We start from the raw sequence: 113,422 nt of genomic DNA, 5'->3' as shown, positions 1-113,422 counted from the left end.
AGCGTGGAGATCTCCGACGACGGCAACACCTACGTCTTCAACATCCGCCCCGAAGCGCGGTTTCACGACGACAGTCCGCTGACGGCCGAGGATGTCGCCTTTTCGCTGACGACGCTGAAGGAAATGGGGCACCCCTCGATCCGCCAGGCGCTGTCGGAGATGGTGAGCGCGGGTGCGCTCGACACCGCGCGCGTGGCTGTGCATTTCTCCGGACGGCAGGCGCGCAAGGCGCCGCTGACGGTCGCAGGCATGCCGATCCTCTCCAAGGCCTATTACACACGCTACGATTTCGCGCAGTCGACGCTGACCCCGCCGCTGTCTTCCGGGCCCTACAAGGTCGGGCGGCATGAGGTTGGCCGCTTCGTCGAATACGAAAGGGTCAAGACGTGGTGGGCAGCGGACCTGCCCGTCTCGCGCGGGATGTTCAATTTCGATGTCATCCGGCTGGAGTTCTTCCGCGACCGGCAGGTGGATTTCGAGGCCTTCAAGAAGGGCGTCACCACCTATCGCGAGGAGTTCACCGCCCGCACCTGGGCGACCGAGTACAATTTCCCTGCCGTCGAGGATGGACGGGTGACGCGCGAGGAAATTCCCGACGGCCGGCCAGCCGGCGCACAGGGCTGGTTCCTCAACACCCGTCGGCCGATGTTCCAGGATCCGCGCATCCGCCAGGCGATCGGGTTCGTCTTCGACTTCGAATGGTCGAATCAGGCGCTCTTCTATGGTGCCTACACACGCACTCAGTCGTTTTTCCAGAACTCGCCGATGCTTGCGCAGGGCGAGCCGACGCCGGAGGAGATGGTGTTGCTGGAGCGGTTCCGCTCGCAGATCCCCGCCGCCGCTTTCGGGCCGGCCGTCATGGCGCCCGTGTCCGACGGATCCGGGCAGGACCGCACGATGCTGCGCGAGGCGGACAGGCTGCTGCGCGAGGCGGGCTGCACGCGGGATGGAAGCACGCTTCTGCTTCCCGGCGGCCAGCCCCTCACCTTTGAGATGCTGTCCAACACGACGGCCTTCGAGCGGGTGGCTCTGCCCTTCGTCAAGAACCTTGCACGCCTCGGCATCACCGCGAATTACCGGGTTGTCGATCCCGCGCAGTATCAGTCGCGCATCAACGACTATGATTACGACATGGTCGGCCGTCGCTTCGCCTTGAGTGCGACGCTCGGCGAGGAGATCCGCGATCTGCTGAGCTCAAGCGCGGCGACGACGCCGGGCAGCGGCAACCTCGCGGGCATCTCGGATCCGGTGGTCGACGCTTTGATCGACATCGCCCTCAATGCGCCGACGCGCAACGAGATGGAGATCGCCGCGCGTGCGCTCGACCGGGTGCTGCGCGCCGGCTACTACTGGGTTCCCCAGTGGTACAAGCCCGTTCATACGGTTGCCACATGGGATGCCTTCGACCGGGTGGCCGAGCCGCCGGCATATGATTTCGCCCCCGAGGCGCAGTGGTGGTACGACAGCGCGCGGGCCAAGGCGGCCGGTGTCGAGTGACCCGACCGCTCCTGACCTTCCGTGCAACCGGCGCCCTGCGCCGGAGCGAAACGCTAGACGAGGACAGCCAATAAGATGGGCGCCTATATCCTGCGGCGGCTCCTGCTGATCGTGCCGACGTTGATCGGAATCATGGCGATCAACTTCCTCATCATCCAGTTCGCGCCGGGCGGACCTGTGGAGCGCGTCATCGCCCAGCTTCAGGGCACGGACGTGTCCGCCACCTCCCGCATCTCGGGCGGCGGCGGCGACTTCTCCGGCGGCGGCGCGCAGGCGGGTGGCGACACTTCGGTCACATCCAAGTACCGCGGCGCGCAGGGGCTCGATCCGGAGTTCGTCAAGGATCTGGAGAAGCAGTTCGGCTTCGACAAGCCGCCGCTCGAGCGGTTTCTCGGCATGCTGTGGAACTACGCCCGCTTCGACTTCGGCGAGAGCTATTTCCGCGACATCGGCGTGCTCGACCTCATCCTCGAGAAGATGCCGGTCTCGATCTCGCTCGGGCTCTGGATGACGCTGATCTCCTATACGATCTCCATTCCGCTCGGCATCCGCAAGGCGGTGAAGGACGGCAGCCGCTTCGATGTCTGGACATCGGCGGTGATCGTCGTCGGCTACGCCATCCCGGGGTTCCTTTTCGCCGTTCTGCTGATCGTGCTCTTCGCTGGCGGCTCGTTTCTGGACTGGTTCCCCTTGCGCGGCCTGACGTCCGACAATTGGGAGCAATTGTCCTGGCCGGCGCGGATCCTCGACTATTTCTGGCACCTTGCGCTGCCGCTCACGGCCATGGTGCTGTCCGCTTTCGCCACAGTGACGCTGCTTACCAAGAACTCGTTCCTTGACGAGATCCGCAAACAATACGTCCAGACGGCGCGGGCGAAGGGCCTGAGCGAGCGCCAGGTGCTCTATGGCCACGTCTTCCGCAATGCCATGCTGATCGTTATCGCCGGTTTCCCCGGCGCCTTCATCTCCTCCTTCTTCGCCGGGTCGTTGCTGATCGAGACGATCTTTTCGCTCGATGGTCTCGGCCTGCTTGGTTTCGAGGCGGTGATCAACCGCGATTATGCGGTGGTCTTCGCCACGCTCTACATCTTCTCGCTCATGGGACTGCTGGTGAACCTTATCTCCGACCTGACCTACACCTGGATCGATCCGCGCATCGATTTCGAGAGCAGGGAGGTCTGAGCCGATGGACCGGAACATGTCCGACACGGCGCCGCAGCCCATTGGCGCCGAGCCCGACGCGGCGGCGGCTTCGGTGCGCTTGCCGAAGCGCGGCTGGCTTTCGCCGATCAACCGCCGGCGGCTGTCGAACTTCAAGGCGAACCGGCGCGGCTTCTGGTCGCTCTGGGTGTTCCTGCTGCTCTTTGTCCTGTCACTCCTTGCGGAGTTTCTGGTCAACGACCGGCCGATCCTCGTCTCCTACAACGGCGAGATTCTGGCCCCGGTCTTCGTCGACTATCCGGAGGAGAAGTTCGGCGGCTTCCTTGCCGTCACCGACTACCGCGATCCCTTTATCCAGGACGAGATCAACGCCAACGGCTGGATGCTGTGGCCGCCGGTGCGCTACTCGTACCGGACGGTCAACAACGAGATCCCGGTGCCCGCGCCCGCTCCTCCGTCGTGGATGCTCGACAAGGCCGAGCGCTGCAGCCGCTATCCCATGGGCGCCGACGATCCCAATTGCGTCATGGGCAACTGGAACTGGCTGGGCACCGATGATCAGGGACGTGATGTGGTCGCCCGGCTGGTTTACGGCTTCCGCATCTCGGTGCTCTTCGGCCTGGCGCTGACCATCGCTTCCTCGTTCATCGGCGTTGCCGCCGGCGCGGTGCAGGGCTTCTATGGAGGCTGGGTGGACCTGCTGTTCCAGCGGTTCATCGAGATCTGGACGGCGATCCCGACGCTCTACCTGATCCTCATCGTGTCCTCGGTGCTGATCCCGGGCTTCTGGACGCTCTTCACCATCCTGCTCGCCTTCTCCTGGGTGGCGCTTGTCGGTGTGGTGCGCGCCGAATTCCTGCGTGCCCGCAACTTCGAATACGTCACGGCGGCGCGCGCGCTCGGTGTTGGCAATGGCACCATCATGTGGCGCCACCTGCTGCCCAATGCGATGGTGGCGACGCTTACCTTCCTGCCCTTCATCCTCAACGGCTCGATCTCGACGCTCACCGCGCTCGATTTCCTCGGCTTCGGCCTGCCGCCCGGATCTGCATCGCTCGGCGAGATGCTGGCGCAGGGCAAGAACAACCTTCAGGCTCCCTGGCTCGGCATCACCGGTTTCATCGTGATCTCGACCATGCTCAGCCTTCTGATCTTCATCGGCGAGGCCGTGCGCGACGCCTTCGACCCGCGCAAGAGCTTCTCGTGAGGCCCGACATGATGACCGAAAACACCACTGCGACCAAGGCGACCGCGGGCGGAAAGCCGCTGCTGTGCGTACGCGACCTCTCCGTGGCTTTCACGCAGAACGGCGCGACCGTGACCGCTGTCGACCATATCTCCTTCGACATCGAGAAGGGCGAGACCCTGGCGATCGTCGGCGAGAGCGGTTCGGGCAAGTCCGTCTCGGCGCTGTCGACCGTGCGTCTTCTGCCCTATCCGGCCGCGTCGCATCCGTCGGGCGAAATCCTCTTCAAGGGCCGCGACGTGCTCAAGGCCGGAGAGACGGACCTCAGGAAGATCCGCGGCAACGAAATCTCGATGATCTTCCAGGAGCCGATGACTTCGCTTAATCCGCTGCACACGGTGGAAAAGCAGATTGCCGAGGTGCTCAAGGTCCACCGCGGCATGGGCGAGACCAAGGCGCGCGCCCGGGTTCTGGACCTGCTCCACCAGGTCGGTATCCGCGATCCGGAAACCCGTCTCGCCAGCTACCCGCACCAGCTTTCCGGCGGTCAGCGCCAGCGTGTCATGATCGCCATGGCGCTCGCGAACGAACCGGACCTGCTGATCGCCGACGAGCCGACGACGGCGCTGGACGTGACCGTGCAGGCGCAGATCCTGGAGCTTTTGAAGGAAATTCAGCGCGACGTCGGCATGGCCATGATGTTCATCACCCACGACCTTGGCATCGTGCGCAAGATCGCCGACAGGGTCTGCGTGATGACAAAGGGCAAGATCGTGGAAAGCGGTCCGGTCGAGCGCATCTTCACCGCGCCCGAGCATCCCTATACGCAGCATCTCCTGGCGGCCGAGCCGAAGGGCCAGCCGCCGGTCACCGACGAGACGCGCCCGGTCGTTGTCGAGGCGAAGGACGTGAAGGTCTGGTTCCCGATCAGGCGCGGGTTGCTCCGGCGCACCGTCGACCACGTCAAGGCGGTCGACGGCATTGATGTGACCGTGCGCGAGGGCCAGACGCTCGGCATCGTCGGGGAATCCGGATCGGGCAAGACGACGCTTGGTCTGGCGCTGTTGCGCATGATTTCCTCCACCGGCCAGATCCGCTTCGGCGCGCAGGACATCAACACCTTGTCATGGAAGGACATGCGTCCACTGCGCCGTGACATGCAGATTGTCTTCCAGGATCCGTTCGGCGCGCTTTCGCCGCGCATGTCGGTTGCCGATATCGTCGGCGAGGGGCTTGCCGTTCACTACGCCGATCTGTCCGCGGAACAGCGCGACGCCCGCGTCGCGGCGGCGCTTGTGGAAGTCGGTCTCGACGCGGACACCCGCTTCCGCTATCCGCACGAGTTCTCCGGCGGCCAGCGCCAGCGCATCTCCATCGCCCGCGCCATGGTGTTGCAGCCAAAGTTCGTCATGCTCGACGAGCCGACCTCGGCGCTCGACATGAGCGTGCAGGCACAGGTGGTCGATCTCCTGCGTGACCTGCAGAAGCGCCACGGCCTGGCTTATCTCTTCATCTCGCACGATCTGAAGGTGGTGCGCGCGCTTGCCAACGAGGTGATCGTCATGCGCGCCGGCAAGGTGGTCGAGGCCGGTCCTTCGGTCGACATCTTCGATGCGCCGAAGACGGACTACACCAAGGCACTGATGGCGGCCGCCTTCCGCCTTGAGGCGGCGGATACGGGCATTGTGAGCGAGTGAGGTCGTAAGGCACGCCCTCACTCGCTGCGGATCTCTCGTGTCGGAGAAAACAGGTCAGGGCATCACTGGATGTCGATGACCTTGCACTTGCCGCCGCCGTGCTTTTTTGCCTCCGAGGTGCAGTATCTCAGGGCTTCCTTCTGGGACACCTGCTTGGAAAGGTGGCCCCAGGCCGCCCCGCACCGCATGCCGTCCGCGCTCAGGGCAAATGCCTTCGGCCTCCGTGCGCCCTTGTACTGGCCGTCGAAGAAGTTCTGGCACTGTTGCCTCTTGATGCTGGCAGGCGCGGCCTGCGCGGCGTCGAAAGAGGCGAGAGCCAGAAGGCCGCAAATCAGGATCCCAATAATTTTCACAATGAATACCCCCTGAATGGACGTGAAGCACCCACATCGTACCCAAACACGATTGCGGCACAAGCACCGACGGTGTGAACCGTTCACTCCAGCCAGCAGGTTGCCGACTTCCCGGCCTTCTCCTGTTCCAGCCCGAGCGTGCGGCGGGTCTTGAAGCCGATGAGCCCGTCCGCGCCACCGACATCATGGCCTTTCCTCTCCAGTTCGAGCTGGAGATCGCGCACCGCGCCGCGTGAGCGCGTCTTCACCGCGCGCCAGCCCTGCACGAAGCCCGCATTGTTGCCATAGCGGTCGGCGAGATGGCCGACGAACAGGGCGTAGACGTCGGATTCGTTGTAGGCCTTGAGCACGTAAAAATTGTCTGTGGCGATGAAGGCCGGGCCGTAGCGTCCGGCCGGCATCAGGAGGAAGCCCGGCTGAGACAGCTCGGGCGCGGGGAAGGGCCTGTCCTTCACGCGGGTGACACCCTCCGCCACCCAGGCAGAGATCGGCTGGCCCCGGTCGGGGCCCTCGCGAGAGCAGGAGACGGTGGGCGGCACGACCGCTTCATAGCCCCAGTCGCGCGCCCTCACCCAGCCGTGCCAGGCGAGATAATTCGCGATGGAGGCGAGCGTATCGGGCACCGAGCGCCAGATGTCTCGCTTGCCGTCGCCGTCAAAGTCGACGGCAAGACGCAGGAAGCTGGAGGGCAGGAATTGCGGCTGGCCGAGCGCGCCGCCCCAGGAACTCTTCATCTCGGAGCGAGAAATATGGCCTTCGGCGAGGATCCGCAGGGCAGCGACGGTCTCTTCGGCGAAAAGGTCGCGCCGCTCGCCCATATAGGCGCGCGTGGCGAGCGTGCGCAGCGCGTCCTTGGGGATCCTGGCCGCGCCGTAGCCCGACTCGCGCGCCCAGATCGCGAGCACGATGCGTCCCGGCACGCCGTATTGCGCCTCGACGCGCCGGAGCGTCGCCGCATGCTGGGAGGCCAGCGCCCGCCCCCGGGCTACCAGCGCGTTGAACTGGCTGTCACGGAAATACCCGCCGGGCGCACGGAATTCGGACTGGTAGTTGACTGCCGCCGGCCGCTCGGGCTTGTCGGGGTCGCCAAGGCCCGGGAGCGAGGTGTCGGGGGAAAGTCCGGCAAGCTCGCGCTGGATGACCCCGGCCGGCACGCCGGCCTTGCGCGCCGCCGGCACGATCTTTCGAGAGAGGAACGCGTTGAAGCCGGCGTCCGGGCCCGACTGTGCCTGCGCCGGGGCAGCGGCAAGGCCGAATGCGAGGATCGCGGCAAGGGCGAGCGGGGCAAGGGGGCGCATGGCGTCTCCGGTTTGCGGCACGCGGGCGCGCGCCTTGGCTCGGCCAGTCTAGCCGCGCCGCCGGCGCCGATGAAGGGGGAGCGGGCAAACCTGCCGTCAGAAGGTCGTACGCGCCTTCAGGGCCTGGGTGAGAGTGCCCTCGTCGAGGTAGTCCAGTTCGCCGCCGACGGGCACGCCATGGGCAAGACGGGTGACCTTGACGTCGAGCCCGCGCAGCCGGTCGGTGATGTAATGCGCGGTGGTCTGACCCTCCACCGTGGCGTTCACCGCGAGAACCACCTCACTGACGCCGCCATGGGCAACGCGTTCGATCAGCTTGTCGATGGTAAGATCGTCGGGGCCGACGCCGTCGAGCGGCGACAGCGTGCCGCCCAGCACATGATAGCGACAGTCGAGCGCGCTGGCGCGCTCGAGCGCCCACAGGTCCGCAACGTCCTCGACGACGACGATGGTCGTGCCGTCGCGGCGCGGGTCCGAGCAGATCGTGCATGGGTCGATGGTGTCGACCGTGCCGCAGGTCGAGCACACGGTGACCCTGTCGGCGGCAACGCCCATCGCCTGGGCCAGCGGCACGAGCAGCTGGTCCTTCTTCTTGATCAGGTGCAGGGCGGCGCGACGCGCCGAACGGGGACCGAGCCCGGGCAACCTGGCAAGCAACTGGATCAGCTTCTCGACTTCCGGACCGGCGACCGCGCGATTGACCATCTCGGCTGGCTCAGAACGGCAGCTTGAAGCCGGCCGGCAGACCGAGGCCACCCATCAGTTCCTGGGTCTTTTCCTGCATCATCTGGTCGGCCTTGGCCTTGGCGTCCTGATGGGCGGCGAGGATCAGGTCCTCGAGGATCTCGACCTCGTCTTCCTTGGCGAGCGAGGGATCGATTCTCACCGCCTTGAGTTCGCCCTTGCCGTTGAGCGTCACGGTGACCATGCCGGCGCCGGCCTGTCCGTCGACAGTGAGGGCGGCGACCTCTTCCTGCAGTGAGCCCATGCGCTCCTGCATCTGCTTCGCCTGCTTCATCATCTTCATAATGTCCATCGGACGTCTCCTTCGCCGGCCTCCTGGGTGCCGGTTCCTGTTTTCCTGCGGCCAGCGCGCTTGGCCGGCCGGTCGATCACATGTCGGGGTCGATGTCGTCCTCGCCGGCGTCCGTGTCAAGGCCGGGACCGAGCGGTTCTTCTTCCATCGCGGTCACGCGCACGTCGACAACCTTGGCGCCGGGAAAGGCGGACAGAAGCGCGGCAACCGCCGGTTCGGCCTTGGCGTCGGAAACCAGCTGGTGACGGTTCGCCTCGCGTTCCTCGTACAGCGTCGGCCGGCCCTGCGTGCGCGACACGCTGACGATCCAGCGCATGCCTGTCCATTCGGAAAGCTTGCGGCCGAGGCGGCCGGCGAGATCGGGATCGGGATCGCCGGCTGGCTGGAACTCGATGCGCCCGGGTTCGAAGCGCACGAGCCGCATGCGTCGCTCGATATCCACCTTGAGCCGGATATCGCGCCGTTCCGCGGCAAGCGCCGCGCAATCCGCCAGCGAGGCGAGCTGCACGGCCGGCGGTGCCTGGGGCACCGCTCGGAGCTCCGGCTGCGGTTGCGGCTGCGCCATCTCCTGAGTGCGCGCGGCCATTGCGCCGCCGGCCTCGCGTCCGCCCACAACCTGGAAGCGGGGCGCGGCGGAAGGCTCGAAGCCCTGCGGCGGCTGGTCGATGGTCGCGCCGGTCGTCGGCGCTTCCTGCAATGAGGCGGACGGTGATGCGGGGAAGGCGGCCGGGGACGGCGCGGAGCGGCCCTGCGCCGTCGCGCCGCCGCCATGGTCGGCGGAGGCTGTGGCCGGGGCCCGAACCCCGGCAGGGGCGTTGCCTTGCGCGCCGTGCGGGGCGGCACCTTCCGGCAGGCTTGCCGCGAGTGCCTGCGTCTGGCCGCCGCGCAGCAGCTTCAGGGCATCTTCCGGGTCGGGAAGGTCCGCCGCATAGGCGATCCTGACAAGCACCATGTCGGCGGCGAGCTGCGGCTTGGGCGCGGCCTGCACCTCGGCGATGCCCTTCAGCAGCATCTGCCATGTGCGCGACAGGAGGCGCAGCGACAGCCGGCTGGCGAGATCCCGCCCGCGCATGCGCTCGCTTTCCGTCACGGACGCCTCGTCGCCGGCAGAAGGCACGATCTTGAGGCGGGTCACGAGATGGGTGAATTCGGCCAGGTCGGAGAGCACCACGACCGGGTCTGCGCCGACGTCGTATTGCGCGCGGAACTCGGCCATGGCCGCGGCCGCGTCGCCCTTCATCAGGTGTTCGAAGAGGTCGATCACCCGCGCCCGGTCGGCAAGGCCGAGCATCGAGCGCACCGCCTCCGCATCGATGGCGCCGCCCGAACTGCCGGCGCCATGCGCGATCGTCTGGTCGAGCAACGACAGCGAATCGCGGGCTGAGCCTTCGCCGGCGCGGGCGACCAGGGCCAGCGCCTCGTCGGCGATGTCGATGCCTTCGGCGTCCGAAATGCGCCGCAGCAGGCCGACAAGCTTGTCCGCGTCGATGCGGCGCAGGTCGAAACGCTGGCAGCGCGACAGCACCGTCACCGGCACCTTGCGGATCTCGGTGGTGGCGAAGATGAACTTCACATGCTCCGGCGGCTCCTCGAGCGTCTTCAGAAGTCCGTTGAACGCGGACTTCGAGAGCATGTGCACCTCATCGATGATGTAGACCTTGTAGCGCGCCGACGCAGGCCGGTAGCGCGCCGCGTCGGTGATCTCGCGGATGTCGTCGATGCCGGTGTGCGAGGCGGCGTCCATCTCGATCACGTCGACATGACGCCCGTCCATGATCGCGGCGCAGTGCAGGCCGGGTTTGTCCAGGCGGACCGTCGGCCGGTCGGCCTCTCCTGGGATCTCGTAATTGAGCCCCCGCGCCAGGATGCGCGCCGTCGTCGTCTTGCCGACACCGCGCACGCCGGTCAGCATCCAGGCCTGGGCGATGCGCCCGGTCTCGAAGGCGTTGCGCAGGGTCTGTACCATCGGCTCCTGGCCGACGAGATCGTCGAAGGTCTGCGGCCGGTACTTGCGCGCAAGCACCTGATAGCCGGGATCCCTTGCGGAGCCGGTGGCGGGGGCGGCCGGAGCCGCGTCGGATGTGGTGAGACCGTCGTCCATGGGCGCAAGACTAGCGGCCCGGGCCGCCGATGTTGAGGGGCATTCGCGCGCTGAGGCGAGATTTCCCCGCAAGCGGGGGACAGCCTGCCCGCAACGACACGTTCCCCCCGGGCGATGCCAAGGGGATTCGCGAAAATGGGAGTTTCGCGAGAGCGCCGATGAGAAGGGAAAGGGTGGGAGGCTGGCACGGTGACCCGTGCCGCGACTCGTTGGGGCTGCTTCCTTCCGGACCTGACCCGGTTGGCGAGTGGCTCGTCCACCACCAACCTCCCGCGCCCTATATCGGGATTCTCGCGCGCCGATGCAAGGAAAAATCCGCGCCTTCGCTCAAACCGTCCCCGCTGTCCCCGCTGCGCGGGCCCGCAACTCCTTGCGGATGATCTTGCCTGTCGTCGTCATCGGCAGGGTTTCGACGAAGGCGATCTCGCGGGGATACTCATGCGCCGCGAGCCGTGTCTTGACGTGCTCCTGCAAGGCCCTGGCAAGATCGTCGGAGGGTTCGACACCCTCGGCGAGAACCACATAGGCCATGACGATCTCGGTGCGCTGCGGGTCGGGCTTGCCGATGACGCCGGCCATGGCGACCGCGGGGTGCCCGATCAGGCAATCCTCGATCTCGCCGGGGCCGATCCGGTATCCGGCTGACGTGATGACGTCGTCATCGCGCCCGATGAAGCGTAGCCAGCCGTCCGCCTCGCGCACGGCCATGTCGCCGGTCAGCAGGTGGTCGCCGGCGAATTTCGCCTGTGTCGCTGGTTCGTTGTTCCAGTAGCGCAGGAACATCACGGGGTCGCCCTTGCGCACGCCGACGATGCCGGGCGTGCCGTCGGGGACGGGTGTTCCGGAGGCGTCGACGATCGCCAGATCGTGGCCGGGTGCCGCCCGCCCCATGATGCCGGGCCTTGCCTGCATCAGCGCGGAGCAGGAGGAGACGATCATGTTGCACTCGGTCTGACCGTAGAACTCGTTGATCGTGACGCCAAAGACCGCCTGCCCCCAGTCGAGCAGTTCCGTTCCCAGCGTCTCGCCACCGCTCGCGATGGTCCGCATGTCGAAGGAGAGCCCATCCGGCGGGGCGCCGTGGGCGCGCATCATCTTCAACGCCGTCGGCGGCAGGAAGGCGTTGCGGATCTTTTCCTCGGCGATCAGCCGGTACGCGCCCTCGGCGGTGAATTTCGCGAACCGGCGCGCCACCACCGTCACCCCGTGGTGAAGGGCCGGCATCAGCACGTCGAGCAAGCCGCCGATCCAGGCCCAGTCGGCCGGCGTCCAGATCCGGTCGCCGGGCTTCGGGAAGAGGTCGTGGCTCATCTCGACGCCGGGCAGATGGCCGAGAAGAACGCGGTGGGCGTGAAGCGCGCCCTTGGGCTGGCCGGTCGTGCCGGACGTGTAGATCAGGATCGCCGGGTCGTCGGCGGCGGTGTCGGCGACGGTGAAATCCGTGCTTTCTCCACCAAGCCTTGCGTGCAGATCGTGGACATCCGCAGCCGGGCCGTCGATCGAGTAGACATGGGCGAGGTCGGGAAGCTCGCCCCTGAGCGCCGCCAGTTTGGCCGCGCCGCCGGCATTGGTCACGACGGCGCGCGCGCCGCTGTCTGCAAGACGAAAGGCAAGCGCCTCCGCGCCGAAGAGCATGAAGAGCGGGATGGCGATGGCCCCGAGCTTCAGCGCCGCGATATGGGCGGCGGCGGTTTCCTTCGCCTGCGGCAGCAGCACGCCGACCCGGTCGCCGGGGCGAACGCCGTCACGTGCGAAGAGGTTGGCGATGCGGTTGGAGAGCGCCTTCAACTCGGCGAAGCTCACCTCCTCGCGGGTGCCGTCCTCCGCGATGCAGACGAGGGCGATGCGTGCCGGGTCGCGTTCCGCCCACTTGTCGCAGATGTCGTGGCCGATGTTGTAGCGCTCGGGCACCTGCCAGCGAAATGCCGCGCACAGCTCGTCATAGCTTTCCGCCGATGGCAGCATCGTGCGTCCTCCCTTGATGTCTCCCGCTTTCCGATTGCAACGGCTCCCCTGCAACGTCAACGCTAAAAGCGCTGAACGCGGTTTGGTGGCGGGGCTGGTGCGACGCGCTGTCGCGGCTATAGTGCGGTCCGTCGGCCGATGCCCGGGCCGCGAAACAGGGAGCGATACAGTGGCGAAAACCGGTTTCGATCTCGATCCCCGGCTTGAGGAGGACAGCCTTTCCGTCTGCGACCTGCCGCTGTGCGCGGTCAGGCTGATGCGCGACGCGCGGTTCCCCTGGCTGCTGATGATGCCGCGCCGCGACGGGCTTACGGAAATTGTCGACCTCGATGCCGCCGAGCGCGCCGTCCTGATGGAGGAGATCGCCCTCGTCAGCGAGGCACTCAAGACGACGACCGGCTGCGACAAGCTGAATGTCGCCAACCTCGGCAACATGGTCTCCCAGCTTCATGTGCATGTCATTGCTCGCAAGGTGGGCGATGCGGCATGGCCCGGCCCGGTCTGGGGCAACGGCCGGGCGGAGCCCTATTCGCGCGGTAAGGCCGAGGCGCTTGCCCGTCTGATTGCGGGCGGTATCGAGACCGTGATCGCCGGCCGGGGCGGCGCGTGACCCGCTCCTGTCCGCCCGCCCTGCTTTCTTGCTTCTTTTGCCCGCGCCCGGCTCCGCGGAGCGTTCCAACGAAAACACGGATCACTGCATGAGCGACCATCCCCTTTTCGAAGCCCATCCCGGCTTCGCCTTCACCGGAAACCCTCTCGAGCGCGAATCGGAACATCGGGGCGACGCGGCCTGGCTCGCGGCGCACCGTGACAGCGCGGCGGCTCGTTTCGTGATCTTCGCTGAAGGGCGTGTGCTGACCGTCAAGGCCGGCGGCGCGGAAACCGAGTTCCTTCTGAAGCGCGCCACCGCCGATGCGCTGGGCGCGGACGCGGCCGAGATGGTGCTTCTTGGTTTTCGCAACCATGATCGGGCACCCATCTTTGCCGCGCCGCTTGCCCGGAACGTCGAGGATCTCGAGGTGGCGCATCCCGAATTCGTGGCGATAGACCTGCGCACGCTGGCGCGCGAGGGGCGTGTCGCGCCGGGACACCTCGGTCTGCTTGCCCAGGCGAGCAGCCTGCTGCACTGGCACGCGACGCACCGCTTCTGCGCCCGCTGCGGGACACGGAGCGAGATGACCCAGGGCGGTTATCGCCGCGACTGTCCCTCCTGCGAGGCCCTGCATTTTCCGCGCACGGACCCGGTGGCGATCATGCTCGTCACTGATGGCGAGGACTGCCTGATGGGGCGCTCGCCCCGGCTGCCGGAAGGCGTCTACTCGACGCTTGCCGGTTTCATCGAGCCGGGGGAGACCGCCGAGGAGGCGGTGCGCCGCGAGGTCTTCGAGGAGGCAGGTATCCATGTTGGCGAAGTCACCTACATGGCCAGCCAACCCTGGCCGTTTCCGGCCTCGTTGATGATCGGTTGTCACGGCCGGGCCAGGAGCCGGGAGATCGTCATGGACGCGACCGAGCTCGACGACTGCCGCTGGTTCACGCGCGAGGAGGTGCGCCTCATGCTCGCCGACCGGCATCCCGACGGGGTGAAGGTGCCGCCGGCGCTGTCCATCGCCCACTGGCTGATCCGGACCTGGGCGGAAGAGGGGGCCTGAGGCGCCCGCCGGGCCGGGCCGGGGCGGAGGGGGGGCGGCATCGGCGCTTGCGCCGCGCCGCGCCGGTGCCTACCTGAGAGGGAAGAAACGCCGAACTGGACCACGGAGCCTATGATCGCATCCGCGCTGCGCGCACTCACCCAGATCTTCGAACCGCCGCTCAGGGCAATTTTCTGGAAGACGCTCGGCTACACGCTGCTGCTGCTCTTTCTTGTCTGGCTCGGCCTCAACGGCGCGGTTTCCGGCTTCGTCGTCTTGCCCTATCCCTGGCTCGAGACCGCGCTCACGCTGCTGACGGGCATCGGCGCGGTCTTCCTGCTCGGGTTTCTCGTGGCGCCTGTCACGGCGATCATCGCCGGCCTTCTTCAGGACGACATCGCCGAGGTGGTCGAGCGGTCGGACTATCCCGCCGATCCGCCCGGCAGGGCGATGCCGCTCGGCCAGTCCATTCCCCAGGCCATCAAGTTCACAGGCATCGTCATCCTCGGAAACCTGCTGGCGCTGCTGCTCCTGCTGGTGCCGGGCATCAATCTCGTCGCCTTCTTCGTGGTCAATGGCTACCTGCTGGGACGTGAGTTCTTCGAGTTCGCGGCGATGCGGTTTCGCCCACCCGAGGAAGCGCGCGCGTTCCGCAAGGCGCATGGAACAACGGTGTTTCTTGCTGGCTTGCTGATCGCCGGTTTCCTCGCCGTGCCCATTCTCAATCTGCTGACGCCGATCTTCGCGACGGTGATGATGGTGCACCTGCACAAGCGGCTTACCATTACGTCAGGTCTGCGCGTCCGCAACTGATCGACACGCGTCTCCGGTACCTTTCATTCAGCATCGGCCTATAGGATACTTTGACGTGCCGGCGCGATGGCGCTAGAAGGCAGCAGGACAAGGTCCTGATATGCCTGACGTTTACGTAAGCGTTATGGCGAGGGAGACAGGAGACGCGCCATGTCGGATGTCGGGATGAAAAACAGCCGGCCGCTTTCGCCGCACCTACAGATTTACAAGCCAATTCTCACCATGATCATGTCGATCCTGCACCGCATCACCGGATGCGCGCTCTATTTCGGCACGATCCTTGTTGCGTGGTGGCTCGTCGCCGCCGCTGCCGGACCGGACTATTTCGCGTTCGTCAACGCCGTCTACGGGTCGATTCTGGGCCGCCTGGTGCTGTTCGGCTTCACCTGGGCACTGGTTCATCACATGCTCGGCGGTCTTCGCCATTTCGTCTGGGACATGGGGCACGGTTTCGGACGGGAGGCGCGCGAGTGGTTCGCGCGGGCAACGATCATCGGTTCGGTGAGCGTGACGATCCTGCTTTGGATCGTCGGCTACGCTGTGCGTTGAGGGAGCACGATCATGACTGACATGCGCACGCCGCTCGGCAGTGTTCGCGGCCTCGGGTCCGCCCGCGACGGCACCACCCATTTCTGGCGTCAGCGGGTCACCGCTGTGGCCAACGTCTTCCTGATGATCTTCTTCATCATCCTCGTCGTATCCCTGCAGGGCAGCGACCAGGCGGACGTTGTCGCCGCGCTGGGCAATCCGTTCGTCGCCATCGTGCTGCTGCTGACGATCGTCAACTGCGTCTATCACATGAAGCTCGGCATGCAGGTGGTCATCGAGGACTACGTGCATGGAGAGGGCCTCAAGTTCCTGACGCTGATGGCAAACACCTTCTTCTCGGCTTTCATCGGCTTCGCGTCGGTCTTCGCCGTCCTCAAGATCAGCTTCGGAGGCTGAACCGATGGCAGGAAAAGCCTATTCGTTTGTCGACCACAAATATGACGTGGTCGTAGTCGGCGCCGGTGGCGCGGGTCTGCGCGCCGCGCTCGGCATGGCCGAGCAGGGGCTGCGCACGGCCTGCGTGACCAAGGTGTTCCCGACGCGCTCGCACACTGTGGCAGCGCAGGGCGGCATTGCCGCCAGCCTGCAGAACATGACGCCGGACAGCTGGCAGTGGCACATGTACGACACGGTGAAGGGCTCCGACTGGCTCGGCGACACCGACGCCATGGAGTATCTCGCCCGCGAGGCGCCGAAGGCGGTCTACGAGCTGGAGCACTATGGCGTGCCCTTCTCGCGCACCGAGGACGGGCGCATCTACCAGCGTCCCTTCGGCGGCCACATGCAGAACTACGGCGAAGGCCCCCCGGTGCAGCGCACCTGTGCGGCCGCCGACCGCACCGGTCACGCCATCCTGCACACGCTTTACGGCCAGTCGCTGCGTCACAATGCGGAATTCTTCATCGAGTATTTCGCGCTGGACCTGATCATGTCCGATGACGGGGTCTGCCAGGGCGTCATCGCCTGGAACCTCGACGATGGCACCATCCACCGCTTCTCCGCCAAGATGGTGGTGCTGGCGACGGGCGGTTACGGACGCGCCTATTTCTCCGCGACCTCGGCTCATACCTGCACCGGCGACGGCGGCGGCATGGTGGCGCGCGCGGGCCTTCCTCTGCAGGACATGGAATTTGTCCAGTTCCACCCGACCGGCATCTACGGCGCCGGCTGCCTCATCACCGAGGGTGCGCGTGGCGAGGGCGGTTATCTGGTCAACTCCGAGGGCGAGCGCTTCATGGAGCGTTATGCGCCGTCGGCCAAGGACCTTGCCTCGCGCGACGTCGTCTCGCGCTGCATGACCATGGAGATCCGCGAGGGTCGGGGCGTCGGCAAGGACAAGGACCACATCTTCCTGCATCTGGATCACCTTGATCCCGACATCCTGGGAGAGCGTCTGCCGGGCATCTCGGAATCGGCGAAGATCTTCGCCGGCGTCGATGTGACCAAGGAGCCGATCCCGGTCCTGCCGACCGTGCACTACAACATGGGCGGCATCCCGACCAACTACTGGGGCGAGGTCGTTGCGCCGACCAAGGACGATCCGCACCGCATCCAGCCGGGCCTGATGGCCGTTGGCGAGGCAGGCTGCGCCTCGGTCCACGGCGCCAACCGCCTGGGGTCCAACTCGCTGATCGATCTCGTCGTGTTCGGACGTGCGGCGGCGATCAGGGCGGGCGAGGTCATCGACCGCAAGGCGGAGATTCCGACGCCGAACGAGGCCTCCTGCGACAAGATCATGGCCCGCTTCGACCGCCTGCGCCATGCCGACGGCGGCACGCCGACGGCGGCTCTTCGCGAGAAGATGCAGCGCGCGATGCAGGAGGACGCGGCCGTTTTCCGTACCCAGGAAAGCCTGGAGCAGGGCTGCAAGCGCCTGACGGAAATCTGGGGCGAGCTTCCCGATCTCAAGGTGACCGACCGGTCGATGGTGTGGAACTCCGACCTGGTCGAGACGCTGGAGCTGGAGAACCTGATGGCCAACGCCATCACCACGGTCTTCGGCGCCGAGGCGCGCAAGGAAAGCCGTGGCGCTCATGCCCGCGAGGACTACAAGGACGGGCCGCTCGGTGGCCGCGACGACGAGAACTGGCGCAAGCACACGCTTGCCTGGGTCGACGATGCCGGCAAGGTGGCGCTCGACTACCGTCCCGTGGTGACCGAACCGCTGACCACCTTCGAGGAAGGCGGCATCGACCCGAAGAAGATCGCGCCCAAGGCGCGCGTCTACTGATCGGACGGCGATGATGCAGGTGCGATCCCGTCCACAAGGCAGGCCTTCCGCCACTGCGGCGAAGATGTCCCGCCTCGTGCCGCCCGCGGAAGTCTCCGCGGCCGTCGGGATCGTGCGTGCCTCAGCGACGGTCGCGCTCATGCCGGGGAGGGGGGAATGACATCCGTGGCGCTCCCCGACCTGACCTCTCCCTTCGGCACCTACCGTGCGAACGCGGTGTCGCGCTTCTTCTGGAGGCTTGCCGACCGGCACGAGCTTGCCGTCGCGCTGCGGCGCAGGCTCCGGGCGCTCGTCGCCCGCCGGTTCGCCGGGCCTTATGACGCGGAAGCCGAAGGGCTGCGGTTTCGCCTCTATCCGGGGTCGAACTACGATGATCGCAAGATCCTGGCGAAGGGGCGCCTTCCGGAGCGGGCCGAGCACCGTCTGGTCGCGCCCTATCTGCTGGATGGTGCCATCTTCGTCGATGTCGGAGCCAATGTCGGCAGCCATGCGCTCGTCGCCGCCAGTCGCGGCGCGCGGGTCATCGCCATCGAGGCCAATCCGGCGACGGCCGACCGGCTCGCCTTCAACGCCGCCGCGAACGGCCTCGACAACGTCGAGATCGTGCGTGTCGCCGTCGGAGCCGAGGCGGGGCGGCTCGAGCTCTGGTCCGAACCGACCAACTGCGGCTTCGCCACCCTCCTGCCGGAGCTGACCACCGGCGAATGGGCGGGAGACTGGCTGCCGCGCGACGTCGAAGTGCGCCCTCTGGCCGACATTCTGTCGGCGCGCGGGATCGGCCGGGTCGACCTACTGAAGGTCGACGTGGAAGGCTTCGAGGACCGCGCGCTCATTCCCTATCTCGCGACGACCGGGCCCGAGCTTCGGCCGTCGGCGATCATGATCGAAACCAATTGCCGGGATCATTGGCAAACGGACTGCTTTGCCGTCCTTGCCGATCTCGGTTACCGCGCCGTCGGCGCGACCAGTGACAACACGGTCTTCGAGCGCAGTGCTTGACGACCCCGAGGGAGCCGGCGGCAAGCGGGCCGGTTCCAGAAAGCGGAGCGACGAGAGATGGTACAGCTGACGCTTCCCAAGAATTCCAAGGTGGGAAAGGGCAAGGTCTGGGACAAGCCGGCCGGAGCGACCAACCTCAGGGAATACCGGATCTACCGCTGGAGCCCTGACGACGGCCGCAACCCGCGGATCGACACCTATTTCGTCGACATGGACGATTGCGGGCCGATGGTTCTCGACGGGCTGATCTACATCAAGAACAAGATCGACCCGACACTGACCTTCCGCCGTTCGTGCCGTGAGGGCATCTGCGGTTCCTGCGCCATGAACATCGACGGCACCAACACGCTCGCCTGCACCAAGGGCGAGGACGAGGTCGCCGGCGATGTGGTCAAGATCTACCCGCTGCCGCACATGCCGGTGGTGAAGGATCTCGTGCCGGACCTGACGCGCTTCTACGCCCAGCATCGCTCGATCGAGCCGTGGCTGCAGACGACGACGCCGGCCCCCGAGAAGGAGTGGCTGCAGAGCCACGAGGACCGCGTCAAGCTCGATGGTCTCTACGAGTGCATTCTGTGCGCCTGTTGTTCGACCTCCTGTCCGAGCTACTGGTGGAACGGCGACCGTTATCTCGGCCCGGCCGTGCTTCTGCAGGCCTATCGCTGGCTGATCGATTCGCGCGACGAGGCCACTGGCGAGCGTCTCGACAACCTCGAGGATCCGTTCCGCCTCTACCGCTGCCACACCATCATGAACTGTTCGCAGGCGTGCCCGAAGGGCCTCAATCCGGCCAAGGCCATCGCCGAGATCAAGAAGATGATGGTCGAGCGCCGCGTCTGAACGACGCCTTGCGTGGACGACGGTTTTCGGAAAAGGCGGGCATTTGCCCGCCTTTCTCCGTTTTCGGGTGGCATTCGCTAGATGCGCGGGCGCACGCTCCTGACCAAGGCAGGCAGGCAGGCAGGCAGGCAGGCAGGCTGGCGGGCGGGGAGACCGCGCGAGGCAGGAAAGGCACGGCGGGGAGAGGTGATGAACGATACGCGGCCGGCGGGAAACGGCGAGGGCGCTGGCGGCTTTGTTGCGCCGGAGGGCTTCCGGCTGCTGCCTGGCCATTTCGACAGGAGCGCCCAGCAGGCGCTTCTCGACGAGATCCGCGCCGTCGTGGTCGAGGCGCCGCTCTTCACGCCGGTGATGCCGGGAACGGCCCGGCCCTTCTCCGTGCGCATGACCAATTGCGGGCCACTTGGCTGGGTTTCGGATGTCTCGGGCTACCGCTATCAGCCGGCGCATCCCGTCACCGGCAGACCATGGCCGGCACTGCCGGACACTCTGCTGGCGCTCTGGCGCGCGCTTGCCCCGGGCGCCAGGGACCCGCAGGCCTGTCTCGTCAACTTCTACGGTCCCGAAGCGCGCATGGGCCTGCATCAGGACAGGGACGAGGCGGACTTCTCCGCTCCCGTCATCTCGATTTCGCTCGGCGCCACGGCAATGTTCCGCCTCGGCGGGACGACGCGCAAGGCGCGCACCCGATCGCTGCGGCTGGCGTCCGGCGATGTCGTGGTTCTGGGCGGTGCGGCGCGGCTCGCCTATCACGGCATCGACCGCATCCTGGCCGGCAGTTCGACGCTCCTGCGCGACGACGGCCGTCTCAACTTGACCCTGCGCCGGGTGACCGACTGAGGCGTCACATCCCAGGTGCGGGCGGTCTCAGGTGAAGATGGCGATGGCGAGAAGGGCGGCGATCACCCACAGCGCCAGCCTTCCGGAGCGGGTATGGCGGGCTTCCGCCCGGCCGATGGCCTCGGCGGTTTCCCGGTCGAAGCGCAGGCCGTGTTCCGCCATGCGCTCGATCTCACCCGAAAGCCGTTGCGCCCGTTCGGCCATCAGCGGCAGGTCGGCGGCAAGCCGGCCGAGCGCGCCAAGGCCGCCTGCCGCATCCTGCAGCCGCGCGGCCGGTCCGAGGTTGCGCTCGATCCATTGGCGAACGACCGGCTCGGCCGTGCGCCACATGTCGAGATGCGGGTTAAGCGTGCGCGCCACGCCCTCGACCACCACCATGGTCTTCTGCAGCATGATGAGCTGTGTCTGGGTGCGCATGTTGAAGAGCTCGGTGACCTCGAGAAGCTGGGTCAGCAGCCGGGCCATCGAGATTTCGGAAGCGTCGTGTCCGTGGATCGGCTCGCCGATGGCGCGGATCGCCTGCGCGAAGACCTCAACATCCTGATCCGCCGGCACGTAGCCGGCCTCGAAGTGCACCTCCGCCACCCGCCGATAGTCGCGGGTGATGAAGCCGAAGAGAATTTCCGCGAGAAAGCGGCGCTCCGCCCGGCCGAGACGGCCGGTGATGCCGAAGTCGACCGCGACGAGCGTGCCGTCCGGCTCAAGAAACAGGTTGCCCTGGTGCATGTCTGCGTGGAAGAAGCCGTCGCGCACCGCATGGCGCAGGAACGACTGGATCACGGTTGCGCCGATCGCCGGCAGGTCGTGCCCGTCGGCCTCGATGCCGGCAACGTCGGAGAGCTTGCGCCCGGAGATCCACTCCATCGTCAGGACGCATTTGGCCGTGCGCGGCCAGTTGACCTCAGGCACGCGGAAGCCGGGATCGTCGGCGGTGTTCTCGCCCATTTCCGACAGAGCGGCCGCTTCCAGGCGGAAGTCCATTTCCAGCTCGACGGAGCGGGCGAGCGTGTCGACCACCGCCACCGGCCGCAGCCGGCGGGAGGGCGGGTGAAAGCGCTCGATCAGCCGTGCGATCAGATAGTAGCTCTTGAGGTCGCGCCGGAACCGCTCCGCGACGCCCGGGCGTAGCACCTTCACCGCGACCTTGCGCAGTGTGCCGTCGGGATCACGCAGCGTTGCCGGATGGACCTGGGCGATGGAGGCGGCGGCGACAGGCTCGCCGAAGCTCTCGAAGATCTCCTCCACCGGCCGTCCGAGCTGGTCTTCCACCACCTTGCGCGCCTGTTCCATCGGGAACGAGGGTATCTGGTCCTGCAGGGCCGTGAGGTCGATGGCCATTTCGCGGCCGACGACATCCGGGCGGGTCGCCATGAACTGACCGAGCTTGACGTAGGAGGGGCCGAGCCGCGACAGCGCGTCGGAAAGCCGCTTGTCGGCGGCCTTGGTCTTGGCGGCGCGCCGCTCGAACAGTCTGACGAGGCGAACGCCAAGCCTCTGCGCAGGCGGAAGGTCGGGCAGGTCGACGATGCCGAACACGCCCTCGCGCGCCATGACGAAGCCGGCGCGCGCGAGACGGAAGAGTGAAACGACGGCCATCAGGTCCTCAAATCGCCCAGCCGGAATGAAGCGCCGCGATGCCGCCGGTGTAATTGCGATAGTCGACACGCGAGAAGCCGGCCTCGCGGATCATTTCCGCGAAGCGTTCCTGATTGGGGAACTTGCGGATCGATTCCACCAGATAGCGGTAGGGCTCGCCGTCTCCGGTGACGAAACGGCCGATGGTCGGAATCGCGTTGAAGGAGAAGGCGTCATAGACCCGGTCGAGCCCGGCGACGTCGACCTGGCTGAACTCGAGGCAGAGGAACCGGCCGCCGCGCTTCAGCACCCGGCGCGCCTCGCTCAGCGCCTTGTCGATCCGCGGCACATTGCGAATTCCGAAGGCGATCGTATAGGCGTCGAAGGATCGGTCGGGAAAGGGCAGGTCCTCGGCATTTCCCTCGGTGAAGGTGAGCCGCTCGCCGAGCCCGGCAGCCTCCGCGCGTTCGCGGCCGACGGCCAGCATCGAGCCGTTGATGTCGCACACGACGGCTTCGGTGCGCGCCCCGCCGCGGTTGACGATGCGCGTGGCGATGTCGCCGGTGCCGCCCGCCACATCCAGCACCTTGTAGGCGCGCGCGTCGCTGCGCGGGGGGGCGAGGACAGAAATCATCGCATCCTTCCACACCCGGTGCATGCCGGCCGACATGAGGTCGTTCATCAGGTCATAGCGACGCGCCACCTGATGGAAGACGTCGTTGACGAGAGGCTGCTTGGCGCCTTCCGAAACGTTGCGGAAGCCGAAGCTCGTCGCCATCTCGGGCCCTTGCGTGCGTGCCCGATCCGATCCTGTGCTGCCGGTCATGTCCGTCTCCGTTTCGCTTGCGCGCGCTGGTCGCGTTCGGTTGTTGCCTTACAGCATTTTCGCAGGCAGGTCACGGTCACAGCGCCCGCCTGCACGGGCATGCGGCAATCGGTCGGGGGAGGGGGTGCCATTGACGAAAGGCGGTGCGGCTGCAAAGACCGTCTGGGCGGCGCTGCCGCGATTTCACTGACCCTGGAGAAACGCGGAATGCCTGAACTTCCCGAGGTGGAAACGGTCCGGCGCGGCCTTGCGCCGGTCTTCGAGAACGCCGAGATTCTCGGGCTGGACCTCGCCCGCCCGGACTTGCGCTTTCCCTTTCCCGAGCGGTTCGCCGAGCGCGTCGCCGGGCGCCGGGTGCTTTCGCTCGGACGGCGCGCCAAGTACCTGCTTGCCGATCTCGACGACGGCGAGGTGATTGTCGCCCATCTCGGCATGTCGGGCGCCTTTCGCATCGAGACGGACGGCGAGGCCGTGGGAGGCGAGGCGGAAACCGTCGCCGCGCATGCCTTTGTCTATCCGCGCTCGCAAGCCCGGGCCCATGACCATGTCGTCTTCCGCCTGAAGGCCGCCGCCGGCGGTGTGCCGATGCGCATCGTCTACAATGATCCGCGCCGTTTCGGCTTCATGACCATGGTTCGCCGCGAGGCGATCGCCAGCCACCCCTATTTCAGGAACCTCGGAGTCGAGCCGACCGGAAACGCGCTCGACGGAGATCTGCTGGCCCGGCTTTTTGCCGGCAAGGCCGCGCCGCTGAAGGCTGCGCTTCTCGATCAGCGCCTGGTCGCCGGGCTCGGCAACATCTACGTCTGCGAGGCGCTGTACCGTGCCGGCCTGTCGCCGGTGGCGCCGGCCGGCACGATCGCCACGAAGGCGGGGCGGGCGAGTGTGCGCGCCGAAAGGCTGGCGGACGCCATCCGCTCGGTCATCGACGAGGCGATTGCCGCCGGCGGCTCGACCCTGCGCGACCATCGCCAGGCCAATGGCGAGCTTGGCTATTTCCAGCATTCCTTCTCCGTCTACGGCCGCGAGGGAGAACCGTGCCGCACGCTTGGCTGCGGCGCCGCCGTCGCGCGCATCGTCCAGAGCGGGCGCTCGACCTTCCACTGCCCGCGCTGCCAGAAATAGCAGTCGGGCGGCATGGCAACCCCTGCGGGCTGCCGGTGGCGGGCGGAATGCCCGGTTGCGGGGGGCTGTCGCTTCGGCTACGCCTTGATCCCGGAAGGCGGCGCGGCCGAAACGCGCATTGCCAGTCTCTCGGGGGAGGTCCCATGGGATACGAGAATATTCAGGTCGAGAAGCGTGGTCGGGTTGCCCTGATCACCCTGCATCGTCCCAAAGCACTGAACGCTCTCAACTCGCAGCTCATCGCCGAACTGAACGAAGCGCTGGCGCAGTACGAGAAGGACGACAAGATCGGTTGCGTGGTTCTGACCGGATCGGAGAAGGCCTTTGCGGCCGGTGCCGACATCAAGGAAATGAGCTCGCTCTCCTATATCGAAGCCTACACCAAGGACTTCATCACCTCCTGGGATCAGGTGTCGCGCTTCCGCAAGCCGATCATCGCCGCCGTCGCCGGCTACGCGCTGGGCGGCGGCTGCGAACTTGCGATGATGTGCGATTTCATCCTCGCCGGGGAGAATGCCAAGTTCGGCCAGCCCGAGATCACCCTCGGCGTGATGCCGGGTGCCGGCGGCACCCAGCGCCTCACCCGCTTCGTCGGCAAGTCGAAGGCGATGGAGATGTGCCTGACCGGGCGCATGATGGACGCCGAGGAGGCCGAGCGCTCCGGGCTTGTGAGTCGGGTCGTACCGGTCGCGGACCTGGTCGACGAGGCGCTGCGGGTGGCGGAAAAGATCGCCGACTTCTCGATGCCGATCACGATGATGACCAAGGAAAGCGTCAACCGCTCCTATGAGACGACGCTCGCCGAGGGCGTGCGTTTCGAGCGCCGCGTGTTCCACTCCATGTTCGCGTCCGAGGATCAAAGCGAGGGCATGACCGCCTTCGTCGAGAAGCGCGCGCCCCAGTTCAAGAACCGCTGAACAGGTCGTCCGTGTCGATCCCCGAAAAACTGCGAGTTTCACGTTGACGGGGCGAGGGGCGGCGATTATAAACCTCATCGACCGGTGGCGGCTCGTTCCGCCGCCGCTTTCGTTTGACTGGGACAGCCGCGGTTGTCGAGATGTCGGCGAGCGGACTGTTCACATAACCGATCAGGAACCACCATGGCCAACACCCCTTCGGCCAAGAAGGCGGCGCGGAAGATCCAGCGTCGCACGGCCATCAACAAGGCCCGCCGCAGCCGGGTGCGCTCGCACCTGCGCAAGGTCGAGGAAGCGATTGCTTCCGGCGATCACTCTGCAGCGGGCGAAGCACTCAAGGTTGCGCAGCCGGAGCTGATGCGCGCTGTTACCAAGGGCGTCTTCCATCGCAACACTGCGTCCCGGAAGATCTCCCGCCTTAACGCGCGGGTGAAGGCGCTGAGTGCCTGACGAGATCCGTTTCAGGATCTGTTGCGAGCTACAGAACCCGGCCTTTTGGTCGGGTTTTTCTTTAGCCGCCGTACTCATGCGCGGCGCCCATCCGACTAATAATTAGGCATGATTCGAGAAATTGCCGCGGTCGGCCTCATGGCACGAAAATCTCATTAGAAACAATAATCTAGCGTCATGTTGGAAGGCTCGAGCGGATTGTCTTCGCCGTTGGCGCTTGTCAAGATTGATGGGTAAAAATTTTTTTTCGTGCACAGCAAATTGGGTATTCACGCCTCTTCCGTCGGCAAAACACGTTGAGTCAAAACGCCTTCCAAACGGCTCCGCCGGGCATTCCCTTGCGGCGGCTTCGGCCTGCGGCGGAGCGGCCTGGCGAAATGGCGAGAGTCCATGTTGCGGGCCGCATGGCCCCTGTGTATGGTCTCTTCATCAGGCGCCCGCCTGACTAAATCGGAAAACAAAAACGACAGGGCCTCTTGTAGAGCGATGGTATATTTGCGCCAAAATATGGTGTTGGACAGATATAGGCGCTTTGTGCCAGGCGGCTTTGTCGCTTCCACTGTTTCTTCCGTCGAGAGACTTTGTACTCTTGAGTAAAGAGTAGCGAAATCCGGCAAATCGCAGGCATGAATAGCTGTCGATGAAGATCGGCGGTGAGGGAATTTCTTGTCTGTTGCCATGTGATGTCGTGTCGGCGCGGCTTGCGGCCTTTGGCCCCAGGTGAGCTCCGACGCCGCCGGTGGGCGGAGTGGTGAGAGCGCTGTCGATGGCACAAATCGGCGGTTCCAGGGTGGTCGCGCCGACACAGTCCGGCTGTGGGGTGAAGAAGACGGGATTGAGGGGCTTGACGATGGGAGCACAATCGACTTTCTGTGCCGCTCCGGCGCGATGGGGTGGCGGGCGCAAGGCGCTCTGACCCCGACCGCGCCAGCCGCTCACGGCATCGCCGGGAGCGGGTTCTCAAAAATCAATCGAGGGTTCCGCATTCTCGCGAGCCTGCGGTTGCGAGGCGGAAGACGCCGGCGCAATACCGACAGGCCAGCAGATGCCGGAAGACGAAACGGGACGCATTCGCTTGCGCCCCGGAGCAGGGCTTTTGCGTCCCGTCCGCCCGGCGGTCGGGAACGCGACAACGGTCAAAAGGCCGAACAACAAAAGACCGGTCTTACGACCGGATAACAGGACAAAAACCACGGGCGCTGCGGCGGCGGACGGTTCCGTGGGTTTTTTGGAGGCGATCACGATGAACTTGCAGGAACTGCCGGCACCCGAGACCGCAGGCATCGACCAATGGACCCGCGTCAAGAAGCGGCTGCGCGCCGAACTTGGCGAGGATGTCTTCAGCAGCTGGTTCGCCCGCGTTGATCTCGAGGATCACATCGATGGCACGGTGCGCCTTTCCGTGCCGACCCGGTTCCTCAAGCAGTGGATCCAGTCGCATTACCGCGATCGCCTCATGGGGCTTTGGCAGCGCGAGTGCGAGGATGTGCACCGCATCGAGCTGACCGTTCGCGGTGCCGTGCGCGCCCGTCCGGCAAGCGTTGCGGCGGCCCGCACCGCCGCCGCGCGTCCGGCGTCCGCGCCGGTGAAGATCGTCGACAACACTTTCGCCGCCAAGGGTGAGCCGCGCCAGAGCGCGGCCGGCCAGGCCATGACGCCCTCCGCCGCCCAGGGCATGCGTGAGAGCGAGGACAGCCTGGAGGGCGCCGCGCTCGATCCGAAGTACACCTTCACCTCCTTCGTCGAGGGCGAGTCCAACGCGCTTGCGCTGGCCGCTGCCCGCCAGGTGGCGACCGCCGCAAGCGTCACCTTCAATCCCTTCTACGTTCATGCGTCGGTCGGCCTCGGCAAGACGCATCTGATGCAGGCGATCGCCAGCGCCGCCAAGGCGGCCGGGCGCAAGGTGCTCTATCTGACCGCCGAGCATTTCATGTATCGCTTCGTGGCCGCGCTCAAGGCGCAGTCGGCGCTCGCCTTCAAGGACACGCTGCGCAAGATCGATCTGCTGCTGATCGATGACATGCAGTTCCTGCACGGCAAGCAGGTTCAGCAGGAGTTCTGCCACACGCTCAATGCGCTGATCGACGGCGCGCGTCAGGTGGTGGTCGCCGCCGATCGTCCGCCGGCGGATCTGGAGACGCTCGACGAACGCATGCGCTCGCGCCTTGCCGGCGGCCTGGTTGTCGCCATCTCCGAGCCGGACTTCGGGCTGCGCCGCGCCATCCTGACCAGCCGCATCGACGTCGCGCGCCGCAATCATCCCGGCTTCGCGGTGCCCGAGACCGTGCTTGACTACGTCGCCCGCAACGTCGGCAATTCCGGCCGCGATCTGGAAGGCGCGCTCAACCGGCTGATGGCGCACAACCAGCTGACCAGCCAGCCCATCACCCAGGAGATGGCAGAGACCACGCTGCGCGATCTGGTGCGCAACACCGAGCCGCGCCGGGTCAAGATCGAGGAGATCCAGCGGGTCGTCTCGAAGCACTACAACGTCTCGAAGGCGGATCTTCTGTCTGCCCGGCGCACCCGCACCATCGTGCGTCCGCGCCAGATCGCGATGTATCTCGCCAAGATGATGACGCCGCGCTCCCTGCCGGAGATCGGTCGCCGCTTCGGCAACCGCGACCACACCACCGTGTTGCACGCGGTGCGCAAGATCGAGGATCTGGCGCGCAACGACGCGGCGCTGGCGCAGGAGCTCGATCTGCTGAAGCGGATGCTCGACAGCTGATCGGCGCATGCCGGCGGGCGAGGCGTGCCTCGCCCCCGCAATCCACCATCCAGGCGGGGCCGGAACGGGTGCGAACCGTGTCCGGCCTCTTGCATTTTGATGTTTCACGGGGCAGTGTCATCGCCCATTTCGCAGTCGCGTAACTTCGCGTGATTTCCGGCTTTCGTGCCCTTTTTCTCGACAATGGACGACGCAATGAAAGTGACTCTTGAGCGGACCGACCTCCTGAAGTCCCTGACCCATGTTCACCGTGTCGTCGAACGCCGCAACACGATCCCGATCCTGTCGAATGTCCTGCTGCGCTGCGAAGGCGGCCAGCTGCTGCTGAAGGCGACGGACCTCGATCTGGAGATTTCCGAGCGCGTCGCCGCGCTCGTCGAGCAGCCCGGCGGCACCACCGTGCCGGCGCACATGATCTACGACATCGTGCGCAAGCTGCCCGAGGGTGCGCAGGTGGCGCTCGAGACATCGTCGGACAACGCCACTCTGGAAATCCGCGCCGGGCGCTCGCGCTTTGCGCTGCAGATGCTGCCCGAGGCGGATTATCCCGACATCACCGCCGGCGAGTTCACCCACGGCTTCACGCTGCCGGCGTCCGACCTGCGTGGCATCATCGACGCCACCCAGTTCGCGATCTCCACCGAGGAAACGCGCTACTATCTCAACGGCATCTATCTGCACGCGGTGGCGGGCGAGGACGGCGACCGGCTGCGCGGCGTCGCCACCGACGGCCACCGTCTGGCCCGTGCCGAGGTGCCGGCTCCCGCGGGTGCCATGGGCATGCCCGGCGTCATCGTGCCGCGCAAGACCGTCGGCGAGATCCAGAAGTTGCTCGAGGCGCCGGACGCCGAGACGCGCGTCGAGATCTCCGACACCAAGATCCGCATCACCACGGGCGATGTCGTCCTGACCTCGAAGCTGATCGACGGCACCTTCCCGGATTACGGTCGGGTCATCCCGCAGAACAACGACAAGGAAATGCTTGTCGACCGGGACGAGTTCAAAGCCGCGGTCGACCGCGTCTCGACGATCTCCTCCGAGCGCGGCCGCGCTGTGAAGCTCGCCATGTCCGAGGGGCGGATGATCCTGACCGTGGTCAACCCGGATTCCGGTTCCGCGACCGAGGAACTGGCGATCGACTATGATGCGGATCCGCTCGAGATCGGCTTCAACTCGCGCTACCTGCTGGAGATCACCGGCCAGCTTCGCGGCGACACGGCCACATTCCGTTTCGCCGATGCCGGCGCGCCGACGCTGATCCAGGACAAGGGGTCGCTGGACACGCTTTACGTTCTGATGCCGATGCGCGTCTGACGTCGCGGCGACAGCGAGATCCCATGCGACGGGCAGGCCCGGCCGGGCGACCGGGCGGGCCGCCACAGGAAGGCGACACCGCGATGAGCGAGCCGGTGCGGGTTGCGCTCCGCAGCCTCAACCTGTCCAATTTCCGCAATTACGAAAGCCTCTCCCTGCGTCTCGGCGCGGGGCTCGTCGCGTTTGTCGGCGCCAATGGCGCTGGCAAGACCAACCTGCTTGAGGCGGTGTCGCTGCTGACCGCCGGTCGCGGCCTGCGACGGGCGCAGCTTGACGACATCATCCGCAAGGGCGGCGAAGGCGGCTTCGCGGTGTCGGCAAGGCTCGAGGGTCCGGCGGGCGAGACGCGCCTTGGCGTCGGCCACGGGCCGCAGGACACCGGCCGGCGCGTGCGCATCGACGGCGAGGACGTGCGCGGCTCCGACCGGCTTCTCGACTATCTGCGGGTGCTCTGGCTGCTGCCGGCGATGGACGGGCTCTTCACCGGGCCGGCGGGCGACCGGCGGCGCTTTCTCGACCGTCTGGTGCTCGCGGTTGATCCGGGTCACGGTCGGCGGGTGGCGGATCTGGAGAAGGTCCTGCGCGCGCGCAACCGCCTGCTCGACGAAGGCGGGGCTGCAGGCTTTCTCGATGCGCTGGAGGCACAGCTCGCGCCGCTGGCGATTTCCGTCAGCTATGCCCGGCGTGAGACGGTGTCGCTTCTCGCCGCCCGCATCATCGCCCAGGCGGAACTCGGACTGCCGTTTCCGCAGGCCGGCGTCGTGCTTTCCGGCGCCTTCGAGGAGGAGGCCGAGGGCCTGGCCGCCGGAGACCTGGAGGACCGTTACCGCGAGGCGCTGGCGGCTTCGCGCCACAGGGACCGCGCCGCCGGGCGCACGCTCATGGGGCCGCATCGCTCCGACCTCGTGGTCACCCACCTGGCCAAGGACATGCCGGCGGCCATGGCCTCGACCGGGGAACAGAAGGCGCTGCTGATCGGCCTCATTCTGGCGCATGCGGACGTGACGGCGCGAACCGCCGGCATGACGCCGCTGCTGCTCCTCGACGAGGTGGCCGCCCATCTCGACCCGGACCGCCGCCGGGCGCTGTTCGCCAGGCTGCACGACCTCTCCCTGCAGGTGCTGATGACCGGCACCGATCCGCAGCTTTTCGCCGATCTTCCGGCGGGAAGCATGCTTCTACATGTCGCCAATGCCGGCGTTTCGGAGTATGGTGCCGGCTGATCGTTTCAAGGTTCCTTCCCGCATGGATCTCGCTCCTCTTCTGTTCTTCGCCGGCGCCCTTTTCGTGGCCGCCGTCATTCCCGGTCCGGGCGTCGCCGCCATCGTCGCGCGCGTGCTTGCGCGCGGTCGCGAGGGTGCTGCCGCCTTCTGCTTCGGCATCGTCATTGGCGATCTGGTCTGGCTCGGCTTTGCCGTGGCCGGACTTGCCGTCGTCGCCAAGGCGTTCGGCACGGTTTTCCTGCTGGTGAAATATCTGGGAGCTGCCTATCTCGTCTGGCTTGCCTGGAAGATGTGGCGCGCCCCGGCGGCCGGCATTCGCGCCGATGTGCCCGCGGGACCGCGCGAGAGCGACCTGCGCCTCACGCTGGCCGGTCTTGCGCTGACGCTCGGCAACCCCAAGACCATGGTCTTCTATCTGGCGCTGCTGCCCAACATCATCGCGCTCGAGACGGTGACAGTGCTTGGCTATCTCGAGCTTAGCCTTGTCACCTTCTCGGTGCTGGCGGTGGTGCTCGGCGGCTATTGCGTGGCGGCCGAGCGGGCACGCAAACTCTTTGCCAGCCCGCGCGCGGTGCGCCTTTTGAACCGCGGTGCCGGAACCATGATGGCGGGCGCGGCGGTGGCGATCGCCGCGCGCTAAAAAATGCCCGAAAGCCGTGCGACAAGCAAAGCACGGGTTCGCCTTTGGCGCCGCGCGCGAGGCGCGGCGGCGATCCCGCAGGGGCGGGCGGAAACCCGCGGCCAGGACGCTTCGTGACGGTTGGTTGAACGTGCCGTTCAACCCCGTATAACAGTCTGACACCCGAGACCCAGCGAGCATCTGATTCGAATGAGTGACACACCGATGACCGGCGAGCCCAATCCGCAATCGTCCGAGGGCGCCGACGAATACGGCGCCGGCTCGATCAAGGTCCTGAAGGGGCTCGACGCGGTGCGCAAGCGCCCGGGCATGTATATCGGCGACACCGATGACGGCTCGGGCCTCCACCATATGGTCTATGAGGTCGTCGACAATGCCATCGACGAGGCGCTGGCCGGTCACGCCGACCGTGTGACCGTGACGCTGAACGCCGATGGCTCGGTGACCGTGACCGACAACGGGCGCGGCATTCCAACCGACCTGCATCCGGAAGAGGGCGTCTCGGCGGCCGAGGTCATCATGACCCAGCTTCATGCCGGCGGTAAGTTCGACCAGAACTCCTACAAGGTGTCGGGCGGCCTGCACGGCGTTGGCGTGTCCGTCGTCAACGCGCTGTCGACCTGGCTCGACCTGCGGATCTGGCGCAACGGGTTCGAGCACAAGATGCGGTTTTACGACGGCGACGCAGCGGCGCCGCTCGCCGTCGTCGGCCCGAGCGAGGGGCGCAAGGGCACCGAAGTGACCTTCCTGCCGTCGCCGGCGACCTTCACCAGGATCGAGTTCGACTTCGGCACGCTCGAGCATCGGCTGCGCGAACTCGCCTTCCTCAATTCCGGCGTGCGGATTCTGCTGACCGACCGTCGTGGCGTCGAGGAGAATGCCGTCGAGCTCTTCTATGAGGGCGGTCTGGAAGCCTTCGTGCGCTATCTCGACCGGGCCAAGCATCCGCTGATCGAGGCGCCGGTGACGATGAGCGTCGAGCGCGACGGGATCACCGTCGAGGCGGCGATGTGGTGGAACGACAGCTATCACGAGCAGGTTCTGTGCTTCACCAACAACATCCCGCAGCGCGATGGCGGCACCCATCTGGCCGGCTTCCGTGGCGCGCTGACGCGACAGGTGACGAGCTACGCCGAACAGTCGGGCCTGCTCAAGAAGGAAAAGGTCTCGCTGACCGGCGATGACTGCCGCGAGGGGCTTACCTGCGTGCTGTCGGTCAAGGTGCCGGATCCGAAGTTCTCGTCACAGACCAAGGACAAGCTCGTGTCCTCCGAGGTTCGCCCGGTGGTCGAGAGCGCGATCAGCCAGGCGCTGTCGGAGTGGCTGGAGGAAAATCCGGCCCCTGCGCGTATCCTCGTTTCCAAGGTGGTGGAAGCCGCGAGCGCCCGCGAGGCCGCCCGCAAGGCGCGCGAGCTGACCCGTCGCAAGGGCGCGCTCGACGTCGCCTCGCTGCCGGGCAAGCTTGCCGACTGCCAGGAGCGCGATCCGTCCAAGGCCGAACTTTTCCTGGTCGAGGGCGATTCGGCTGGCGGATCCGCCAAGCAGGGACGCAGCCGTGAGAATCAGGCGATCCTGCCGCTGCGCGGCAAGATCCTCAACGTCGAGCGGGCCCGCTTCGACAAGATGCTCTCCTCCAACGAGATCGGTACGCTGATCACGGCGCTTGGCACTGGCATCGGCAAGGAGGAGTTCAACCTCGCGAAGCTGCGCTACCACAAGATCATCATCATGACGGACGCCGACGTCGACGGCGCCCACATCCGCACGCTGCTGCTGACCTTCTTCTTCCGCCAGATGCCGGATCTGATCGAGCAGGGCTATATCTATATCGCCCAGCCGCCGCTCTATAAGGTGAAGCGCGGCAACTCCGAGCAGTACCTGAAGGATCAGGAGGCGCTGGAGCGCTACCTGATCGACGGCGGACTTGAAGAAAGCGCGCTGACGCTGGCAAACGGCGAAGTGCGCACCGGAGCCGATCTACATGACGTGGTCGAGCGCGCCCGCCAGGTGGCCTATGTGCTCGACGGCCTGCACGCGCGCTACGACCGTGACGTGGTGGAGCAGGCGGCGATTGCCGGCGCGCTCAACGACGAGGTGCTGCGCGACCGCGAAAAGGCCAATGACGCCGCGGCTTATATCGCCCGGCGTCTCGACATTCTCGCCGATGATTTCGAGCGTGGCTGGGTCGGCAAGGTGCTGGAGAACGGCGACCTCGAATTCGAGCGCACCGTGCGCGGCGTCAAGGAGGTCTCGACCATCGACGCGGCGCTTCTGGGCTCCTCCGATGCCCGCAAGCTCGATGCCCGCACGACCCACCTGCAGGAGGTCTACGGCAAGGCCTCGACCTTGTCGCGCAAGGGCAACGAGATTGCCATCCGCGGCCCCAGGGCCTTGCTCCATGCTGTCTTCGCGCAAGGGCGCAAGGGTATTTCCATGCAGCGCTACAAGGGCTTGGGCGAAATGAACGCCGAGCAGCTGTGGGAGACGACGCTCGATCCGAACGTTCGCTCGCTGCTGCAGGTGAAGATCCGCGAGGCCGATGCGGCCGATGACATCTTCACCAAGCTGATGGGCGACGATGTCGATCCGCGACGGACCTTCATCCAGGAAAATGCGCTCGCGGTGGCGAATCTCGACGTTTGATCGACCGAATGGCGGTCTTGCGCCGGAAATGGGGATTCTCCCTTTGACAACCACGGTCGTTCCCCCTATTAGGAGCGACCACGACATTCCTCGAAAACAAGCTGCAAGTAACGATGCCGACAATCAATCAGTTGGTTCGCCAGAACCGCAAGCCGTCCGTTAACAAGTCCAAGACGCCGTCGCTGGGTGGAAACCCCCAGAAGCGCGCAGTCTGCACGCGCGTCTACACGACGACCCCGCGTAAGCCGAACTCGGCTCTTCGTAAGGTCGCCCGTGTGCGCATGACCAACGGAAACGAAGTTACCGCCTACATCCCGGGCGAGGGTCACAACCTGCAGGAGCACTCTGTCGTGCTCGTGCGCGGCGGCGGCCCGAACGATCTTCCGGGCGTGCGCTACCGCGTGATCCGCGGCGTGCTCGACACCCAGGGCGTCAAGGATCGTAAGAAGCGTCGTTCGCTTTACGGCTCCAAGCGTCCGAAGTAAGCAGCGCCCGGGGCTGGCGCGCGGGGTCACTCCGCGCCGCCGCCCGATGCGCCGCAGCTTCGCATTCGTCGTGTGCGCAAGAACAATGCCCCTGGCCGTCGGCCGGGGGCATTTTTTGTGCGTTTTTGCGCGCCGGCATGGCTGCGAACGGCTTTTCGCGCTTCTTTTCTTGCAGAATTACGCAAAAGAAAACCGCCGGCACCAGGTGCGGCGGTTCTCGGAGCGTCTGAATCGTTCTTCGCCGATTGACGAAGGAGAAAGGTGTCAGGCGGCGATGCGCTTCTGGGCGCGGAAGGCGACCTGGCCACTCTCACGGCTGCGACGACGGTCTTCCGGGGAGATGTAGACGAGCGCGTGGTGCTCGTCGCAATAGGAGACGCCGGGAGCAACGCGGGAGCGGCACGGGAAGGTGTAGTCGCCACCTGTTCCCTCGGCCCACTTGCACTGTCCGGAGCGCGGCAAGCGAAGTTCGGTCATTGTCATACCTCTTGGAATGAGCGGGACGACCTTCCGAACGGCCTGTCGCTCTGAGAGCGCCAATGCATGGAGGGGGGCGAACCGCAAAAAAAGCCGGGCAGTGGATCTCGCCCGGCCGTCAAACACAGGTTTTATATAAGTGTCACATGGCCGCGAACCAAGCGCGAATCAGGCATGGGAGCCATGCTCATTTTGCAGTGCGGCATGTTGGTAAACGCAAGGCTTGCCGCCACCCGCACAACGGGTGAAGCGACGCGCCAGAGAGAGGTGACCGGCCTCAGCGTTCGCGTTCCTCGCGCAGGTTGGTGACGACGCGGCGGTTCTGGGCCTTGCATTCTTCCTCCGGGCAGGCGCGCACCTTGCGATCGGTGCCATAGCCCTTGGCCCAGAGCCTGTTTGCGGAAACCCCCTTGGAGACGAGATAGGCCATTGCCGCATCGGCCCGGCGGGTCGAGAGCGCGGTGTTGGCCGCGGCGCTGCCCGGATCGTCGGCGAAGCCCTGGATCTTGGCGAACCAGGAGCGGTTGGCCATGAGCCAGGCCGCCTGCTTGTCGAGGGTCATGCGCGCGGTCTCTTCGAGCTCGGCCGAGCCGGACTTGAAATAGCTGCGTCGACCGACATTGAGGATGAAGTCCTCCTCGCTGCCGGGCGAAAGATTGGCGAAACCGGCCACCGGCGCATTGGTGACATTGGGCGTCGCCGCCGTCTCCACGGTGTTGCAGCCGGCGAGCAGCAGGGGAAGGGCGAACGTTGCGGCGATGGCGGCAAGCGCCCGGCGCGGCGTGGCTGGGATCACGGTCGAAGCTCCTTTGAGCGCATGTGCGAGGGCCGCTCGCCTGGCTTGTCGTTCAGCCATTCTGCGGCTTTGCGCCGAGGTGCTCGAGCACGGAAACCCGTGTTCCGACCGGGCAGCGCTGATAGAGATCGACGATGTCTTCCGGGAACATGCGGATGCAGCCGGAGGAAACATCGGAGCCGATGCTCCAGGGTTCGAGCGTCCCGTGCAGCCGGTAGCCGGTGTCCCCGCCATCGTCGTTGTAGAGATACATGGCGCGGGGACCGAGCGGGTTGTTGGCGGCTCCCCCTTCGACCAGACGGGGCAGGTCCGGCTGGCGCTTCAGCATGTCGGGTGGCGGCACCCAGCGCGGCCACAGCGCCTTGCGCTTGATCTGGGCGCGGCCGTACCACTTGAAGCCCTCGCGGCCGACGCCGACGCCGTAGCGCAGCGCGGTGTCGTTCTCCCAGATCCAGTAGAGGTAATGGTTGCGGGTATCGATGACGACGGTGCCGGGCGATTCATGCGACAGGTACTTCACCATCTGCCGGCGCCACTGGGGCTTGATCACGTCGAAATTGGTTGCCCGATAGGCAAAGCCGTTGTCGCTCAGCGAGCCGACGAACCATTTCGAGGCGGCGATTGCCGGCATGGGAAAACTGGCAAGCGCCGCAAGCGCCGCGCCGCCGGTCAGAATGCCTCGTCGCGTAAACGGGGTGGTCATGCCGTCTCTCCTCCTCCCGGCAAGGTCACCTCAGGTCGGCTGCCGAACGCCCAAGAGGATCCGTAGCCGCCGCACATGTCGGAAGCATTACGATGCAAATGCGGGAAAAGGTCAATCCTGCGCAGCAGCGGCGTCCACCGGCTCGGCGCCCGCCGCACGCAGCGCCTCGCGGGTGTCAAGGTCGAGGCGCGCGGCCTCGCCGACCTCCACCTCCACGACCATGCCGGCGTTCTCGCCGATGACGTGACGCGCGCCGATATCTCCCTCGAGGCGGGCAAGGGCGCTGAAGAAGGCCCGGTCCCAGAGCACCGGATTGCCGCGTCTGCCGCCAGCGGTGGCGACGACGACGGCGCGTCCCGCCTCCGGCCGATAGGCGGCGATCAGCCGGTCGAGCGTATGCGCGTCGATCCGCGGCATGTCGGCAAGCAGGACCATTGCGGCATCTGCGTCGGCAGGCAGCGCCTGGACCCCGGTGCGGATCGACCCGGCCATTCCCTCCGCATGGTCGGGATTGTGAACGATGTCGACGTCGAGGCCGGCCAGCGCGTCGCGGATGTCCGCGTGCATGTGGCCGGTGACGACGATCAGCCGCGACAGGCTGCTTGCCAGTGCGTGCTCGGCGGCGATGCGCACGAGCGGGCGCCCGTCGATGCGCGCCAGCAGCTTGTTGACGCCCTCGGCCCGCCGCGACCTGCCAGCGGCAAGCAGGATGCCGGCGACCTTGCGCGGCTGCGGCACGGCCCTTGCCGTCTCCTCGCGCGGCTGGGGACGCGAGCCGATCTCCATCAGCAGCCCGCCGACACCCATCGACATGACGTCTTCCGGTGTGACCGGACAATCGGCCATCAAGCGGTCGAGCACCCAGTCGAAACCGTTCTCACTCGGGCTGCGGGCGCAACCCGGAGCGCCAATCACCGGCACCTTGCCGATCTCGCCAAGGAGCAGGAGGTTGCCCGGGTCGACGGGCATGCCGAAGTGGACGAGACGCCCGCCGGCCGCGTGAATCGCAGCCGGGATGACGTCGTCCCTGTCGACGATTGCCGAGGCGCCGAAAACCAGGATGAGGTCCGCCCCGCAGTGCGACAGCGCGCCGAGTGCCTCGGCAACGGCTCCGGTTTCATGCGCGACCCGGCGCTCGCTCGTCAGCGTCGAGCCCGAAACGGCCAGGCGCGCCTCGGTGATGCGCCGCGTCTTGTCCATGACCGAGGGTTTGAGATGGGCAAGCACGGTCGCCACCATCGCGACCTTGCGCGGGCGGAAGGGGGCGACGCGCACGGCCCGCGCGGCCGCTGCCTCCACGGCGCGAACGGAGGTCTCGCCAACGGCGAAGGGAATGACCTTGGCGGTCGCCACCATGCGTCCGCGCGACACGCGGGACCAGGCCGGCAGGGTTGCCAGCGTCAGCGCCGGGTCCACCCGGTTGACCGCGTCGACGGCCGCCTTGTCCACCACCAGGACGCCATCTGCGGCGGCCTGGAAATTGACCCGCCCGGTGAAAGGCGGCTCCAGCGTCAGGCCGCCGCCGTCGGCGGCGCGCGCCAGCCGTTCCGCCGCCCGGTCCTCGTGGCAGTCGTCGATCTCCAGGCGGGCAACGACGATCTCCTCGATGCCGGCCGCCAGCAGCCGCGCGATGTCATCTCCCGACAGCCGGCGCCCCTTCTTCAGGGCGCCATCGGCAAGGCGGATCGTGTGGGCGAGCAGGCAGTCCTCGCTCTCCCGGGTGGCGCGGGGTCCGAACTTCAAGGCCGGCGCTCCCCTCCCTTGCGCAGCGCGGCGATGACATTGGCAAGCACCGCGACTGCAATCTCGGCCGGCGATGCGGCACCGATATCGGCGCCGATGGGCGCGTCGATGCGCGCGAACGCGGCGTCCGTGACACCGGCCTCCAGCAGCCGCGTTCGGCGGGCGCCATGGGTCTTGCGGCTGCCGAGCGCGCCGACATAGAAGCAGTTCGCCTCCAGCGCGGCCTTCAGCGGGACGTCGTCGATCTTCGGGTCGTGGGTGAGGGCGGCAACGGCGGTGTAGGGATCGAGCGCCACATCGGCCAGAACATCCTCGGGCCATTCGGCAAGCAGACGCCCTCCGGCGAAGCGCTCGGGCGTGGCGAAGGCGGTGCGCGGATCGATGACCGTCACGTCGAAGCCGGCGATGCCGGCCATCGGCAGCAGCGCCTGGGCGATATGAACCGCGCCGATGAGCACGAGGCGTGGCGGCGGGACGCTGACCGTGAGGAATGCCCGGCTGCCGTCGGCGCCTTCGACGATGCCGGACTTGCCGGAGAGAAGCCGCGCCGAAATCTCCGTGCCAAAGGGATCGCTGGCCAGGTTGTCGAACAGGTCGTCGGCTTGTGTGACGATGCGCTGGCGACCGGCCGCGCCGGCCTCCAGCGGCGTGACAAGCACGACGGCGCGCCGGCCGCTGCGCGCCGCGTTGAAGCGCGAGAGAAGCTCGAGATCCATGCCTCAGCCCCTTCCGTCGTCGGCGGTGCCGGTGAGCGGCTCGACATAGACGCGGATGCGCCCGCCGCAGGACAGGCCGACGCGCCATGCGGTCTCGTCGGCGACACCGAACTCGAGCATGGCCGGAGTGCCGGTGGCGATGACGTCTTCGGCCTCCGCGACGACCGCGCCCTCGACGCAACCGCCGGAGACGGAGCCCTCGAAATTGCCCTTGGCGTCGATGACGAGATGCGCCCCGACCGGGCGCGGGGCCGAGCCCCAGGTCTCGATCACGGTGGCCAGCGCGACGTTGCGGCCCTCGCGCGCCCAGGCCTCGGCAAGTGTCAGCGGATCGGCTGCGGCAGCATCGTTCTGCATGGTGCGGATCTCCGTTTCCCGCCCGGACTATAGGCCCCAAGTGGGGCGTCTGCACAGGCCCGGCAAGGACGGGAGCGGCGATGGCCAGGCAAGGGCCTGACAAGGGAGCTCAAAAGCAAGGGGCGGGCCCGTTGCCGGACCCGCCCCCCTTGAGGTCTCGCGGTGCCTGATTTACTCGGCAGCGGCAGCCAGCGTCGGGGCGGCGGCCAGCACCGTGCCGTCCACATGGCTCTCGAACTTGGCGAAGTTCGACACGAACATCTCCACCAGCTTGGCGGCCTGTCGGTCGTAGGCGTCCTTGTCCGCCCAGGTAGAGCGCGGATCGAGGATCATCGGATCGACGCCAGGCACGGCGACCGGCACGGCGAAGCCGAAGTTCGCGTCGGTGCGGCACTCTGCGTCACGCAGCGAGCCGTCGAGAGCGGCGCCAAGCAGCGCGCGGGTGGCGCGGATCGGCATGCGGTGGCCGGTGCCATAGGCGCCGCCCGTCCAGCCGGTGTTGACCAGCCAGCAGTCGACCTCATGCTCTGCGATCAGCGCGCGCAGCAGGTTGCCGTATTCGGAGGGGTGGCGCGGCATGAACGGTGCGCCGAAGCAGGTCGAGAATGTCGCCTGCGGCTCGGTCACGCCCTTCTCGGTGCCGGCAACCTTCGCGGTGTAGCCGGACAGGAAGTGATACATGGCCTGCGCCGGGGTGAGCTTGGCGATCGGCGGCAGCACGCCGAAGGCATCCGCCGTCAGCATGATGATGTTCTGCGGGCACGGCGCGCGGCCGGTCTCGCTGGCGTTCGAGATGAAGTCGATCGGGTAGGCGCAGCGCGTGTTCTCCGTCTTGGAGCCATCGTCGAAGTCGACCGCGCGGGTCGCGGGATCCATGACGACGTTCTCCAGCACGGTGCCGAAGCGCTGGGTGGTGGAGAAGATCTCCGGCTCGGCCTCGGCGGACAGCTTGATCGTCTTGGCGTAGCAGCCGCCCTCGAAGTTGAACACGCCCTCCGGTCCCCAGCCGTGCTCGTCGTCGCCGATGAGCGTGCGCGAGGGGTCGGCCGAAAGGGTGGTCTTGCCGGTGCCCGAGAGGCCGAAGAAGACCGCCGTGTCGCCGTCGTCACCGACATTGGCCGAGCAGTGCATCGGCATGACGTTCTTCGCCGGCAGCAGGAAGTTCAGGAACGAGAAGACCGACTTCTTCATCTCGCCCGCATAGGAGGTGCCGCCGATCAGCACGATCTTGTTGGTGAAGTCGCAGGCGATGACGGTCTCGGTGCGGCAGCCGTGACGCGCGGGGTCGGCCTTGAAGCTCGGCAGGTCGATGATCGTCATCTCGGGCGAGAAGCCGGCGAGCTCGCTCGCCTGAGGGCGGATCAGCAGGTTGCGGATGAAGAGCGAGTGCCAGGCGTATTCGGTGAAGACGCGCACGCTCAGACGGTGGGCCGGGTCGGCGCCGCCGTAGAGATCCTGCGCGTAGAGCGACATGCCCTTGGCGTGGGCGATCATGTCCGCATGCAGCGTCGCAAAGGCTTCGGGCGTCATCGCGGCGGAATTGTCCCACCACACGCTGTCGCGGGTGGTGTCGTCGCACACGACGAACTTGTCCTTGGGCGAACGGCCCGTGTGCACGCCGGTTTCGACGACGAGCGCGCCGCCGGCGGCAAGCTCGCCCTCGCCCCGGCTCAGGGCATGCTCATAGAGCGCAGGTGCCGTGAGATTGTGATGAAGCTCGCCGAGCCCCGTCAGCCCGCCCGTGTCAACGGGAGCCGACTGCTGCCCTACGCCCTTGTCCGCCATGTTTCCTGGATCCCTGTTCGCTTCGCCGATGATGCGTTTGCATGTTCTTCCGGACGCGAGGTCGTCCGGTTTCTGCCGGACGCGAGATCGCCCGGAGTGCGTTGCCCCCTCCGCACGGCATGGCCGTTCCGGATGTGGCAAGACAACGCTGTCCATCTTCGTTTTGAGCAAGGCGAACCTAGTGGATGGGATTTCTTTCAACAAGCGAAACGAAGCTGTCGAAGGGTGCCTTAAATCGATTTAGTGCCGGATTATCCTTGCAGGTATTATTTTACTTGGAAAACTAATCGGATCGGGAAGCCGGCTTGCGTGGAATATTCATTTCATCTGCGGCCGGCGGGGAGGCCTCGCAGCGGGCGCGGACGGCGGCTGAAAAGAGGAAGCCGCCGGACGCAAGGGACGGCGATCTCGGCCGTGAGATGTTCCTTCGGCACTTGTCAGCCCTTGTGCTCGCCATAATTTATGCGCAATTGCAACGCCAAGCCTGATACACCGCTTACTGACAGATGAATGGGGGCCCGGCCGGGACCATGCCGACGATCGCGCTAGTTGATGACGACCGCAATATTCTGACTTCCGTTTCGATCGCGCTGGAAAGCGAGGGCTATCGCGTCTTTACCTATACGGACGGATCTTCCGCACTCGACAGGCTGATCACGGATCCGCCCGACCTTGCGATCTTCGACATCAAGATGCCGCGCATGGACGGCATGGAGCTGCTGCGGCGGCTGCGCCAGAAGTCCGACCTGCCGGTGATCTTCCTGACGTCGAAGGACGACGAGATCGACGAGCTGTTCGGCCTCAAGATGGGTGCCGACGACTTCATCCGCAAACCTTTCTCCCAGCGTCTGCTGGTCGAGCGGGTCAAGGCGGTGCTGCGGCGGGTCCAGCCGCGCGACGCGGCCGCGGTGAAGCCGGAAAGCGACAAGCTTCTCGAGCGTGGCGACCTGGTCATGGACCAGGAGCGCCATACCTCCATGTGGAAAGGGCAGCCGGTCACCCTCACGGTCACCGAGTTCCTGATCCTCTATGCGCTCGCGCAGCGCCCGGGCGTCGTCAAGAGCCGCAACGCGCTGATGGACGCCGCCTATGACGACCAGGTCTATGTCGACGACCGCACCATCGACAGCCACATCAAGCGGCTGCGCAAGAAGTTCAAGATCGTTGACGACAGTTTCGACATGATCGAGACCCTCTACGGCGTCGGCTACCGGTTCCGCGAAGGCTGAACCGCGCCGTCCGGCGGGCCTCGCCGGCAGGTCTCGCCCGCGCGCCGCGCGCGGGCATGATGCGAGTGTGCCAGAGAAGAGCGCGAATGACGGCCGATTCTGAGACAGATGCGGGCGGCGACGGTCGGGCGCGGGCGACGACGGCGCCTGCCTCCGGCGAACGCCCGGCCGCGCTCAGGACGCTCGGCAGCCGCCGCGTCCGCCGCCGCCTCCTCGGCCGCATCGGCGGGCTGCTCGGTCCCTATCTGACCTCCTCGCTGACCCGGCGCATCCTCGTGCTCAATCTTGCCGGCCTGTGCGCCATGGTCGGCGGCATTCTCTATCTCAACCAGTTCCGCGCCGGCCTGATCGACGCGCGCGTGCAGAGCCTGCTCACCCAGGGCGAGATCATCGCCGGCGCCATCGCCGCCTCCGCGACCGTCGAGACCGACGGGCTGATGGTCGACCCCGAGCAGTTGCTCCAGCTTCAGGCGGGCGAAAGCATCTCGCCGACGGACTCCGGCCGGCTGACCGACTTCCCGATCAACCCGGAGCGCGTCGCGCCAGTCCTGCGGCGGCTGATCTCGCCGACGCGCACACGCGCGCGGATCTACGATCCCGAGGGCATCCTGATCCTCGATTCGCGCCATCTCTACGCACGCGGCCAGATCCTGCGCTTCGACCTGCCGCCGCCAACGGCGGAGGAGCCGGGCATCTGGGACCGCTTCTGGGCCGACGTGAAGCTGTGGTTCCGGCGTGGCGACCTGCCGCTCTACGAGGAGATCGGCGCCGGCAACGGCCGCGCCTATCCCGAGGTCGAGGCGGCGCTCGCCGGGTCGCCGGCCAGTGTCGTGCGCGTCTCGCCGCGCGGCGAGCTCATCGTTTCGGTCGCCGTGCCGGTTCAGCGCTTCCGCGCCGTGCTCGGCTCGCTGCTGCTGTCTACCCAGGGCGGTGATATCGACGCCATCGTGCGCGCCGAGCGCGTCGCCATCGTCCGCGTCTTCCTGGTGGCGGCGACCGTGACCATGGTGCTCTCGATCCTGCTCGCCGGCACCATTGCCGGCCCGGTGCGCCGTCTCGCCGCCGCGGCCGAACGGGTGCGCCGGGGCATCAAATCGCGCGAGGAGATCCCGCAGTTTTCCGAGCGCCGCGACGAGATCGGCCATCTGGCGCGGGCCCTGCGCGACATGACCAATGCGCTTTACAACCGCATGGACGCGATCGAATCCTTCGCCGCCGACGTGGCGCACGAGCTGAAAAACCCGCTCACCTCGCTGCGCAGCGCGGTGGAAACCCTGCCGCTTGCCCGCAAGCCGGAGGCGCAGGCCCGGCTGATGGAGGTGATCCAGCACGACGTGCGCCGGCTCGACCGGCTGATCACCGACATTTCCGACGCCTCGCGGCTCGACGCCGAGCTGGCGCGGGCCGACGCCGGCCCGGTCGACGTGGCGACGCTGCTGCGCACCGTCAGCGATTTCGCCAATGAGCGCGCCGATGCTTCGGCGGCCCGCGTCGAGGTGGTGATCAAGCCCTCGCGCCGCGATCATCCCTACCGGGTACTTGGCCACGACAGCCGTCTGGCGCAGGTCGTCAACAATCTGGTCGACAACGCCCGCTCCTTCTCGCCGGAGGGCGGCAAGGTGGTGATCTCGGCGGCGCGCACGGCCGATGCGGTGATCATCACGGTCGATGATCAGGGGCCGGGCATCCGCGAGGACCTGCGCGACCGCATCTTCGAGCGCTTCTATACCGACCGGCCGGAGGCGGAGGGCTTCGGCAACAATTCCGGCCTCGGCCTGTCGATCTCACGCCAGATTGTCGAGGCTCACCGCGGCACGATCTCGGTCGAGAACCGGGAGGAGACCGACCCGGACACGGGAGAGGCGAGGGTGCTGGGCGCCCGCTTCACGGTGACGCTGCCGGCGGAGAGGAAGTCGTGAGCAAGCCGGGCGCTCCGCCCGCCAGCGTGCACGGCACCTGCGTCCTCGTCGGCGCCTCGGGCGTGCTGCTGCGCGGCGCCTCGGGGGCGGGCAAGTCCCGGATTGCCGACCTGCTGGTCAGCGCGGCACGCGGGCGCGGGCGCTTCGCCGCCCATGTGGCCGACGACAGGGTGGTGCTCCGCACCGGTGCGGGCCGGCTTCTGGCGGCCGCGCCGGAAGCGCTCGCCGGCCTTTGGGAACGGCGTGGCGAGGGCATCGTGCCCATTGTCGCGGAGCGTGCCGCGGTGCTGCGGCTCGTCGTCGACCTGCTGCCCGCGCAGGACATCGAGCGTCTTCCGCCGCCGGACGACCTTTCGGCGGAAATTCTCGGCATTCGCCTCGCGCGGCTGGTGTTTCCGGCATCGGATCCGGCTGGCGTCGCCCTGACAATTCTGTCAAGGCTTTGATCGGCAAGCGCTTTGCGGTGCACTTTGGCGCCATCTGGCGAAAAACCATGCAGAACGCGCCGATTTTCCTTGCACTGCAATGCAGGCTTGCGGACATTGGGCGCCCGGCCAGCGAATGGTCCGGTCGGTTCGGTTTTGCGTAAACAAATGCAGAGCCGCTCGTCCGGTCGCCGGGGGGCAGCGCGGCCGGCGTGAAAACAAACCCGGCGTGAAAATAAACAATGACGGACAGGGCATGATCGGACTCGTACTCGTCACTCACGGGCGCCTGGCGGAAGAGTTCAAGTCGGCACTGGAGCATGTCGTGGGACCGCAAGAGCAGATCGCGACGATCTGCATCGGCCCGGACGACGACATGGAGCAGCGCCGCCAGGACATTCTCGCCGCTGTCGAGGAGGTCAACGACGGCCAGGGCGTTGTGCTTCTCACCGACATGTTCGGCGGCACCCCGTCCAACCTCGCGATCTCGGTGATGGACGGGACCCAGATCGAGGTCATCGCGGGCGTGAACCTGCCGATGCTGATCAAGCTCGCCAGCGTGCGTGCCGACAGCGCGGTCGCTGCCGCCGTGGAGGAAGCTCGCAAGGCCGGTCAGAAGTACATTTCCGTCGCGAGCCAGGTTCTGTCCGGTCACGGCTGAACGAGACAGGAAGATGCCCCAAGCCGCAACCGAAACACCCGACCGCGAACTCGTCATCGTCAACCGACGGGGCTTGCACGCGCGTGCTTCCGCCAAGCTCGTCAAGCTGGTCGAAACCTTCGATGCCCAGGTGACCGTCACCAGGGACGGACAGTCCGTCGGCGGCACGTCGATCATGGGTCTGATGATGCTTGCCGCCAGTCCGGGCTGCTGCATTCGTGTCAGCGCCTCCGGCCGCGAGGCCGATGCGGCGCTTGCCGCGATCGCCGAACTGGTCGAAGGCGGCTTCGGCGAGACCGACTGACCCCGCGCCCCACGCCTTGGCTCCTTCTTCGATATCCTGGTGATGCCCTGGGGCTTGCGATGCTGGCCCTTGAACAGCGCTTTGAGAGACTGCTAGGGTCGCGCCGGGCACCGTCCCGAATGTCATTGCGCGCCGAGCCGCGCATTATCCGGGCTGCGGCCGAGCCGGATCACTGTATCCCGCCGCCGATGGTCCGGCCCATTATCGGGCCCTTGCATGACTTCAACAGACCTTGCGACCGCACTCACATCCACCCGGTTCGGGCGGATTGCGGCGACCCTTCCCGTGTCCGACATGGCCCGCGCGCTGGCCTTCTACGAGCACGGCCTCGGCTTCGAGCGTGTTTTCCAGAATGGCGACCCGGTCGGCTTCGTCATACTGAAACGCGATGATGCCGAAGTGCACCTGACGCTCCAGCCCGGGCACAAGCCGCCGGCCTTTGCCGTCGCGCACATGATGGTCGGGGATGTCGATGCCCTGCACGCCCTGGTGCGCTCCTTCGGCCTGCGCATCCTGAAGGGATTGAGAACCCACGACTACGGCCTGCGGGCCTTCGTCTTCGCGGATCCCGACGGGAATCGGATCGACGTGGCCGGACCGGTTCGGGACAGTTCGGCAAACGGGACATAAAGAAATCTTTATATCCTTATTGCTTTGTATCGCATCCCGGCTTATAAGCCTGTCGGGGTTCCGGCGCCGGCCGGACCATGTTTCGTTCTGGCCGGTGTCAGGCGCAGCCGTCCGCCCTGGAGCTGGATGATGCGCCGCAAGATTGCCGCCTGCGGGTCGGGGGATCCGTGGCGGGGGCGAATGGCCCAGCGAACCACGACGTTCAACGAAAAGCGAGCGAACGACACCGATGAGCACCGCAACCGATTACTACGTCAAGGATATCTCTCTCGCCGACTACGGTCGTAAGGAGATCGATATCGCCGAGACCGAGATGCCCGGCCTGATGGCCTGCCGCGAAGAGTTTGGCGAGAAGAAGCCGCTCAAGGGCGCGCGCATTGCCGGCTCGCTGCACATGACCATCCAGACGGCCGTGCTGATCGAGACGCTCGTCGCGCTCGGCGCCGAGGTGCGCTGGGCGTCCTGCAACATCTTCTCGACGCAGGACCATGCGGCATCCGCGATCGCGGCCGCCGGCATTCCGGTGTTCGCCGAGAAGGGCGAGACCCTTGAGGAATACTGGGACTATGCCGACCGCATCTTCCAGTTCAAGGAAGGCACGGCGAACCTGATCCTCGACGACGGTGGTGACGCCACCATGTACATCCTGCTTGGCGCGCGCGCCGAGGCGGGCGAGGACGTTCTTTCCAATCCGGGCTCCGAGGAGGAGAAGGTTCTCTTCGCCCAGATCCGCAAGCGCCTTGCCGCGAGCCCTGGCTGGTTCACCCGCCAGCGCGACGACATCAAGGGCGTCTCCGAGGAGACGACGACGGGCGTCAACCGTCTGTACCAGCTCAAGGCCAAGGGCCTGCTGCCGTTCCCGGCGATCAACGTCAACGACAGCGTCACCAAGTCGAAGTTCGACAACAAGTACGGCTGCAAGGAAAGCCTGGTCGACGGCATCCGTCGCGGCACCGACGTGATGATGGCCGGCAAGGTCGCCGTCGTGTGCGGCTACGGCGATGTGGGCAAGGGCTCCGCAGCCAGCCTCAGCGGCGCCGGTGCGCGCGTGCGCGTCACCGAAGTCGACCCGATCTGCGCCCTGCAGGCCGCCATGGACGGCTTCGAGGTCGTGACGCTCGAGACGGCCGCTCCGACCGCCGACATCGTCATCACCACGACCGGCAACAAGGACGTCGTGACGCTCGAGCACATGCGCCTTCTCAAGGACATGGCGATCGTCGGCAACATCGGCCACTTCGACAATGAGATCCAGGTCGAGGCGCTGAAGAACTACAAGTGGACCAACGTCAAGCCGCAGGTCGACATGGTCGAGTTCCCTGACGGCAAGCGCATGATCCTTCTCTCCGAGGGGCGTCTGCTCAACCTCGGCAATGCCACCGGTCACCCGAGCTTCGTCATGTCGGCGAGCTTCACCAACCAGGTGCTTGCCCAGATCGAGCTGTGGACGCGCACGGAGAAGTACGAGAAGGACGTCTACGTGCTGCCGAAGCACCTCGACGAGCGCGTTGCGCGTCTCCATCTCGCCAAGCTCGGCGTCGAGCTCTCCGAGCTCAGCAAGGAGCAGGCCGACTACATCGGTGTCCCGGTCTCCGGGCCGTTCAAGCCGGAACACTACCGCTACTGATCGCGCTGACGCGCCGTTTCCGGCGCGTTTCGCCCGATAGCTGACCTGTTGACGGGGGCTGTGGATGACACGGCCCCCGTTTACTTTTCGGTAACGCACTCTTCTTCGCGATTCGGCTTTGCGCTATGGTCTTTGCGAATCGGTCGGTTCGTGAGGCAGAACTGATCCGGTGGGCCGTTTCGGCCAAAATGCGGCGGTAAAGGATCGAGCGAATGCCGGGGGACGGCTTGCAACACGCGTGTGGTAATCGCGCGTGGCGGAACGGGAGTCTGAAATCGCTTTTGCGGTCCGGTTCCGCATTGGCGGCTCTGGTGTCCGTGTCCGCGAGCGCCTCCGCTCATGAGAGCAGCGCGCTCGGGACGGCCTTTTCCCTTTCGCCCGTCGATGCCGAGAAAGTCGTTTGGATCGCCGCCATCGGCGGTGCCGTCGCCTTTGCCGTCACCGCCACCGTCGCACTGATGCGCCGCAACCGTGCTTCGGCCGCCGCACTTGCACAAGCGCGCGAGACCGGCGCCCGGCTTGCCGCGCGCGTCGACCGGCTGGAGAGCCTCATCGCCTCCGACGATCAGCGCATCGTCGTCTGGCATGACGACGCCGAGCCGATGGTTGCCGGCGTGCTCGACGAGAATTCCGGCGTTCCCCGCTCCGCCTCGCGTCTGCTCGCCTTCGGCACCTGGCTCGACTCCAAGCCCGCCGCCATGCTCGACCATGCGGTGGCGCGGCTGCGCAAGGAAGGCGAGCCCTTCCATCTCGTGGTGACGACGAGCGCCGGCGGACTGGTCGAGGTGCGCGGCCGCGTTGCCGCCAGCGCGCCGATGTTGCGCCTGCGCGACCTGACCGGCGAGCGCAAGACCCACGCCTTGCTTGCCAGCCGGCACGACGCCCAGACGCGCGAACTGGCGATGATGCGGGCCATGCTGGACGGCTTTGCCGGGCCGGCGTGGCTGCGCGACGACGATGGCGCGCTGGTCTGGGTCAACGCCGCCTATGCGCGGGCGGTTGAAGTCGCCGATCCCGAGACCGCGATTGAAACGGGCACCGAGTTCCTCGACGAGAAGGGGCGCGGCATCATCGAGAAGGGACGCGGCGGAGACGGCTTCGCGCGGGCGCGCATGCCCATCGTCGCCGCCGGCGCGCGGCGGATCTTCGATGTCACCCATCTGGTCGCCGACAATGCCGCCGGCGGCATCGCCGTCGATGTCAGCGAGCTGGAGAACGTGCGCCAGGAGCTTGGCCGCACCATCGATTTCCACGCCCGCACCCTCGACCAGCTCGCCACCGCCGTCGCCATTTATGGCGCCGACCGCAGGCTGCAGTTCTACAATGCCGCGTTCCGGGCGCTGTGGGACCTCGATTCAAACTTCCTCGAGCAGATGCCGACCGATGGCGCGCTTCTCGATGCGCTGCGCGCGGCGCGCAAGCTGCCCGAGCAGGCGGACTATCGCGGCTGGCGCAACAAGCTGCTGGAGAGCTACACCTCGCTCGAGCCGCGCGAGTTCTGGTGGCATCTGCCGGACGGGCGCACGCTGCGCGTCATCGCCAACCCGCACCCGCAGGGCGGTGTCACCTACATCTACGAGAATGTCACCGAGCGGCTCGACCTGGAGAGCCGCTACAATTCGCTGATCCGTGTTCAGGGCGAAACGCTCGACAATCTGTCCGAGGCGGTCGCCGTGTTCGGCTCCGACGGACGCCTGCGTCTGTGGAACCCGGCTTTCGAGCGGATCTGGAGCCTCGCCGACGAGCGGCTCGGCGACAGCCCGCATATCACCCGCATCGTCGACCAGCCGATGCTGGAGCCAGACGAGGCGGAGACCTGGAAGCGCCTTGTCACGGCGGTGACGAGCCTTGCCGACAACCGCGAGCCGGTGTTCGGCCGGATGGATCGCGAGAATGGCGAGGCGATTGACTACGCCACGGTGCCGCTGCCCGATGGCGGCACGCTGGTGACCTTCGTCAATGTGACGGACTCGGTGAATATCGAGCGCGCGCTGCTGGACAAGAATGAGGCTCTGGAACAGGCCGACCAGCTCAAGAACGCCTTCATCCAGCATGTTTCGTATGAGTTGCGTTCGCCGCTGACCAACATCATCGGCTTCGCCCAGCTCCTATCCGATCCGAAGTTCGGGCCGCTGACGACGAAGCAGAGCGAATATGTCGACTACATCCTGTCGTCGTCCTCGGCGCTGCTGGCCATCATCAACGACATTCTCGACCTCGCCACGATCGATGCCGGCATCATGGAGCTTGACGTCTCCTCGGTCGACGTTGCCCGCACCGTGCAGGCGGCGGTCGAGGGGCTCAAGGATCGGCTGGCCGACAGCGGCATCTCGCTCAACCTCGACATTGCGCCGAATGTCGGCGTGATCGAGGCCGACGAAAGACGTCTGCGCCAGGTGCTGTTCAATCTGCTCTCCAACGCATTGCGCTTCTCCGATGTCGGCGGGGCCATCGATGTCGCCTGCACGCGCGAGAACGGGACGCTGGAATTCATGGTCCGCGATCATGGCTGCGGCATTCCCGAAGACATGCTTGACCAGGTCTTTGCCAGGTTCGTCGGCCGCGACGCCGGATCGCGGCGGCGTGGAGCCGGGCTCGGACTGTCCATCGTCAAGAGCTTCGTCGAGCTGCATGGCGGCGCGGTCGACATCGAGTCGGAAGAGGGGGTCGGCACGCGTGTCGTCTGCCGATTTCCCGTCTCCCCCGAAGCCATCCAGCACGCCGCCGAATAGCTGAGCGACATGCAGCAGCCGCCGCGTCCCTCCCAGGCGTCCGGGCCGAGCGTGAATGGCGCCGGCGAGATTTCCCTCACCTGTTGCGATGAGGCGGCGACCTGTCGTCTCGCCGAGGACCTGGCGATGGTGCTCGCGCCCGGCGATTGCCTCTGCCTCGTCGGTGATCTGGGCGCTGGCAAGTCGACCCTCGCCCGCGCCCTGCTGCGCGCGCTGGCCGATGACGACGCGCTCGAGGTGCCGAGCCCGACCTTCACGCTGGTGCAGGGCTATGCCCTGCGCCGCTTTCCCGTTGCCCATCTTGATCTCTACCGCCTGGAAGATCCGCAAGAGGCCGACGAGCTTGGGCTCGACGACATGCTGGAGACGGGTGCGGCACTGGTTGAATGGCCGGAGCGTGCGCCCGATCACATTCCCGCCAGCCGGCTGGTGATACGGATCGGTCCGGCCGGGGAGGGCGACGACGCCCGCCAGGTGCAGTTGTCCTGGGAAAGCGGGACCTGGGGCGGGCGCATCGTGCGGACCCTGGCCATCCGCGCGCTTCTCGCCAAGGCCGGGTTCGACATGGCGCGCCGGCGCTACTTCCAGGGCGATGCCTCCCCGCGCCGCTACGAGGTGATCACGCAAGAGGGACGCAGCGCGATCCTGATGAACGCCGATCCGGCGGCCCGACCGTCTTCGCCGCCGTTGCGCGACGGCCTCAGCTACGCCGAGATCGTGCATCTGCCGGACACCATCGACGCGGTGGCGGCGGTCTGCGAGGCGCTGCGCGCGCGCGGCCTTGCCGCCCCGGCGCTGCTTGCCGCAGATCTCGACGCCGGTCTGGTGCTGCAGGAGGATCTCGGGCGCGACGGCGTGCTCGTCGACGGCCGCCCCGACCCGCAGCGCTATGCGGCGGCGATGGATGTGCTGGCAGACCTGCATGCCGCCCCGCCGCAAGAGGTGCTGCCGCTGCCCGCCGGCATCGGTGGTGGCGAGAGCTACCGGCTCCCGCATTTCGACATGGACGCCTTCCTGACGGAGGCGGATCTCTATCCCGACTGGTATCTGCCGGCCGCCGGCGTCGAGGTGACGCAGGCGCTGCGCGCGGAGTTCCATGCCCTGTGGAGGCCGCTGCTTGCGGCCGCGCAGGCCCGTCCGCAGACCTGGGTCCTGCGCGACTATCATTCGCCGAACCTGATCTGGCGCGGCGACAGGCAGGGAACCGACCGGATCGGCATCGTCGACACCCAGGACACGGTGATCGGCCCGGATGCCTATGACGTCGCCTCGCTGGCGATGGACGCGCGCGTCACCGTGCCAAGAGATCTGGAGGCCGCGTTGGTCGCACGCTACGTCACACGGCGGCAGGCATGCGACGCGGGCTTCGACGCGGCTGGCTTCCGGCGCGACTACGCGGTCATGGCCGCGCAGCGGGCGACAAAGATCCTCGGCGTCTTCGTGCGCCTCGACCGGCGGGACGGCAAGCCGCAGTATCTCGCTCACCTGCCGCGCGTGCGCGACTATCTCGCCCGCGCGCTCGACGACCCCGCGCTTGCGCCGCTGCGCCGCTGGTTCGCGGGTGTAGACGAGGAAATGGCCGCCCTGCTCGCGCCGGGCCGGAACTGACCACACAACGAAAGGGAGGCAGACTTGGCCAGCCATCCGACCCGGGCGATCGTGCTTTCCGCCGGGCTTGGCACGCGCATGCGCCCGCTCACCGACACGCGCCCCAAGCCGCTGATCGAGGTCGCCGGGCGCTCGTTGCTCGACAGGGCTCGCGACAAGCTCGCCGTCGCCGATGTCGACGTCTGCGTTGTCAACGTGCACTACCTTGCTGACCAGGTGGAGGCGCATGTGGCCGGCTGGCAGGGTACGCCAAGACCGGAGATCTCCGACGAACGCGCCGAGCTTCTGGAAACCGGTGGCGGAATCTTAAGGGCCTTGCCGCTTCTGGGCGAAGCGCCGTTCTTCCTGCTCAACTCCGACAGCACATGGATCGAGGGCGAGACGCCGGCGCTCGACAGTCTTCGCGCGCTTTGGGACGATGGCGAGATGGATGCGCTCCTGCTGCTCGCCGAACGCAGCCGGGCGGTCGGCTTTGATGGAGCCGGCGACTTCTTCCGCGACGGGGTGGGGCGGCTTGCCCGGCGCGGCGCGCGCGCCGAGGCGCCCTTCGCCTATGCAGGCGCGGCGATCCTGCACCCGCGCCTCTTCACGGATGCGCCGCAGGGGGCCTTTTCGCTCAACCGGCTCTTCGACGTGGCGATTGCCGCCGGCAGGCTCTACGGTGTGCCGATGGCCGGCACCTGGCTTCATGTGGGCACGCCGCAGGCGGTCGTCGACGCGGAACGCGCCATCGCCGATACGGCGCGCTGACGGGCCCGCCGCCTGCCCGCTTCGCCGCCCCGCTGTCGTTCCGCGTGCTTGCCCGCGCCTCCCCGTTTCCTGCCGGATCCCACGCCATGACCGTCTCGCTGAATGTCTTCACGCTGCCGCCCTCGACGCCCTTTCTGCCGGCGCTGGTCGATGCGCTGCTGGAAGGCCGACTGATCGAGGGGTTCGCGCCGCACGAGGACCCGCTGGCGCTTGCCGGCGTCACGCTCTACGTGCCGACCCGCCGCGCCGCGCGCAGCCTGCCCGCGCTGCTGCAGAAGCGCCTTGGTGGCAGGGCGGCATTGCTGCCGGTGATTCGCCCGCTTGGCGACGTGGAGGAAGATGCCCTTCTCCTGGGTTCCGGCCCGGCCGTCGACGGCCTGCCGCCGGCTTTGCCGGAAATGGAGCGGCGCATGGCGATGACCCGCCTGGTCGACGCTTGGGAAGGCGCCTTGCGCCGCGACGTGCTGGGGCTGCCGCCCGGCGCGGTTCTGCGCGCGCCTGCCTCCGCCGCCGATGCCGCCTGGCTTGCCGGCGACCTGATCGCGCTGATGGACGAGGTCGAGACGGAGGAGATCTCCTGGGCCGGGCTGGCGCAGCTGGTACCGGAAGACTTTGCCCGCTATTGGCAGATCACGCTGGATTTCCTCAAGATCGCCATGGAGCACTGGCCGGCTTATCTCGAAGGGCGCGGCGCGATGGACCCGAAGGCGCGCCGCTCGGCGTTGATCCGTCGCGAGGCTGCCCGCCTGCGCGCCGATCCGCCGAAGGGGCCGGTCATCGTCGCCGGCACGACCGGCTCCATCCCGGCGACGGCCGACCTGCTCGCCGCCGTCGCCGCTCTCCCGCAAGGGGCCATCGTGCTGCCGGGCTTCGACCAGGGGCTCGACCAGCGCGCGCGCAACGCCATTCTCGCCGCGGGCGGCGAGACCGGAACGCCAAGCCACCCGCAGCATGGCATGCTGCGGCTGCTGGCCGCCCTTGGGTGCGCGCCTGAGGATGTGCGTGAGCTGGTTGCCGGCGGTGAGCCCGCTCTTGCTTTGCGCGACAGGCTTGTCGGCGAGGCGCTGCGCCCGGCCGAGACGACGGATGAATGGCCGCTGGTCGCCATCCGGTATCCGCAGGCCGACCGCCTGGCGGCTTTTGCCGATGTGGGACTGCTTGCCGCGCGCAACGAGGCGGACGAGGCGCTGTGCGTCGCTGTCGCGCTGCGCCGCGCGGTGGAGCAGGAAAAGACCGCTGCCCTTGTCACCCCCGACCGGACGCTGGCCCGCCGCGTTGCCGTGGAACTGGCGCGATGGGGCATCCAGGCTGACGACAGCGCCGGTCGCCCGCTCGACCAGACCGCGCCAGGCGTGCTGGCCCGTCTCGCCGCCGATCTGGCCCTTGGCGGACTGGAGCCGGTGGCGCTGCTGGCGCTGCTGAAGCACCCGCTCGCCCGCCTCGGTTTGCCGGCAAAGGAAATTCGCGCGGCTGCCCGGGCGCTGGAGCGCGCGGTGCTTCGCGGGCCGCGCGCCCGCGCCGGCAGCGAGGGTCTGCTGCGTGCCGTCGCGGCGGCGCGCGACATCGCGGTTTCCGAGGAGGCGGGGCCGATGCCGCGCTGGAAGGAGATCCATGCCGATGACTGGGAAGCGGTGCTCGACCTCGTCACCCGCCTCGGCGAGGCGCTGAAGCCGCTGGAGGAACTGGGTGAGGCGGAGGGCGCGATCGAGGTCACTGCGCTGGTCGCGGCCCATGAGGCGGTTCTCGTCGCGCTCGCCCGCGACGAGACCGGCGAGGCCCCCGAACTCTATGCCGGCGAGGCGGGGGAGGGGCTTGCCGCCGCCTTCGCCGAAATGTTCGCCGCCGATCCGGCAGGGCTGTGCGTGCCGGCCCGGGACTGGCCGGCGGTGTTCCAGGCACTCGTCTCCGGCATCAACATCCGCCGCCGGTTGCCCGGCGATCCGCGCATCGCCATCCTCGGTCCGATGGAGGCGCGTCTCCAGGCTTACGACGTGATGGTTCTCGGTGGGCTCAACGAGGGCACATGGCCGCAATCGACGCGCAACGACCCCTGGCTCAGCCGGCCGATGAAGGGTGGGCTCGGTCTTGATCCTCCCGAACGCCGCATCGGCGGTGCTGCCCATGATTTCACCCAGGGGCTGGGCGCACGCGAGGTGATCCTGTCGCGCGCCGAGCGCGCCGATGGTGCCCCGACCGTGCCCTCGCGCTGGCTGTTGCGCCTGACCACGCTGCTCGGCAAGGACGTGACACAGGCGATGACGGCGCGCGGCGACGCGCTCAAGGCGCTGACGACCATGCTCGACGTCACCGGTCCGCCGAAGCCCGCGGAACGGCCCGAGCCGAAGCCGCCCGTCGCGGCCCGCCCGCCGCGCATTTCCGTCACCGAAGTGGAGACGCTGATCCGCGACCCCTATGCGGTCTATGCGCGCCGGGTGCTCGGTCTTGATCCGGTCGACCCCATCGGCGGCGATCCGGGAGCGGCGGAAAAGGGCACGATCATCCACGATTGCCTGGCCGAGTTCCTTGTCGGCTGGACGGGCCCCTTCGACGAGGCGGCCCATGATCATCTCGTCGAGATCGGCCGCCGCCGCTTCGCTCCGCTCGAGGCCTTTCCCGCGATCCGCGCCGTATGGTGGTTGCGCTTCGTGCGGATTGCCGACGCCTTCGTGCGGTTCGAGGCGGAACGCGCGAAGCAGGTGGACGAGCGTTATCTCGAGATCGCCGGCGCGCTGGAGATCGATCTGGCGCCGGGACGGCGGATCACCCTGAGCGGCCGTGCCGACCGCATCGACCGGATGCAGGATGGCACGCTGTCCATTGTCGACTACAAGACCGGCCGGATGCCGAGCATCGGCCAGGTTGCCGCGCTGCTTGCCCCGCAGTTGCCGCTGGAGGCGGCGATGGCGAAGGAGGGCGGTTTCGCCGAGGTCGGCTCCGGACTGCCGGTTTCCGAGCTTCTCTACCTGCGTCTTTCCGGCGGTCGCGATCCGATCGAGGAGGGGGCGCGCGGGCCAGCGAAGGGCGTGACGCTGGAGGACTTCGCCGATGAGGCGCTGGCACGCACGCGCGCGCTTCTCGCTGTCTACGAGAACCCCGAGCGCGGCTATCTCTCTCGCGCAAGGGTTATGACGGAGGGAGATATGAACGGGCGCTACGACCATCTGGCGCGGGTACGCGAATGGGCGCTCGGCGGGGAGGACGAGGCATGAGCCATATCGAGGTTCCCCAAGCCACCCGTGAGCGTCAGGCGCTTGCCGCCGACCCCAGGCGGTCCGCCTGGGTGAGCGCCAATGCCGGCTCGGGCAAGACCTTCGTCCTGTCGCGGCGGGTGATCCGCCTGCTGCTGGCCGGCACGGCGCCCTCGCGCATCCTCTGCCTGACCTTCACCAAGGCCGCCGCCGCCGAGATGGCGACCCGCGTCTTTGACACGCTTGGCGCCTGGACCGCGCTCGATGATGCCGCGCTTGCCGACGAGATTGCCGAGATCGAGGGGGAGACGCCGGATGCAGCGCGCCTCGCGCGCGCCCGCCACCTCTTCGCCACCGCGCTGGAGACCCCGGGCGGGCTGAAGATTCAGACCATCCATGCCTTCTGCGAGGCGTTGCTCCACCAGTTTCCCCTCGAGGCGAATGTCGCCGGCCATTTCAGCGTGCTTGACGACCGGCAGGCGGCGGAACTGCTCGCGACGGCGCGGGCGAAGGTGATGGGCGCGGCAGAGCGCGATCCGCAAAGCCCCTTCGGCCGGGCGCTCGGCTTCCTTATTTCAGAGATGGCCGACAAGTCGGTGGAGGAGGTGCTCGCCGAGCTCGTCTCGCGGCGCAACGACCTGCGTGCCTGGCTTGTCGAGGCGGGTTCCCTGCAGGAGGGCCTGCGCGAGCTGCGGCGCGGCTTCGGCCTTGACCCCGACGAGACGCTCGCCGATGTCGAGCAGCGCATGCGCGGCGAGACGGTGTTCGACGCGACCCGCGCCGCGCACTACGCCGATCTGCTTGCCACGGGTGGGGCGAATGACGTCGCCCGGGCGCAGAAGCTGCGCGCCGGCATCGTCGCGGAGGATTTTTCGAGCTGGCGGGCGACCTGGCTTGCCGCCTTCTTCACGGCCAAGCTGACGCCGACCAAGAGCCTTGCCGGCAAGGCGGTGGCCAGCGCCAACCCCGAGCTTGCCGAGGATCTTGCGGCGGAACAGGCCCGCCTCGAGCGGTTGTTGGAACGCTGGCGCGCCGCCTATGCACTGGCTGGAACGGAGGCCGCATTGCGCCTCGCCGACGCCATGCTCGATGCCTATGAGGGCGAGAAGACGCGGCGCGGCCTGATGGACTTCGAGGACCTGATCATCCGCACGGCCAATCTCCTGGCCCGTTCCGACGCGGCGTTGTGGGTGCAGTACAAGCTCGACCAGGGGCTCGATCATATCCTCGTCGACGAGGCGCAGGACACCAGCCCGCAGCAGTGGCAGGTTGTCAGGGCGCTGGCGGAGGAATTCTTCGCCGGCGAAACATCCAACCCGCGCCTGCGCACGCTCTTCGCGGTTGGCGACGAAAAACAGTCGATCTACTCCTTCCAGGGCGCGGTTCCGGCCTATTTCGCCGAGATGCGACGCCATTTCGCGCGCCGCGCCGAGGAGGCGGAGCGAAACTTCTCGCGTCTGGAGCTGACGCTCTCCTTTCGCTCCCGTCCCGACGTGCTCTCCGCCGTCGACCTGGTCTTCGCCGAGCCCGCCGCGCACAAGGGGTTGTCGCAGGACGAGGGGGCCCCCGTGCACGAGGCGATCCGGCGCAACGAGCCCGGCATGGTCGAGATCTGGAGCCCGGAGCAGACAGAGACGGTTGCCGAGCCGGACGACTGGACTGCCCCGCTTGACCGGTTGTCGGCGGCAAGCCCCGTCTCCCGGCTGGCTTCCCGGCTTGCCGAGACCATTGATGCGTGGTGGAAGAGGCGCGAGGCGGATCCCGGCGACGTGCTGGTTCTGGTGCGCAAGCGCGGGCCCTTCGTCGACGCGCTGACCCGGGCGCTGAAGCAGGCGGGCGTGCCTGTCGCCGGCAGCGACAGGTTGCTTCTCAACGAGCATATCGCCGTCGCCGATCTGGTGGCGCTCGGCCGCTTCCTGTTGCTACCCGAGGACGATCTGTCGCTGGCGGCGGTGCTGCGCGGTCCGCTCTTCGGCATCTCGGAAGAGCAGCTCTTCGCCATCGCCCGTCCCGACCCGGCGACCCGGCGGTCCGGCACGCTGTGGCAATCGATATTGCGCCGCTCGCAGGACGATCCCTTCTGGGGCGCGATCCGCGAGCGTATCGAAGACTGGCGCGCGCGCGCCGACTTCATGCCGCCCTTCGAGTTCTATGCCAGGCTGCTCGGCGCCGATGGCGGGCGACGCGCCTTTCGCGCCCGGCTGGGAAACGAGGTCGACGACATCCTCGACGAGTTCCTGGCGCTGACGCTCGGTTTCGAGCAGACGGGAACGCCTGGGCTCGAGGGGTTCCTGGCGTGGTTCGCTGCCGCACCGACCCAGGTGAAGCGCGAGCTCAACGCAGCCCGCGGCGTGGTGCGCATCATGACCGTGCATGGCGCAAAGGGGCTCGAGGCACCACTGGTGGTGCTGGTGGACGGCGGCGGCGCGCCCGCGCCGTCCCAGCACGACAAGCCCTTCGTCAGCTATCCGCGCGGCGAAACGCGCGCTCCGGCACTCGTCTGGCTGCCGGCCGCCAAGGACCGCACCGACTGGCATGCGCAGGCCGTCGACGGATTGCGCGAGGCCGCGGAGGAGGAATATCGCCGGCTTCTGTATGTGGCGATGACACGGGCCAAGGATCGGCTCGTCGTCTGCGGCTGGGCGCCGGCGCGCGGTCAGGCGGAAGGCTGCTGGCACGCGCTGGTTTCCGCCGGGCTCGGTCCGACGGCGCGCGACGGCGAGACCGCGACGGGCGCGCCCTGTCGCATCTGGCAGGCGCAGGGGCGGGTGACGCCGCCGCCGCTGCTTGGCCGGGAGGCCGGTTCTTCGGCCGAAGACGCGGGGAGCGGCCGCGGGATCACGCCCGACTGGCTGTCGCGGCCCGTCGCGGCGGTGCCGCGCCCGCGCCGGCTCAACCCTTCGACCGCTTTTGAGGAAATGGAGACCAAGGACGCGCCCCAGGCAATCGCCGCCGTGTCCCGTCTCGAGGCGGCGCGCGCTTCGGCCGGATGGGGCGTGTCCGCGGGAGGAGGCGTTCCGGCGTCGCTGGCGCTCGAGCGGGGGCGTCACCTGCACCGGCTGCTGCAGATGCTGCCGGATCTTCCAGCCGCCGCGCGCCGCGCCGCCGCCCTGCGCTACCTCGCGGCCTATCTGCCGGAAGACCTCGCGGATGCGGCGGCCACGCTGGCGCAAGAGGCGCTCGGTGTTCTCGAGGCTCCGGAATTCGCCGCCGTCTTCGACCCGACGGCACGGGCGGAGGTGCCGATTGTCGGTCGTATCGCCGCGCCCGACGGCACCGAGGTTGAGGTTTCCGGCCAGATCGACCGGCTCAGCGTCACGTCTGAAGAGGTGCTTCTCGTCGACTTCAAGACCGACAGGCTGGTGCCGGCCTCGCAGGATGCCGTCGGCGAGAGCTATGTCACGCAGCTTGCGGTCTATTCTGCTCTGCTTGGCGGGCTCTATCCCGGGCGCGTCGTGCGCGCCGCGCTTCTCTTTACGGCAGGTCCGAAGCTGGTCGAACTGCCCGCAGCGCGCCTGGAGGCCGCGCTGGCCGCCCTTTCCCCTGCCTGAGAGGGAACGCTTGCTTGACGCCGGCAGGCGGCCTTCCTACTTTCTGCACAACACAAGGGCGCGCGCGCATCACGGGATGCGCGGCGGCCTTCCCACTTGGAAAGGGCAACACATGGCCACCACTATCGTCACGGATGAATCCTTCGAGCTGGACGTTCTCAAGGCCTCCGGCACGGTCGTCGTCGATTTCTGGGCAGAGTGGTGCGGTCCCTGCAAGATGATCGCCCCGGCTCTTGAGGAGATTTCCGAGGAGATGGGCGAAAGCGTCAAGATCGCCAAGCTCAACATCGACGAGAACCAGAACATGGCGGTGAAGTACGGTGTCCGCTCGATCCCGACCCTGATCCTGTTCAAGGACGGCGAGCCGGTGTCGACGCAGATCGGCGCCGCTCCGAAGAACAAGCTGGCCGACTGGATCCGGACCTCGTCCTGATACCATCGCCCGTTTCGCCGGCCGGAGCCGTCCGGCCGGGCAGAGGATAGCGCATGTTTCGTCTCGTCGATTTCGGCGGGGCGAAACACGCGCGCTTCCGGTTCGGGGGGCAGACCCCCGCAGCCAATTCCGTTTCACATGATGTTCGAGAGTTCTGACCACGATGAGTGACACGCGCAACACCGAGACCGGCATGACCGACGAGACCGCCGCCGCGGCGGCGACCGAGGCCGAGGTGACGACCGAAGGTGCGGAGGATCCGACCGAGACGCTGCGCGCGGAAAACGCCGAGCTGAAGGACCGGATGCTGCGCACCATGGCGGAGATGGAGAACCTCCGTCGCCGCACGGAAAAGGAAATCGGTGACAGCCGCACCTATGCGGTTTCCGGTTTCGCCCGCGACATGCTCGGCGTCAGCGACAATCTGCGTCGCGCGCTGGATGCGGTGTCCGATGAGGTGCGCTCCGCCGCCGACGAGGCCATGCGCGCCCTGATCGAGGGCGTCGAGATGACCGAGCGCGACTTTCTCAACCAGCTCGAGAAGCACGGCGTGAAGAAGATCGATCCGGCCGGCGAGAAGTTCGATCCGAACTTCCATCAGGCGATGTTCGAGGTGCCGAACCCGGACGTCCCCAACAACACGGTCGTTCAGGTGATGCAGGCCGGCTACAAGATCGGCGAGCGGGTGCTGCGTCCGGCCATGGTCGGCGTTTCCAAGGGCGGCCCGAAGGACAAGAAGCCGGATGCGGCGCAGGGCACCCCCGGAGCGACGGTCGACAGGACCGCCTGAGGACCCACGCATACGGCGGGAGGCCTCGGCGAGGCCCCGCCGGACAGCTCCCGGGACAGATGATGGCAAGGGCCGGCTAGCGCATGTGCGCGCCGGCCCTTTTTCGGTTGAACCGTCTCAGACCCGGGGAACGGCGATGGCGACAATGCTCCAGTTTCTGGACTTCCTCGGCGTGGCGGTCTTTGCCGTCACCGGCGCCATCGTGGCATCGCGGCTGAAGCTTGACCCGCTGGCCTTCGTCTTCTTCGCCGTCTTTACCGGTGTTGGCGGCGGCACCTTGCGCGATCTGCTGCTCGGGGCACCCGTCTTCTGGGTGGAAAACCAGATCTATGTGATTGTCTGCATCGCGATCGGTGCTGCCATGTGGGGTCTCGCGTCTCTCTTCGAGCGTCTGAGCAAGCCCCTGCGATGGGCCGATGCACTGGGGCTTGCGGCCTATTCGGTCATGGGCGCAGCCAAGGCGCTGAGCCTTGGACATTCCTCCGTCGTGGCGGTTCTGATGGGCGTGGCGACGGCAACCTTCGGCGGCATCGTGCGCGACGTGATCGCCGGGCTCCCTTCCGCCTTTCTCAAGCAGGAAATCTACATCACCGCCGCCTTCGCCGGAGCGATGGCCTATGTCGCGCTGACGCTTGCCGGCGTCCCGGCCTGGCCTGCGGCCTTTGGTGGCGGCGCGGCGGCGCTTCTCCTGCGCGGCGGCGCGATCCACTTCGGCTGGTCGCTTCCGACCTACAATCCGCCGGAAGACCGCTCGCCCTGAAGACAGTGCTCCCTGGCCGCCCCATGTGGGGCGTCAGGGTCGGGCGTCATGGTCGGGCGTCAGGCCGCGTTGCGCGAGCCCGGTGCCGGCAGGGACGCCGAGCTCGAAGCTTCAGGCTGACTGGCGATCTTGAGACGATCAGCCTCTTCGTGCCAGCGGTTGGCCTCGCGGCGCTTGACGCGCGCCTCCTTGCGCCACTTGCCCTGGCGGGCCCAGGACGCCACACCGCCGATGAAAACCCCGAAGGCGACGCCGGCGAACAGGAACCAGAACAGCGGCGCGGTGATGCTGATGGCGGGATCGGCATTGGCGAAGGGATCGAGCGACAACGTGACCACGTGCCGGTTCGCCACGGCAAGTGCGACGAGCACGATCGCAATCGGCACGAGCACGAGATTTTTCAAAAAGCGGGTCACGGTGTTCTCTCCGATTTTGGTCCTGGCTGGCGCCGGAACCGGCAGCGCACAGAGTGTGCGACTGCAGACGTTGGACGGGCGCATGGCGTCGCGGCTCTGGCTTGAGACGCCGCAGTAGGCGACGGCTTCACCGAGCGTCCGCGGCAACCGTACCCTGCCTTCTCCCGCAAGGTCGTGGCGTTTCCGGGGCAAGGCCCGGAAGCGGGGGTCCGCTGGCGCCCTTGGCTGGCGCTCAGCAGGCTCCCCGGCGGCTCAGTCGTCTTCGCCGTGGTCCTCGCCGTCGTTCAGGCGTTCGCGCATCTCCTTGCCGGTCTTGAAAAACGGCACGAATTTTTCCTCGACCTCGACCTTTTGTCCGGTGCGCGGATTGCGTCCGGTTCGGGCCGGGCGGTTCTTGACGGAGAAAGCTCCGAAGCCCCGCAGCTCGACGCGATTGCCGTGACGCAGGGCATTGGTGACCTCGTCAAGAATGGCATTGACGATGTTCTCGACATCGCGCTGATAGAGATGCGGATTTTGCTCGGCAATCCGCTGCACCAATTCTGACTTGATCATTCGCGCCCCCCTGACCCACCGTCTGCGTCCGCCGCGCCCTGAGCGTGCCAAACCGATACGAGACCGTCAAGCGCGACGCCCTCCGCAAAAAGTTCACCAGCCCTGCCCAACGTTCCTGAAATTTCGCTTGCGATGCCGGATCCGAAGGCATGCGCCATGCGCGAGAAGAACGGAAGACCGCTGCCGGTCTCGCCGCCTACCTTCCAGGTCACCACCGGCAGATCCTTCGGCAGGTCGTGGGTTTCGGCAAGCCAGGCTGCTGCTTCCTTCTCGCCGCCGATGGCGTCGACGAGGCCGGAGGACATGGCGCGTTCGCCGGAATAGATGCCGCCCTGGGCGACGGCGCGCACCGCGTCCTCGCTCATCTTGCGGCGCTCGGCGACGCGGGAGACGAACCACGCATAGCTGTCGTCGATGACCGCCTGCAGGTTCTGGCGCACGGCTTCCGGCGTCTTGTCGAAGAAGTTCGGCTCGGCCTTCAGCGGGCCCGACCGCACCACGTTCATTTCCACGCCGACGGTGTCGAGCAGGCCCTTGATGTTGCCGTACTGGATGTAGACGCCGATCGACCCTGCAAGCGAGGTGGAGCGCGCGTAGATGCGGTCGGCGGCGATGGCGGCCATGTAGGCGGCCGATGCGCCAAGCGTGCCGATGGTCGCGACCACGGGCTTTTCTTCCGCGAGCCTGCGCAGGCCGAGGTAGAGCGCCTCGCCACCGACGGTCGATCCTCCGGGCGAGTTGATGTCCAGGATCACGGCCTTGACGCGCGGGCTCTTGGCGATGTCCTCGAGAAGCTTGAGCCGCGCCCGGTCGTCGATGATGACGCCGCTGATCTCGACGCGGGCGATATGGTCCGAGCGCCGGCCGGCGGGGTCGAGAAGGCCGCCCCAGTGGATTGCCCCGGCCAGGGCTACGGCGAGGACGACGAAGGCGGCAACGCGCCAGAATACGACTTTCCGGCGTAGCCGCCGTCGGTCGATGATGGCATCTGCATCAAGGGCCATTCGTCTCAACCTTTCCAATGCTCTGTACGGCTTGCCCTATGGCTACATGGGTGAAGGGGTCTTGAAAAGCCCGATCTTTTTCCGTGCGCCCTGGCGGAGTGCCCCAGCGGGATGTTTCAGGGGTCCAAACGAAAAGACCCCGGCCGTTGGCCGGGGTCCTGTTGGCGACCGTCAGGAGACGGTCGCCGGTCTTTTCGACTTGGCTCAGTCGTCCGTGTCGCGGGCCTTGAGGGCCGCGGCAAGGATGTCGCCGAGCGACGCGCCGGAGTCCGAAGAACCGTACTGCGCCACTGCTTCCTTCTCCTCGGCGATTTCCAGCGCCTTGATGGAGGCCGAAACGCGGCGGGTCTTCTTGTCGAACTGCGTGATGCGGGCGTCGAACTTCTCGCCAACGGCGAAACGCTCGGGACGCTGGTCCGCACGGTCGCGCGCCAGATCGGCGCGACGGACGAAGGTGGTCAGGTCGCTGTCGGCGATCTTCGCCTCCAGACCGCCGTCCTTCACCTCGACGACCTCACAGGTGACGATGGCGCCCTTGCGGATCTCACCGGCCGCAGCAGTGTCGAACGGATCGCCGCCGAGCTGCTTGATGCCGAGCGAAATACGCTCCTTCTCCATGTCGACGTCGAGCACGACAGCGCGAACGACGTCGCCCTTCTTGTACTCTTCGATGACCTGCTCGCCCGGACGGTTCCAGTCGAGGTCGGAGAGGTGGACCATGCCGTCGACGTCGCCCTCGAGACCGATGAACAGACCGAACTCGGTCTTGTTCTTGACCTCGCCCTCGACCTCGGTGCCGGACGGGAACTTCTCGGCGAAGGCCTCCCACGGGTTCTGCAGGGTCTGCTTGAGACCGAGCGAGATGCGGCGCTTGACCGGATCGACTTCCAGGATCATCACGTCGACCTCCTGGGAGGTGGACACGATCTTGCCCGGATGGACGTTCTTCTTGGTCCAGGACATCTCGGAGACGTGGATCAGGCCTTCGATGCCCGGCTCCAGCTCGACGAACGCACCGTAGTCGGTGATGTTCGTGACGCGGCCCGTGAACTTGGCGTTGACCGGGTACTTGGCCTCGATGCCATCCCACGGATCCGCCTCGAGCTGCTTCATGCCGAGCGAGATGCGGTGCGTCTCCTGGTTGACGCGGATGATCTGCACCTTGACGGTCTGGCCGATCGAGAGAACCTCGCTCGGATGGTTGATGCGGCGCCACGCGATGTCGGTGACGTGCAGCAGACCATCGATGCCGCCGAGGTCGACGAACGCACCGTAATCGGTGATGTTCTTGACCACGCCTTCCATGACCTGGCCTTCCTCGAGGCTCTGGACCAGCTCCGAGCGCTGCTCGGCACGGGTTTCCTCGAGGACGACGCGGCGCGACACGACGATGTTGCCGCGGCGCTTGTCCATCTTCAGGATCTGGAACGGCTGCGGCGTGTGCATCAGCGGAGCGACGTCGCGCACCGGACGGATGTCGACCTGCGAGCGCGGCAGGAACGCCACGGCGCCGTCGAGATCGACGGTGAAGCCGCCCTTGACCTGGTTGAAGATCTGGCCGGTGACCTTCTCGTTCGCCTCGAAGGCGACCTCGAGACGGATCCAGCTCTCTTCGCGACGAGCCTTGTCGCGCGACAGGACGGCTTCACCGAGCGCATTCTCGACGCGCTCCAGATAAACCTCGACCGTGTCGCCGACGGACACGCCGGCATCGTCGCCGTCGCGTCCCTTGATGCCAAATTCCTTGAGCGCGATGCGGCCTTCGACCTTGAGGCCGACGTCGATCACCGCGAGATCCTTCTCGATGGCGATCACCTTGCCGGTGACAACGGAGCCTTCATAGAGCTCCTGCTCCTGGAAGCTCTCCTCCAGAAGGGCAGCAAATTCATCGCGAGTGGGGTTCAAACTGTTCATCGAAACTCCTGGCAGCCTTTATCGGCTCGTCGCCGGCTGGTTGGTGTTGCTCTCCACGATCCGTTCGTCCGGCAATCTCCCACCCGAAGGGGACATTGCGACCGTCGTGTCTTTCGTGCCCTGAAGGGAGCGAAGGACCGGACGGGCCGGCGAAGCGGAAGAAACGAACCGCGCGTTGTCGATCAAGTGCGTGGGCCCGCTAGACCTGGCGCCACCCTGCCCGGTCGCCGGCGCATTGCCGCTGCGGGAAGTCGATGCCAGCAAGTAAGCATCCGCGTCCGACGCAAGCGGGGAAACAGGCCCGCGTACGCGCAAGCGCGCGATCAGCTTACGGAAAAAGCGCCGAAATCGTGTCCGCTACCTTGCGCACACGCTATCGACGATATCCACAGCCGCCTTGAACGCCGTTTCTATATCCATTTCCGAGGTGTCGAGCAAGTGCGCATCGTCAGCTTGTTTCAGCGGTGCGACGGTGCGGCCCGCGTCGCGCGCGTCGCGGCGCTCCAGGTCCGCGAGCACTTCGGCGAAATCGGCCTCCTTGCCCTTCGACAGCATTTCCTCGGTGCGGCGGCGCGCGCGCACCTCGGCCGAGGCCGTGGCATAGAGTTTGACGTCGGCATCGGGGCACACGACGGTGCCAATGTCGCGGCCGTCGAGCACCGCGCCCGGCGGCTCGTCGGCGAAGCTGCGCTGTAGCCGCACGAGCTCCTCGCGAAGCGCCGGAAGCACCGCAATCCGCGACGCCGCCTCGCCGATCTCATGCGCGGCGAGCACGTCCCGGTCGAGCTTCGACAGGTCGAGATTGCGCGCCGTCGCGACCGCGATGGCCTCGTCGCCAAGCGGCAGGCCGCGCGCCAGCAACGCCGCGGCGACAGCGCGGAAGGTAAGGCCGGTGTCGAGGTGGTGCAGCCCGTAGTGCTGCGCCAGCCGGCGCGCGAGCGTGCCCTTGCCGGAGGCCGCCGGACCGTCGATTGCAATGATCATGCGGCGCGCTCCCCGGCCTGGGAAATCTCGCCGCCGAGGGTGGCGAACAGGTCGCAGAAGCTCGGGAAGCTGGTCGCGATGACAGCGCCGTCGTCGACGCTCACCGGCCGGTCGGCGGCAAGGCCGAGCACCAGGAAGCTCATGGCGATGCGGTGGTCGAGATGCGTCTCCACGGTGCCGCCGCCGGTCGTGCCAGTGCGGCCCGTGACAGATAGCGAGGACTCGCGCTCCGTGCACTCGATGCCGTTGGCGCGCAGGCCGGCGGCGACGGCGGCAAGCCGATCGGACTCCTTGACGCGCAGTTCCTCCAGCCCCTCCATCACGGTGGTGCCCTCGGCGAAGGCGGCCGCGACGGCGAGAACCGGATATTCGTCGATCATCGAGGGCGCGCGCTCCGGCGGGACGACGACGCCCTTCAGCCGGGAATGGCGGGCGCGAACGTCGCCCAGTCGCTCGCCACCGGTCTCGCGGATATTCTCGATGACGAGATCGGCGCCCATCTCCTGCAGCGTCGTCAACAGGCCGGTGCGGTTCTCGTTGAGCAGCACGTTCTCGACGGTGACATCCGACCCCTCGACGATCAGCGCCGCGACGAGGGGGAAGGCGGCCGACGACGGATCCGCCGGGACGACCACGTCCTGGGGCTTCAGCTCCGGCTGACCGACAAGCGAGATGATGCGTCCGCCCGCCTCGTCGATCTCCACGGAAATGTCGGCGCCGAAACCGGCCAGCATCCGCTCGGTGTGGTCGCGGGTGGCGATGGGTTCGACAACGACAGTGCGGCCCGGCGCGTTCAGCCCGGCAAGCAGCACCGCCGACTTGACCTGCGCCGAAGGCACGGGCACCCGGTAGTGGATCGGGGCGGCCGTCTGGGGACCGCGCACCGACAGTGGCAGGCGGTCACCGGAACGGGCCACCACCTGCGCGCCCATCTGGCGCAGTGGGTCGAGCACACGTCCCATCGGCCGCTTCGACAGCGACGCATCGCCGACGAAGGTCGCGGCGATGGGGTGCGATCCGGCGAGGCCGAGCGCCAGGCGCACTCCGGTTCCCGCATTGCCGTAGTCGATCACCGTCTCCGGCTCGAGCAGGCTGCCGAGGCCGACGCCGTCGACCCACCAGCTTCCGTCGTCCTGGCGCGCGACGCTGGCGCCAAAGGCGCGCATCGCCCCGGCTGTGTTCAGCACGTCCTCGGATTCGAGCAGGCCGGAGACCCGCGTGCGGCCAATGGCGAGCGCGCCGAACATCAGCGCGCGGTGGGAAATCGACTTGTCGCCGGGCACCGTGACCCGGCCCTTGAGCGCAGTGCCCGCGCGGGCCGTGAAAGGTATCGCGGAAGACGAATGGGACATGTTCAGTTCCGAAGCGTGAGAGCCCAGTGTTGCATCGCCCGTCGTATCATGCTGGAAACGATCCGTCACCGTGAAGCCGCAAGGGCGCGCCGGCCGGCGCGTGCGCCGGTTTTCGGCGCTCGCGGGGGGCGAGGAATGCGACATGTGCCGGTGGTGGTGATACGTTTGCAGAGACGGGCCGTATTTGGCTTTGACAGAAGCTCGGTCAGCCTATATGCGAACGCCCGATTATGAGAAACCCGGATAGTCGAAACAAGGGTCGAAACCGTGGCGAAACCCGAACTTGGCACTAAGCGGCTGTGCGGCGGTTGTGGTGCCAAATACTACGATCTGAACCGCGATCCGATCACCTGCCCGAAGTGTGGTGCGGTGTTCGTCGTCGCTCAGGCAACGCGCATCCAGAAGGCCGCCAAGGCGGCCGCTGTCGTGCCGGATGACGATGAGGACGATGAGGTCGAGGACAGCGGCGCTGAAGTCGTGAGCCTCGAGGAAGCGGACGCGGAGAACGGCGCCGATGCGCCCGGGATCGACGACGACGATGTCGACGACGATCTGGCGGACGATGACAGCACCGATGACGTGTTCATCGACGACGAAGACGAGGACGAGGAAAACGTTCCCGGCATCGTCGTGGAGCGCGACGACGAGGACACCGACCGCTGAGGCGGTGTCCTGCTTCCCGGAAAGAGAGTTGTCCACAGAGCGGGCGGCGGCTTTTCGGGGAGTTTGAGTGAGGCGGATTATTCCGCTTGACTTGAGGGGCGGAAGACGTATTTTCCGCCCGCATCGGCCGGGGCAATCCCAATGCCCCGCCGAACGAACCGAAGCTCGAAACCACAAGGTGGAGGCTTCGTTCAAGTCTGGAAGACGGGGCCGTAGCTCAGTTGGGAGAGCGCTTGAATGGCATTCAAGAGGTCAGGGGTTCGATTCCCCTCGGCTCCACCAATTTTCCCCCGCACCTAAAAAATCCTTTCATATCAAACGACTAAGGCGCATGGCTCACAGCCTGCGTACCCATGTTCGTACCCGCTTTGCGTACCCAGGTCGCCTGCACTCCGACGGGACTGACAGCTGTGCATACAGCCTCTGGCGGCAGGCACGAATGCTTTGCATCCTCTGCACCGCTATCCTAGCTTCCACCAGAGCGATTTGCAGGGGGAGCAACAGTGGCAAGCGACGTTTCGGGCGACCTCAATTTCTCGGCAGAGCTTTTCAAGGCGGCGGACAAGCTGCGGGGCAATCTGGAGCCCTCGGAATACAAGCATGTGGCGCTCGGCCTCATCTTCCTGAAGTATATTTCCGATGCCTTCGACGGGCTCCATGCCAGGCTCGCGGCGGATGAATATGCCGATGCGGAGGACCCGGAGGAGTATCTCGCCGAGAACGTCTTCTGGGTGCCGAAGGAGGCCCGCTGGGCTCACCTGCAGGCCAATGCCAAGCGGCCCGAGATCGGCAAGCTGATCGACGAGGCGATGGAGGCCATCGAGCGCTTCCCGTCGAACGAGGGGCTGAAGGGCGTCCTGCCGAAGAACTACGCTCGCCCGACGCTCAACAAGACCATGCTGGGCGAACTGATCGACCTGTTCTCCAACATCGGCCTGCATGACGACACCGACCGTGCCCGCGACCTGCTCGGGCGGGTCTACGAGTACTTCCTGTCGGGTTTCGCAAGCTCGGAAGGCAAGCGCGGCGGCGAGTTCTTCACCCCCCGTTCCGTGGTGCGCACGCTGGTCGAGATGCTGGAGCCCTACAAGGGCCGCGTCTACGACCCCTGCTGCGGCTCGGGCGGCATGTTCGTCCAGTCGGAGAAGTTCATCGAGGAGCATGGCGGCCGGCGCAACGACATCGCCGTCTATGGCCAGGAGATCAACCACACCACCTGGCGCCTTGCGAAGATGAACCTCGCCGTGCAGGGCATCGACGCGGACATCCGCTGGAACAACGAGGGCAGCTTCCATCGGGATGAACTGCCCGACCTGAAGGCAGACTTCATCCTCGCCAATCCGCCCTTCAACATTTCCGACTGGGGCGGCGACCGGCTGGCGGAGGACGCCCGCTGGAAGTTCGGCCTCCCGCCCAAGGGCAACGCCAATTTCGGCTGGCTGCAGCACATCATTCATCACCTTGCCCCACGCGGCACGGCCGGTGTGGTGCTGGCCAACGGTTCCATGTCCTCGCAGCAATCCGGCGAGGGCGAGATCCGCAAGGCGATGATCGAGGCCGATGTGGTGGACTGCATGGTGGCCCTGCCGGGCCAGCTCTTCTATTCGACCCAGATCCCCGCCTGCCTCTGGATCCTCGCCCGCGACAAGAGCGCCAATGGCCACCGCGACCGGCGCGGTGAGATCCTGTTCATCGACGCCCGCAAGCTCGGCTTCATGGTCGACCGGGTGCGCCGCGAGTTCACGGGTGAGGATATCGACAAGATCGCCGGCGCCTATCACCGCTGGCGCTCGAAGCCGGAAACGCGGAAGGCCAATGGCTGGGCGGACCATGCGGACGAACCGGGCTTCTGCAAGGCAGCAAGCCTGGAGGAGGTGCGCGAGCACGGATACGTTCTGACGCCGGGGCGCTATGTCGACGCCGCAGCTGTCGAGGATGATGGTGTGCCGTTCGAGGAGAAGTTCGAGGGATTGAGGGAGACGTTGGAGAAGCAGTTCGAGGAGGGGCGGCGAGTTGAAGAACGAATTTTCTCAGCGTTAAAAATGGTCGCATACCATGACTGACTGGCAAATTGTGACCGTCGACGAGTTAGCAGCAAAGAAAAAAGGATCACTTGCGACCGGCCCCTTTGGCTCGTCAATAGGGAGCAAGACATTTCGTGACAGTGGAATTCCTCTTATTCGCGGAAGCAACCTTAGCGAATGTGTAGAGATACGCCTAGACGAGACTGGGATTGTGTACGTCGAAGAGGATTTGGCTCGTGAATTTGCGCGATCCGTTGCTGTAAAGGGCGATCTCGTTTTCACGTGCTGGGGTACCATCAGTCAGGTCGGCTTGATTGATGATAGCGCATCCTTCGCTCGCTATATTGTCAGCAATAAGCAGATGAAACTGACGCTAGACGAGGCTTTGGCATCTCCCCTATTTGTCTACTACTTCTTCTCAAGTCCTCGGGGGCAGCATCAGATACAAATAAATGCAATTGGCAGCTCGGTTCCGGGCTTTAATCTGACGAAGTTAAAAGGCATTAGCATCCCCTTACCGCCGCTCGGTGAACAGCATCGAATAGTTGAACTCCTTAGTTCCCTTGACGACAAGATCGAGCTGAACCGGCGGATGAACGAGACGCTGGAGGCGATGGCGCAGGCGATCTTCCGCGACTGGTTCGTGGATTTCGGCCCGACCCGCCGCAAGCTCGAGGGCGCGAGCAATCCCGTCGCCATCATGGGTGGCCTCGTGCAGGAAGCGGACCGCGCCCGGGCGCTGGCCGATCTCTTCCCCGCCATGCTCGGCGACAATGGATTGCCCGACGAGTGGAACGCTTGTGCGATTTCCGCACTGGTCGAGTTCAACCCGAAGCAGCCTTTGAAGAAGGGGACGCTTGCTCCTTATAGTGACATGTCGTCCTTGCCGACGAATGGGTCGATTGCGGAGCCGCCTGTCCAGCGCGAGTACGGTTCCGGCATGCGTTTCAAGAATAATGATGCGCTCCTTGCACGGATCACGCCGTGTCTGGAAAACGGCAAGGCCGCATTCGTGGACTTCTTGGCGGATGCAGAGACCGTTGGATGGGGATCAACAGAATTCTATGTTGTTCGTTCGCGTCAGGGCGTCCCGCCCCCATTCGCCTATTTGCTTGTGCGGCATCCAGAGTTTCGAGCTACAGCCATTGCCAGCATGACCGGCACATCCGGGAGGCAGCGGGCGCAGGTAGACCGTTTAGCAGACTTCCCTTTTGTTGCCCCTAAAAGTGAGATCCTGACGGCTTTTGCCGATTTCGTTCTGCCAGCCTTTGGCAAGATAAGCGCCAACGGACGAGAAAACCGCACCCTCGCGGCCACCCGCGACCTTCTCCTCCCCAAGCTGATGTCCGGCGATATCCGGCTTGGCGAAGCGCGAGACCGCGCCCGCGAGGTTGCATGATGACCACGGTCGAACAGATCGATCTCTGGCGGAACGCGCCGACAGAAACGCAGACGCTGGAGTTCAAGGAAGCGAAGGCCAGTTTCGACCGCGAGAAACTGGCAAGGTATTGCATCGCCATCGCAAACGAGGGCGGCGGCCAGCTTTTGCTTGGCATAACGGATACACCGCCGCGCAAGGTGGTCGGCTCAAGTGCCTTTCCCAACCCTATCGCCACCGAAGCCGAACTTTTCACCGCTGTCGGTTTTCGTGTCGACGTGGAGGCGGTCGATCACCCCGACGGTCGCGTTGTGATCTTTCATATTCCCTCGCGACCAAAAGGCGCCGCCTACAATTTCAAGGGCTCCTACCTGATGCGCTCGGGAGAGAGCCTTGTGCCCATGTCGGAAGATCGACTGCGGAAGATCTTCGCCGAGGGCGGACCCGAATGGCTGGACGAGCCAACGAAAAAAGGGCTGGACGAACAGGAGGTCGTCGATCTTCTCGACACACAGGCGTTCTTCGAACTCCTCAAGTTGCCCTATCCCAGCACCCGCGCAGGGGTTCTGGAGCGTTTGTTGAGCGAACAGCTGATCGATGAAGCAGATGGCGGCTATTCAATCCGTCGATGCGGCGGGCTTCTGCTCGCAAAGCGACTGAGGAATTTCCCCGATCTGGCAAGAAAGGCTCCGCGCGTTGTCGTCTATTCCGGCAACAACAAGCTGGAGACCCGCATCGACCAGACCGGGGATCGGGGCTATGCGGCGGGCTTCCAGGGACTGGTGGCATTTGTCATGGGGCAATTGCCGCAGAACGAGGTCATCAAGAACGCGCTACGGCAGAGCATAACGCTGCTGCCCGAGGACGCCATTCGTGAGTTGATCGCGAATGCCCTGATCCATCAGGACTTCACCACAACCGGCGTCGGGCCGATGATCGAGATCTACGCGAACCGGGTGGAGATCTCCAATCCCGGTGAGCCAATCGTGCCGGTGGAACGCTTCATCGACGGTTATAGCTCGCGCAACGAGCGACTGACCGATTTGATGCGGCGCATGGATATCTGCGAGGAGCGCAGCAGCGGCGTTGATCGCGTCGTGCACACTGTCGAGGTCTACCAACTGCCGGCACCTGAGTTTCGGGCAGATCTCGGCAGGACGACAGTCGTGGTCCATGGAGTGCGGGATTTCGAGGAAATGACCCGGGATGACCGTATCCGGGCCTGCTATCAGCATTGCGTCCTGAAGTGGGTGATGCGTGAGCGGATGACCAACGAAACGCTGCGACAAAGGTTCGGGCTCGGACCGTCAAAGGCATCAACCGCCTCGCAAATCATATCGATCACGGGCGAAGCAGGGCTGATCAAGGCTGACCAAAGCGTGGGGGCCTCCAAAAAATATGCAAGGTATCTGCCTCATTGGGCATGACCTCATTTCGTCAAACGGGCGCCTGAGGGGTCGATCATGGCGAAACCTGAGCCGGAGCAATGGGATCCAATTTCATCCCATTTGCAGGCCTCACAGACAGGGTGTCCGCCAGTCAGCTGGCCTTATTAAATTGCACTCAGTCACTCAGCGCCCATGGCGGAGAAAGATCATATAAAACAGAACCTTGTTATTTAAGCCCGTTTAAACGGAAGCAATTTGCGCCGACGGGAGCGCCTGGACGCCAGCCACAATCGCAAACCGGCGCATCCTGTGTTTCCTTCTGCAGCGCGATTTTCCGAGCAAATTGCAACCCGCAAGCGGCAGGAGTTAGCTATTCTCGCGTTTTGAGGCTCGCTGGTGAGCGACAAGCAGCATTGAGGATCACAAAGGGGAGAAAGTGATCCACAAATCGTGCGGCCGTCATTGAGGGAGCCGCAAAGGGGGGCGAGTGCAGGACGACATTTCCTACGGTCAGGGCGACAGTGGCGACAGCTACGCGGTTTCCGGCTTCTCCGAGGGCCTCGTCGAGGAAGTGGTCATCGAGACCTTCCAGCAGCTCGGCTACCAGTATCAACCCTCGCAGGTCATCTCGCCGGATGGCTCCGCCCCGGCCCGCACCGCCTATGGCGACGTGCTGCTCGCCGACAGGCTGGCTGCGGTGGTCGAGCGACTCAACCCGCATATCCCCACCGAGGCCCGCGAGCAGGCGATGCGCCAGTTGTCGGTGACCGAGACGCCGTCCCTCATCGAGGAGAACCGCCGCATCCACCGCCTGATCACCGAGGGCGTCGATGTCGAGTTCGGCATCGGAGACGGCGAGGTGAAGGGCGACAAGCTCTGGCTGATCGACTTCGAAACCCCTGAGAACAACGACTTTCTGGTCACCAACCAGTTCACCGTCGCGGAAGGCAAGCACACCCGCCGCCCGGATGTGCTGGTCTTCGTCAATGGCATGCCGCTCGGCATCATCGAGCTCAAGAACGCGGCGAGCGAGCATGCCACGGTCCACCACGCCTACGACCAACTCCAGACCTACAAGGCGCAGATCCCCTCGCTCTTCCGCACGAATGCGGTGATGGTCGCCTCCGACGGCATGCTGGCGCGGGTCGGTTCTCTCACGGCCGATGAAGAGCGCTTCATGCCCTGGCGTTCCGTCACGGGCGCGAATGACGACTTCACCCCCCATGGCCCCTATGAGATGGACACGCTGCTGCGCGGCGTCTTCGACAAGGAGCGCTTCCTTGCGCTGATCCGCGACTTCACGGTGTTCGGGGATCGCGGCGAGGGGCCGTTCAAGATTGTTGCCGGCTATCACCAGTTCCACGGTGCCCGCAAGGCGATCACCAGCGCCATCGACGCTTCCCGGCCGGACGGCGACCGCAAGATCGGCGTCATCTGGCACACGCAGGGCTCGGGCAAGAGCCTGCTGATGGCCTTCCTGGGCGGGCTGATCGTGCGCTCCCGTGAGCTCGAGAACCCGACGCTGATCGTGCTGACGGACCGCAACGACCTCGACGACCAGCTCTTCGGCACCTTCAACCTCTGCAAGGACCTGATCCGCCAGACGCCGGAACAGGCCGACAGCCGGGAGGACCTGCGCCGGCTCCTGAACCGAGCCTCCGGCGGCGTGATCTTCACCACGGTGCAGAAGTTCACGCCCGAACAGGGCGAGGAGGTTTTTCCCGTCCTGACCGAGCGCCGAAACGTCATCGTCATGGCGGACGAGGCCCATCGCAGCCAGTATGGCTTTGACGCCAAGCTGAACCGGGAGACCGGCAGGCGGCGATACGGCTATGCCCACTATATCCGGCAGGCGCTGCCGAACGCATCGTTCATGGGCTTCACGGGCACGCCGATTGAATCGGCCGACGTGAACACCCCGGCCATCTTCGGCGAATACATCGACATCTACGACATCAGCCGTGCCGTCGCGGATGGCGCGACCGTGCCGATCTACTACGAAAGCCGCCTTGCGCGGATCGAACTGGACGAGGACGAGAAGCCGCGTATCGACGCCGAGATCGAGGCGATGCTCGAGGACGAGGCCTTGAGCGAGCAGGAAAAGCAGAAGGCGCAGTGGGCTACGGTGGAGCGTCTCGTCGGCGCCAGGACGCGACTGGCCCAGGTTGCGGCCGATCTCGTCGAGCATCTCGAGAAGCGCATCGAAGGCCTGCCTGGCAAGGCCATGGCTGTCTGCATGAGCCGGCGGATCTGCGTCGATCTCTACAAGGAAATCGTTGCCCTGCGTCCCGAGTGGCATTCGGAGGACGACGACAAGGGGGCGGTGAAGGTCGTCATGACGGGATCGGCTTCCGACCCGCTGGACTGGCAACCGCATATCGGCGGCAAGAAGCGCCGTGACGACCTCGCCAAGCGGGCGCGGAAGGTCGACGATCCGCTTAAACTGGTGATCGTCCGCGACATGTGGCTGACCGGTTTCGACGCGCCTTGCATGCACACGATGTACATCGACAAGCCGATGCGGGGGCACGGGCTGATGCAGGCCATCGCCCGGGTGAACCGGGTATTCAAGGAGAAGCCGGGCGGTCTCGTGGTCGACTATATCGGAATCGCCACCAACCTGAAGAAGGCCCTGGCCGAGTACTCCCAGTCCGACCGCGACAAGACCGGCATCGACGAGGAAGAGGCCGTTGCCCTGCTCCTCGAGAAGTACGAGATCGTCAGGGGCATGGTCGCCGGGCACGACTACAGCGCTGGTGTCTCAGGAACACCCGCAGAGCGGCTCAGGGCGCTTGCCGACGGCATTGACTGGATCCTGAAGTGGCAGCAGGCGGAAGCCGCGAAGGCCACCAGCGAGCAGGCGCGGAAACAGGCCCATCGCCGCTATCAGGATGCGGTTCTGGAGCTGAGCAAGGCCTATGCGCTGGCGTCCGCGAGCGACGCGGCGAGCGAGATCCGCGACGAGGTGGGTTTCTTCCAGGCGGTTCGCGCCGCTCTGGTCAAGACCACCGCGACCGGCAAGATGTCGGACAAGGCCAAGTCGCTTGCCGTCGAACAGCTCCTGAACCAAGCCGTGGCCAATGCGGAGATCGTCGACATCCTGAAGGCCGCCGGGCTTCAGTCGCCCGACATCTCCGTCCTTTCGGACCAATTCCTCATGGACGTCCAGCAGATGGAGAGGAAGAACCTCGCGCTGGAGGCGCTGAGAAAGCTCCTCAACGGCGAGATTAAGAGCCGCTCGCAAACCAACGTGGTGCAGTCAAAGGCTTTCTCCCGGCGGCTTGAGGAAGCCGTTGCCCGGTATCACGCCAACGCGATTTCCACGGTCGAGATGATCCAGGAACTGATCGCTCTCGCAAAGGACATGCAGGCGGCAGCCGCACGAGGTGACGAACTTGGCCTCTCCCCCGAGGAGATCGCCTTTTATGACGCGCTTGCCGGCAACGATACCGCCGTCGAGGTCATGGGAAGCGAGCAGCTTCGCGTGATCGCGCATGAACTGGTCGAGCAGATGCGCGGGTCCATCACCGTTGACTGGCAGCACAAGGCGAGTGCCCGCGCCAAGATGCGCATCCTCGTCAAGCGCATCCTGAAGCGTTTCGGCTATCCGCCGGATCTCGAGCAGGAAGCCGTTCAGACTGTCCTGGCACAGGCCGAATTGCTCCTCAAGGAGATCGCGCCCTCCTCGGGACGCTGAGCTACCGCGAGCCTTCCGTCGCCTCGTTGCGGCAAGACGAATACGGTGACCGTGATCCCGGAATGTTTGCCGCAAAAATCCGAGCGGCTGATCTGATCACCGGCTCGCGCGACTACCCCCCGGGTGGGGTGGGTATTCCGGCATTTCCGACCTTGGTGCTTGGCAGCCTGGGTCGTCGCCGGCAACTGTTCTGCTCACGTCGGGCGCCGTTCGGCCTGACGACGTCACCTCGTTCTGCCGAGTTTGCGGATGGGGGGTGTCAGCGTAAGCGCCACAAGATATTGCGGTGAGCTTGGCCGCTTGGGCCCGATATGTATGGGTTGCATCACAGACATAAGAGCGGCCTTGCTCATTTGTCGCCCGCCAGCGACCACGCTTCGTAGTCCTGGCCCATCATTCCCAACCACATCCCCTGTCCCGCCGATCCCGTCCGTGGCGCCCGTCGCCGCGCTGGGGAGTCGTGCGGGCGACCGAGAAGGACCTTCATGATCGAACCAACCAACAGCCCACCACCACCCGCCACGCCCGAGGCGCTGGACGATGCCCATGATTTCGCCGAGGCGGTTTGTCTGCTCTCCGCTCTCGCCGCAACACCGGGGCGCGAGGATCGGCCGGACCGGCTGAAGCTCGACGAGATCACCCTGCTGCCCGTGGCGTTCAACGTGCGCGGCGAAGAGAGCCTCGCCGAACACCACCTGACGACCCTGTCGAAGCTGCTGAAGTCCACCGAGGATCTCGACCCGGTGACCGTCATGGTCGTCGGCAGCCGTTTCATCCTGATCGACGGACATCACCGTCACGAGGCCTATCGGCGCTCCCCGGACCGGCGGGACATTCCCGTGCGCTACTTCGAGGGCTCGCCCGAGGAGGCCGTTCTCGAGGCCGCCCGGGCCAACACGCGGGCCGTCCTGCCGATGGACAACGGGCAGCGTCAGGACCTCGCATGGCGCCTCACGCTCTGCGGTCTCTACTCCAAGCGTCGGATCGCCGAGGCCTCGGGCGTCTCCCACGCTCAGGTCGCCATCATGCGCAAGGTGATGAAGACGTTGGGTGAGCAGGCCCATGACTTCGACAGGTGGTGGCAGGCCCGAAGAGCAGCCGATGGCAAGTGCAACGAGGATATGAGCGAGGAGGATCGCGAGATGTGGATCGAGGAGCAGGCCCAGACCTATGCGGACCGGCTGGCCAAGGAGTTCAGCACCAAGTTGGCCCGAAACCCGGAGATCGCCGCACGGGCGCTCGAGCACTACTTCGGGCGCAAGCTCCCGGATCTGCTGAGAGAACTGCTCGACCGAACGGGCGAGGTGCTGGACGACGACGAAGAGGACGAGTTCTGACCAGCCCCGGGCGTCTTTCGGTTCGCCATGGGGCGCCTCGGTGTCCAATCCCTAGGGTATCAAGATTAGACACCCCGCCCCGTTTCTTGCGGCTCGGCTCCCTTCAGGACCGGGCCGTTTTCATTTCGCTTCCCACAATACAGGAGATCAACATGAAGACCACGCTTATCCCGATCCACCCCGTTGAGCTGAATGGCCACGAGATCGACCTCTACCTCGCCATCGAAGAGGAGGCCGTGCAGTCCCTCGTCTTCCCCATCGAACAGCTGAACCGCGTCCTTCTGGCGTCGGGGAACGCCACCGCTGAGGTTCTCGATGCCGTGCGGCGCTACGTTCGTCTTGAAGTGCGAACGCTGGAGACGGTGGCTGGCACCATTGACGTGGTGAACGCGGAAGAAGCCGCGCCCCTGTTCAGTCGGTTGTTCGCGCTGGGGCTGCTCACCGACAGGCAGCTCATCGTCCTTCACCGCGCCATCAACTCGGCATGCGCATGTGCCTTCGAATCCCCGTGGGTGCCCACGCTCGCCGGCATTGCCCGGGCCAGTCACGGCGCAGCGTAAGTCGCGCAAGGCAGCAGCGGGTCGGGGACATCCCGGCCCGCCCTTCATCCGATGACGATGCACGACAACACGAGCGAACCATGTCGCGTCCTGATCCACACGGACGGAGCCTGCTCGGGCAATCCCGGTCCCGGCGGTTATGGCGCGATCCTCACCAACGCCACCAAGACGCTCGAGATCTCGGGTGGCGCCCCCGACACCACCAGCAACCGCATGGAACTGATGGCCGCGATCAAGGCGCTGGAGGCGCTCAAGCGGCCGACCTCCGTCCGGCTTGTGTCCGACAGCACCTATGTCGTTAGCGGCGTAACGCGGTGGCTTGCGGGCTGGAAGGCTCGCAACTGGAAGAACGTGAAGAACGTCGACCTCTGGCAACGCCTTGAGACCGCGATGGTCGGCCACGAGATCACATGGCAATGGGTGCGCGGCCACAGCGGGCACGATCTGAACGAGCGAGCGGACCGGCTGGCCAAGGCCGGCCTGAAGCGCCAGACGGAGGAGCGGAAGACCCGCCGCCACTGATCTGCTCTTCCCACACGATACGGCAGGGGCGTCCTCGTGATGCCCTTGCCCAGCGCCTGAACGCTGGAGCGATCATCGGTCATCATCGTATACATGCGTGACCGGTTCGAAGGTGGCTTGACAGGCCGGTCATTTTCCGTTCACAAACTAACGATCACAAACATCTAGTTATTGGTGAACGATCATGGCGCTTGTCGGATATGCCCGCGTCTCCTCGGTGGGACAGTCGCTTGAGGTGCAGGAGGCCAAGCTCGTGTCGGCCGGCTGCGAGGAGATCTTCAAAGAAAAGCGCTCCGGCCTCGATACCGAGCGGCCGAAGCTTGCCGAGTGCCTGCGCTATCTCCGCAAGGGAGACACGCTGGTGATCTCCCGGATCGACCGCTTGGCCCGCTCAGCCGAGCACCTCCTGTCCCTAGTCGGGGACCTTGAGGCGAAGGGCGTCACGCTCAAGGTGCTCGACCAGAGCATCGACACGAGCGATGCGGCTGGTCGCGCCTTCCTCGGGATGCTCGCCGTGTTCGCCCAGTTCGAGACCGACATTCGCCGGGAACGGCAAATGGACGGCATCGCCAAGGCCAGGGAGAAGGGCGTGAAATTCGGTCGCAAGCCCGCTCTGAGCCCTGATCAGCAGGCAGAGGCCAACCGGCTGCGAGGCGAGGGCTGGTCCCTTCAGCAGATCGCACGGCACCTCAAGGTCTCCAAGGGGCTCGTCCACAAGGTCACCAGCGGCGCCGGCGCGAATGATGGCGCGTCCGTGTCCTGATCAATGCTGTTTGTCGTCGAGGATCGAGGGGGCGGGCGTAGGCCCCATCGCCGATAGGAGCGCTTGGGAACCCCAAGAGGGGCGCCCTGTGTAATCCCTAGGCTATACAATCTAGACAGGGGAGCCGGCCCTCAGACCGGCCTCGACCGCTAGTTGGGTCAGACGGCTTTCTCGTCGTGTGGCGCTTGGTGTTCATGGGGTGAGGCTTCGATCTCCAGCGAGGGCAACTTTACCGCTTCCACGCAGCGACGCGCCTGTTCGACCAGCGGCCCGGCAGAGTAAAGCCCAAGCGTTATGCTGTTTCGCTTGTGACCGACGACCGCAGCGATGAGGTGCTCGGGTTGATCGGCCCGCTCCGCCATGGTCATGAACCACCGGCGGAAGGAATGGAAGTTGACCAATGAACGGCGCTTACCCGGTATCACGTCGTCAACACCGACGGATCGCCGGTATTCGGTGAACTGGTTCGATGCCTTGAAGGATCGCTCCCGCATCGAACCCGCCTTCTTCACGGGAGGCCACTCGGGGAACAGATCGTCGTCAGGGCTCTTGCCCTTGGTGCGGCGCTCGATGATCGGCACAAGGCTGGAGTGAATGGGCGTGATCCGCTCCTTTTCCTCCTTCTTCTGTGGCTTGAAGACGAAGACACCACCCTCGCAATCCTTCACACGCAGGGATACGATGACGTCAATGCGGGCGCCCGTAAGTGCGGCAATGCGCATCAGGTCATGCATGTGCTGGGTGGTCTCACCAGCGAGAAGCAGCCGCATCTCATCATTCGTGAAGGGACGCTCCTTCTCGTCGTAGGGCGTCTTGGGTTGGGGGATCGTCAGCCCATGCCAGACGTTGGCGTCAACCTCCTCCCGCCGCTCCAGCCATTGCCAGTACCGCGACAGCCTTCGCAGGTACTTGTTGAGCGTCACCGGCGACAGCCCCTTGGCCAACTCGGGCAAGGCATCCATGAACCGGACGGCGACCTTGCGGTTGATGGCTTGAAGGGACGGTTCGACCTCCTCCCGCTTGCACCACGCCTTGAGGTACTTCATGGCCCTGACATCATCCGCCCGTGTCCGGGGCTTCACCGTGAGGCTTTCCAGATAGGCCGCATGGTGCAGATCAACGAGCGTGGACATGCCCAGCGCGACCCGGACGAACTCCCCCGCTTCCTTCTCGCGCTCCGGGCGGTGCTCATAGATCGGCTCGCCGGTGTCCGGGTCGTCTCCCCTGTAGTAGAGCGGACCCAACATCCCTTCGCTTGAGAGCATGACCCCGTCGCGGATTGCCTCGCGTTCCTCCGCCGTCTTCGCCTTGCGCAACATCTCCGCCATCTCGATGGCGTCTTGGATATGCTTCGCCTTGAGCGTCCCGCCGCGTGCCCGTTCGATCTCCGCCTTCAACTCGGCGATCACCGGCCACTTAAGGCGGTTGGCCACCGCAAGGCTGTCGGTGTTCAGCGGGCGTTTCAGGCGAGTGGGCATCCGGTCATGCAGGTCTCTCGGGACCGCTACGGTGACCCGCCATTGTCCCCCGTGCTTCTCAAGAAAACGGCGATCCGTGGCTGAAGATCGTGGCATTTGGCTCCTCTGCGTACCCATTTTCGTACCCAGATCGCATACCCGCAAGCCCCTGCAATATCAAGATAATGATGATTTCATTGACGGCTTTTCGATGCGAGGTGACTATCCCCTCGGCTCCACCAGTCTTCCTTCCGGAACTGCATTTCCCTGAAAACAGCTTTGCCGGATAACGGCCTCGCGCGGTGCGCGAGGGCCCCGACCGGGTGATCGGGCACCGAAAGCCCGCGTCTCTCGGCGTGGCCGCCCGAGCGGGCCTTGCGGGTCAGCGTTCTGCCTGGAGCGCGCCTTGCGTCTTCTCCCCCGCGCACTCGTTCCTGCTGCTTCGCGCAAGAGGCCTTGGCCTTCAGCCGGCTGCGTCGGCCGTCCTGGTGAAGAGCGACAGATTCGCATCTCCCCATGACTTCAGCGCCAGCAGCACCGGGCTCAGCCCGTGCCCCCGTTCTGTGAGGCTGTACTCCACCTTCGGCGGCACCTGCGGATAGATCTCCCGGTGCAGCAACCCGTCTTCCTCAAGCTCGCGCAACTGGTTTGTCAGCATGCGCTGGGTGACGCCTGGAATGCGTCGGCGCAGCTCGTTGAAGCGCAGCGTGCCCTCGTTGAGCAGGTGCCACAGAATCACGCATTTCCATTTTCCGTCGATCAGGCTGACGGCCGCTTCCACCGAGCAGCCGGGGCTGCAGTCGAAGCGTGAATGGCGAGCCTTGGCCATTTTACGGTATCCTTTTCGACACTAGAGGCGATGCTTGTGCGTATTATCCTTTTCGATACGTAGTGTACATGAGGTCCGAGGCAAACACTCACGTTGGAGCCAAGGACATGAAAGCTGTCGGCTACAGAACTCCCGGCGCGATCGAGCGGACGGATTCTCTTCTCGATCTCGAACTGCCGCGACCGGAGGTGAGCGGGCATGACCTGCTGGTCGAGGTTCGGGCGGTGTCGGTCAATCCCGTCGACTACAAGATCCGTCGCGGCGCGATACCGCCCGAAGGGGAGGCGCGCATTCTTGGCTGGGATGCGGTCGGCACTGTCGTTGCTGTCGGGGACAAGGCCCAGGGCTTTGCGCCCGGCGAGCGGGTCTACTACGCGGGTGCGTTGAACCGGCCCGGCACAAACAGCGAGTATCATCTGGTCGATGCCCGCCTTGCCGCCGTTGCCCCGCGCAAGCTGAGTGATGGCGAGGCCGCCGCCCTGCCGCTGACCTCGATCACCGCCTGGGAGATGCTGTTCGAGCGGCTCGACGTGGCCAGGCCGGTTCCGGGCGCGGCCAATGCCGTGCTGATCGTCGGTGGCGCCGGCGGGGTCGGCTCCATCGCCATCCAGCTTCTGCGGGCACGCACCGATCTGACGGTGATCGCGACGGCCTCGCGGCCCGAAACCCGCGACTGGTGCCTGTCGCTTGGCGCGCATCACGTCATCGACCACGGCAAGCTGCTGGCCGCGCAGGTCGAGGCGCTCCAACTGGGCGCGCCGGGGATCGTTTTCTCCACCACCGAGACTTGCCGCCATCTCGACGAGATCGTCGCGCTGATCGCGCCGCAGGGTCGTTTCGGGCTGATCGACGATCCAGAGAACCTGACGGTCAACGGGTTCAAGGGAAAGTCCGTCTCAATCCACTGGGAGTTCATGTTCACGCGCTCCCTTCACGCCACGCCCGACATGGATCGTCAGGGCGCGTTGCTGGCGGATGTGGCCGCGCTGGTCGACGCCGGGGCGATTCGCAGCACGCTGAGCGAAACGATGGGCCCGATCAGCGCCACCAACCTGAAGCGGGCACATGCGTTGCTCGAAAGCGGCAAGGCGCGGGGAAAGATCGTGCTCGAGGGGTTCTGAGCCCGGTCGACGCCGGGAAGGCGCAAGGCGCACCGGTCAGCGCACCGGACCTCTTGGGCTGATTTGAATCGATTCGCCCCGCGGCCTACCGCACGACGCGGAACGAGGGTATCGAGGTGCCGGGACCCCGTTTGAATTCAAGGGAGAGGAAACATGAAAGCAGGCTGGTATTCGCGAAACGGCTCGGCCGCTGAGGTGCTGGAAGTCGGGACGCTTCCCGACCCCGCGCCCGGACCCGGCGAGGTCCGCGTCCGGCTCAAGACATCCGGTGTCAATCCGTCGGACGTGAAGTCCCGCTCCGGCCGGCCGCTCACCGCGCCCCGCGTCACGCCCCACAGCGACGGCGCGGGCGTCATCGATGCGGTGGGCGAGGGGGTTGCTCCCGCGCGCGTCGGCGAGCGTGTGTGGATCTGGAACGGCGCCTGGAAGCGGCCGGCCGGCACGGCGGCGCAGTTTATCGTGCTGCCGCAGGCGCAGGCGGTCCTGCTGCCGGAGGCAACCACCTTCGAGGAGGGCGCCTGTCTGGGTATTCCCGCCCTGACCGCGCTTCATGCGGTGACCGGCGGCGGATCCATCCTGGGTGCGACCGTGCTGGTGCAGGGCGGCGCCGGGGCGGTTGGCGCCTATGCCATCCAGTTCGCCCGCCTCTATGGGGCGGGGACGGTGATCGCCACGGCAAGCTCCGAGGAAAAGGCCGGCATCTGCCGCGATCTCGGCGCTGATGTTGTCATCGACTACCGCAAGGAGGATGTCGCCGCACGGGTCGCGGCGATCACCGGCGGTCGCGGCGCGGATCTTGTCGTCGAGGTGGATGCGGCGACGAATGTCGGCACGCTTGCTCAGATCATTGCCCAGGATGGCAGCTATGCCGTCTATGGCTCGGGATCCCCGCAGGTCGCGTTTGACTTCATGCCGATGATCACCAAGGGCGTGACGGTGCGCTTCTTCATTGTCTACGAACTTGCTGGCCCCTTGCGTGAGAGGCTCGTGTCGGCCCTCAACGCCCATCTCGCGGCAGGCCACCTGCGCCATGCCGTTGCCCGGACCTATGCGCTCGACGAGATCGTCGCGGCGCATGAGGCGGTCGAAAGCGGCAAGGTGATCGGCAACGTGGTTCTGTCCATCGCCTGAGGCGCGTGTCGGCCGGAGGGCATCGCCTGGCCGGCGGCCCACTGTTTCAATGAAAAAGCCGGACGCTCGCGCGCCCGGCTTTTGTTTTGGTTGCGATGTTTGCGGTCGACCCGCGCGAGCCTGTCTCAGGCGGCGCGCACGGTCGTCAGGAACTCGCTCATGGCACGCTGCATCGTGCCGGAGCGGTCGAGCAACTGGTGGATCGCTTCCTGCATCTCCGTGCTGAGCTCGCCCGTCTTGGTGGCCTGATCGCTGACATCGGTGATCGAGCTGCTGACGCTGCGCGTTCCCTGAGCGGCTTCGGCGACGTTGCGGGCGATCTCCGTGGTTGCAGCGTTCTGCTGCTCCGTCGCGGCCGCCATGGCGGAGGTGCGCTGGTGGATGGCGTTCACCATCTCCGCGACGGATCCGGTCGCCAGGATCGATTCGTCGGCGGCATCTCGCATCTCGGAAATCTGCAGATCGATTTCCTCGGTCGCCTTCGCGGTCTGCTCGGCAAGCGCCTTCACCTCCGAGGCGACAACCGCGAAGCCCCGGCCGGCATCGCCGGCGCGCGCGGCCTCGATGGTCGCGTTGAGCGCCAGCAGGTTGGTTTGCTCCGCGATGGCGGTGATCAGCTTGGTCACGTCGCCGATCTTGCCGACGACGGCCTGAAGCCTGGCAACCGCCTGGTTGGAGCGCTGCACCTCGCCTGAGGCGTCGGTCACGGCCTGGGCGGAAGCGTGAACCTGCGTGTTGATTTCGGCGATGGAGGCGGAAAGCTCCTCCGTCGCGCTCGCCACGGTGTTGACGTTCTCCGTCGCCTGCTGCGAGGCGGAGGCCACCGACAGGGACCGATGGGTCGTGCCGTTGGCGATGTCGGAGAGGGAACCGGCCGAAAGGTTGAGCTGGTCGAGGCCGGTCGCCATCTCGCGGCTGATCGCGAGAACCGTCTCCTCGAAGCGGGCGGCGACTTCCGCCATTTCGGCGTGCCGGGCCTGCTCGCCGGCGATCCGCTGGCGCTCGCTCTCCGCCTCCAGTTCGCGGGTCCGGTTCAGGTTGTCGCGGAACACGTCGAGGGCCGAGCCGAGCTGGCCGATCTCGTCGGCGCGCTTGCCGAAGTCGACGCTCTCGCTGGTGTCGCCGGCCGCGAGCTGGCGCACCACATGCGACAGGCGGGCCAGCGGGCGTGAGATCATCGCGTAGTTGAGATAGCCAAGCAGCACCGCGAAAAGGGTGATGATGATGCAGCTGCCGAGCGCGATAACCTGTGCCGAGGACAGGGCCCCGCGCTCCACGTCAAGCAATGCGTTTTCCAGCTTCTTGAGCTCTTCGATCAGCTTCTCGTTCTCGTCGAATGTCTGCCGCAGCAGCGTCTCGCCGGTGTTGGTCAGCTCCATGGCGCGCGCCAGGTCGACTGTCTCGGGGGTGCGCATCAGCTGGAACTGACGGTCAACGAAATTCGTTCGCCATGCCTGCCAGGCCTCGGTGAGGCGGGTCTCCGTGCCGGCGAGCTCGGGCGCTTCGCGCAGCAGGCTCTGGCCCAGCTTGTCGATGTCCGAGCCGATGGCGGTGGTGGCGGTCTCCACCTTCTGTACGAAATCGCGGTCGCCGGTCAGCAGGAACGTCTTGACCCAGAGCGCCTGTTCGAGGATCGCGCCGCGCAGTTCCGTCGCCTGCTTGCCAACGGCGACCAGGCGCTCGGCCTGCTCGACGGCGGAGGAAACCGTAAGGGTGCGTTGGAAGGTTGCCGCCCCGGCAAGGGCGCCAATGAGGGCAAGAAGCGCGAAGGCGATGGCGCCCTTGGCGGAAACAGAGAGTCTGGAGAGCATGACTGGGACCTTTTGGGCGTTAGCTGGCCGGCTGCGAACGCCGCATGAGCTCGGTGAGGTTGAATTCGACAGTCGCCGAGCCGATGGCCGTGTCGCCGCTTTCGTCCGCAAGCGTCATGTTGACCTGGGCGGCCCAGATCTTGCGATCTTCGTCCCATTCCGGATCGTCGATGAAGACAGCATTCGCGCCCACGGGGAAGGTCTTCTGGAACTTGGCTTCGTCACCCTGCCAGTAATCGCCGGTGATTGAGCTCTGCCCGACATTGAGGCCGTTGCGATCCATCACGAAAAGCTCGGTGTAAAGGCCGAGGTTCTGTGCCTGGACGCGCAGCAGATAGATCGAGAGCGGTGCCGACAGGGTCGCCGAAATCAGCGGCTTGTCGTCGCTCTTGCGCTCCTCGACCCATTGCGCGTCAAGCGCATCGATGGTTGCCTGATCGATGTTGCCGCGCCGTTCGTTCTGGGCTGTTACCGACAGACGGACGATCGGATTGGCGAGCCATTCGCGCGTCTTTGCGATGACGTCCGGTGTGATCAGGCTGGCGGCGTCCGGAGCCTGGGGCTCGGCACGCGCTGGTGATGCCAGGGCAATGAGTGCAGCGATCATGCAGTGCGTAAGGAGTTTCATCGAAACGTTCCATCCCTTGTTTTACCGAGGATTTTAACGTTGGGGCGTTAATCAGAGATTTATGCTCGATAATTGTAAAATTCCCTTGAGTCTTATGGTCTTAAGAAAGAATTCGAGATTTTTGCGGTAGCTCTTTGCAATGCAGCAAAGAGGTTTTTGCTGTGGGGCAGCGGGACGCGGGCGGATCTTGCGGGCGTGCCGGGAAAGCCGGGGCGATCTTTCCCGGTCGACAAGGCCCTTGCCTCGCATCGAGGTGGGCGCACCGGGCTTTTTGCCGCCGCGGAGGGGACTGCAAAGGCTCTCGCTTTCTTGAATCGTGGCGCCTGTATGGCCATATAAGACAACAACAGGGGCGCTCTGCCCCATCCGGACGCCGCCAGCGGGTCCGGAAACCTGAAGTGTCCCGGACGCAGGTCGCGGCCGTGGCGCTTCGAGAAGGCCGCTTTTGAAAAGGGCTTAGGTACATGACGCGCATGTCTGCGTTTTCGAGCCCCTTGCTTCTCGGGTTCGAGGATCTGGAACGAATGCTCGACCGGGTCAGCAAGGGATCCAACGACGGTTATCCTCCCTACAACATCGAGCGTCTTCCCAGGACGGAGGCGCGGGGCGAGGTCATCCGCATCACACTTGCCGTCGCCGGCTTCACGCGTGAGCAGCTCGACGTCAGCGTCGAGGAAAGCCAGCTCGTGATCCGGGGCCGTCAGGAAGATGACAAGACCCGCCAGTTCCTGCACCGCGGCATCGCCGCACGGCAGTTCCAGCGCGCCTTCGTGCTGGCCGAGGGGATCGAGATCCTGGGCGCCGAACTGAAGGACGGGCTGTTGTCGATCGACCTCGCCCGCCCCGCGCCCGAGCGCACCGTCCGCCGCATCGAGATCGACGCGCGCGACTGACGGGAGCGGCGGGACGCATGTCCCGACTCTTTGATCCGGCGGCCCGGACAGTGACTGATACACGGTGGCGCGACCTGATCGCCCGCCGGAAAGGAGCGATGCTATGACCTGCGAGAATCGTGAACTGGACATGGAGCCGGGTGAGTTCCAGGCTCTTGGCACCGGCGAGATCGCCTACGTGAAGCGGATGACGTCCGAGGATGTTTCGGCGCTTTTTCCCGAGGCGCCGAAGATGGAGCCGGGGCTGCGCCTCTGGGTGCTTCTGAACGCCGACGGCACGCCGATCATGCTGACCGACAGCCGCGATGCGGCGATTGCCAATGCACATGAACATGAGCTTCTGACGGTTGCCCTGCACTGATCCCGGGCATTCGCCAGAACACGAAACGACGAAGGCCCGCGCCGTGATGGCGCGGGCCTTTCGTTTTTGCGGTTCCGGCTTTGCGCCGGGGCCGACCGTCTCACGCCGCGTTGGAAGCGGTGGTCTGGGTCAGGATCGTGTACAGCGCATCCGCGTCGCTGGTTGCGCGCAGCTTCGCCACAGTGCCCGGATCACGCAGGCGCCTGGCAATGCGGGCAAGCGCCTTCAGGTGGTCCGCGCCGGCGCCCTCGGGCGCCAGGAGAACGAAGACGAGATCGACGGGCTGATCGTCGAGCGCGTCGAAGTCGATCGGCCGGTCAAGCCGTGCGAACAGGCCGACAAGCTTGTCGAGCTGCACCAGCTTGCCATGCGGGATCGCGATGCCGTTGCCGACGCCGGTGGAACCCAGGCGCTCGCGCTGCAACAGCGTGTCGAAGATGTCGCGCTCCGGCAGACCGGTAACGGCGGCGGCTTTCGTCGCCAGTTCCTGAAGGGCCTGCTTCTTGCTGTTTGCTTTCAGGCTCGGAACGATCGCTTTCGATGTGAGGAGATCGTTGAGGTCCATGAGGCGACTCGTGGCAGTTGAAGGGATTGGTCGGAAACGGCCGCGCCCGCACTGGGCGCGGCGTCGACCGTGATTGATTATTTTGCGGCGTTTTCCGGGTCGATCCACCCGTAGTTGCCGTCCGCACGCCGATAGACGACGTTCACATTGCCGTTTCCGGCGTTGTGGAACACCACCACCGGCGCCTCGGTGAGGTCGAGATGCATCACGGCCATGCCGACCGTCATGGTCTTCACCTTCGCCGAGGTCTCGGCCACGACAAGTGGTGTGAAGTCGGCCGCAACCTCCTCCTCTTCCTCGACGGAGGCCAATACGTAGGTCGCCGCGTTCATCGCCTCACGACCGTTTGCGGCGTGCAGGTGATGGTCCTTGAGCTTGCGCTTGTAGCGCCGCAGGCGCTTCTCGATCCGCTCCGCGGCGGCATCGAAGCTCTGGCGCGGGTCCTGGCTGTCGGCGGAAACCTGAAGGTCGATACCCGTGTCGAGATGCAGATTGCACTCGGAGCGATAGCCCGAGCCTTCCCGACCGATCGTCACATGGCCCGTGAAGCCGCCATCGAAGTACTTCGATACGCCTTCTGCAAGGCGCTCCTCGATGTGCGTGCGCAGCGCGTCACCAACGTCGACATTCTTCCCCGATACCCGCAGAGACATGGGAACCTCTTCTTTTTCTGGACCGAACCCGACGCCAGCGACCTGATCCCGAAGGAGCCCCGTCAACAACGCCGAGCCTTCTCTTCTCGAGTGGTAACAAGCCAGCTACACCGATTCGCGTGCAGCCGTCCCGTACCGGGTCAACCCTATCAGCACGGCACGGCGCATGCGAGCGCCGCGTCGTGCGCGGATCGACCGCTTCTCGCGGCCTGTCCGTGCCAGCCCTGCGTCCGATTGTCTCCAGAGGCAATGCCTGTTCGCTCCGGCGCGAATTCCGGCTGCTATCCTGGTCGGTTCGGGCTGCTTCCGCGCGGCAGGCGGACGTCCCGTCCGCTCTCTGCCGCGGCCGGTGCTATAAGCGTCCGCCGGGGGGAAGTCAAATGAACTCCCGCATGGGGATTTCCGGGACGTCTCGAAACCCGTCCCGCGCCGCGCGCCGGAGCCCGGGTCGACACCTTGCGCCCGCACCTCAGCCGCCGCGCGCCCGCTTCTCGCGCCGGCGCTGCACCGACGAACCGATCCTCATGGATTCCCGATACTTGGCCACGGTGCGCCGGGCGATATCGACGCCATCGTCCTTGAGGATCTTCACGATCGTATCGTCGGAGAGGATGTTGTCGGGTGCCTCCGCGTCGATGAGCGTGCGGATGCGGTGGCGCACCGCTTCGGCCGAATGCGCGTCGCCGCCGCCGCTCGAGGCGATGGCGGCGGAGAAGAAATACTTGAGCTCGAAGATGCCCCTGGGCGTCGCCATGTACTTGTTCGACGTGACGCGGCTCACGGTCGACTCGTGCATCGAGATCGCCTCGGCGATGGTGCGCAGGTTCAGCGGTCGAAGATGCTGCACGCCATAGGCCAGGAAGGCATCCTGCTGGCGCACGATCTCGCTCGCCACCTTCATGATCGTGCGGGCCCGCTGGTCGAGACTCTTGGCGAGCCAGTTGGCCGTCTGCAGGCAGTCGGTCAGGAAGGCCTTTTCCTTCTCGCCGCGCGCCTGCGTGCTGATTTCGGCATAATAGGTCTGGTTGACCAGCACCTTGGGCAGCGTCTCGCTGTTCAGTTCCACGCTCCAGCCGCCATCGCGCGCGGGCCGCACGATCACGTCCGGAACCACGGGCTGCACCAGCGTTTCGCCGAAGGAACTGCCGGGCTTGGGATCGAGCGCACGCAATTCGCCGATCATCTCGGACAGGTCCTCGTCATCGACCCCGCACAGCGCCTTCAGGCCGGCCAGGTCATGACGGGCCAGCAGCTCGATATTCTCGATCAGGCAGGCCATGGCCGGGTCGTAGCGGTTCTTCTCGATGAGCTGGAGCCGGAGGCATTCGGGAAGTGATGTGGCGAAGACGCCGGTCGGCTCGAATGTCTGGAGCACCTTCAGCACCGCCTCGAGGCGCTGCCGCTCCAGTCCCATCCGTTCGGCCATCTCGTCGAGGTCGAACCTGAGGTAGCCGGCCTCGTCGAGGTTGTCGATCATCGCCCGCGCGACGATGCGCTCCACCGGGTCGGTGAAGGCGAGCACCATCTGTGCGGCCAGGTGGTCCTGCAGGCTGACGCCGGAGGCGACGAAGGCCTCGAGATTGTAGCCGTCGCCGCTGCCGCCCGAGCCGCTGCCGCCGCCGAGGCCCATCTGCCAGGCGTCGCGCTGCGTCGGCTCGCCGCCGGCGTCGGCCGAAACCCGTGTGCCCGGATCGTCGGGGTAGATGTTGCCAAGATCGGTGTCGAGCTTGTCGGCGATCTCGCGGGAGGTGTCGGAAAGCTCCGAACGCAGCCATTCGCCGTCGTTCTCGCCGGAGGCCGCCTCGCGCGCGCCGTCATCCGCGCCCGGGTCGTCGCGCTCCGCGCCGCCGCCGTCTCCCTCGGAGCGTTCCAGAAGCGGATTGCGCTCCATCTCCGCCTCGACGTAGCTCGTCAGATCGAGGCTCGACATCTGCAGGAGCTTGATGGCCTGCATCAACTGCGGCGTCATGATCAGGGTCTGGCCCTGACGGATCTCCAGCTTCGGTGATAGGGCCATGAAGGCTCCCGGTTTCCTCCCGTTCGGCAGCGGCGCGACGCGGGCAAGGCCACCCGTCGCGCGCCATCATGCCGCACATGCAATCTCGGGCGGGCGCAACAAAATTGGTCCGCTTCTTGCTTTGTATCCTAACGCGGGGGTCGCTTCAAAGCGTAAACTGTTCGCCCAGATAGAGCCGGCGCACGTCCGGATTGGCGACGATCTCGTAGGGAGAGCCCTCGGTCAGGACCTCGCCGGCGGCAATGATATAGGCCCGGTCGATGAGGCCGAGCGTCTCGCGCACGTTGTGGTCGGTGATGAGGACACCGATGCCGCGCTGTGTCAGGTGGCGCACGAGCTGCTGGATGTCGCCGACGGCGATGGGGTCGATACCGGCGAAGGGTTCGTCGAGAAGCATGAAGGTCGGCCGACTGGCGAGCGCGCGCGCGATTTCGACGCGCCGCCGCTCGCCACCCGAAAGCGCGATGGCCGGCGACTTGCGCAGATGCGTGACGCCGAATTCCTCGAGCAGGTTCTCCAGATCCTCCGTCCGGCGCTTGCGGTCGGGCTCGACCACCTCGAGCACGGCGCGGATGTTGTCCTCGACGGACAGGCCGCGGAAGATCGAGGCTTCCTGGGGCAGGTAGCCGATGCCGAGCCTGGCACGCCGGTACATCGGCAGGCGCGTGATGTCGAACCCGTCGAGGCGGATCGCGCCGTGGTCGGGCTGGATCAGGCCGGTGATCATGTAGAAGCAGGTCGTCTTGCCGGCACCGTTGGGGCCGAGCAGGCCGACCGCCTCGCCCCGTTGCACCATCAGGCTGACATGGCGCACCACCTGGCGGCGCTTGTAGCTCTTGCCGATGCCGTCGACGACCAGAAGGCCGTCCTCCGCGACGGGATCGATGTGGCGATCCTGGCCGTGGTCGGCGGGGGCGCGCGCGCCGGAAGAAAAGAACGAGATGAGCTTCAAGGGGGCATCCAGTCGGAGAATGTCCTGGTCCGGCAATCCGGCGCCCGCTTGCGTGACGCGGGCACCAGTTCGGCAAGGAATAGGGGCTCGCTCCCGGTGTGTCGAGGCCGAAGCGTCGACCTACTGGGACTTCGGCATGCTGTTGGGCTGGATCAGAACCTTGACGCGACCGCTCTTCGGCGCCTCGAGATCCGCCTGCCCGGTCTTGAGGTTCACCGTCAGCTTGTTGCCGACGATGACGTTCGGCCCCTGCGAGAGAACCACCTGCTTGCCGGTCATGACCATGCGCTGGGCCTTCATGTCGAAGCTCGCCTGGTCGCCGGTCGCCGTCTGGTCCTGCGAGGAGATGTAGACGCGGCCGCTCGCCTCGAGGCTGGAGATCTTCTGGTTGACGCCGCCGGTCGCCGTGCCGTCGTAGCGCACCAGCAGCCTCTGGGTCTTGAGCACGGCGTTGCCCTGGGTGACGACGACGTCGCCACTGAACACCGCGCTCTGGTTCTTGTCCTGGACCTGCAGCTCCTTCGCCTCGATCTGGATCGGCTCGCGGTCGTTGGAGCCGAACCCGGCGAAGGCGTCGGAAAAGGTCTGCGCGCCGGCCGGCAGCGTCGCGGCGGCAAGCACGGCAAAGGCAAGGGCGCTCTTTCGCACGCGCCGGAAAAGGCGCGTGGATCGTGGCCCGGCCGCGGCCGTTCTGTCCGTCATGGCCAGTCTGTCCATCATGGGATGCGCTCCGCTGTTCATTGGGACTGCCCCGTTTTGGACGGGTCGATGGTCATCCGGATCCCGTCGGTGAAGGTGAGTGTACTGCCATCCTGGTCGAAACGCATCCGCGAGGCGGTCAGTGAGCCGAAAGACGACATCAGCGTTGTCGGATCGGGGGTTCTGATCTCGCCGGTCTTGAGGTTGACGTCAAGCGAGCCGAAGCGTGCGGAATAGCCCTCGCTGGTGGTGACGTCGATGCCGCCTGCAAGGGCGAGCGTTTCCTCGGCGCTGTTGTAGGTGCCGCGCACCGAGGTGAGGGCGAGGCTTTGCTCTGCCGAGAGTTTCAACTCGGCCTTGATGTCCTCGAGGTCGATGATGCGCGGGTCGCTGATGCGCTGGATGGCGCGGCGCGCCGTCACCCGGTAGGAGCGATCACCGTCGTGGCCGGAAAGCTCGGGGCTGTCCATCACAAGCCCGTCGGCGGTCAGCGTGATCGCGCCGAAGCCGAGGCCGCTGAGATAACTGCTGACGGCCATCATGCCGGCGACGGCCAGGAACAGCAGCAGGCCGAGGCCGGGCACAATGACCCGCAGCCGGCGCACCCGCCGGGAGTGGCGGCGCGCCGCCTCCCGGGCCTGCGCCCTGCCTGTGCCCGCGCGGGGACCCGAGGGTCCCGCGTGCGCGGCTTGAGTGACGACCTGCTGTTCCAAGGTCCCGTCCGTCATGATCCTGTTCGCGCCGCCAAGGCGCGTCGGTCGGCGCCGCCGCGCCGAAACTTGAGCTCAATATAGGGTGCCGGTCAGCTGTGCGCGAAGATATCCGTGTCGTCCCATCCGGCCAGGTCGAGCCGGGCCCGGGTCGGCAGGAACTCAAAGCAGGCGTCGGCAATTTCAGTGCGTCCCTCGCGGGCAAGACGGCCCTCGAGCTTTTCCTTCAGCGCGTGCAGGTGCAGCACGTCCGAGGCGGCATAGGCGAGCTGCGCTTCGGAGAGCTCCTCCGCCGCCCAGTCGGAACTCTGCTGATGTTTGGAGATCTCCACCGAGAGCATCTCGCGCAACAGGTCCTTGAGCCCGTGCCGGTCGGTATAGGTGCGCACCAGCTTGGAGGCGATCTTGGTGCACCAGACCGGACGGCAGTCGATGCCGAGCGCGTTGGCGAGCACCGCGACGTCGAAGCGGGCGAAATGGAAGATCACCGTCTTGCCCTGGTCGCCGAGCAGGCGCGCCAGATTGGGAGCGGCCGTCTGGCCGGCGGCAATCTGCACGACATCGGCGTTGCCGTCGCCAGCGGAAATCTGCACGACGCAGAGCCGGTCGCGGTGCGGCTTCAGGCCCAGCGTCTCGGTGTCGACAGCCACCGCGTCTGCGCTGGCATAGGCCGCCATCTCGGGCGCGGAAAGATCGGGCAGGTCACCGCGGTGCAGGCGAATGGTCATCAAACGTCCCCTTGTCACAACTGCGGGCCTTGATATCGGCCTTTGCCGGCCGCGTCCATCTTGCGCGCAATGCAATGCGGCCGGCCTCCGCGCGGTCGGGCGATTCCGGCAGACTAGCGTCGCGGTTCTGAACCGTGGATGAATCGGCAGGGAAGTCTGGCGGGCCCGAACTCTAAACCGAAGCCCGGAAACGAAAAAAGGCCCGGCGAACCGGACCTTTTTCGGATGCTTCAGACCTTGGTAGTCTGTCCGAAGCGAATTTTGGTGCCCAGGAGAGGACTCGAACCTCCACGCCCTTTCGAGCGCTAGCACCTGAAGCTAGTGCGTCTACCAATTCCGCCACCTGGGCTGTGAGGGGGGCTTGTAAGGAACAGTTCGAGGCTTGTCAACGGCCCTTTCGCAGCCATTTTACCTTCATGCACAACTGCCCTTCACAGAACCGGGCACAAGGGCTAAGAGACCCGGATAAGGCGTCGCGCGGGCGCGCGGGGCGGGCACACAGGCCCGAGACCAAACCTCCTGCCCGTTCGCACCCGAGGGACCGTGCGGTTGGACGGGCGGGCGCGAGGCGACGCAGGGCACGAGATCACGGCGAAAGCCGGCGAGGGAGCGACGGCAATGGCAAGCGCATCCGGTACAGCAAACGGCGCTAGCGCCCTGAATGGCAAGCTGGTGACGGTTTTCGGCGGCTCCGGCTTCATCGGCCGGCACGTGGTGCGCGCGCTGGCGCGGCGCGGCTACCGCATCCGCGTGGCGGTGCGCCGACCGGACCTGGCCGAATTCCTCCAGCCGCTCGGCGCCGTCGGCCAGATCATGCCGGTGCAGGCGAACCTGCGCCACCGCTGGTCGGTCGACCGGGCGGTCGAAGGGTCGGATGCGGTGGTCAATCTGGTCGGGATCCTGGCCGAGAGCGGCCAGCAGACCTTCGACGCGGTCCAGACGTTCGGCGCACGGGCGGTCGCCGAGGCGACCCGCGCCGCCGGCATCGAAAATCTGGTGCAGATTTCCGCCATCGGCGCCGATGCCGACAGCGCATCGATCTATGCACGCACCAAGGCACGGGGCGAGGCGGCGGTTCGCGAGACGGTTCCCGGAGCGGTCATCGTCCGCCCGTCCATCGTTTTCGGTCCCGAGGACGACTTCTTCAACCGCTTCGCCGCCATGGCGCGCCTGTCTCCGGCCCTGCCGCTGATCGGCGGCGGCGAGACCAGGTTCCAGCCCGTCTTCGTCGGTGACGTGGCCGAGGTGATTGCCCGCGCGGTCGACGGCGACATCGCCCGCGGCACGACCTATGAGCTCGGCGGGCCAGAGGTCGCGAGCTTCCGCCAGTGCCTGGAACTGATGCTGACCGTCGTGCGCCGCAAGCGCCTGCTGGTGCCGCTGCCCTTCGGTCTCGCCCGCTTCAAGGCCCGCATCCTGCAGATGCTGCCCGGCTCGCTGCTGACCGTCGATCAGGTCGAACTGCTCAAGTCCGACAACGTCGTGTCGCAGGCCGCAATCGCGGAGGGGCACACGCTCGAGGGGCTTGGCATCAAGGGCAGCAGCATGGCCGCGATCCTGCCGACCTATCTGGAGCGTTTCCGCGAGCGCGGCCAGTATGACGCCAACCGGCCGCTCGCCGAAGGCTGATCGCCGGGTTTCGACGCATTGCAATCGACAGGGGGCGGCGGGTCATGGACCTTGCCGCCCCTTTGCGTTGGCGATGCGCCTGCGGGAGACCTCTCCTTACCGCCAGAGTCCGAAGGACGTCCCCAGCGAAACGATTCGCCGCCTGTTGCGCTCGTCGAGGCCATGCGCGGGAATGTAGCCTTGTGCACTGCGCGACAGGCCGATATCGCGCAGCCCCGCCTCGTCGAGGTCCTCGAGTGCCCGCCTGTTGGCTCTGGCGCGCCGGGTGCTGTTCCAGCTCTCCGCGATGCGGGCCAGAAGCCGCCACAGAATCGATCGGTGGCGAGGGGTGAGCGTCTGGTAGAGTCTGATCTCCGTCATGGCGGTGTCTCCTGCATGGGTCGCGTCCTTTTCCTGTGGACGGCGACGATGGCGCGGAGCATCGCACCCCATACCTGACAGCAGCGCGTCAGGTATGTTCCGCTCTCATGACGGAATGCGAAGCGCCGACGCCGGGCCGGTGCATGACGGGAGAGGGGCACCGCGGTCCGGCGCCCCGGGAGTGTGCATGAACGCGATCGAACGGGCGCTGGGCATCCTGTTGCTGCTGAGTGGGGGGCAGCGCAGCGCCGGCGAGCTCGCCGAGCGGTTCGAGGTGTCGGTGCGCACCATCTACCGCGACATCGACCGCCTGATGGCGCTCGGCATTCCGGTGGAGGCGGAGCGTGGGGTGGAGGGCGGCTACCGGCTCGCCCGCGACTATCTGCAGCCGCCGGTGGCGCTCACCCGGGGCGAGACCGCGGCGCTGCTGGTTGCGCTGGCGCTTGCCCGCGGGCTCAAGGCGACGCCGCTTCTGGCCGATCTCGACACCGCCCAGGCCAAGCTTCTGGCCTCCCTGCCGAAAGCGGCGCGGGAGGTCTTCGAGCAGGGCGGGCGCATCGTCGGCATCGAGAAGCCATCGGCCGATATCTTCCACGCCGAACCGGACCGGATCGATTCGGTCCGGATGCAGTCTGCCGTCGATGTTTTCATGCAGGGCATTCTGTCGGGCCGCCGTGTTCGCCTGCGCCACGAGAATCCCTACCGCAGCCGTGTCGCCGACTTCGACGTGGAGCCGCACGGCATCCTCTTCGACAGGGACCGCTGGTATCTCTACGGCCACGATGTGGATCTCGGCTCGGAGCGTCTGATGCGCGCTGACAGGATGCTGGAGGCAGAGGTCAGCGGCATGGGCTTCCGACCGCGCGCGGGCCTGTCGGTCGCGACCCAGATGGGCCGGGAGTGGCTGTCGCGGGCCATGCGGCGCTGGGAGGCCGACGGCGCGGTCAGCGTCTTCAAGGTGCAGGAGGCGCAGGCGCGCCTGCTGGCCCGCGACTGGTACTACCGCCATGCCGCCTTCGAGGCTTCGGGCGACGGATGCGTCAGCGTCCGTATCCCGAGCGTCGATCCGGTCATCATCCTGCCGCTTGCCCGCTGGCTTGGCCCCGGCGCCGAGCTGGTGGCACCGCCGGAGTTGCGCCGGCGTTGTGCGCGGGACCTGGAGGACATGCTCCGCGCCCACGGCCCGGACGGGTCTTCAGCCGAGGATGTATAGGCCGGCAAAGCCCGCCAGGCCGACGGCAATGCGCCACCAGGCAAAGGGGGCGAAGCCGTGCCGGCTGACGAAGTCGAGCAGGCCGCGCACCACGAACACAGCGGTGACGAAGGCGGCGACGAAGCCGACGGCGATGATCGTCACATCGTCCAGGGACAGCACGTTGCGGTTCTTGAAAAGGTCATAGGCAAAGGCGCCCGCCATGGTCGGCATGGCGAGGAAGAACGAGAACTCGGCAGCCGAGCGCTTGTCGGTGCCCAGCAGAAGCGCCCCTGCGATGGTCGCGCCGGAGCGCGACACACCCGGCACCATCGCCAGCGTCTGGCAGAAGCCGATCGCCAGGCAGAGCCACAGCGGATAGTCCATGGCATCGTGATACTTCGGCTTCAGCGGCATGCGGTCGATGGCAAGCAGGATGATGCCGCCGACCAGCAGCATGGTGCAGATCAGCGCCGGTGATTCGAACAGCACCGATTTGATGAAGCCATGCAGCAGAACACCGAAGACGGCGGCCGGCAGGAACGCCAGCAGGATGCCGAAAACGAATCGGCGGGCGTTGGCGTCGCTCGGCAGCGCCATGGCGATCGAGATCAGCCGCTGGGCGTAGACGGTGAGGATCGCGAGGATCGCGCCGAGCTGGATCAGAACCTCGAAGGTCTTGCCGTTGCTCTCGAATCCGATGAAATGTCCAAGCAGCAGGATGTGTCCGGTGGACGAGACCGGAATGAATTCCGTCAGTCCCTCGACCAGACCGAGAATGAGGGCGCCAACGAGTGTATCCGAGGTCATTGCGGGTGTTCTCCCAGCTGAGCTTTGCGAGCGACCGGCGGGAGGTCAGTGCGCTCTGGCCGGTGGGGAAGTCGATGCGTGCGTTGTATCAGAAGCGAACGCGGCGTATACGGGCCTCTTGGGAGGGGGCTCCGCGCATCGTTTGATTAACCGTGACCGGTTACGATCCAGTTATGTTGACCCTTTATCGCCATCCCTTCTCTCCATCCTCCCGATTCGTGCAGCTCGTGCTCGCCGAATACGGGGCAAAGGTGGAGTTCGTCACCGAGCGCCCCTGGGAGCGCCGGCGCGCTTTCCTGATGCTCAATCCGGCAGGCACCGTTCCGGTGTTGCAGGAGAACGACGGCCCGCCGGTCTGCGGCGCGCTGGCGATCATGGAGTATCTGGACGAGACGCGCGGCTATGCCGTTGGCGACCGCAGGCTGATGCCCGACCATCCGGACGCGCGCGCCGAGACGCGCCGTCTGGTCGACTGGGCCCTCAACAAGCTCGATGCCGAGGTCGTCGGTCCCTTCGTGCGCGAGCGCATCTACAAGCAGGAAATGGCGGCCTCCGTCGGAGGCGGCTCGCCTGATTCGGCGGTGTTGCGCGTGGCCCGGGCCAATATCGGGCACCACATGCGCTATTTCGGCTATCTTGCCGCCTCGCGGAACTGGCTCGGCGGCGAGCGACTGACCTTCGCCGATTTCGCCGTGGCGGCCGAATTGTCCTGCGCCGACTACCTGGGTGAAGTGCCATGGGCGGAAGAGGAAAACGTGAAGGCGTGGTACGCGCGCATCAAGTCGCGTCCGAGCTTCCGTCCGCTGCTGGCGGACAAGATCCTCGGAATGCCGGCGGCGGCGAGCTATGCCGACCTGGACTTCTGAACGAGGACGACCGTCCCGCGCCGCACCTGAGCGGCAGCCAGGCTTCGCGACTGAAGGAACGGCTGAACGAGAAGGCGCGGGAACTCGGGTTTTCCGATTGCCGCGTCGTTGACGCCAGGGATGCGATCCCGCTCGCGCCTGCCCGTCTGTCGACCTTCCTTGCCGACGGCCACCACGCCACAATGAACTGGATGGAAGAGACCGCCGAGCGTCGCTCCGCCCCGCAGGCCCTGTGGGAGGGCGCGCGGCGTGTGATCTCGCTGGCACTCACCTACGCGCCGCAGGACGATCCGCTCGCCACGCTGTCCAGCCCGGACCGGGCGACGATCTCCGTCTATGCGCGCAACCGCGACTATCACGAGCTGGTCAAGGGACGGCTCAAGGAACTCGCGCAGCAACTGCTCGCAGGTGCGCGCCGGATGGGCGTCGACGGCCAGGTGAAGGTTTTCGTCGATACGGCTCCGGTCATGGAAAAGCCGCTGGCGGAGGCGGCCGGGCTCGGCTGGCAGGGCAAGCATACCAATCTGGTCTCGCGGCGGTTGGGCTCGTGGTTCTTCCTCGCGGAGATCTTCACCGACCTGCCGCTTCCCGTCGATGTGCCGGAGCAGGATCATTGCGGCTCATGCCGCGCCTGCCTGACGGCCTGCCCGACGGATGCCTTCCCCGCACCGTATCGGCTCGACGCGAACCGCTGCATCTCCTACCTGACCATCGAGCACAAGGAGCCGATCCCGACGAGGTTCCGCGCGGCGATGGGCAACCGCATCTACGGCTGCGACGATTGCCTGGCGGCATGCCCCTGGAACAAGTTCGCGCAGATCGCCGCCGAAGCCAGGCTTGTCGCCCGCGAGGACCTCAGGGCGCCGTCCCTCGACACGCTGCTGCGGCTTGACGATGCGGGGTTTCGCGCGCTCTTCTCCGGCTCGCCGATCAAGCGGATCGGCCGCGACAGGTTTCTGCGCAACGTGCTGATCGCCGCGGGCAATTCCGGCATGGCGGACCTGGCGGACCCGGTCGCCGCCCGTCTCGACGACGAGAGCCCGCTGGTGCGCGGAATGGCTGTCTGGGCGCTTGACCGCATGGGCCATGCCGACAGGCTTGCCGAGCACGCGAAGCACGGTCTCGCAGCCGAGACGGATGCCGGTGTTCTGGAGGAATGGCAGGCGGCAGGCTTCAGGCGGTGATCGCCGAGAAGGCCGTCACGACCCCCTCATAGACCTTGCGCTTGAAGGGGATGATCAGTTCGGGCAGTTCCGCTGCCCGCGTCCAGCGCCAGTCGCAGAATTCCGCCTTGTGGCCGTCCGGTGGCGAGAGAACGTTGATCTCGCTTTCATCACCCTCGAAACGCAGCGCGAACCACTTCTGCTTCTGGCCGCGATACTTCGCGGTACGTGGGTTGCGCCTGACCTCGGGGGGATAGTCGTAGTGGAGCCAGCCCGGCGCCTCGGCCATGAGGCTGACGCTGCGCACCGAGGTTTCCTCGTAGAGCTCGCGCAGCGCGGCCGCCTGCGGATCCTCGCCCGCATCGATCCCGCCTTGCGGCAACTGCCAGCAATAATTGGCTGCGACGCCCCCGGAGGGGGCCCTCTTGCCGATCCAGACGAGACCCTGCGGATTGATCAGCATGATGCCGACACAGGGACGGTAGGGGAGGGTGGATGTGTCGGGCATGGGAGGCTCCGTTTCGCGGTCGGTCGTCGCGTTCCCCAGCCTGTTTGCGGGCAAAGCGAAACCTGCCGGCTATTGCTGCCCGCTTCGGTCGATGGAGGCGCTGATGGGGATGAGCTGGAGGCCGCGTTGCTCGAGGTCCTTGGACCAGCGGGCGAGTTCGTTGATCGTGACCGGCAGTGCGGAGGCGATGCCCACGGCAACCCCTTGCGCGCGCGCCGTGCCTTCGAGCTGGAGCAGGCGGGCGGAGATGTCCTCGGGCCGGGGCACGTCGTCGATGACGATGTCGGCGTGAGAGAAGGGCGTGCGCAGGCCGTTCGCTGTCGCGGCGGCGAGACTGCGCGAGGACGAGCCGTCGTCGAGATACATGAGGCCGCGTCGGGTGACCTCGCCGAGAAGCCGTTGCAGCGGCTCTTCGGTCGCTGTGAAGCGCGCGCCCATGTAGTTGGTCACGCCGACGTAGTTGGTGACGCGTGACAGCAGCCAGGACAGGCGTGCCTTCATCTGGTCGGCGGTCTCCCCGACGAGCAGCGTGTAGGGGCCCGGATCGTTGTCCGGATAGTCGAAGGGCTCCATCGGCAGCTGCAGCAGAAGCTCGTGCCCGTCCCTGCGGGCCTTCTGCATCCAGCGGTCGAGGCTGGCCCCATAGGGGGCAAAGGCGAAGGTCATGTCGGCGGGGAGCTTCTCGATGGCCGACTGGGTGCCGGTCTGTGACAGGCCCATGCCACCGACGATGATGGCGATCTTCGGCACCGAACTGAAGGATTGGCTCGCCGGGCGTGCATAGACGTCGAGCGGACGCAGCCCCTGTTCGGAAACAATTGGGAGAAGTCCGTCGGGACCTGTTTCGGTGACACGGGCATCCGCCCGGATCGAGAGCGCCGCTGACGTATCTCCAGCCACTTCGGCCGAGGCGGCGGCTTCGGTGCCTGCCGCGCCCTTCGGTTCGAAGCGCGGGCCGAGGGTCTTTTCAAGCCGCGCCTCGCGGGCGGCGTCCGGATCTGCTGTGCCGTCTGCCACGGCGGGACGGATCTCGACGACGCCGAAGTCACGCGCTGTCAGTCCGTCGATGGAACGTTCCAGGGGGACATTGGCGGTCGGCTCGCCGCCAAAGGGATCATCGACCACGCCGACCCACACGACAGCGGTCGTCAACAGGACGGTGATCAGGCCGGCGCCGATAAGCCCGAGCGGCAGATTGAGATATCTGCGTTTGCCAAGCCCCAGCGGAGCAGACAGATCGTTCCCAGCCATCCGTCCCGGTCTCGTGCCGTCGCCGTGTCCTGTCCGCAGGCATCCGCGCCGGCGGCATCACACGGGCCATGTCGCGTCGGGCAGGTCGGGAGACTCGCGCCGTCCCTGTCTCCGGGGAGCGGGTTGGCGATGCCCGTTTCCTCGGCCTGCCTGCGTTTGCGCCGACGCTCCTGAAACCGGCACCGCCGGAAGGCTTTGCGCCGCCGGCGGTGTCGTCAATTCGGGAGCGTCCCGCGCGTGTCAAACGTCTAGAGCAAAACGTGAGTCGTCCCAATCGGATTGTGACGGACCCACGTTTGCGCCAGTCGTGGTTCGATCAGTTCGGTACTTCGGCCTTCTGGTCGCCAACGGCCGGGAAGGCGCTGTTGACCTGCACGCCATTGAGAAGGTCGAGTGCGAGCTTGAGCTGCGCGTCATCCTTCGGGTCCGGCGGCACATAGGCCTGGCTGCCCGAGCCTTCTTCGCCGTCACCCTGCAGGTGGCCCTTGAGGCCGGCTTCGCCCTTGGTCTCGACCGCCTCGCCCTTGAGCTCGTCCGGAAGCTTCTGCAGAAGCTCGATGTCCGGGGTGATGCCCTTGGCCTGGATCGAAACGCCCGACGGCGTGTAGTACCGCGCCGTCGTCAGCCGGATCGCGCCGTTGGCGCCGAGCGGAACGATGGTCTGCACCGATCCCTTGCCGAAGGAGCGGGTGCCGAGAAGGGTCGCCCGCTTGTGGTCCTGGAGGGCGCCTGCGACGATTTCCGAAGCCGAGGCCGAGCCGCCGTTGATCAGCACGATCACGGGCAGGCCTTCCGCCAGATCGCCCGAGCGGGCGTTGTAGCGCTGCGTCTCGGCAGTGTTGCGGCCACGGGTCGAGACGATCTCGCCGCGCTCGAGGAACGCGTCCGATACGGCGATTGCCTGGTCGAGCAGGCCGCCCGGATTGTTGCGCAGATCGAGAACGACGCCCTTGAGCTTGTCCGGGCCGATCTCTTTCGACAGCTCGTCCATCGCGTCCTTGAGGCCGTCGAAGGTCTGTTCGTTGAACTGCGTGACACGGATGTAGGCAACATCGCCCTCGGCGCGCTGGCGCACCGAGCGGATGCGAATGATGTCACGGGTGATCGAGAGCTTGAGCGGCTTGGCCTGGCCTTCGCGCCGCACGGTCAGCTCGATGTCGGTGTTGACCGGCCCGCGCATCTTCTCGACCGCGTCGGACAGCGTCATGCCCTGGATCTGCTCACCGTCGATATGGGTGATCAGGTCGCCGGCCAGAACGCCGGCCTTGTACGCGGGCGTGTCGTCGATCGGCGTTACCACCTTGACGAGGCCGTCTTCCATGGTGACCTCGATGCCGAGACCACCGAATTCGCCACGCGTCTGCACCTGCATGTCGCGGAAGTGCTTCGGCGACAGGTAACTCGAATGCGGGTCGAGCGAACTCAGCATGCCATTGATCGCCGACTCGACCAGCGCCGCATCGTCGGGCACCTCGACATAGTCGGAGCGGACCCGCTCGAACACATCGCCGAACAGGTTGAGTTGGCGGTAGGTGTCCGAGGCGGCGGCATTGGCAACGCCGCTCATCTGCACGGGCATCTGCGACAGGGCGGTCACGGTCGCACCACCGATGAGAGCACCGACCACCAACAGGGAAGCTTTCCGAATCATCCGCGAACCTTTTCCTCTTCGGGTCGAGCCCACCACGCGGTGGGATCGATCGAAACGCCGTCTTTTCTAAACTCTACATAAAGCACCGGCTGAAGCGCCGATAGATCAAGCGTTGCCGCGCTGGCTACGCGCGTCTCTCCCATGACGGCAACGGGTTCGCCGGCGAGGACGAACTGTCCCTGCTCGACACTGGTCCGCTCCATTCCCGCCAGGAGAACATGATATCCATCGCCTACATTCAGGATCAAGACCTGCCCGTAGGATCTGAAGGGTCCTGCATAGACCACCCAGCCGTCCGAAGGGGCAACGACCTGAGCTCCCGTGCGGGTCGCGATCGACCTGCCCTGGGTCATGCCGCCGAACCCGTCGTCGACGCCGTAGTCGCGCAGCACCGCGCCGGTCACCGGCAGCGAGAGCGTACCCTTCGTCTGGGCAAAGGGAACCGCCGGAGCCAGACGCCCGGGGTCGCCGATCGCGCCGCGAAGGCCGCCTGCCGCGCTTGCCTGCTTCGCCGCTTCCGCCGCCTTGCGGGCGCTTTCGATGTCGCTTTCCAGCGATGCGATGAGTTCCTTGAGCGTACCGGCCTCGCCGGCGAGCCGCTCCGAACGGGCCTGCTCCTCGGCAAGCCTGGCCTCGCTCTGCTCGCGCTCCCGCCGCTTCGAGGAGACCAGCATCTCGACACGGGCACGCTCCTCGGCGAGGCGCTTGCCATCGGCGACGAGGCGGTCCCTTTCGGCTGCGCTCGACACCTTCAGCTGGCGCAGCGACGCCAGATCGGATGCCAGCGCCTGGGCCTCGAGATTGAGCTCGGGCATGACGGAATTCAGCACCAGAGCGCCACGCACCGCCGACAGTGCGTCTTCCGGCCGGACCGCGAGTGCGGGCGGTGGATGCCGACCGATCCGCTGAAGGGCGGACAGGACCTCGGCCAGTACATCCTGACGTTCGACCAGCGAGGCGCGCACCTTGTCCTCATTCTCTCCGAGGCGGCGCAGACGGTCTTCCGTCGCCGCCAGTTGCTCTTCAAGCCGTGTTACCCGCTGCGCGGTGCGCAGGAGGTCGGCGTTGAGTGCTTGCCGGTCGCGCTCGATGGAGCGGATTTCCCGGGCAAGCGCGGATTGCCTGTCGCCCGAAAGCGTCAGATCCTTCGTCAGCGCCGCCAGCTCGGCTTCCCGTTTCGCCTTGCGTTCGGCAAGCGGCAGATCCGGATCGGCGACCGTGATGTCCCCGGTAACGGATGCGCCGGCATCGGCGCTTTTTTCTTCTGCGCCGGCCGTCTCGATGTCGGCGGCCCCTGGCGCTGTTTCCTGGGCGGTCGCGAGCCTCGTCGAAGGCCCCGTCGCGGTCACGATGGCCGCGATGGCCCCGGCGCTCACGAGCCGCAAGCACATCCGCAGGGGACCTGATTGGTTCTCGCGCATTCACCACTCCGCCTGCGCCAGTTGCGCAAGCCATGGCCCGGGCGTCGCATCGGGCCGGTGCCGGTCCTCCGCCGCGGGCGATAAAACAGTGATGAGCTTGCCCCAGCTTGGTTAACGAAGCGTCAACCCTAACGAAAGGTAAACCGTTTAATCCTGCCTGCAAGGCAAGGCGTAGACGAGAAATGGGGCGGAATACGGGCAGTATTGCAAGGGCTGCGGCCGGTACTTGCTGTCGGCCGGCTCAGCCACCGCGATGATAGGGATGACCGGAGAGGATGGTGGCCGCGCGGTAGATCTGCTCCGCGATGAGGCCGCGCACGATCTGGTGAGGCCAGGTCATCGGCCCGAGCGCCAGCACCAGACGCGCTGCGTCGACCAGCGCGGAACCATGTCCGTCGGGCCCGCCGATCACAAAAGCGAGATCGGCCGTGCCCGCGTCGCGCAGGTCGGCGACCCGGGATGCGAAATCCTCGCTCGACATGGTTTTGCCGGTCTCGTCGAGCGCGACGATCACCGCGCCTGCCGGCAGCGCGGCAAGAAGCGCGCGCGCTTCCTCCGCCTTGCGGTCGGCGGCGCGCTGGGCACGCGATTCCGGCAGCTCGATCATCTCAAGCGGGCCGAGCGACACGCCGCGCCCGCCCTTGGTGACGCGCTCGCTGTAGCGGGAGAAAAACTCGCGCTCCGGCCCGGCTTTCAGTCGGCCGATGCAGGCGATGTGAAGACGCATCAAGGCTCCGTCGGGATTGGTTTGCGCGCCCGCGCCAAAGGAGAAGGCGACGACACGCGGGCCGCTGCACCCGCGGTGCGCTTCCTCGTCCAGGAGGTCGCCCGGCCGTTTGGCCCGCCGACTCCGTTCGCCGGTCGCGTTCGACCGGCGAACCGCCTGTTCCGGTTGTTTGCCGCGCCTGCTTCGGGCGCGTCAGCCCGCGTAGTGCACCGGTGCCGTCATGTCCGCCGACCACATCTTCTCGATGTTGTAGAAGGCGCGCACTTCCGGGCGGAAGACGTGAACGATCACGTCTCCGGCGTCGATCAGCACCCAGTCACACTGGGGTGCGCCCTCGACCTGGGCGGTGCCGTGGCCGGCCTCCTTGAGGTCGCGGGCAAGGTGATCGGAGATCGCGCCCACATGACGGTGGGAGCGGCCCGAGGCCACGATGACCTGATCGGCCATCGAGGACTTGCCCGTGATGTCGATGGTGACGATCTCTTCCGCCTTGGAATCCTCCAAGGAGGCGAGGACGGTTTCGAGCAGGCTTGCACGCTGATGCGTGCCGGCTGCTGCGGGGTGAGGTGTGGCGCTGGTCGCCCCCTCGCTCTCAAAGGTCATGTTCAGACGTATAGCCTTTCGTGCCGTTCGTCGGCTCCATCCATCGGCGGCCTGCTCGAGGCTGTCGCGGCACGGATCCGGTACACCGGTTCGCGCGCATGCGCGACTCTGCCGGTGTCAGTGTATAGAGTGACGTTGCTTTGCAGCGTTTTCAAGACTTGGCGGTTTTCTCTTGTCCGAGAGCCTTTCCGTTGCGTTTCCGGGCCTGCCGGATCTGTGTTGACGAAGCGGCATCCCGGGGGCCGTGGAGGAACACCCAGGCCGGCGGGGCGACCTGTGCGAGAAGGCCGGCGTCGCGCTCGGGCATGCGACAAGCGGCAAAGCTCTGGGCCATCGGCGACCAGAGCGGTGCAAGCGTTGCTCCGGGGCGGTCGATGACGGCGACGGGCACTTCCCCAAGAATTCCGCGCCAGTCCTGCCAGCGGTGGAAGCCGGAGAGATTGTCCGCGCCCATGATCCAGACGAAGGAGAGGCGCGGGCGCATCTGCTTCAGCCGGGCGATGGTGCGCGCGCTGTAGCTCGAGCCAAGACCTGCTTCCAGCGCGGTGACCTTCATGCGCGGATGCTTCGCCAGGGTCTTGACGTCGGCGATGCGCGCCTCGAGAGAAGCGAGTTCGCCGTGGTCTTTCAGCGGGTTGCCCGGCGTCACCAGCCACCAGACCTGATCCAGGCCCAGCCGCTTCAGCGCGATCTCGGCAACCAGACGGTGGCCCGAGTGCGCCGGGTTGAAGGAGCCGCCGAACAGCCCGATAGCGTTGCCCGGTTCCGCGTGCGGGATGCGCAGGGCCTGCGCCCCGTCCCGAAGGGCAGCCGTCATCCCGGCACCGGCATGCGCGCGGTTTCCATTCAGGCCCGCACCTGTCCGGTGCCGCGCACCCGGTACTTGAAACTGGTGAGCTGTTCCACGCCGACCGGTCCGCGCGCGTGCATCCGGCCCGTGGCGATGCCGATTTCCGCCCCCATGCCAAACTCGCCGCCATCGGCGAACTGGGTCGAGGCGTTGTGCGTGAGGATCGCCGAATCGACCTGTGCGAAGAACTGTTCCGCCGCCGCCTGATCGCTCGTGACGATGCCATCGGTGTGGTGGGACCCATAGGTCTCGATATGGTCGATAGCGGCGTCAAGGTCGTCGACGATTCGCACCGAAACGATTGCGTCGAGGTATTCCGTCCGCCAATCCTCCTCGCTTGCCGGCACTGCGCCGGGGAAGCGGGCGCAGACTTCCGCGTCGCCACGGATCTCGCAGCCGGCCTCGGCAAGCGCGGCACAGATCGGCACGAGATGGGTGTTGGCGACGGCCTGCTCGACCAGCAGCGTCTCCATTGAGCCGCAGATGCCGGTGCGCCGCATCTTGGCGTTGCGGGCGATTGAAACCGCCATGTCGAGATCCGCCGCCGCGTCGATGACCAGATGGCAGAGGCCCTCGAGATGGGCGAAGACCGGCACGCGCGCTTCGCTCTGGACGCGGGCGACGAGGCTCTTGCCGCCGCGCGGGACGATCACGTCGAGTGCGCCGTCGAGCCCCTTGAGCATCTCCCCGACGGCGGCGCGGTCGGCGAGCGGAACGATCTGGATGGCGTCTTCCGGCAGTCCGGCCGCCGCAAGGCCGCGCACGAGCGCCGCGTGGATGGCGAGGTTCGAACGGATGGTGTCCGAGCCGCCGCGCAGGATGACCGCGTTGCCGGCCTTGAGGCAGAGCGCGCCGGCATCTGCTGTCACGTTCGGCCGGCTTTCGTAGATGACGCCGATGACGCCGAGCGGCGTGCGCACGCGCTCGATCCGCAGGCCGTTCGGCCGTTCCCAGGATGCTGTCACCTCACCGACCGGATCGGCAAGCGCTTCGATTGCCTCGAGCCCGGCGGCAATGGCCTCGACGCGCTCGTCCGTCAGCGTGCCACGGTCGAGGTAGGCCTCGGTCTGGCCGTTCGCCGTCATCGCGCCGATATCCTCGGCGTTGGCCGAAAGGATTTCGGCGCGCGCGGCGCGTACTTCCGCCGCCATTGCCTTGAGAGCTGCGTTTTTCTGCGCGGCCGGAAGGGTCGCGAGCCGGCGTGCCGCCTTGCGCGCGCGTTTGCCCATGTCGTGCATCAGCGTGGCAATGTCTGTCGCTGCCTGTTGCGTTGCCCGATCAAGCATGGCTGCTGTCCCCTTCCGTCTCGTCGCCGGCTGTATTGTCATGCGTGTCGTTTGCCGGCAAGTTTCCGAGCGTGCGATCGCTTAGCACGAGATCGTCGCGATGTACCATTTCCGCGCGCCCGGCATGTCCCAGGATGGCCTCGATCTCGCGGCTGTTGCGGCCGACCAGAAGCCTGGCCTCAGGATGATCGTAGGCGACAAGGCCGCGGCCGATGTCGCGGCCGTCGGGATCGACGATCCTGACCGCATCGCCGCGCGAGAACTCGCCGTCGACGCCGCGCACGCCGGCGGGAAGCAGGCTCTTGCCGGAAATCACCGCCTGGATCGCGCCGGCGTCGAGCTGGAGCGCGCCGCGCGGCTCCAGGTGTCCGCCGATCCACGCCTTGCGCGCGTTTGCCGGTGTCGAGCGGGCAGCGAACCAGGTCGCGCGTCCGCCGTCCTCGATGGCGCGCAACGGATTGAGCGCCTTGCCGCTGGCAATCGCCATTTCGGTTCCCGCCGAGGTCGCGATCTTGGCCGCGTCGATCTTCGTGCGCATGCCGCCGCGCGACAGTTCCGATCCCGCCGCCCCGGCCATCGCCTCGATCTCGGCGGTGACGGCCGCGACCTCGGGCAGGAAAACCGCCAGCGGGTCGTTCGCCGGTGGCGCCGTGTAGAGACCGTCGACATCGGACAGCAGCACAAGACAGTCGGCGCTGGCCATTGTCGCGACGCGCGCGGCCAGTCGGTCATTGTCGCCGTAGCGGATCTCCGACGTCGCCACCGTGTCGTTCTCGTTGACGATCGGCACTGCGCTCAGCTTCAGCAGCGTGTCCAGCGTCTCGCGTGCGTTGAGGTAACGCCGGCGCTCCTCCGTGTCGCCGAGGGTCAGGAGCACCTGGCCGGCGATAAGCCCGCGCGCGCCGAGCGCTTCGGCGTAGGCGCGCGCCAATGCGATCTGCCCGACCGAGGCGGCCGCCTGTGCTTGCTCGAGCTTGAGCGCCCCGCGCGGCAGCGACAGCACGCCCCGCCCCAGCGCGATGGCGCCGGACGAGACGACGATGATCTCGGCACCGGCGCGCGACAGCATGGCGAGATCGTCGGCCAGCGCATCGAGCCAGGCACGCTTCAGCTTGCCGTTTTCGACGAGCAGCGCCGAGCCGATCTTGACGACGATGCGCCTGTAGCGGGAAAGCCGGCCGGCGGCCGCGCGGGAGGAGGGGACGGACATGGACGTTTCACTTCGAAATGGCGCCCGTGGCCAGGCGCGAGAGACTTGGGAACTCCGGTGGCGCGGCCGTTATGGCCGCCATTGATCGGCTGGCACCGATGGCACGGAATTCGCCTCGTCCTCGCGGTCCTTGTCGATCGCGCGCTGGATCATGCGCAGGGTCCGGTCGATGTTCTCGCCGCTCGCGGAGGAAATCAGGATCGGCTTCTGGCCGCAGGCCGCCTCTAGCGCCGCAGCCTTCTCCTCGCGTGTTTCGGGGTCGAGCGCATCGACCTTCGAGAGCGCCACGACCTCGGGCTTTTCGTCGAGGCCGTTGCCATAGGCGGCGAGCTCGCCGCGCACCACGCGGTAGGCCTCGGCCGGGTCGTCCTGGGTGCCGTCGACCAGATGCAGCAGCGTGCGGGTGCGCTCCACATGGCCGAGGAACCGGTCGCCGAGACCGACGCCGTCATGGGCACCCTCGATCAGGCCGGGAATGTCGGCGATGACGAAGCCGCGTCCGTCGATCTCGCAAACGCCGAGGTTGGGATGAAGCGTGGTGAAGGGGTAGTCCGCGATCTTCGGCCGGGCGGCGGAGACAGCCGCCAGGAAGGTCGACTTGCCTGCGTTCGGCATGCCGACGAGCCCCGCGTCGGCGATCAGCTTCAGCCGCAGCCAGATCCACTTCTCCTCGCCCTCCAGGCCCGGATTGGCATGGCGCGGAGCCTGGTTGGTCGAGGACTTGAAATGGGCATTGCCGAAACCGCCGTTGCCGCCCTTGAGCAGCAACAGGCGCTCGCCCACGCGGGTCATGTCGGCAAGGACCGTGTCATTGTCCTCCTCGAGGATCTCGGTTCCCACCGGTACCCTCAACAACACGTCGTCGCCCTTGGCGCCGGTGCGGTTGCGGCCCATGCCATGCATTCCGGTCTTGGCCTTGAAATGCTGGTGGTAGCGGAAGTCGATCAGCGTATTGAGCCCGTCGACGCATTCGACGAAGACGTCGCCCCCGCGTCCGCCGTCGCCGCCGTCGGGGCCGCCGAACTCGATGTACTTCTCGCGGCGGAACGAGACCGCTCCCGCCCCGCCGTCGCCGGACCGGACGTAGATCTTCGCCTGGTCGAGGAATTTCATGTGTTGTTCCGTTCGCGTCTTTCGCCGTCGGCGATCAAAGAGGGGGAGGCCGTCGCGGTCAAGCCGCGCCGGCCCGGCGGCGCCCGTCCGGGGCCACCTTCGATATCGTGTCTCGTGCCGCGCGCCCGTGAAGACGCCGGAAGGCAAAGGCAATAGCCGATCACCGGGCTTTCGTCCAATGCCGCCGGTGTGTCCGGCCTCAGGCGGCCGCCGCCGGCCGCGCGAAGGCGTTCCGGTCGCAGCGCATCACCAGGCTTTCCTTCTCGTGCCCGAGCGGCCTGGACCAGCTCGTCATGTGTCCGGCCTGGCGGAAGCCGAGCCTGGCGAGAAGCCGCTGCGAGCGCGGATTGTCCGTGAACACCCGCGCCGCAAGGGCTTGCACGCCACCGGCCTCGAACGCCCATTCGCAGGCCGCCGCGACCGCTTCCGTGCCGTAGCCAAAGCCCTGGAAGGGACGTCCGATCCAGTAGCCGATGCTGGGACCGGCCGGTGTGTCCGGCAAGAGCTTCTCCGCCGAGATCGCGACCACGCCGATCATCACGCCGCCGAGCGTGATCGCGAAATCCGCTTTCCCGCCAACTGGATCGGCAAGAGTTGCCTGCGCGAGATAGGCTTCGCTCGCACCGTCCTCATAGGGCCATGAGGGAGAGGTTAGCCAGCGAACCACCTCGAAATCGCGGCCGCACAGGGCCTCGACCGCCGCTGCGTCCGCAAGCGCGAGCGGGCGCAGGACGAGACGTCGGGTCGTCAGCGCCAGCGCCGCCGCCCCGGGCTCCGTCAGGCGTGTTCCAGACATGTGTCTCTCCCCCACTGCTTGAGGGCACGCCAGGTGCTGCGTTCCAGCAGGAAGCGGTCGACGGGAACCGGTCCGCCGGCGCCTCTCGACACCATCATGCCCTGGTCGGCATACTGGAAGCCGCACTTGACGAGGACGCGCCGTGAGGCGGGGTTCGTCACCCGCGCCGCGCCCGCCAGCCGTTCCGCCGGTGTCTTTGCGAAGACGAAATCGACGACCGCATGGGCGGCTTCGGTGGCGTAGCCCTGACCCCAGAACGGCTCGCCGATCCAATAGCCCAGATGCATTGGGCCGTCGTCGTCGAGGGGCCCGAAGCCGGCCGTGCCAATGAACCGGCCGGTCGATTTCAGGCGGATTGCGAAGCGGGCTCCCAGAGCCGAGCTGTGGGCCGCGTTGGCCACGAAATTGCGGCCGTCGGCAAGCGTGAAGGGGTGGGGGAGGCTCTTGACCATCGTTGCGATACGACGGTTGTTGGCGAGAAAGACGATGTCTGCGATGTCGTCCGGGCGCGGCATATCGAGCCGCAGCCGGTCGGTTTCCTGCGGCAACACTGCCGCCTCCAGACTCTCGTCGTCTAAGCTATCCTCAAGATCCGCAACCATGGTGTTCTCCGGCGATCGGCATGAAAAAAGGGGGAGATGGCGACCCATCTCCCCCTCGATCTCTCGCGATCGTGCCGGTTCTTGATCAAACCGCCGGGTCGATGGGACGCCGGCGGGTTACAAGAAACACGTCGGCGTTACTCTGCTGCGTCTACGAGTGGCGTGACGGAAATATACGTTCGCTTGTTGGCTTTCGCCTGGAACGTCACGGCGCCCTCGATGACTGCAAAGATCGTATGATCCTTGCCCATGCCGACGCCCGTGCCCGGATGCCACTTCGTGCCGCGCTGGCGCGCGATAATGTTGCCCGGAATGACGCTCTCGCCACCGAACTTCTTGATACCGAGGCGGCGGCCGGCGGAATCGCGGCCGTTACGGGACGAGCCACCTGCTTTTTTATGTGCCATGACGAAACTCCTCGTCGAATGTCTCTGTGCGTGTCGAAGGAAAGACGCGCCGTTTCCGGTACGCGCCGCAGCCGATTACTTGGCTGCGAGTTCCTTCGCCTGCTCGACCCAGTTGTCGCGATCGATACGGCCCTTGAACGAAAGGGCGTCGTCGACGCGGGCGATGTCCTCGGCCGTGAAGGCCTCGATCTGGGCATAGGTCGTGATGCCGAGAGCGTTGAGCTTCTTCTCGAGCACCGGACCGACGCCGGAAATCTTCTTCAGGTCGTCCGCCGCGCCCTGGGGAGCGGTGAACAGCACCGGCAGATCAGCCTCGGCGGTCTCGGCCTTGGCGGCTTCGGCCTTCGGAGCGGCCTTCTTCTTCGCGGCCGGCTTGGCGCCACCGGTCAGAATGTCGGTGATCTTCACCAGCGTCACGCTCTGACGATGGCCGTTGCGGCGGCGCGAATTCTGGCGGCGACGCTTCTTGAAGATGATGATCTTGCGCGTGCGGGCCTGGTCGACGACCTCGCCCACGACGCTCGCGCCCTCGACGAGGGGAACGCCGATCATGGTG

Annotated in this window: 103 protein-coding genes, 2 tRNA genes and 1 other RNA gene (2 of these 106 running past the window's edge); 55 read left to right on the top strand and 51 right to left on the bottom strand. The window is 66.2% G+C overall.

All coding sequences use genetic code 11. From position 1 onward, the window contains the following. The 4 genes from ACSLUQ_RS14165 to ACSLUQ_RS14150 all read left to right on the top strand — a co-directional run. Positions 1–1,497, top strand: the 3' portion of a protein-coding gene (locus ACSLUQ_RS14165; protein WP_461808884.1) for an extracellular solute-binding protein. 396 nt of this gene lie to the left of the window's left edge; only the last 1,497 of its 1,893 coding nucleotides appear in the window; the start codon falls outside the window, past its left edge; the stop codon is at positions 1,495–1,497. A gap of 75 nt (positions 1,498–1,572) precedes the next feature. Continuing rightward, positions 1,573–2,679 (top strand): microcin C ABC transporter permease YejB, encoded by a 1,107-nt coding sequence (locus tag ACSLUQ_RS14160; protein ID WP_417771891.1) that lies wholly within the window; start codon positions 1,573–1,575, stop codon positions 2,677–2,679. Positions 2,680–2,695: 16 nt separating this feature from the next. Then, a complete protein-coding gene (locus tag ACSLUQ_RS14155) occupies positions 2,696–3,865 on the top strand; it encodes an ABC transporter permease (protein ID WP_417771892.1) in 1,170 nt (389 codons plus the stop codon). Between the two features lie 8 nt (positions 3,866–3,873). Further along, complete coding sequence (locus ACSLUQ_RS14150; protein WP_461808883.1) at positions 3,874–5,541, top strand: ABC transporter ATP-binding protein; 1,668 nt, start codon at positions 3,874–3,876, stop codon at positions 5,539–5,541. Positions 5,542–5,603: 62 nt separating this feature from the next. Here the strand turns inward: ACSLUQ_RS14150 and ACSLUQ_RS14145 are convergent, their stop codons facing one another. The 7 genes from ACSLUQ_RS14145 to ACSLUQ_RS14115 form a co-directional block, all read right to left on the bottom strand. Then, complete coding sequence (locus ACSLUQ_RS14145; protein WP_461808882.1) at positions 5,604–5,894, bottom strand: hypothetical protein; 291 nt, start codon at positions 5,892–5,894, stop codon at positions 5,604–5,606. Positions 5,895–5,977: 83 nt separating this feature from the next. Continuing rightward, entirely contained in the window at positions 5,978–7,192 is a 1,215-nt protein-coding gene (locus tag ACSLUQ_RS14140) for a lytic murein transglycosylase (protein ID WP_461808881.1), read from the bottom strand. 96 nt (positions 7,193–7,288) lie between these two features. Then, positions 7,289–7,897, bottom strand: coding sequence for a recombination mediator RecR (recR, locus tag ACSLUQ_RS14135; protein WP_417771896.1), 609 nt, complete (start codon positions 7,895–7,897; stop codon positions 7,289–7,291). 10 nt (positions 7,898–7,907) lie between these two features. Further along, entirely contained in the window at positions 7,908–8,228 is a 321-nt protein-coding gene (locus ACSLUQ_RS14130; protein ID WP_417771897.1) for a YbaB/EbfC family nucleoid-associated protein, read from the bottom strand. 76 nt (positions 8,229–8,304) lie between these two features. Beyond that, positions 8,305–10,329, bottom strand: a complete 2,025-nt coding sequence (locus tag ACSLUQ_RS14125) for a DNA polymerase III subunit gamma/tau (RefSeq protein WP_461808880.1) — start codon at positions 10,327–10,329, stop codon at positions 8,305–8,307. 173 nt (positions 10,330–10,502) lie between these two features. Next, an RNA gene (ffs, locus tag ACSLUQ_RS14120) (signal recognition particle sRNA small type) lies at positions 10,503–10,600 on the bottom strand. A 56-nt stretch (positions 10,601–10,656) separates the two neighbouring features. Further along, entirely contained in the window at positions 10,657–12,294 is a 1,638-nt protein-coding gene (locus tag ACSLUQ_RS14115) for an acyl-CoA synthetase (RefSeq protein WP_461808879.1), read from the bottom strand. A 169-nt stretch (positions 12,295–12,463) separates the two neighbouring features. Between ACSLUQ_RS14115 and ACSLUQ_RS14110 the strand changes: the two genes are divergently transcribed. From ACSLUQ_RS14110 to ACSLUQ_RS14070, 9 genes are all read left to right on the top strand, one after another. Then, positions 12,464–12,904, top strand: coding sequence for an HIT domain-containing protein (locus ACSLUQ_RS14110; RefSeq protein ID WP_461808878.1), 441 nt, complete (start codon positions 12,464–12,466; stop codon positions 12,902–12,904). An 88-nt stretch (positions 12,905–12,992) separates the two neighbouring features. Beyond that, positions 12,993–13,946, top strand: coding sequence for an NAD(+) diphosphatase (gene nudC / locus ACSLUQ_RS14105; RefSeq protein ID WP_461808877.1), 954 nt, complete (start codon positions 12,993–12,995; stop codon positions 13,944–13,946). Between the two features lie 111 nt (positions 13,947–14,057). Then, positions 14,058–14,738, top strand: a complete 681-nt coding sequence (locus ACSLUQ_RS14100) for a sulfate transporter family protein (RefSeq protein WP_417771902.1) — start codon at positions 14,058–14,060, stop codon at positions 14,736–14,738. A gap of 150 nt (positions 14,739–14,888) precedes the next feature. Next, positions 14,889–15,287, top strand: a complete 399-nt coding sequence (sdhC, locus tag ACSLUQ_RS14095) for a succinate dehydrogenase, cytochrome b556 subunit (protein WP_417771903.1) — start codon at positions 14,889–14,891, stop codon at positions 15,285–15,287. A gap of 12 nt (positions 15,288–15,299) precedes the next feature. Then, positions 15,300–15,683 carry a succinate dehydrogenase, hydrophobic membrane anchor protein gene (gene sdhD, locus ACSLUQ_RS14090; RefSeq protein ID WP_417771904.1) on the top strand — a complete coding sequence of 128 codons (384 nt, stop codon included), beginning with the start codon at positions 15,300–15,302 and terminating at the stop codon, positions 15,681–15,683. 4 nt (positions 15,684–15,687) lie between these two features. After that, positions 15,688–17,517, top strand: a complete 1,830-nt coding sequence (sdhA, locus tag ACSLUQ_RS14085; protein WP_461808876.1) for a succinate dehydrogenase flavoprotein subunit — start codon at positions 15,688–15,690, stop codon at positions 17,515–17,517. Between the two features lie 156 nt (positions 17,518–17,673). Further along, positions 17,674–18,516: an FkbM family methyltransferase gene (locus ACSLUQ_RS14080; protein ID WP_461808875.1), complete on the top strand. Its 843-nt coding sequence runs from the start codon at positions 17,674–17,676 to the stop codon at positions 18,514–18,516. Between the two features lie 57 nt (positions 18,517–18,573). After that, positions 18,574–19,356 carry a succinate dehydrogenase iron-sulfur subunit gene (locus tag ACSLUQ_RS14075; protein ID WP_417771907.1) on the top strand — a complete coding sequence of 261 codons (783 nt, stop codon included), beginning with the start codon at positions 18,574–18,576 and terminating at the stop codon, positions 19,354–19,356. 189 nt (positions 19,357–19,545) lie between these two features. Next, positions 19,546–20,196, top strand: coding sequence for an alpha-ketoglutarate-dependent dioxygenase AlkB family protein (locus ACSLUQ_RS14070; RefSeq protein ID WP_461808874.1), 651 nt, complete (start codon positions 19,546–19,548; stop codon positions 20,194–20,196). Between the two features lie 27 nt (positions 20,197–20,223). Here the strand turns inward: ACSLUQ_RS14070 and ubiB are convergent, their stop codons facing one another. Both ubiB and ubiE read right to left on the bottom strand, forming a co-directional pair. After that, positions 20,224–21,792 (bottom strand): 2-polyprenylphenol 6-hydroxylase, encoded by a 1,569-nt coding sequence (ubiB, locus tag ACSLUQ_RS14065; protein ID WP_461808873.1) that lies wholly within the window; start codon positions 21,790–21,792, stop codon positions 20,224–20,226. Between the two features lie 7 nt (positions 21,793–21,799). Then, positions 21,800–22,597, bottom strand: coding sequence for a bifunctional demethylmenaquinone methyltransferase/2-methoxy-6-polyprenyl-1,4-benzoquinol methylase UbiE (gene ubiE, locus ACSLUQ_RS14060; protein ID WP_461808872.1), 798 nt, complete (start codon positions 22,595–22,597; stop codon positions 21,800–21,802). 207 nt (positions 22,598–22,804) lie between these two features. On the opposite strand from ubiE, the gene mutM reads away from it, so the two are divergent. The 3 genes from mutM (at position 22,805) to rpsT (ending at position 25,089) form a co-directional block, all read left to right on the top strand. After that, on the top strand, positions 22,805–23,722 hold the full coding sequence (gene mutM / locus ACSLUQ_RS14055; protein WP_461808871.1) for a bifunctional DNA-formamidopyrimidine glycosylase/DNA-(apurinic or apyrimidinic site) lyase: 918 nt from the start codon (positions 22,805–22,807) through the stop codon (positions 23,720–23,722). Between the two features lie 143 nt (positions 23,723–23,865). Beyond that, positions 23,866–24,639, top strand: coding sequence for an enoyl-CoA hydratase (locus ACSLUQ_RS14050; RefSeq protein ID WP_417771912.1), 774 nt, complete (start codon positions 23,866–23,868; stop codon positions 24,637–24,639). Positions 24,640–24,822: 183 nt separating this feature from the next. Next, positions 24,823–25,089, top strand: coding sequence for a 30S ribosomal protein S20 (gene rpsT / locus ACSLUQ_RS14045; RefSeq protein WP_417771913.1), 267 nt, complete (start codon positions 24,823–24,825; stop codon positions 25,087–25,089). A 269-nt stretch (positions 25,090–25,358) separates the two neighbouring features. Here the strand turns inward: rpsT and ACSLUQ_RS14040 are convergent, their stop codons facing one another. After that, a complete protein-coding gene (locus ACSLUQ_RS14040; protein WP_461808870.1) occupies positions 25,359–25,769 on the bottom strand; it encodes a hypothetical protein in 411 nt (136 codons plus the stop codon). 563 nt (positions 25,770–26,332) lie between these two features. On the opposite strand from ACSLUQ_RS14040, the gene dnaA reads away from it, so the two are divergent. From dnaA to rpsL, 6 genes are all read left to right on the top strand, one after another. Further along, positions 26,333–27,820 (top strand): chromosomal replication initiator protein DnaA, encoded by a 1,488-nt coding sequence (gene dnaA, locus ACSLUQ_RS14035; RefSeq protein ID WP_417771914.1) that lies wholly within the window; start codon positions 26,333–26,335, stop codon positions 27,818–27,820. Between the two features lie 195 nt (positions 27,821–28,015). Beyond that, positions 28,016–29,134 (top strand): DNA polymerase III subunit beta, encoded by a 1,119-nt coding sequence (gene dnaN, locus ACSLUQ_RS14030; RefSeq protein WP_417771915.1) that lies wholly within the window; start codon positions 28,016–28,018, stop codon positions 29,132–29,134. An 83-nt stretch (positions 29,135–29,217) separates the two neighbouring features. Then, positions 29,218–30,357 (top strand): DNA replication/repair protein RecF, encoded by a 1,140-nt coding sequence (recF, locus tag ACSLUQ_RS14025; protein WP_417771916.1) that lies wholly within the window; start codon positions 29,218–29,220, stop codon positions 30,355–30,357. A 22-nt stretch (positions 30,358–30,379) separates the two neighbouring features. Further along, a complete protein-coding gene (locus tag ACSLUQ_RS14020) occupies positions 30,380–30,997 on the top strand; it encodes a LysE family translocator (RefSeq protein ID WP_461808869.1) in 618 nt (205 codons plus the stop codon). Positions 30,998–31,186: 189 nt separating this feature from the next. Continuing rightward, positions 31,187–33,640: a DNA topoisomerase (ATP-hydrolyzing) subunit B gene (gyrB, locus tag ACSLUQ_RS14015; protein WP_417771918.1), complete on the top strand. Its 2,454-nt coding sequence runs from the start codon at positions 31,187–31,189 to the stop codon at positions 33,638–33,640. Positions 33,641–33,753: 113 nt separating this feature from the next. Then, on the top strand, positions 33,754–34,125 hold the full coding sequence (gene rpsL, locus ACSLUQ_RS14010) for a 30S ribosomal protein S12 (RefSeq protein ID WP_293719129.1): 372 nt from the start codon (positions 33,754–33,756) through the stop codon (positions 34,123–34,125). A 264-nt stretch (positions 34,126–34,389) separates the two neighbouring features. On the opposite strand, the gene ACSLUQ_RS14005 is transcribed toward rpsL, so the two are convergent. The 7 genes from ACSLUQ_RS14005 to ACSLUQ_RS13975 all read right to left on the bottom strand — a co-directional run bounded on the left by ACSLUQ_RS14005 (position 34,390) and on the right by ACSLUQ_RS13975 (position 40,702). Further along, positions 34,390–34,602 (bottom strand): hypothetical protein, encoded by a 213-nt coding sequence (locus ACSLUQ_RS14005; protein WP_417771919.1) that lies wholly within the window; start codon positions 34,600–34,602, stop codon positions 34,390–34,392. A 277-nt stretch (positions 34,603–34,879) separates the two neighbouring features. After that, the gene (locus ACSLUQ_RS14000) at positions 34,880–35,395 is read right to left on the bottom strand and encodes an OmpA family protein (RefSeq protein WP_461808995.1); all 516 of its coding nucleotides are present in this window, start codon (positions 35,393–35,395) and stop codon (positions 34,880–34,882) included. Positions 35,396–35,450: 55 nt separating this feature from the next. Then, entirely contained in the window at positions 35,451–36,101 is a 651-nt protein-coding gene (locus ACSLUQ_RS13995; RefSeq protein ID WP_461808868.1) for a L,D-transpeptidase, read from the bottom strand. Between the two features lie 111 nt (positions 36,102–36,212). Next, positions 36,213–37,844, bottom strand: a complete 1,632-nt coding sequence (locus ACSLUQ_RS13990) for an NTP transferase domain-containing protein (protein ID WP_461808867.1) — start codon at positions 37,842–37,844, stop codon at positions 36,213–36,215. Further along, the gene (locus tag ACSLUQ_RS13985) at positions 37,841–38,560 is read right to left on the bottom strand and encodes an XdhC family protein (RefSeq protein ID WP_461808866.1); all 720 of its coding nucleotides are present in this window, start codon (positions 38,558–38,560) and stop codon (positions 37,841–37,843) included. The genes ACSLUQ_RS13990 and ACSLUQ_RS13985 overlap by 4 nt, the downstream gene beginning before the upstream one ends. Positions 38,561–38,563: 3 nt before the next feature. Then, complete coding sequence (locus ACSLUQ_RS13980) at positions 38,564–38,917, bottom strand: XdhC family protein (protein ID WP_461808865.1); 354 nt, start codon at positions 38,915–38,917, stop codon at positions 38,564–38,566. Positions 38,918–39,088: 171 nt separating this feature from the next. Further along, positions 39,089–40,702 (bottom strand): phosphoenolpyruvate carboxykinase, encoded by a 1,614-nt coding sequence (locus ACSLUQ_RS13975; protein WP_461808864.1) that lies wholly within the window; start codon positions 40,700–40,702, stop codon positions 39,089–39,091. A gap of 530 nt (positions 40,703–41,232) precedes the next feature. Between ACSLUQ_RS13975 and ACSLUQ_RS13970 the strand changes: the two genes are divergently transcribed. The 15 genes from ACSLUQ_RS13970 (at position 41,233) to ACSLUQ_RS13900 (ending at position 61,309) form a co-directional block, all read left to right on the top strand. After that, positions 41,233–41,931, top strand: a complete 699-nt coding sequence (locus ACSLUQ_RS13970) for a response regulator transcription factor (RefSeq protein ID WP_417771926.1) — start codon at positions 41,233–41,235, stop codon at positions 41,929–41,931. 86 nt (positions 41,932–42,017) lie between these two features. After that, positions 42,018–43,850, top strand: coding sequence for a stimulus-sensing domain-containing protein (locus ACSLUQ_RS13965; RefSeq protein WP_417771927.1), 1,833 nt, complete (start codon positions 42,018–42,020; stop codon positions 43,848–43,850). Continuing rightward, positions 43,847–44,296 (top strand): HPr kinase/phosphorylase, encoded by a 450-nt coding sequence (locus tag ACSLUQ_RS13960; RefSeq protein WP_461808863.1) that lies wholly within the window; start codon positions 43,847–43,849, stop codon positions 44,294–44,296. Before ACSLUQ_RS13965 ends, ACSLUQ_RS13960 begins: the two co-directional genes overlap by 4 nt. Positions 44,297–44,531: 235 nt before the next feature. Further along, positions 44,532–44,936, top strand: a complete 405-nt coding sequence (locus tag ACSLUQ_RS13955; protein WP_417771929.1) for a PTS sugar transporter subunit IIA — start codon at positions 44,532–44,534, stop codon at positions 44,934–44,936. A gap of 13 nt (positions 44,937–44,949) precedes the next feature. Further along, positions 44,950–45,240 (top strand): HPr family phosphocarrier protein, encoded by a 291-nt coding sequence (locus ACSLUQ_RS13950; protein ID WP_417771930.1) that lies wholly within the window; start codon positions 44,950–44,952, stop codon positions 45,238–45,240. 216 nt (positions 45,241–45,456) lie between these two features. Next, a complete protein-coding gene (locus ACSLUQ_RS13945) occupies positions 45,457–45,870 on the top strand; it encodes a glyoxalase superfamily protein (protein WP_461808862.1) in 414 nt (137 codons plus the stop codon). Positions 45,871–46,099: 229 nt separating this feature from the next. Then, positions 46,100–47,497 carry an adenosylhomocysteinase gene (gene ahcY, locus ACSLUQ_RS13940; RefSeq protein ID WP_417771932.1) on the top strand — a complete coding sequence of 466 codons (1,398 nt, stop codon included), beginning with the start codon at positions 46,100–46,102 and terminating at the stop codon, positions 47,495–47,497. A 311-nt stretch (positions 47,498–47,808) separates the two neighbouring features. After that, entirely contained in the window at positions 47,809–50,229 is a 2,421-nt protein-coding gene (locus ACSLUQ_RS13935; protein ID WP_417771933.1) for a sensor histidine kinase, read from the top strand. A 9-nt stretch (positions 50,230–50,238) separates the two neighbouring features. Further along, positions 50,239–51,837, top strand: coding sequence for a tRNA (adenosine(37)-N6)-threonylcarbamoyltransferase complex ATPase subunit type 1 TsaE (gene tsaE / locus ACSLUQ_RS13930; protein ID WP_461808861.1), 1,599 nt, complete (start codon positions 50,239–50,241; stop codon positions 51,835–51,837). A 24-nt stretch (positions 51,838–51,861) separates the two neighbouring features. Continuing rightward, complete coding sequence (locus tag ACSLUQ_RS13925) at positions 51,862–52,587, top strand: nucleotidyltransferase family protein (RefSeq protein ID WP_461808860.1); 726 nt, start codon at positions 51,862–51,864, stop codon at positions 52,585–52,587. A gap of 86 nt (positions 52,588–52,673) precedes the next feature. Continuing rightward, positions 52,674–55,796, top strand: a complete 3,123-nt coding sequence (gene addB / locus ACSLUQ_RS13920) for a double-strand break repair protein AddB (protein WP_461808859.1) — start codon at positions 52,674–52,676, stop codon at positions 55,794–55,796. Then, positions 55,793–59,326, top strand: a complete 3,534-nt coding sequence (gene addA, locus ACSLUQ_RS13915; RefSeq protein ID WP_461808858.1) for a double-strand break repair helicase AddA — start codon at positions 55,793–55,795, stop codon at positions 59,324–59,326. The genes addB and addA overlap by 4 nt, the downstream gene beginning before the upstream one ends. A gap of 112 nt (positions 59,327–59,438) precedes the next feature. Then, the gene (trxA, locus tag ACSLUQ_RS13910; protein ID WP_417771938.1) at positions 59,439–59,759 is read left to right on the top strand and encodes a thioredoxin; all 321 of its coding nucleotides are present in this window, start codon (positions 59,439–59,441) and stop codon (positions 59,757–59,759) included. Positions 59,760–59,922: 163 nt separating this feature from the next. Further along, positions 59,923–60,549, top strand: coding sequence for a nucleotide exchange factor GrpE (grpE, locus tag ACSLUQ_RS13905; protein WP_417771939.1), 627 nt, complete (start codon positions 59,923–59,925; stop codon positions 60,547–60,549). A gap of 136 nt (positions 60,550–60,685) precedes the next feature. Beyond that, positions 60,686–61,309 (top strand): trimeric intracellular cation channel family protein, encoded by a 624-nt coding sequence (locus tag ACSLUQ_RS13900; RefSeq protein WP_461808857.1) that lies wholly within the window; start codon positions 60,686–60,688, stop codon positions 61,307–61,309. A gap of 59 nt (positions 61,310–61,368) precedes the next feature. Here the strand turns inward: ACSLUQ_RS13900 and ACSLUQ_RS13895 are convergent, their stop codons facing one another. The 6 genes from ACSLUQ_RS13895 to aroA all read right to left on the bottom strand — a co-directional run bounded on the left by ACSLUQ_RS13895 (position 61,369) and on the right by aroA (position 67,534). Further along, on the bottom strand, positions 61,369–61,725 hold the full coding sequence (locus tag ACSLUQ_RS13895) for a LapA family protein (protein WP_461808856.1): 357 nt from the start codon (positions 61,723–61,725) through the stop codon (positions 61,369–61,371). Between the two features lie 252 nt (positions 61,726–61,977). Further along, complete coding sequence (locus ACSLUQ_RS13890; RefSeq protein WP_417771942.1) at positions 61,978–62,280, bottom strand: integration host factor subunit beta; 303 nt, start codon at positions 62,278–62,280, stop codon at positions 61,978–61,980. Further along, complete coding sequence (sppA, locus tag ACSLUQ_RS13885) at positions 62,277–63,284, bottom strand: signal peptide peptidase SppA (RefSeq protein WP_417771943.1); 1,008 nt, start codon at positions 63,282–63,284, stop codon at positions 62,277–62,279. Before sppA ends, ACSLUQ_RS13890 begins: the two co-directional genes overlap by 4 nt. Positions 63,285–63,488: 204 nt before the next feature. Next, positions 63,489–65,198 (bottom strand): 30S ribosomal protein S1, encoded by a 1,710-nt coding sequence (gene rpsA / locus ACSLUQ_RS13880; RefSeq protein ID WP_417771944.1) that lies wholly within the window; start codon positions 65,196–65,198, stop codon positions 63,489–63,491. 357 nt (positions 65,199–65,555) lie between these two features. After that, positions 65,556–66,182, bottom strand: a complete 627-nt coding sequence (gene cmk / locus ACSLUQ_RS13875) for a (d)CMP kinase (protein ID WP_417771945.1) — start codon at positions 66,180–66,182, stop codon at positions 65,556–65,558. Then, the gene (aroA, locus tag ACSLUQ_RS13870; protein WP_461808855.1) at positions 66,179–67,534 is read right to left on the bottom strand and encodes a 3-phosphoshikimate 1-carboxyvinyltransferase; all 1,356 of its coding nucleotides are present in this window, start codon (positions 67,532–67,534) and stop codon (positions 66,179–66,181) included. Before aroA ends, cmk begins: the two co-directional genes overlap by 4 nt. 267 nt (positions 67,535–67,801) lie before the next feature. Between aroA and ACSLUQ_RS13865 the strand changes: the two genes are divergently transcribed. From ACSLUQ_RS13865 to ACSLUQ_RS13820, 10 genes are all read left to right on the top strand, one after another. Next, complete coding sequence (locus tag ACSLUQ_RS13865) at positions 67,802–68,197, top strand: TIGR02300 family protein (protein WP_417771947.1); 396 nt, start codon at positions 67,802–67,804, stop codon at positions 68,195–68,197. A 206-nt stretch (positions 68,198–68,403) separates the two neighbouring features. Next, positions 68,404–68,479, top strand: a tRNA-Ala gene (locus ACSLUQ_RS13860). Positions 68,480–68,700: 221 nt separating this feature from the next. Beyond that, on the top strand, positions 68,701–70,260 hold the full coding sequence (locus tag ACSLUQ_RS13855; RefSeq protein WP_461808854.1) for a class I SAM-dependent DNA methyltransferase: 1,560 nt from the start codon (positions 68,701–68,703) through the stop codon (positions 70,258–70,260). Beyond that, complete coding sequence (locus tag ACSLUQ_RS13850; protein ID WP_461808853.1) at positions 70,253–71,620, top strand: restriction endonuclease subunit S; 1,368 nt, start codon at positions 70,253–70,255, stop codon at positions 71,618–71,620. Before ACSLUQ_RS13855 ends, ACSLUQ_RS13850 begins: the two co-directional genes overlap by 8 nt. Then, positions 71,617–73,026, top strand: a complete 1,410-nt coding sequence (locus ACSLUQ_RS13845) for an ATP-binding protein (protein WP_461808852.1) — start codon at positions 71,617–71,619, stop codon at positions 73,024–73,026. The genes ACSLUQ_RS13850 and ACSLUQ_RS13845 overlap by 4 nt, the downstream gene beginning before the upstream one ends. A 448-nt stretch (positions 73,027–73,474) precedes the next feature. Beyond that, positions 73,475–76,684, top strand: coding sequence for a type I restriction endonuclease subunit R (locus tag ACSLUQ_RS13840; RefSeq protein WP_461808851.1), 3,210 nt, complete (start codon positions 73,475–73,477; stop codon positions 76,682–76,684). Between the two features lie 485 nt (positions 76,685–77,169). After that, positions 77,170–78,021: a ParB/RepB/Spo0J family partition protein gene (locus ACSLUQ_RS13835; RefSeq protein ID WP_461808850.1), complete on the top strand. Its 852-nt coding sequence runs from the start codon at positions 77,170–77,172 to the stop codon at positions 78,019–78,021. Between the two features lie 152 nt (positions 78,022–78,173). Beyond that, on the top strand, positions 78,174–78,581 hold the full coding sequence (locus tag ACSLUQ_RS13830; protein WP_461808849.1) for a hypothetical protein: 408 nt from the start codon (positions 78,174–78,176) through the stop codon (positions 78,579–78,581). A gap of 57 nt (positions 78,582–78,638) precedes the next feature. After that, positions 78,639–79,103, top strand: a complete 465-nt coding sequence (gene rnhA, locus ACSLUQ_RS13825) for a ribonuclease HI (RefSeq protein WP_461808848.1) — start codon at positions 78,639–78,641, stop codon at positions 79,101–79,103. A 184-nt stretch (positions 79,104–79,287) separates the two neighbouring features. Next, positions 79,288–79,866 (top strand): recombinase family protein, encoded by a 579-nt coding sequence (locus ACSLUQ_RS13820; RefSeq protein ID WP_461808847.1) that lies wholly within the window; start codon positions 79,288–79,290, stop codon positions 79,864–79,866. Positions 79,867–80,024: 158 nt separating this feature from the next. Here the strand turns inward: ACSLUQ_RS13820 and ACSLUQ_RS13815 are convergent, their stop codons facing one another. Together ACSLUQ_RS13815 and ACSLUQ_RS13810 are read right to left on the bottom strand one after the other, a co-directional pair. Further along, positions 80,025–81,440 carry a tyrosine-type recombinase/integrase gene (locus ACSLUQ_RS13815; protein ID WP_461808846.1) on the bottom strand — a complete coding sequence of 472 codons (1,416 nt, stop codon included), beginning with the start codon at positions 81,438–81,440 and terminating at the stop codon, positions 80,025–80,027. A gap of 346 nt (positions 81,441–81,786) precedes the next feature. Continuing rightward, positions 81,787–82,152, bottom strand: coding sequence for a winged helix-turn-helix transcriptional regulator (locus ACSLUQ_RS13810; protein WP_417771948.1), 366 nt, complete (start codon positions 82,150–82,152; stop codon positions 81,787–81,789). A 107-nt stretch (positions 82,153–82,259) separates the two neighbouring features. On the opposite strand from ACSLUQ_RS13810, the gene ACSLUQ_RS13805 reads away from it, so the two are divergent. Next, positions 82,260–83,273, top strand: a complete 1,014-nt coding sequence (locus ACSLUQ_RS13805) for a zinc-binding alcohol dehydrogenase family protein (protein WP_461808845.1) — start codon at positions 82,260–82,262, stop codon at positions 83,271–83,273. A gap of 153 nt (positions 83,274–83,426) precedes the next feature. Further along, positions 83,427–84,404 (top strand): NADPH:quinone reductase, encoded by a 978-nt coding sequence (locus ACSLUQ_RS13800; RefSeq protein WP_461808844.1) that lies wholly within the window; start codon positions 83,427–83,429, stop codon positions 84,402–84,404. 125 nt (positions 84,405–84,529) lie between these two features. Here the strand turns inward: ACSLUQ_RS13800 and ACSLUQ_RS13795 are convergent, their stop codons facing one another. Both ACSLUQ_RS13795 and ACSLUQ_RS13790 read right to left on the bottom strand, forming a co-directional pair. Then, positions 84,530–86,215, bottom strand: coding sequence for a methyl-accepting chemotaxis protein (locus ACSLUQ_RS13795; protein ID WP_461808843.1), 1,686 nt, complete (start codon positions 86,213–86,215; stop codon positions 84,530–84,532). A 19-nt stretch (positions 86,216–86,234) separates the two neighbouring features. After that, entirely contained in the window at positions 86,235–86,843 is a 609-nt protein-coding gene (locus ACSLUQ_RS13790) for a hypothetical protein (protein ID WP_461808842.1), read from the bottom strand. A gap of 464 nt (positions 86,844–87,307) precedes the next feature. Between ACSLUQ_RS13790 and ACSLUQ_RS13785 the strand changes: the two genes are divergently transcribed. Together ACSLUQ_RS13785 and ACSLUQ_RS13780 are read left to right on the top strand one after the other, a co-directional pair. Further along, a complete protein-coding gene (locus tag ACSLUQ_RS13785; protein ID WP_417771953.1) occupies positions 87,308–87,736 on the top strand; it encodes an Hsp20 family protein in 429 nt (142 codons plus the stop codon). 103 nt (positions 87,737–87,839) lie between these two features. Then, complete coding sequence (locus tag ACSLUQ_RS13780; protein ID WP_417771954.1) at positions 87,840–88,097, top strand: BQ00720 family protein; 258 nt, start codon at positions 87,840–87,842, stop codon at positions 88,095–88,097. Between the two features lie 100 nt (positions 88,098–88,197). On the opposite strand, the gene ptsN is transcribed toward ACSLUQ_RS13780, so the two are convergent. The 8 genes from ptsN to ACSLUQ_RS13740 form a co-directional block, all read right to left on the bottom strand. Then, entirely contained in the window at positions 88,198–88,662 is a 465-nt protein-coding gene (ptsN, locus tag ACSLUQ_RS13775; protein ID WP_417771955.1) for a PTS IIA-like nitrogen regulatory protein PtsN, read from the bottom strand. A gap of 77 nt (positions 88,663–88,739) precedes the next feature. After that, positions 88,740–89,315, bottom strand: coding sequence for a ribosome hibernation-promoting factor, HPF/YfiA family (gene hpf / locus ACSLUQ_RS13770; protein WP_417771956.1), 576 nt, complete (start codon positions 89,313–89,315; stop codon positions 88,740–88,742). Positions 89,316–89,784: 469 nt separating this feature from the next. After that, positions 89,785–91,332 (bottom strand): RNA polymerase factor sigma-54, encoded by a 1,548-nt coding sequence (gene rpoN, locus ACSLUQ_RS13765; protein WP_461808841.1) that lies wholly within the window; start codon positions 91,330–91,332, stop codon positions 89,785–89,787. A gap of 145 nt (positions 91,333–91,477) precedes the next feature. Then, positions 91,478–92,218 carry an LPS export ABC transporter ATP-binding protein gene (gene lptB / locus ACSLUQ_RS13760; RefSeq protein WP_417772157.1) on the bottom strand — a complete coding sequence of 247 codons (741 nt, stop codon included), beginning with the start codon at positions 92,216–92,218 and terminating at the stop codon, positions 91,478–91,480. 186 nt (positions 92,219–92,404) lie between these two features. Further along, entirely contained in the window at positions 92,405–92,986 is a 582-nt protein-coding gene (locus tag ACSLUQ_RS13755) for an LptA/OstA family protein (RefSeq protein WP_461808840.1), read from the bottom strand. Positions 92,987–93,021: 35 nt separating this feature from the next. Next, a complete protein-coding gene (gene lptC / locus ACSLUQ_RS13750) occupies positions 93,022–93,711 on the bottom strand; it encodes an LPS export ABC transporter periplasmic protein LptC (RefSeq protein ID WP_417771959.1) in 690 nt (229 codons plus the stop codon). Positions 93,712–93,785: 74 nt separating this feature from the next. Next, positions 93,786–94,421: a ribonuclease D gene (locus ACSLUQ_RS13745; protein ID WP_461808839.1), complete on the bottom strand. Its 636-nt coding sequence runs from the start codon at positions 94,419–94,421 to the stop codon at positions 93,786–93,788. Positions 94,422–94,683: 262 nt separating this feature from the next. Then, positions 94,684–94,770 (bottom strand) — tRNA-Leu (locus ACSLUQ_RS13740). A gap of 269 nt (positions 94,771–95,039) precedes the next feature. On the opposite strand from ACSLUQ_RS13740, the gene ACSLUQ_RS13735 reads away from it, so the two are divergent. Next, complete coding sequence (locus tag ACSLUQ_RS13735) at positions 95,040–96,050, top strand: complex I NDUFA9 subunit family protein (RefSeq protein ID WP_417771961.1); 1,011 nt, start codon at positions 95,040–95,042, stop codon at positions 96,048–96,050. 96 nt (positions 96,051–96,146) lie between these two features. Here the strand turns inward: ACSLUQ_RS13735 and ACSLUQ_RS13730 are convergent, their stop codons facing one another. Continuing rightward, positions 96,147–96,410, bottom strand: coding sequence for a DUF1127 domain-containing protein (locus ACSLUQ_RS13730; protein ID WP_417771962.1), 264 nt, complete (start codon positions 96,408–96,410; stop codon positions 96,147–96,149). A 187-nt stretch (positions 96,411–96,597) separates the two neighbouring features. Between ACSLUQ_RS13730 and ACSLUQ_RS13725 the strand changes: the two genes are divergently transcribed. Next, entirely contained in the window at positions 96,598–97,623 is a 1,026-nt protein-coding gene (locus ACSLUQ_RS13725; RefSeq protein WP_461808838.1) for a helix-turn-helix transcriptional regulator, read from the top strand. Here the strand turns inward: ACSLUQ_RS13725 and ACSLUQ_RS13720 are convergent. Then, positions 97,606–98,412 carry an undecaprenyl-diphosphate phosphatase gene (locus ACSLUQ_RS13720; protein WP_417771964.1) on the bottom strand — a complete coding sequence of 269 codons (807 nt, stop codon included), beginning with the start codon at positions 98,410–98,412 and terminating at the stop codon, positions 97,606–97,608. The two genes, ACSLUQ_RS13725 and ACSLUQ_RS13720, sit on opposite strands and share 18 nt — an antisense overlap. A 173-nt stretch (positions 98,413–98,585) precedes the next feature. Here ACSLUQ_RS13720 and ACSLUQ_RS13715 point away from each other — a divergent pair, with 173 nt between their 5' ends. Both ACSLUQ_RS13715 and queG read left to right on the top strand, forming a co-directional pair. After that, complete coding sequence (locus ACSLUQ_RS13715; protein ID WP_417771965.1) at positions 98,586–99,278, top strand: glutathione S-transferase family protein; 693 nt, start codon at positions 98,586–98,588, stop codon at positions 99,276–99,278. 26 nt (positions 99,279–99,304) lie between these two features. Continuing rightward, on the top strand, positions 99,305–100,462 hold the full coding sequence (gene queG / locus ACSLUQ_RS13710; protein WP_417772158.1) for a tRNA epoxyqueuosine(34) reductase QueG: 1,158 nt from the start codon (positions 99,305–99,307) through the stop codon (positions 100,460–100,462). Here queG and ACSLUQ_RS13705 read toward each other — a convergent pair. The 14 genes from ACSLUQ_RS13705 to ACSLUQ_RS13640 form a co-directional block, all read right to left on the bottom strand. After that, entirely contained in the window at positions 100,452–100,949 is a 498-nt protein-coding gene (locus ACSLUQ_RS13705; protein ID WP_417771966.1) for an RNA pyrophosphohydrolase, read from the bottom strand. The two genes, queG and ACSLUQ_RS13705, sit on opposite strands and share 11 nt — an antisense overlap. A 69-nt stretch (positions 100,950–101,018) precedes the next feature. Then, the gene (locus ACSLUQ_RS13700) at positions 101,019–102,200 is read right to left on the bottom strand and encodes a divergent polysaccharide deacetylase family protein (protein ID WP_461808837.1); all 1,182 of its coding nucleotides are present in this window, start codon (positions 102,198–102,200) and stop codon (positions 101,019–101,021) included. A 316-nt stretch (positions 102,201–102,516) separates the two neighbouring features. Further along, entirely contained in the window at positions 102,517–103,851 is a 1,335-nt protein-coding gene (locus tag ACSLUQ_RS13695) for a S41 family peptidase (protein ID WP_417771968.1), read from the bottom strand. Further along, positions 103,848–105,272, bottom strand: a complete 1,425-nt coding sequence (locus ACSLUQ_RS13690) for a murein hydrolase activator EnvC family protein (protein WP_417771969.1) — start codon at positions 105,270–105,272, stop codon at positions 103,848–103,850. The genes ACSLUQ_RS13695 and ACSLUQ_RS13690 overlap by 4 nt, the downstream gene beginning before the upstream one ends. A 241-nt stretch (positions 105,273–105,513) precedes the next feature. Then, positions 105,514–105,999: a 23S rRNA (pseudouridine(1915)-N(3))-methyltransferase RlmH gene (gene rlmH / locus ACSLUQ_RS13685; RefSeq protein WP_417771970.1), complete on the bottom strand. Its 486-nt coding sequence runs from the start codon at positions 105,997–105,999 to the stop codon at positions 105,514–105,516. 192 nt (positions 106,000–106,191) lie between these two features. Continuing rightward, the gene (gene rsfS / locus ACSLUQ_RS13680) at positions 106,192–106,602 is read right to left on the bottom strand and encodes a ribosome silencing factor (RefSeq protein WP_417771971.1); all 411 of its coding nucleotides are present in this window, start codon (positions 106,600–106,602) and stop codon (positions 106,192–106,194) included. A 151-nt stretch (positions 106,603–106,753) separates the two neighbouring features. Then, positions 106,754–107,419, bottom strand: coding sequence for a nicotinate-nucleotide adenylyltransferase (locus ACSLUQ_RS13675; protein WP_461808836.1), 666 nt, complete (start codon positions 107,417–107,419; stop codon positions 106,754–106,756). Positions 107,420–107,448: 29 nt separating this feature from the next. Further along, on the bottom strand, positions 107,449–108,738 hold the full coding sequence (locus ACSLUQ_RS13670; RefSeq protein WP_461808835.1) for a glutamate-5-semialdehyde dehydrogenase: 1,290 nt from the start codon (positions 108,736–108,738) through the stop codon (positions 107,449–107,451). Beyond that, entirely contained in the window at positions 108,731–109,948 is a 1,218-nt protein-coding gene (proB, locus tag ACSLUQ_RS13665) for a glutamate 5-kinase (RefSeq protein WP_417771974.1), read from the bottom strand. The genes ACSLUQ_RS13670 and proB overlap by 8 nt, the downstream gene beginning before the upstream one ends. A gap of 69 nt (positions 109,949–110,017) precedes the next feature. Then, complete coding sequence (gene obgE / locus ACSLUQ_RS13660) at positions 110,018–111,061, bottom strand: GTPase ObgE (RefSeq protein ID WP_417771975.1); 1,044 nt, start codon at positions 111,059–111,061, stop codon at positions 110,018–110,020. Between the two features lie 199 nt (positions 111,062–111,260). After that, positions 111,261–111,857 carry a GNAT family N-acetyltransferase gene (locus ACSLUQ_RS13655; protein WP_461808834.1) on the bottom strand — a complete coding sequence of 199 codons (597 nt, stop codon included), beginning with the start codon at positions 111,855–111,857 and terminating at the stop codon, positions 111,261–111,263. Beyond that, entirely contained in the window at positions 111,839–112,459 is a 621-nt protein-coding gene (locus tag ACSLUQ_RS13650) for a GNAT family N-acetyltransferase (protein ID WP_417771977.1), read from the bottom strand. Before ACSLUQ_RS13650 ends, ACSLUQ_RS13655 begins: the two co-directional genes overlap by 19 nt. A gap of 137 nt (positions 112,460–112,596) precedes the next feature. Then, entirely contained in the window at positions 112,597–112,866 is a 270-nt protein-coding gene (gene rpmA / locus ACSLUQ_RS13645) for a 50S ribosomal protein L27 (protein WP_417771978.1), read from the bottom strand. A 75-nt stretch (positions 112,867–112,941) separates the two neighbouring features. Then, positions 112,942–113,422 carry the 3' portion of a 50S ribosomal protein L21 gene (locus ACSLUQ_RS13640; RefSeq protein WP_417771979.1) on the bottom strand. Its footprint extends 137 nt past the window's final position, so 481 of the gene's 618 nt are visible here — the last part of the coding sequence; the start codon falls outside the window, past its right edge; the stop codon is at positions 112,942–112,944.

Source organism: Stappia sp. ICDLI1TA098, from assembly GCF_054880955.1.
This window is presented reverse-complemented; position numbering and strand designations above follow the sequence as displayed.

What these genes read in the sequence shown, in the direction of transcription:
- ACSLUQ_RS14160 (WP_417771891.1), top strand. Translation starts at nt 1,573, where the DNA reads ATGGGCGCCTATATCCTGCGGCGGCTCCTGCTGATCGTGCCGACGTTG.
- ACSLUQ_RS14155 (WP_417771892.1), top strand. Translation starts at nt 2,696, where the DNA reads ATGTCCGACACGGCGCCGCAGCCCATTGGCGCCGAGCCCGACGCGGCG.
- ACSLUQ_RS14150 (WP_461808883.1), top strand. Translation starts at nt 3,874, where the DNA reads ATGATGACCGAAAACACCACTGCGACCAAGGCGACCGCGGGCGGAAAG.
- ACSLUQ_RS14140 (WP_461808881.1), bottom strand. Translation starts at nt 7,192, where the DNA reads ATGCGCCCCCTTGCCCCGCTCGCCCTTGCCGCGATCCTCGCATTCGGC.
- recR (WP_417771896.1), bottom strand. Translation starts at nt 7,897, where the DNA reads ATGGTCAATCGCGCGGTCGCCGGTCCGGAAGTCGAGAAGCTGATCCAG.
- ACSLUQ_RS14130 (WP_417771897.1), bottom strand. Translation starts at nt 8,228, where the DNA reads ATGGACATTATGAAGATGATGAAGCAGGCGAAGCAGATGCAGGAGCGC.
- ACSLUQ_RS14125 (WP_461808880.1), bottom strand. Translation starts at nt 10,329, where the DNA reads ATGGACGACGGTCTCACCACATCCGACGCGGCTCCGGCCGCCCCCGCC.
- ACSLUQ_RS14115 (WP_461808879.1), bottom strand. Translation starts at nt 12,294, where the DNA reads ATGCTGCCATCGGCGGAAAGCTATGACGAGCTGTGCGCGGCATTTCGC.
- nudC (WP_461808877.1), top strand. Translation starts at nt 12,993, where the DNA reads ATGAGCGACCATCCCCTTTTCGAAGCCCATCCCGGCTTCGCCTTCACC.
- ACSLUQ_RS14100 (WP_417771902.1), top strand. Translation starts at nt 14,058, where the DNA reads ATGATCGCATCCGCGCTGCGCGCACTCACCCAGATCTTCGAACCGCCG.
- sdhC (WP_417771903.1), top strand. Translation starts at nt 14,889, where the DNA reads ATGTCGGATGTCGGGATGAAAAACAGCCGGCCGCTTTCGCCGCACCTA.
- sdhD (WP_417771904.1), top strand. Translation starts at nt 15,300, where the DNA reads ATGACTGACATGCGCACGCCGCTCGGCAGTGTTCGCGGCCTCGGGTCC.
- sdhA (WP_461808876.1), top strand. Translation starts at nt 15,688, where the DNA reads ATGGCAGGAAAAGCCTATTCGTTTGTCGACCACAAATATGACGTGGTC.
- ACSLUQ_RS14080 (WP_461808875.1), top strand. Translation starts at nt 17,674, where the DNA reads ATGACATCCGTGGCGCTCCCCGACCTGACCTCTCCCTTCGGCACCTAC.
- ACSLUQ_RS14075 (WP_417771907.1), top strand. Translation starts at nt 18,574, where the DNA reads ATGGTACAGCTGACGCTTCCCAAGAATTCCAAGGTGGGAAAGGGCAAG.
- ACSLUQ_RS14070 (WP_461808874.1), top strand. Translation starts at nt 19,546, where the DNA reads ATGAACGATACGCGGCCGGCGGGAAACGGCGAGGGCGCTGGCGGCTTT.
- ubiB (WP_461808873.1), bottom strand. Translation starts at nt 21,792, where the DNA reads ATGGCCGTCGTTTCACTCTTCCGTCTCGCGCGCGCCGGCTTCGTCATG.
- ubiE (WP_461808872.1), bottom strand. Translation starts at nt 22,597, where the DNA reads ATGACCGGCAGCACAGGATCGGATCGGGCACGCACGCAAGGGCCCGAG.
- mutM (WP_461808871.1), top strand. Translation starts at nt 22,805, where the DNA reads ATGCCTGAACTTCCCGAGGTGGAAACGGTCCGGCGCGGCCTTGCGCCG.
- ACSLUQ_RS14050 (WP_417771912.1), top strand. Translation starts at nt 23,866, where the DNA reads ATGGGATACGAGAATATTCAGGTCGAGAAGCGTGGTCGGGTTGCCCTG.
- rpsT (WP_417771913.1), top strand. Translation starts at nt 24,823, where the DNA reads ATGGCCAACACCCCTTCGGCCAAGAAGGCGGCGCGGAAGATCCAGCGT.
- ACSLUQ_RS14040 (WP_461808870.1), bottom strand. Translation starts at nt 25,769, where the DNA reads ATGGCAACAGACAAGAAATTCCCTCACCGCCGATCTTCATCGACAGCT.
- dnaA (WP_417771914.1), top strand. Translation starts at nt 26,333, where the DNA reads ATGAACTTGCAGGAACTGCCGGCACCCGAGACCGCAGGCATCGACCAA.
- dnaN (WP_417771915.1), top strand. Translation starts at nt 28,016, where the DNA reads ATGAAAGTGACTCTTGAGCGGACCGACCTCCTGAAGTCCCTGACCCAT.
- recF (WP_417771916.1), top strand. Translation starts at nt 29,218, where the DNA reads ATGAGCGAGCCGGTGCGGGTTGCGCTCCGCAGCCTCAACCTGTCCAAT.
- ACSLUQ_RS14020 (WP_461808869.1), top strand. Translation starts at nt 30,380, where the DNA reads ATGGATCTCGCTCCTCTTCTGTTCTTCGCCGGCGCCCTTTTCGTGGCC.
- gyrB (WP_417771918.1), top strand. Translation starts at nt 31,187, where the DNA reads ATGAGTGACACACCGATGACCGGCGAGCCCAATCCGCAATCGTCCGAG.
- rpsL (WP_293719129.1), top strand. Translation starts at nt 33,754, where the DNA reads ATGCCGACAATCAATCAGTTGGTTCGCCAGAACCGCAAGCCGTCCGTT.
- ACSLUQ_RS14005 (WP_417771919.1), bottom strand. Translation starts at nt 34,602, where the DNA reads ATGACCGAACTTCGCTTGCCGCGCTCCGGACAGTGCAAGTGGGCCGAG.
- ACSLUQ_RS13995 (WP_461808868.1), bottom strand. Translation starts at nt 36,101, where the DNA reads ATGACCACCCCGTTTACGCGACGAGGCATTCTGACCGGCGGCGCGGCG.
- ACSLUQ_RS13985 (WP_461808866.1), bottom strand. Translation starts at nt 38,560, where the DNA reads ATGGATCTCGAGCTTCTCTCGCGCTTCAACGCGGCGCGCAGCGGCCGG.
- ACSLUQ_RS13980 (WP_461808865.1), bottom strand. Translation starts at nt 38,917, where the DNA reads ATGCAGAACGATGCTGCCGCAGCCGATCCGCTGACACTTGCCGAGGCC.
- ACSLUQ_RS13975 (WP_461808864.1), bottom strand. Translation starts at nt 40,702, where the DNA reads ATGGCGGACAAGGGCGTAGGGCAGCAGTCGGCTCCCGTTGACACGGGC.
- ACSLUQ_RS13970 (WP_417771926.1), top strand. Translation starts at nt 41,233, where the DNA reads ATGCCGACGATCGCGCTAGTTGATGACGACCGCAATATTCTGACTTCC.
- ACSLUQ_RS13965 (WP_417771927.1), top strand. Translation starts at nt 42,018, where the DNA reads ATGACGGCCGATTCTGAGACAGATGCGGGCGGCGACGGTCGGGCGCGG.
- ACSLUQ_RS13955 (WP_417771929.1), top strand. Translation starts at nt 44,532, where the DNA reads ATGATCGGACTCGTACTCGTCACTCACGGGCGCCTGGCGGAAGAGTTC.
- ACSLUQ_RS13950 (WP_417771930.1), top strand. Translation starts at nt 44,950, where the DNA reads ATGCCCCAAGCCGCAACCGAAACACCCGACCGCGAACTCGTCATCGTC.
- ACSLUQ_RS13945 (WP_461808862.1), top strand. Translation starts at nt 45,457, where the DNA reads ATGACTTCAACAGACCTTGCGACCGCACTCACATCCACCCGGTTCGGG.
- ahcY (WP_417771932.1), top strand. Translation starts at nt 46,100, where the DNA reads ATGAGCACCGCAACCGATTACTACGTCAAGGATATCTCTCTCGCCGAC.
- tsaE (WP_461808861.1), top strand. Translation starts at nt 50,239, where the DNA reads ATGCAGCAGCCGCCGCGTCCCTCCCAGGCGTCCGGGCCGAGCGTGAAT.
- addB (WP_461808859.1), top strand. Translation starts at nt 52,674, where the DNA reads ATGACCGTCTCGCTGAATGTCTTCACGCTGCCGCCCTCGACGCCCTTT.
- addA (WP_461808858.1), top strand. Translation starts at nt 55,793, where the DNA reads ATGAGCCATATCGAGGTTCCCCAAGCCACCCGTGAGCGTCAGGCGCTT.
- trxA (WP_417771938.1), top strand. Translation starts at nt 59,439, where the DNA reads ATGGCCACCACTATCGTCACGGATGAATCCTTCGAGCTGGACGTTCTC.
- grpE (WP_417771939.1), top strand. Translation starts at nt 59,923, where the DNA reads ATGAGTGACACGCGCAACACCGAGACCGGCATGACCGACGAGACCGCC.
- ACSLUQ_RS13900 (WP_461808857.1), top strand. Translation starts at nt 60,686, where the DNA reads ATGGCGACAATGCTCCAGTTTCTGGACTTCCTCGGCGTGGCGGTCTTT.
- ACSLUQ_RS13890 (WP_417771942.1), bottom strand. Translation starts at nt 62,280, where the DNA reads ATGATCAAGTCAGAATTGGTGCAGCGGATTGCCGAGCAAAATCCGCAT.
- sppA (WP_417771943.1), bottom strand. Translation starts at nt 63,284, where the DNA reads ATGGCCCTTGATGCAGATGCCATCATCGACCGACGGCGGCTACGCCGG.
- rpsA (WP_417771944.1), bottom strand. Translation starts at nt 65,198, where the DNA reads ATGAACAGTTTGAACCCCACTCGCGATGAATTTGCTGCCCTTCTGGAG.
- cmk (WP_417771945.1), bottom strand. Translation starts at nt 66,182, where the DNA reads ATGATCATTGCAATCGACGGTCCGGCGGCCTCCGGCAAGGGCACGCTC.
- aroA (WP_461808855.1), bottom strand. Translation starts at nt 67,534, where the DNA reads ATGTCCCATTCGTCTTCCGCGATACCTTTCACGGCCCGCGCGGGCACT.
- ACSLUQ_RS13850 (WP_461808853.1), top strand. Translation starts at nt 70,253, where the DNA reads ATGACTGACTGGCAAATTGTGACCGTCGACGAGTTAGCAGCAAAGAAA.
- ACSLUQ_RS13845 (WP_461808852.1), top strand. Translation starts at nt 71,617, where the DNA reads ATGATGACCACGGTCGAACAGATCGATCTCTGGCGGAACGCGCCGACA.
- ACSLUQ_RS13835 (WP_461808850.1), top strand. Translation starts at nt 77,170, where the DNA reads ATGATCGAACCAACCAACAGCCCACCACCACCCGCCACGCCCGAGGCG.
- ACSLUQ_RS13830 (WP_461808849.1), top strand. Translation starts at nt 78,174, where the DNA reads ATGAAGACCACGCTTATCCCGATCCACCCCGTTGAGCTGAATGGCCAC.
- rnhA (WP_461808848.1), top strand. Translation starts at nt 78,639, where the DNA reads ATGCACGACAACACGAGCGAACCATGTCGCGTCCTGATCCACACGGAC.
- ACSLUQ_RS13820 (WP_461808847.1), top strand. Translation starts at nt 79,288, where the DNA reads ATGGCGCTTGTCGGATATGCCCGCGTCTCCTCGGTGGGACAGTCGCTT.
- ACSLUQ_RS13815 (WP_461808846.1), bottom strand. Translation starts at nt 81,440, where the DNA reads ATGCCACGATCTTCAGCCACGGATCGCCGTTTTCTTGAGAAGCACGGG.
- ACSLUQ_RS13810 (WP_417771948.1), bottom strand. Translation starts at nt 82,152, where the DNA reads ATGGCCAAGGCTCGCCATTCACGCTTCGACTGCAGCCCCGGCTGCTCG.
- ACSLUQ_RS13805 (WP_461808845.1), top strand. Translation starts at nt 82,260, where the DNA reads ATGAAAGCTGTCGGCTACAGAACTCCCGGCGCGATCGAGCGGACGGAT.
- ACSLUQ_RS13800 (WP_461808844.1), top strand. Translation starts at nt 83,427, where the DNA reads ATGAAAGCAGGCTGGTATTCGCGAAACGGCTCGGCCGCTGAGGTGCTG.
- ACSLUQ_RS13795 (WP_461808843.1), bottom strand. Translation starts at nt 86,215, where the DNA reads ATGCTCTCCAGACTCTCTGTTTCCGCCAAGGGCGCCATCGCCTTCGCG.
- ACSLUQ_RS13790 (WP_461808842.1), bottom strand. Translation starts at nt 86,843, where the DNA reads ATGAAACTCCTTACGCACTGCATGATCGCTGCACTCATTGCCCTGGCA.
- ACSLUQ_RS13785 (WP_417771953.1), top strand. Translation starts at nt 87,308, where the DNA reads ATGACGCGCATGTCTGCGTTTTCGAGCCCCTTGCTTCTCGGGTTCGAG.
- ACSLUQ_RS13780 (WP_417771954.1), top strand. Translation starts at nt 87,840, where the DNA reads ATGACCTGCGAGAATCGTGAACTGGACATGGAGCCGGGTGAGTTCCAG.
- ptsN (WP_417771955.1), bottom strand. Translation starts at nt 88,662, where the DNA reads ATGGACCTCAACGATCTCCTCACATCGAAAGCGATCGTTCCGAGCCTG.
- hpf (WP_417771956.1), bottom strand. Translation starts at nt 89,315, where the DNA reads ATGTCTCTGCGGGTATCGGGGAAGAATGTCGACGTTGGTGACGCGCTG.
- rpoN (WP_461808841.1), bottom strand. Translation starts at nt 91,332, where the DNA reads ATGGCCCTATCACCGAAGCTGGAGATCCGTCAGGGCCAGACCCTGATC.
- ACSLUQ_RS13755 (WP_461808840.1), bottom strand. Translation starts at nt 92,986, where the DNA reads ATGACGGACAGAACGGCCGCGGCCGGGCCACGATCCACGCGCCTTTTC.
- lptC (WP_417771959.1), bottom strand. Translation starts at nt 93,711, where the DNA reads ATGACGGACGGGACCTTGGAACAGCAGGTCGTCACTCAAGCCGCGCAC.
- ACSLUQ_RS13745 (WP_461808839.1), bottom strand. Translation starts at nt 94,421, where the DNA reads ATGACCATTCGCCTGCACCGCGGTGACCTGCCCGATCTTTCCGCGCCC.
- ACSLUQ_RS13735 (WP_417771961.1), top strand. Translation starts at nt 95,040, where the DNA reads ATGGCAAGCGCATCCGGTACAGCAAACGGCGCTAGCGCCCTGAATGGC.
- ACSLUQ_RS13730 (WP_417771962.1), bottom strand. Translation starts at nt 96,410, where the DNA reads ATGACGGAGATCAGACTCTACCAGACGCTCACCCCTCGCCACCGATCG.
- ACSLUQ_RS13725 (WP_461808838.1), top strand. Translation starts at nt 96,598, where the DNA reads ATGAACGCGATCGAACGGGCGCTGGGCATCCTGTTGCTGCTGAGTGGG.
- ACSLUQ_RS13720 (WP_417771964.1), bottom strand. Translation starts at nt 98,412, where the DNA reads ATGACCTCGGATACACTCGTTGGCGCCCTCATTCTCGGTCTGGTCGAG.
- ACSLUQ_RS13715 (WP_417771965.1), top strand. Translation starts at nt 98,586, where the DNA reads ATGTTGACCCTTTATCGCCATCCCTTCTCTCCATCCTCCCGATTCGTG.
- ACSLUQ_RS13705 (WP_417771966.1), bottom strand. Translation starts at nt 100,949, where the DNA reads ATGCCCGACACATCCACCCTCCCCTACCGTCCCTGTGTCGGCATCATG.
- ACSLUQ_RS13700 (WP_461808837.1), bottom strand. Translation starts at nt 102,200, where the DNA reads ATGGCTGGGAACGATCTGTCTGCTCCGCTGGGGCTTGGCAAACGCAGA.
- ACSLUQ_RS13695 (WP_417771968.1), bottom strand. Translation starts at nt 103,851, where the DNA reads ATGATTCGGAAAGCTTCCCTGTTGGTGGTCGGTGCTCTCATCGGTGGT.
- ACSLUQ_RS13690 (WP_417771969.1), bottom strand. Translation starts at nt 105,272, where the DNA reads ATGCGCGAGAACCAATCAGGTCCCCTGCGGATGTGCTTGCGGCTCGTG.
- rlmH (WP_417771970.1), bottom strand. Translation starts at nt 105,999, where the DNA reads ATGCGTCTTCACATCGCCTGCATCGGCCGACTGAAAGCCGGGCCGGAG.
- rsfS (WP_417771971.1), bottom strand. Translation starts at nt 106,602, where the DNA reads ATGACCTTTGAGAGCGAGGGGGCGACCAGCGCCACACCTCACCCCGCA.
- ACSLUQ_RS13675 (WP_461808836.1), bottom strand. Translation starts at nt 107,419, where the DNA reads ATGACGGCTGCCCTTCGGGACGGGGCGCAGGCCCTGCGCATCCCGCAC.
- ACSLUQ_RS13670 (WP_461808835.1), bottom strand. Translation starts at nt 108,738, where the DNA reads ATGCTTGATCGGGCAACGCAACAGGCAGCGACAGACATTGCCACGCTG.
- proB (WP_417771974.1), bottom strand. Translation starts at nt 109,948, where the DNA reads ATGTCCGTCCCCTCCTCCCGCGCGGCCGCCGGCCGGCTTTCCCGCTAC.
- obgE (WP_417771975.1), bottom strand. Translation starts at nt 111,061, where the DNA reads ATGAAATTCCTCGACCAGGCGAAGATCTACGTCCGGTCCGGCGACGGC.
- ACSLUQ_RS13655 (WP_461808834.1), bottom strand. Translation starts at nt 111,857, where the DNA reads ATGTCTGGAACACGCCTGACGGAGCCCGGGGCGGCGGCGCTGGCGCTG.
- ACSLUQ_RS13650 (WP_417771977.1), bottom strand. Translation starts at nt 112,459, where the DNA reads ATGGTTGCGGATCTTGAGGATAGCTTAGACGACGAGAGTCTGGAGGCG.
- rpmA (WP_417771978.1), bottom strand. Translation starts at nt 112,866, where the DNA reads ATGGCACATAAAAAAGCAGGTGGCTCGTCCCGTAACGGCCGCGATTCC.